Source organism: Candidatus Amarolinea aalborgensis, from assembly GCF_900491745.1.
GTDB classification, from domain to species: Bacteria; Chloroflexota; Anaerolineae; order SSC4; family Amarolineaceae; genus Amarolinea; species Amarolinea aalborgensis.
This window is the reverse complement of sequence record NZ_UETR01000004.1, coordinates 172,243-287,585: the sequence shown is the minus strand read 5'-3', so window position 1 is coordinate 287,585 and position 115,343 is coordinate 172,243. Positions and strand designations below refer to the sequence as shown.

General features: G+C 61.8%; 102 protein-coding genes and 1 pseudogene (1 of these 103 running past the window's edge). 43 read left to right on the top strand and 60 right to left on the bottom strand.

The window, feature by feature from the left end; genetic code table 11:
• The first annotated feature begins 73 nt into the window (after positions 1–73).
• The 4 genes from ACPQ6D_RS07775 (at position 74) to ACPQ6D_RS07760 (ending at position 5,339) form a co-directional block, all read left to right on the top strand.
• Complete coding sequence (locus ACPQ6D_RS07775) at positions 74–1,222, top strand: ABC transporter permease (protein WP_423223740.1); 1,149 nt, start codon at positions 74–76, stop codon at positions 1,220–1,222.
• Complete coding sequence (locus tag ACPQ6D_RS07770; protein WP_423223739.1) at positions 1,215–2,147, top strand: ABC transporter permease; 933 nt, start codon at positions 1,215–1,217, stop codon at positions 2,145–2,147. The genes ACPQ6D_RS07775 and ACPQ6D_RS07770 overlap by 8 nt, the downstream gene beginning before the upstream one ends.
• A gap of 120 nt (positions 2,148–2,267) precedes the next feature.
• Positions 2,268–3,275 carry a BMP family protein gene (locus tag ACPQ6D_RS07765; protein WP_423223738.1) on the top strand — a complete coding sequence of 336 codons (1,008 nt, stop codon included), beginning with the start codon at positions 2,268–2,270 and terminating at the stop codon, positions 3,273–3,275.
• A 501-nt stretch (positions 3,276–3,776) separates the two neighbouring features.
• Entirely contained in the window at positions 3,777–5,339 is a 1,563-nt protein-coding gene (locus ACPQ6D_RS07760) for an ABC transporter ATP-binding protein (protein WP_423223737.1), read from the top strand.
• 88 nt (positions 5,340–5,427) lie between these two features.
• Here the strand turns inward: ACPQ6D_RS07760 and ACPQ6D_RS07755 are convergent, their stop codons facing one another.
• Positions 5,428–7,086, bottom strand: a complete 1,659-nt coding sequence (locus ACPQ6D_RS07755) for a LysM peptidoglycan-binding domain-containing protein (RefSeq protein ID WP_423223736.1) — start codon at positions 7,084–7,086, stop codon at positions 5,428–5,430.
• A gap of 139 nt (positions 7,087–7,225) precedes the next feature.
• On the opposite strand from ACPQ6D_RS07755, the gene ACPQ6D_RS07750 reads away from it, so the two are divergent.
• The 10 genes from ACPQ6D_RS07750 (at position 7,226) to alr (ending at position 19,354) form a co-directional block, all read left to right on the top strand.
• Positions 7,226–8,767 (top strand): ubiquitin-like domain-containing protein, encoded by a 1,542-nt coding sequence (locus ACPQ6D_RS07750; protein ID WP_423223735.1) that lies wholly within the window; start codon positions 7,226–7,228, stop codon positions 8,765–8,767.
• A gap of 79 nt (positions 8,768–8,846) precedes the next feature.
• Positions 8,847–9,569: an acyltransferase gene (locus tag ACPQ6D_RS07745; RefSeq protein ID WP_423223734.1), complete on the top strand. Its 723-nt coding sequence runs from the start codon at positions 8,847–8,849 to the stop codon at positions 9,567–9,569.
• 321 nt (positions 9,570–9,890) lie between these two features.
• Entirely contained in the window at positions 9,891–10,388 is a 498-nt protein-coding gene (locus tag ACPQ6D_RS07740) for an SRPBCC family protein (RefSeq protein WP_423223733.1), read from the top strand.
• A gap of 177 nt (positions 10,389–10,565) precedes the next feature.
• Complete coding sequence (locus ACPQ6D_RS07735) at positions 10,566–13,484, top strand: LVIVD repeat-containing protein (protein WP_423223732.1); 2,919 nt, start codon at positions 10,566–10,568, stop codon at positions 13,482–13,484.
• A 131-nt stretch (positions 13,485–13,615) separates the two neighbouring features.
• Positions 13,616–15,148 (top strand): L-piperidine-6-carboxylate dehydrogenase, encoded by a 1,533-nt coding sequence (gene amaB / locus ACPQ6D_RS07730; RefSeq protein WP_423223731.1) that lies wholly within the window; start codon positions 13,616–13,618, stop codon positions 15,146–15,148.
• 97 nt (positions 15,149–15,245) lie between these two features.
• The gene (locus tag ACPQ6D_RS07725) at positions 15,246–15,548 is read left to right on the top strand and encodes a nucleotidyltransferase family protein (RefSeq protein WP_423223730.1); all 303 of its coding nucleotides are present in this window, start codon (positions 15,246–15,248) and stop codon (positions 15,546–15,548) included.
• Positions 15,549–15,596: 48 nt separating this feature from the next.
• Complete coding sequence (locus ACPQ6D_RS07720) at positions 15,597–16,004, top strand: hypothetical protein (protein WP_423223729.1); 408 nt, start codon at positions 15,597–15,599, stop codon at positions 16,002–16,004.
• Positions 15,997–16,347, top strand: coding sequence for a hypothetical protein (locus tag ACPQ6D_RS07715; RefSeq protein ID WP_423223728.1), 351 nt, complete (start codon positions 15,997–15,999; stop codon positions 16,345–16,347). Before ACPQ6D_RS07720 ends, ACPQ6D_RS07715 begins: the two co-directional genes overlap by 8 nt.
• Before the next feature lie 101 nt (positions 16,348–16,448).
• Positions 16,449–16,631, top strand: a complete 183-nt coding sequence (locus ACPQ6D_RS07710; protein ID WP_423223727.1) for a carboxymuconolactone decarboxylase family protein — start codon at positions 16,449–16,451, stop codon at positions 16,629–16,631.
• A complete protein-coding gene (gene alr / locus ACPQ6D_RS07705; RefSeq protein ID WP_423223726.1) occupies positions 16,628–19,354 on the top strand; it encodes an alanine racemase in 2,727 nt (908 codons plus the stop codon). The genes ACPQ6D_RS07710 and alr overlap by 4 nt, the downstream gene beginning before the upstream one ends.
• Before the next feature lie 25 nt (positions 19,355–19,379).
• On the opposite strand, the gene ACPQ6D_RS07700 is transcribed toward alr, so the two are convergent.
• Positions 19,380–21,122: a peptide ABC transporter substrate-binding protein gene (locus ACPQ6D_RS07700; protein ID WP_423223725.1), complete on the bottom strand. Its 1,743-nt coding sequence runs from the start codon at positions 21,120–21,122 to the stop codon at positions 19,380–19,382.
• Positions 21,123–21,330: 208 nt separating this feature from the next.
• Between ACPQ6D_RS07700 and ACPQ6D_RS07695 the strand changes: the two genes are divergently transcribed.
• Positions 21,331–21,984, top strand: a complete 654-nt coding sequence (locus ACPQ6D_RS07695; protein ID WP_423223724.1) for a winged helix-turn-helix transcriptional regulator — start codon at positions 21,331–21,333, stop codon at positions 21,982–21,984.
• Positions 21,985–22,024: 40 nt separating this feature from the next.
• Here ACPQ6D_RS07695 and ACPQ6D_RS07690 read toward each other — a convergent pair whose 3' ends face one another.
• The 9 genes from ACPQ6D_RS07690 to ACPQ6D_RS07650 all read right to left on the bottom strand — a co-directional run bounded on the left by ACPQ6D_RS07690 (position 22,025) and on the right by ACPQ6D_RS07650 (position 28,478).
• The gene (locus ACPQ6D_RS07690) at positions 22,025–22,819 is read right to left on the bottom strand and encodes an enoyl-CoA hydratase/isomerase family protein (protein WP_423223723.1); all 795 of its coding nucleotides are present in this window, start codon (positions 22,817–22,819) and stop codon (positions 22,025–22,027) included.
• A gap of 1 nt (position 22,820) precedes the next feature.
• The gene (pgl, locus tag ACPQ6D_RS07685; RefSeq protein WP_423223722.1) at positions 22,821–23,624 is read right to left on the bottom strand and encodes a 6-phosphogluconolactonase; all 804 of its coding nucleotides are present in this window, start codon (positions 23,622–23,624) and stop codon (positions 22,821–22,823) included.
• Positions 23,617–24,339: a ribose-5-phosphate isomerase RpiA gene (gene rpiA / locus ACPQ6D_RS07680; protein ID WP_423223721.1), complete on the bottom strand. Its 723-nt coding sequence runs from the start codon at positions 24,337–24,339 to the stop codon at positions 23,617–23,619. The genes pgl and rpiA overlap by 8 nt, the downstream gene beginning before the upstream one ends.
• A 25-nt stretch (positions 24,340–24,364) precedes the next feature.
• A complete protein-coding gene (gene zwf, locus ACPQ6D_RS07675) occupies positions 24,365–25,828 on the bottom strand; it encodes a glucose-6-phosphate dehydrogenase (RefSeq protein ID WP_423223720.1) in 1,464 nt (487 codons plus the stop codon).
• Positions 25,829–25,864: 36 nt separating this feature from the next.
• Positions 25,865–26,155 (bottom strand): anti-sigma factor family protein, encoded by a 291-nt coding sequence (locus tag ACPQ6D_RS07670; RefSeq protein WP_423223719.1) that lies wholly within the window; start codon positions 26,153–26,155, stop codon positions 25,865–25,867.
• Entirely contained in the window at positions 26,152–26,808 is a 657-nt protein-coding gene (locus tag ACPQ6D_RS07665) for an RNA polymerase sigma factor (RefSeq protein WP_423223718.1), read from the bottom strand. Before ACPQ6D_RS07665 ends, ACPQ6D_RS07670 begins: the two co-directional genes overlap by 4 nt.
• A 111-nt stretch (positions 26,809–26,919) precedes the next feature.
• The gene (locus ACPQ6D_RS07660; RefSeq protein WP_423223717.1) at positions 26,920–27,180 is read right to left on the bottom strand and encodes a GlsB/YeaQ/YmgE family stress response membrane protein; all 261 of its coding nucleotides are present in this window, start codon (positions 27,178–27,180) and stop codon (positions 26,920–26,922) included.
• Positions 27,181–27,215: 35 nt separating this feature from the next.
• Positions 27,216–27,566, bottom strand: coding sequence for a hypothetical protein (locus tag ACPQ6D_RS07655; protein WP_423223716.1), 351 nt, complete (start codon positions 27,564–27,566; stop codon positions 27,216–27,218).
• Positions 27,567–27,815: 249 nt separating this feature from the next.
• A complete protein-coding gene (locus ACPQ6D_RS07650; protein WP_423223715.1) occupies positions 27,816–28,478 on the bottom strand; it encodes an SOS response-associated peptidase in 663 nt (220 codons plus the stop codon).
• A gap of 280 nt (positions 28,479–28,758) precedes the next feature.
• Here ACPQ6D_RS07650 and ACPQ6D_RS07645 point away from each other — a divergent pair, with 280 nt between their 5' ends.
• Complete coding sequence (locus ACPQ6D_RS07645) at positions 28,759–29,931, top strand: patatin-like phospholipase family protein (protein ID WP_423223714.1); 1,173 nt, start codon at positions 28,759–28,761, stop codon at positions 29,929–29,931.
• Between the two features lie 93 nt (positions 29,932–30,024).
• On the opposite strand, the gene ACPQ6D_RS07640 is transcribed toward ACPQ6D_RS07645, so the two are convergent.
• The 8 genes from ACPQ6D_RS07640 to ACPQ6D_RS07605 form a co-directional block, all read right to left on the bottom strand.
• On the bottom strand, positions 30,025–31,368 hold the full coding sequence (locus tag ACPQ6D_RS07640; protein ID WP_423223713.1) for an SH3 domain-containing protein: 1,344 nt from the start codon (positions 31,366–31,368) through the stop codon (positions 30,025–30,027).
• A 336-nt stretch (positions 31,369–31,704) separates the two neighbouring features.
• Positions 31,705–32,391, bottom strand: a complete 687-nt coding sequence (locus ACPQ6D_RS07635) for a GNAT family N-acetyltransferase (protein ID WP_423223712.1) — start codon at positions 32,389–32,391, stop codon at positions 31,705–31,707.
• 37 nt (positions 32,392–32,428) lie between these two features.
• Positions 32,429–32,647: a hypothetical protein gene (locus ACPQ6D_RS07630; protein ID WP_423223711.1), complete on the bottom strand. Its 219-nt coding sequence runs from the start codon at positions 32,645–32,647 to the stop codon at positions 32,429–32,431.
• A gap of 180 nt (positions 32,648–32,827) precedes the next feature.
• A complete protein-coding gene (locus tag ACPQ6D_RS07625; protein WP_423223710.1) occupies positions 32,828–33,703 on the bottom strand; it encodes a LysM peptidoglycan-binding domain-containing protein in 876 nt (291 codons plus the stop codon).
• Between the two features lie 26 nt (positions 33,704–33,729).
• Positions 33,730–37,119, bottom strand: coding sequence for a hypothetical protein (locus ACPQ6D_RS07620; protein WP_423223709.1), 3,390 nt, complete (start codon positions 37,117–37,119; stop codon positions 33,730–33,732).
• Between the two features lie 22 nt (positions 37,120–37,141).
• Positions 37,142–38,836: a TIR domain-containing protein gene (locus tag ACPQ6D_RS07615; RefSeq protein WP_423223708.1), complete on the bottom strand. Its 1,695-nt coding sequence runs from the start codon at positions 38,834–38,836 to the stop codon at positions 37,142–37,144.
• Positions 38,837–39,045: 209 nt separating this feature from the next.
• Positions 39,046–40,320, bottom strand: a complete 1,275-nt coding sequence (locus ACPQ6D_RS07610) for a caspase family protein (RefSeq protein ID WP_423223707.1) — start codon at positions 40,318–40,320, stop codon at positions 39,046–39,048.
• Positions 40,321–40,384: 64 nt separating this feature from the next.
• Positions 40,385–42,445, bottom strand: coding sequence for a hypothetical protein (locus tag ACPQ6D_RS07605; RefSeq protein WP_423223706.1), 2,061 nt, complete (start codon positions 42,443–42,445; stop codon positions 40,385–40,387).
• Positions 42,446–42,661: 216 nt separating this feature from the next.
• Between ACPQ6D_RS07605 and ACPQ6D_RS07600 the strand changes: the two genes are divergently transcribed.
• Both ACPQ6D_RS07600 and ACPQ6D_RS07595 read left to right on the top strand, forming a co-directional pair.
• A complete protein-coding gene (locus ACPQ6D_RS07600; protein ID WP_423223705.1) occupies positions 42,662–42,922 on the top strand; it encodes a CopG family ribbon-helix-helix protein in 261 nt (86 codons plus the stop codon).
• Positions 42,919–43,251: a type II toxin-antitoxin system PemK/MazF family toxin gene (locus ACPQ6D_RS07595; protein WP_423223704.1), complete on the top strand. Its 333-nt coding sequence runs from the start codon at positions 42,919–42,921 to the stop codon at positions 43,249–43,251. The genes ACPQ6D_RS07600 and ACPQ6D_RS07595 overlap by 4 nt, the downstream gene beginning before the upstream one ends.
• A 73-nt stretch (positions 43,252–43,324) precedes the next feature.
• On the opposite strand, the gene ACPQ6D_RS07590 is transcribed toward ACPQ6D_RS07595, so the two are convergent.
• From ACPQ6D_RS07590 to ACPQ6D_RS07580, 3 genes are all read right to left on the bottom strand, one after another.
• Entirely contained in the window at positions 43,325–44,164 is an 840-nt protein-coding gene (locus tag ACPQ6D_RS07590) for a hypothetical protein (protein WP_423223703.1), read from the bottom strand.
• A gap of 133 nt (positions 44,165–44,297) precedes the next feature.
• Entirely contained in the window at positions 44,298–45,356 is a 1,059-nt protein-coding gene (locus ACPQ6D_RS07585) for a saccharopine dehydrogenase family protein (RefSeq protein ID WP_423223702.1), read from the bottom strand.
• Positions 45,349–46,593, bottom strand: coding sequence for an MFS transporter (locus ACPQ6D_RS07580; protein WP_423223701.1), 1,245 nt, complete (start codon positions 46,591–46,593; stop codon positions 45,349–45,351). Before ACPQ6D_RS07580 ends, ACPQ6D_RS07585 begins: the two co-directional genes overlap by 8 nt.
• Positions 46,594–46,999: 406 nt before the next feature.
• Between ACPQ6D_RS07580 and ACPQ6D_RS07575 the strand changes: the two genes are divergently transcribed.
• A complete protein-coding gene (locus ACPQ6D_RS07575; RefSeq protein ID WP_423223700.1) occupies positions 47,000–47,776 on the top strand; it encodes a class I SAM-dependent methyltransferase in 777 nt (258 codons plus the stop codon).
• Positions 47,777–47,844: 68 nt separating this feature from the next.
• Here the strand turns inward: ACPQ6D_RS07575 and ACPQ6D_RS07570 are convergent, their stop codons facing one another.
• The 5 genes from ACPQ6D_RS07570 to ACPQ6D_RS07550 all read right to left on the bottom strand — a co-directional run bounded on the left by ACPQ6D_RS07570 (position 47,845) and on the right by ACPQ6D_RS07550 (position 53,481).
• Positions 47,845–49,104 carry a TolB-like translocation protein gene (locus tag ACPQ6D_RS07570; RefSeq protein ID WP_423223699.1) on the bottom strand — a complete coding sequence of 420 codons (1,260 nt, stop codon included), beginning with the start codon at positions 49,102–49,104 and terminating at the stop codon, positions 47,845–47,847.
• A 61-nt stretch (positions 49,105–49,165) separates the two neighbouring features.
• Positions 49,166–50,902: a hypothetical protein gene (locus ACPQ6D_RS07565; RefSeq protein ID WP_423223698.1), complete on the bottom strand. Its 1,737-nt coding sequence runs from the start codon at positions 50,900–50,902 to the stop codon at positions 49,166–49,168.
• A 516-nt stretch (positions 50,903–51,418) separates the two neighbouring features.
• Positions 51,419–52,027 carry a YigZ family protein gene (locus tag ACPQ6D_RS07560; protein WP_423223697.1) on the bottom strand — a complete coding sequence of 203 codons (609 nt, stop codon included), beginning with the start codon at positions 52,025–52,027 and terminating at the stop codon, positions 51,419–51,421.
• 33 nt (positions 52,028–52,060) lie between these two features.
• Positions 52,061–52,525, bottom strand: coding sequence for an SH3 domain-containing protein (locus ACPQ6D_RS07555; RefSeq protein WP_423223696.1), 465 nt, complete (start codon positions 52,523–52,525; stop codon positions 52,061–52,063).
• 2 nt (positions 52,526–52,527) lie between these two features.
• Positions 52,528–53,481 (bottom strand): NAD-dependent epimerase/dehydratase family protein, encoded by a 954-nt coding sequence (locus ACPQ6D_RS07550; protein WP_423223695.1) that lies wholly within the window; start codon positions 53,479–53,481, stop codon positions 52,528–52,530.
• 121 nt (positions 53,482–53,602) lie between these two features.
• Between ACPQ6D_RS07550 and ACPQ6D_RS07545 the strand changes: the two genes are divergently transcribed.
• From ACPQ6D_RS07545 to trmD, 3 genes are all read left to right on the top strand, one after another.
• A complete protein-coding gene (locus ACPQ6D_RS07545; protein ID WP_423223694.1) occupies positions 53,603–54,700 on the top strand; it encodes a beta-galactosidase in 1,098 nt (365 codons plus the stop codon).
• A gap of 256 nt (positions 54,701–54,956) precedes the next feature.
• Positions 54,957–55,823, top strand: a complete 867-nt coding sequence (locus ACPQ6D_RS07540; RefSeq protein WP_423223693.1) for an ABC transporter substrate-binding protein — start codon at positions 54,957–54,959, stop codon at positions 55,821–55,823.
• Positions 55,813–56,640: a tRNA (guanosine(37)-N1)-methyltransferase TrmD gene (gene trmD, locus ACPQ6D_RS07535; protein WP_423223692.1), complete on the top strand. Its 828-nt coding sequence runs from the start codon at positions 55,813–55,815 to the stop codon at positions 56,638–56,640. Before ACPQ6D_RS07540 ends, trmD begins: the two co-directional genes overlap by 11 nt.
• Positions 56,641–56,650: 10 nt before the next feature.
• Here the strand turns inward: trmD and ACPQ6D_RS07530 are convergent, their stop codons facing one another.
• Together ACPQ6D_RS07530 and ACPQ6D_RS07525 are read right to left on the bottom strand one after the other, a co-directional pair.
• On the bottom strand, positions 56,651–57,211 hold the full coding sequence (locus ACPQ6D_RS07530; RefSeq protein WP_423223691.1) for a M67 family metallopeptidase: 561 nt from the start codon (positions 57,209–57,211) through the stop codon (positions 56,651–56,653).
• A gap of 35 nt (positions 57,212–57,246) precedes the next feature.
• Positions 57,247–57,894: an MBL fold metallo-hydrolase gene (locus ACPQ6D_RS07525; RefSeq protein ID WP_423223690.1), complete on the bottom strand. Its 648-nt coding sequence runs from the start codon at positions 57,892–57,894 to the stop codon at positions 57,247–57,249.
• Between the two features lie 206 nt (positions 57,895–58,100).
• Between ACPQ6D_RS07525 and ACPQ6D_RS07520 the strand changes: the two genes are divergently transcribed.
• The 10 genes from ACPQ6D_RS07520 (at position 58,101) to ACPQ6D_RS07475 (ending at position 72,197) form a co-directional block, all read left to right on the top strand.
• Complete coding sequence (locus ACPQ6D_RS07520; protein ID WP_423223689.1) at positions 58,101–58,313, top strand: hypothetical protein; 213 nt, start codon at positions 58,101–58,103, stop codon at positions 58,311–58,313.
• A 361-nt stretch (positions 58,314–58,674) separates the two neighbouring features.
• Positions 58,675–61,515, top strand: a complete 2,841-nt coding sequence (polA, locus tag ACPQ6D_RS07515) for a DNA polymerase I (protein ID WP_423223688.1) — start codon at positions 58,675–58,677, stop codon at positions 61,513–61,515.
• Positions 61,516–61,586: 71 nt separating this feature from the next.
• Positions 61,587–63,302 (top strand): arginine--tRNA ligase, encoded by a 1,716-nt coding sequence (argS, locus tag ACPQ6D_RS07510; protein WP_423223687.1) that lies wholly within the window; start codon positions 61,587–61,589, stop codon positions 63,300–63,302.
• A gap of 199 nt (positions 63,303–63,501) precedes the next feature.
• On the top strand, positions 63,502–65,106 hold the full coding sequence (gene serA, locus ACPQ6D_RS07505; RefSeq protein WP_423223686.1) for a phosphoglycerate dehydrogenase: 1,605 nt from the start codon (positions 63,502–63,504) through the stop codon (positions 65,104–65,106).
• Between the two features lie 59 nt (positions 65,107–65,165).
• Positions 65,166–65,495 (top strand): translation initiation factor, encoded by a 330-nt coding sequence (locus ACPQ6D_RS07500; RefSeq protein ID WP_423223685.1) that lies wholly within the window; start codon positions 65,166–65,168, stop codon positions 65,493–65,495.
• Complete coding sequence (locus ACPQ6D_RS07495) at positions 65,488–66,231, top strand: SH3 domain-containing protein (protein ID WP_423223684.1); 744 nt, start codon at positions 65,488–65,490, stop codon at positions 66,229–66,231. The genes ACPQ6D_RS07500 and ACPQ6D_RS07495 overlap by 8 nt, the downstream gene beginning before the upstream one ends.
• A gap of 310 nt (positions 66,232–66,541) precedes the next feature.
• On the top strand, positions 66,542–66,856 hold the full coding sequence (locus ACPQ6D_RS07490; protein WP_423223683.1) for a hypothetical protein: 315 nt from the start codon (positions 66,542–66,544) through the stop codon (positions 66,854–66,856).
• The gene (locus ACPQ6D_RS07485; protein WP_423223682.1) at positions 66,853–67,317 is read left to right on the top strand and encodes a type II toxin-antitoxin system VapC family toxin; all 465 of its coding nucleotides are present in this window, start codon (positions 66,853–66,855) and stop codon (positions 67,315–67,317) included. The genes ACPQ6D_RS07490 and ACPQ6D_RS07485 overlap by 4 nt, the downstream gene beginning before the upstream one ends.
• A gap of 331 nt (positions 67,318–67,648) precedes the next feature.
• The gene (locus ACPQ6D_RS07480; RefSeq protein WP_423223681.1) at positions 67,649–69,028 is read left to right on the top strand and encodes a DNA polymerase Y family protein; all 1,380 of its coding nucleotides are present in this window, start codon (positions 67,649–67,651) and stop codon (positions 69,026–69,028) included.
• 82 nt (positions 69,029–69,110) lie between these two features.
• Positions 69,111–72,197 carry a DNA polymerase III subunit alpha gene (locus ACPQ6D_RS07475; RefSeq protein ID WP_423223680.1) on the top strand — a complete coding sequence of 1,029 codons (3,087 nt, stop codon included), beginning with the start codon at positions 69,111–69,113 and terminating at the stop codon, positions 72,195–72,197.
• A gap of 101 nt (positions 72,198–72,298) precedes the next feature.
• On the opposite strand, the gene ACPQ6D_RS07470 is transcribed toward ACPQ6D_RS07475, so the two are convergent.
• From ACPQ6D_RS07470 to ACPQ6D_RS07445, 6 genes and pseudogenes are all read right to left on the bottom strand, one after another.
• Positions 72,299–73,549: an MFS transporter gene (locus ACPQ6D_RS07470; RefSeq protein ID WP_423223679.1), complete on the bottom strand. Its 1,251-nt coding sequence runs from the start codon at positions 73,547–73,549 to the stop codon at positions 72,299–72,301.
• Positions 73,530–73,994, bottom strand: a complete 465-nt coding sequence (locus ACPQ6D_RS07465; RefSeq protein ID WP_423223678.1) for a chromate resistance protein ChrB domain-containing protein — start codon at positions 73,992–73,994, stop codon at positions 73,530–73,532. The genes ACPQ6D_RS07470 and ACPQ6D_RS07465 overlap by 20 nt, the downstream gene beginning before the upstream one ends.
• Positions 73,961–74,392, bottom strand: coding sequence for a helix-turn-helix domain-containing protein (locus tag ACPQ6D_RS07460; protein ID WP_423223677.1), 432 nt, complete (start codon positions 74,390–74,392; stop codon positions 73,961–73,963). The genes ACPQ6D_RS07465 and ACPQ6D_RS07460 overlap by 34 nt, the downstream gene beginning before the upstream one ends.
• Before the next feature lie 104 nt (positions 74,393–74,496).
• Positions 74,497–74,757, bottom strand: coding sequence for a type II toxin-antitoxin system RelE family toxin (locus tag ACPQ6D_RS07455; RefSeq protein ID WP_423223676.1), 261 nt, complete (start codon positions 74,755–74,757; stop codon positions 74,497–74,499).
• The gene (locus tag ACPQ6D_RS07450; RefSeq protein ID WP_423223675.1) at positions 74,738–74,944 is read right to left on the bottom strand and encodes a hypothetical protein; all 207 of its coding nucleotides are present in this window, start codon (positions 74,942–74,944) and stop codon (positions 74,738–74,740) included. The genes ACPQ6D_RS07455 and ACPQ6D_RS07450 overlap by 20 nt, the downstream gene beginning before the upstream one ends.
• A 48-nt stretch (positions 74,945–74,992) precedes the next feature.
• Positions 74,993–75,247, bottom strand: a pseudogene (locus ACPQ6D_RS07445) (hypothetical protein); the annotation flags it as partial.
• A gap of 136 nt (positions 75,248–75,383) precedes the next feature.
• Between ACPQ6D_RS07445 and ACPQ6D_RS07440 the strand changes: the two are divergent.
• Together ACPQ6D_RS07440 and ACPQ6D_RS07435 are read left to right on the top strand one after the other, a co-directional pair.
• On the top strand, positions 75,384–75,629 hold the full coding sequence (locus ACPQ6D_RS07440; protein ID WP_423223674.1) for an antitoxin AF2212-like protein: 246 nt from the start codon (positions 75,384–75,386) through the stop codon (positions 75,627–75,629).
• A gap of 11 nt (positions 75,630–75,640) precedes the next feature.
• A complete protein-coding gene (locus ACPQ6D_RS07435) occupies positions 75,641–76,126 on the top strand; it encodes a type II toxin-antitoxin system VapC family toxin (protein ID WP_423223673.1) in 486 nt (161 codons plus the stop codon).
• 33 nt (positions 76,127–76,159) lie between these two features.
• Here the strand turns inward: ACPQ6D_RS07435 and ACPQ6D_RS07430 are convergent, their stop codons facing one another.
• From ACPQ6D_RS07430 to rsmD, 16 genes are all read right to left on the bottom strand, one after another.
• Positions 76,160–78,949: a class I SAM-dependent DNA methyltransferase gene (locus tag ACPQ6D_RS07430; RefSeq protein WP_423223672.1), complete on the bottom strand. Its 2,790-nt coding sequence runs from the start codon at positions 78,947–78,949 to the stop codon at positions 76,160–76,162.
• Between the two features lie 2 nt (positions 78,950–78,951).
• Positions 78,952–79,281: a HepT-like ribonuclease domain-containing protein gene (locus tag ACPQ6D_RS07425; RefSeq protein WP_423223671.1), complete on the bottom strand. Its 330-nt coding sequence runs from the start codon at positions 79,279–79,281 to the stop codon at positions 78,952–78,954.
• Entirely contained in the window at positions 79,278–79,571 is a 294-nt protein-coding gene (locus ACPQ6D_RS07420) for a nucleotidyltransferase family protein (protein ID WP_423223670.1), read from the bottom strand. Before ACPQ6D_RS07420 ends, ACPQ6D_RS07425 begins: the two co-directional genes overlap by 4 nt.
• A gap of 48 nt (positions 79,572–79,619) precedes the next feature.
• The gene (locus ACPQ6D_RS07415; protein ID WP_423223669.1) at positions 79,620–80,195 is read right to left on the bottom strand and encodes an HAD family hydrolase; all 576 of its coding nucleotides are present in this window, start codon (positions 80,193–80,195) and stop codon (positions 79,620–79,622) included.
• Between the two features lie 117 nt (positions 80,196–80,312).
• On the bottom strand, positions 80,313–82,685 hold the full coding sequence (locus ACPQ6D_RS07410; protein WP_423223668.1) for a CHAT domain-containing protein: 2,373 nt from the start codon (positions 82,683–82,685) through the stop codon (positions 80,313–80,315).
• A gap of 190 nt (positions 82,686–82,875) precedes the next feature.
• Positions 82,876–84,120, bottom strand: coding sequence for an amylo-alpha-1,6-glucosidase (locus ACPQ6D_RS07405; RefSeq protein WP_423223667.1), 1,245 nt, complete (start codon positions 84,118–84,120; stop codon positions 82,876–82,878).
• 29 nt (positions 84,121–84,149) lie between these two features.
• On the bottom strand, positions 84,150–85,049 hold the full coding sequence (locus tag ACPQ6D_RS07400; protein WP_423223666.1) for an ABC transporter permease: 900 nt from the start codon (positions 85,047–85,049) through the stop codon (positions 84,150–84,152).
• Entirely contained in the window at positions 85,046–85,981 is a 936-nt protein-coding gene (locus ACPQ6D_RS07395; RefSeq protein WP_423223665.1) for an ABC transporter permease, read from the bottom strand. Before ACPQ6D_RS07395 ends, ACPQ6D_RS07400 begins: the two co-directional genes overlap by 4 nt.
• Before the next feature lie 342 nt (positions 85,982–86,323).
• Positions 86,324–88,054 carry a peptide ABC transporter substrate-binding protein gene (locus ACPQ6D_RS07390; RefSeq protein WP_423223664.1) on the bottom strand — a complete coding sequence of 577 codons (1,731 nt, stop codon included), beginning with the start codon at positions 88,052–88,054 and terminating at the stop codon, positions 86,324–86,326.
• A 244-nt stretch (positions 88,055–88,298) separates the two neighbouring features.
• Positions 88,299–89,357, bottom strand: coding sequence for an SPFH domain-containing protein (locus tag ACPQ6D_RS07385; protein WP_423223663.1), 1,059 nt, complete (start codon positions 89,355–89,357; stop codon positions 88,299–88,301).
• A 43-nt stretch (positions 89,358–89,400) separates the two neighbouring features.
• Positions 89,401–89,916, bottom strand: a complete 516-nt coding sequence (locus tag ACPQ6D_RS07380) for a hypothetical protein (RefSeq protein ID WP_423223662.1) — start codon at positions 89,914–89,916, stop codon at positions 89,401–89,403.
• Between the two features lie 23 nt (positions 89,917–89,939).
• Positions 89,940–90,470 carry a TFIIB-type zinc ribbon-containing protein gene (locus tag ACPQ6D_RS07375; protein WP_423223661.1) on the bottom strand — a complete coding sequence of 177 codons (531 nt, stop codon included), beginning with the start codon at positions 90,468–90,470 and terminating at the stop codon, positions 89,940–89,942.
• Between the two features lie 77 nt (positions 90,471–90,547).
• Positions 90,548–92,479 carry a DUF2207 family protein gene (locus ACPQ6D_RS07370; RefSeq protein ID WP_423223660.1) on the bottom strand — a complete coding sequence of 644 codons (1,932 nt, stop codon included), beginning with the start codon at positions 92,477–92,479 and terminating at the stop codon, positions 90,548–90,550.
• A gap of 148 nt (positions 92,480–92,627) precedes the next feature.
• Complete coding sequence (locus ACPQ6D_RS07365) at positions 92,628–93,440, bottom strand: universal stress protein (RefSeq protein WP_423223659.1); 813 nt, start codon at positions 93,438–93,440, stop codon at positions 92,628–92,630.
• A 36-nt stretch (positions 93,441–93,476) separates the two neighbouring features.
• Positions 93,477–94,514 (bottom strand): hypothetical protein, encoded by a 1,038-nt coding sequence (locus tag ACPQ6D_RS07360; protein ID WP_423223658.1) that lies wholly within the window; start codon positions 94,512–94,514, stop codon positions 93,477–93,479.
• A 12-nt stretch (positions 94,515–94,526) separates the two neighbouring features.
• A complete protein-coding gene (gene rsmD, locus ACPQ6D_RS07355) occupies positions 94,527–95,090 on the bottom strand; it encodes a 16S rRNA (guanine(966)-N(2))-methyltransferase RsmD (RefSeq protein WP_423223657.1) in 564 nt (187 codons plus the stop codon).
• A gap of 281 nt (positions 95,091–95,371) precedes the next feature.
• Here rsmD and ACPQ6D_RS07350 point away from each other — a divergent pair, with 281 nt between their 5' ends.
• Positions 95,372–96,025, top strand: a complete 654-nt coding sequence (locus tag ACPQ6D_RS07350) for a hypothetical protein (RefSeq protein WP_423223656.1) — start codon at positions 95,372–95,374, stop codon at positions 96,023–96,025.
• The gene (locus ACPQ6D_RS07345) at positions 96,022–97,377 is read left to right on the top strand and encodes a glycoside hydrolase family 1 protein (RefSeq protein ID WP_423223655.1); all 1,356 of its coding nucleotides are present in this window, start codon (positions 96,022–96,024) and stop codon (positions 97,375–97,377) included. The genes ACPQ6D_RS07350 and ACPQ6D_RS07345 overlap by 4 nt, the downstream gene beginning before the upstream one ends.
• 122 nt (positions 97,378–97,499) lie before the next feature.
• Here the strand turns inward: ACPQ6D_RS07345 and ACPQ6D_RS07340 are convergent, their stop codons facing one another.
• The 3 genes from ACPQ6D_RS07340 to ACPQ6D_RS07330 form a co-directional block, all read right to left on the bottom strand.
• A complete protein-coding gene (locus ACPQ6D_RS07340; protein WP_423223654.1) occupies positions 97,500–97,712 on the bottom strand; it encodes a heavy-metal-associated domain-containing protein in 213 nt (70 codons plus the stop codon).
• Positions 97,713–97,742: 30 nt separating this feature from the next.
• Positions 97,743–98,930: a sulfite exporter TauE/SafE family protein gene (locus tag ACPQ6D_RS07335; protein WP_423223653.1), complete on the bottom strand. Its 1,188-nt coding sequence runs from the start codon at positions 98,928–98,930 to the stop codon at positions 97,743–97,745.
• 358 nt (positions 98,931–99,288) lie between these two features.
• Entirely contained in the window at positions 99,289–100,131 is an 843-nt protein-coding gene (locus tag ACPQ6D_RS07330) for an SAM-dependent methyltransferase (RefSeq protein ID WP_423223652.1), read from the bottom strand.
• 197 nt (positions 100,132–100,328) lie between these two features.
• Between ACPQ6D_RS07330 and ACPQ6D_RS07325 the strand changes: the two genes are divergently transcribed.
• Genes ACPQ6D_RS07325 through ACPQ6D_RS07315 form a run of 3 tightly spaced genes read left to right on the top strand, consistent with a single transcriptional unit; the run spans position 100,329 to position 104,309 of the window.
• Positions 100,329–100,976, top strand: a complete 648-nt coding sequence (locus ACPQ6D_RS07325) for a poly-gamma-glutamate hydrolase family protein (protein WP_423223651.1) — start codon at positions 100,329–100,331, stop codon at positions 100,974–100,976.
• A 16-nt stretch (positions 100,977–100,992) separates the two neighbouring features.
• Complete coding sequence (locus ACPQ6D_RS07320; RefSeq protein ID WP_423223650.1) at positions 100,993–101,802, top strand: hypothetical protein; 810 nt, start codon at positions 100,993–100,995, stop codon at positions 101,800–101,802.
• A 2-nt stretch (positions 101,803–101,804) separates the two neighbouring features.
• Positions 101,805–104,309, top strand: a complete 2,505-nt coding sequence (locus ACPQ6D_RS07315; protein WP_423223649.1) for a DEAD/DEAH box helicase — start codon at positions 101,805–101,807, stop codon at positions 104,307–104,309.
• A 557-nt stretch (positions 104,310–104,866) separates the two neighbouring features.
• On the opposite strand, the gene istB is transcribed toward ACPQ6D_RS07315, so the two are convergent.
• Both istB and istA read right to left on the bottom strand, forming a co-directional pair.
• The gene (gene istB / locus ACPQ6D_RS07310) at positions 104,867–105,637 is read right to left on the bottom strand and encodes an IS21-like element helper ATPase IstB (protein ID WP_423222872.1); all 771 of its coding nucleotides are present in this window, start codon (positions 105,635–105,637) and stop codon (positions 104,867–104,869) included.
• Positions 105,637–107,154 (bottom strand): IS21 family transposase, encoded by a 1,518-nt coding sequence (gene istA / locus ACPQ6D_RS07305; protein ID WP_423222873.1) that lies wholly within the window; start codon positions 107,152–107,154, stop codon positions 105,637–105,639. Before istA ends, istB begins: the two co-directional genes overlap by 1 nt.
• 257 nt (positions 107,155–107,411) lie before the next feature.
• On the opposite strand from istA, the gene ACPQ6D_RS07300 reads away from it, so the two are divergent.
• The 4 genes from ACPQ6D_RS07300 to ACPQ6D_RS07285 are packed head-to-tail and all read left to right on the top strand — an operon-like array spanning position 107,412 to position 108,501.
• Positions 107,412–107,570, top strand: a complete 159-nt coding sequence (locus ACPQ6D_RS07300) for a hypothetical protein (RefSeq protein WP_423223648.1) — start codon at positions 107,412–107,414, stop codon at positions 107,568–107,570.
• Positions 107,563–107,751 (top strand): hypothetical protein, encoded by a 189-nt coding sequence (locus ACPQ6D_RS07295; protein WP_423223647.1) that lies wholly within the window; start codon positions 107,563–107,565, stop codon positions 107,749–107,751. The genes ACPQ6D_RS07300 and ACPQ6D_RS07295 overlap by 8 nt, the downstream gene beginning before the upstream one ends.
• Positions 107,752–107,791: 40 nt before the next feature.
• Positions 107,792–108,094: a type II toxin-antitoxin system Phd/YefM family antitoxin gene (locus tag ACPQ6D_RS07290; RefSeq protein WP_423223646.1), complete on the top strand. Its 303-nt coding sequence runs from the start codon at positions 107,792–107,794 to the stop codon at positions 108,092–108,094.
• A gap of 5 nt (positions 108,095–108,099) precedes the next feature.
• The gene (locus ACPQ6D_RS07285; RefSeq protein WP_423223645.1) at positions 108,100–108,501 is read left to right on the top strand and encodes a putative toxin-antitoxin system toxin component, PIN family; all 402 of its coding nucleotides are present in this window, start codon (positions 108,100–108,102) and stop codon (positions 108,499–108,501) included.
• Between the two features lie 291 nt (positions 108,502–108,792).
• On the opposite strand, the gene ACPQ6D_RS07280 is transcribed toward ACPQ6D_RS07285, so the two are convergent.
• From ACPQ6D_RS07280 to ACPQ6D_RS07265, 4 genes are all read right to left on the bottom strand, one after another.
• On the bottom strand, positions 108,793–109,053 hold the full coding sequence (locus ACPQ6D_RS07280; RefSeq protein WP_423223644.1) for a hypothetical protein: 261 nt from the start codon (positions 109,051–109,053) through the stop codon (positions 108,793–108,795).
• Between the two features lie 531 nt (positions 109,054–109,584).
• Positions 109,585–111,630 carry an SH3 domain-containing protein gene (locus tag ACPQ6D_RS07275; RefSeq protein WP_423223643.1) on the bottom strand — a complete coding sequence of 682 codons (2,046 nt, stop codon included), beginning with the start codon at positions 111,628–111,630 and terminating at the stop codon, positions 109,585–109,587.
• Positions 111,631–111,800: 170 nt separating this feature from the next.
• Positions 111,801–114,347, bottom strand: a complete 2,547-nt coding sequence (locus ACPQ6D_RS07270) for a golvesin C-terminal-like domain-containing protein (protein ID WP_423223642.1) — start codon at positions 114,345–114,347, stop codon at positions 111,801–111,803.
• A gap of 38 nt (positions 114,348–114,385) precedes the next feature.
• Positions 114,386–115,343, bottom strand: partial view of a protein kinase domain-containing protein gene (locus ACPQ6D_RS07265; protein ID WP_423223641.1) — the end only. It continues 1,106 nt past the right edge of the window; 958 of the gene's 2,064 nt are visible here — the last part of the coding sequence; its start codon lies off the right edge, out of view — the gene reads right to left on this strand; it ends in the stop codon at positions 114,386–114,388.

Here is a 115,343-nt window from a genome sequence, read left to right as displayed (position 1 = left end):
CGCAGTCAACCGTGCACGCGATCAACATCATGGTCATCGAGTCGTCAACGAGATCCCAAAGGGGGTGTCTTTCATGAGCGAATCGAGCGAGACAAGCGGCGCAGCCAGACGCTTGGACGTCAGCCGGCTAACAGGCGCCCTCTTGCCCGTGCTGGCGACGCTGCTGGCCCTGGCCTTTGGCGGGATTCTGCTGTTGATCTTGGGCGTCAATCCCTTGACCGCCTACGGTTCGTTATTCAGGGGCGCCTTCGGCACCGTGAGCGGCTTGACCCAAACGCTGTCCAAAGCGACTCCGCTGCTCCTGGTGGGTTTGGGCATCTGCATTGCCTTTCGCGGTGGCGTCATCAACATTGGCGGAGAGGGGCAGATCATCATCGGCGCCGTGGCCGCGGCGGCCGTCGCCCTGGCGTGGCCCACCCTGCCCGGCGTCATCCTGATCCCGCTGACGCTCGGCGCTGGGGTGCTGGGCGGAGCCGTATGGGGCGGCATCGCCGGCGTTTTGAAGGCTCGTTTCGGCGTCAACGAAATTCTCAGCACCGTCATGCTCAACGCCATCGCCCTGCAACTCATGAACTACCTGCTCCGCGGCCCCATGCTCGATCCTGCCCAAATCGCCGCCGGTACGAACATTGCCCAAAGCGCCACCTTGCCTGACCAGGTGTGGCTCCTGCGCCTGGTGCCGCGCACCCTGCTGCACGTGGGACTAATCCTGGCCATTATCCTGGCCGTCCTCGTTTTCATTTTTCTCTGGCGCACCACCATCGGGTACCGCATCCGCGCCGTGGGTCTCAACTCGTCTGCGGCCCGTTATGCCGGCATCCCGGTGCGGCGTTATATGGCCCTGGCGTTGATCCTCAGCGGGGCGTTTGCCGGGCTGGCCGGCGCGGTCGAAGTGACCGGCGTTCATCACCGCATGATCGAAGGGCTGTCAGGAGGCTACGGTTTCAGCGGCATTGTGGCAGCCCTCTTTGGCAAACTGCACCCCTTGGGCGCGATCCCAGCCTCGATCATTTTCGGCGGTCTGCTCGTAGGCGCAGATAAAATGCAGCGCACGGTGCAAGTCCCTAGTTCCCTCGTCGTCGCCATCAACGGCTTGATCGTTCTCTTTGTCGTCGCCAGCGATTTCTTTGTGCGTCGCCGCGCGCGCAAGCGCGTCGCCGACGCCACGACGTCGGCAGAGAGCGCCTCGGCCAGTGCGCCGCAGGAGGCAGTCAGTGATTAGCGACCTCTTCACCACCGCCGTACTCATCGGCATCTTGCACAGCGGTATTCGCCTCGCCACGCCCTACCTGTTAGCCGCATTGGGGGAGACAGTGTCGCAGCGGTCGGGCGTGCTCGATCTGGGCGTGGATGGCGTCATGCTCATGGGCGCGTTTGCGGCCTTCTTCACCGTCTTCAAGACTGACAACCTGTGGCTGGGGGTGGCGGCGGCTCTCGTGGTGGGCGCGCTGATGGGGCTGCTGATGGCAATCATCAGTGTCACGTTTCAGGCTGAACAGGGTATCAGCGGCATCGGCCTCTATCTGTTTGGCCTGGGTCTCAGCAGCTTGCTCTTCCGGGTGCTAATCGGCTCCGTGGAAGGGGTCAACGGCTTCCGAGACATCCAGATTCCTGTCCTCAGCAACATTCCCATTCTGGGCCAAATCTTCTTCAACCACAATATCCTGGTCTACCTGGCCTATCTCATGGTCCCCGCGCTCTGGTTTCTTTTCGACAAAACCACGCTTGGCCTCAAGGTGCGCGCCGTGGGGCAAAATCCGGAAGCGGCGGATTCACTGGGCGTCAGCGTCAACCGGGTGCGCTATTTTGGCGTCATTTTTGGCGCGGCCATGGCCGGTCTGGCTGGGGCCTCGCTGAGCATTGGCACCCTCAACGTGTTCCAAGACAACATGACCAATGGGCTGGGCTTCATCGCCGTGGCGCTGGTCTATTTCGGCGGCTGGCGGCCGCTTGGGGTGCTGCTCGGTTCTCTGCTCTTTGCCACCGTCAACGCGCTGCAGTTGTGGGTGCAGGTCAAAGGCATCCCCATCCCGTCTGATCTGGCCGTGATGCTACCCTACCTGTTGACCATCATCGTATTGATTTTTGCGGCCAGCCAGATCAAACAGCCGGCCGCGCTAAACAAGCCGTTCGAGCGCAGCGGCTGATGATTCCAAGAATGAAAAAGTCCTCGACCAGTCGAGGATTCTGGCAAGCGCCGGAACGCCAAACTCGTTTGGCGAGTTTTCAGATCAGTGAAGTCAGAAGAGATTCAGAAGGAGAAATGTATGCGTCGTTCCATGTCAACCGGTCTTGTGTTGTTGCTTGTCATCAGCGTGCTGTTGACAGGCTGCCAGGCTGCACAGCCGACGGCTGTCGTCAGCAAAGGCCCCTTCAAGATTGCGATCGTGCTGCCCAGCCCGATCACCGACCTGGCCTGGGGCCAGTCTATGTACGATGCCCTGAAGGCCGTACAGAAGGAAATGGGTGAGGACAATCTCAAGCTCGCCTATTCCGAAAACATGTTCCAGGTGGCCGATGCGGCTGCCGCTCTGCGTGACTACGCCACCGAAGGCTACAACCTGGTCATTGCGCACGGCACACAGTACGGCAACTCGATGTTCGATGTGGCCAAGGACTTCCCCGGCACCAGTTTTGCCTGGGGCACCGCGACGGATACCGGCGCCAGCAAGAACCTTAAGAACGTGTTTGCCTACGAGGCCAACGCGCAAGAAGGCGGTTATGTCAATGGCGTTATCGCAGCCCTGATGAGCAAATCGGGCGTCTTGGGTGTGGTGGGTCCGGTGGAAGCGGGCGATGCCAAGCTGTACATTGACGGTTTTGCGGCCGGCGCCAAGGCCACCAAGCCTGACATCAAGGTCAACATCAGCTACACCGGTTCCTTCGGCGACACAGCCCTGGCCGCCGAAGCAGCCAACACCCACATTGCGGCCGGCGCAGATGTGCTCACCGGTTCGGCGCAGCAGGTGGTTGGCGCGATCGGCGTCGCCAAGAGTAAAGGCGCAAAGTGGTTTGGCACGCAAAGCGACCAAAGCTCGTTAGCGCCCGAAGCGGTGGTGGCAACCCAGGTCTTCGACTGGACCGGCGTCGTCAAGGATATGATTGCGCTGCACCAGCAAGGCACGATGGGCGGCAAGGCGTACACCCTGACTCTGGCCAACCAGGGCCTCAAGATGGTGTTCAACGCCAGCTCGCCGGCGCCCGACGACATCAAGAAGGCCGCCGAGCAGGTGATCAAGGACATTGCCGACGGCAAGATCAAGCCGCTCCCCTGATCGGCGCAGGCAAAGCTGAACCGCTAAGTCGTGAAGAGCACAAAGGGTGCATTTCAGAATGGGGGGCGTAGCCCCGGAGGGGCTTTCACCTCGTAGCCGGATGGCCTTTGGCCTCCGGCGGCGTTGGATGCCGCATGGCCTGCGCGCAACCAACGCCGCCCGACCGTGAACGGATCGGGCTACAAGGTGAAAGGCCCTATCGGGCCTGACACCCTGGCAGGGGCTTGCATCTCGTAGTGGGCGCATTTCAGTATCGCGGCGTAGCCCACAAAGGTTGGGCTTGGCAGCGGTTGCAGCGGCCTTCGACAAGCTCAGGCCCCGTGCGGTGAGCCTGTCGAACCGTGCCTTCGAGCCGCTCACGACGAAGCCTCAATCGCCCGACCCGCCCCCATTCTGAAATGCACCCAGCACAAAGGGGTACTGGTTGCTTGGCGTCCTTTGCGTCTTAGCGGTTCAGATCGTGCTGGTTCACCTGAAATCCGTTGTACTGGCAGGTTGCTCATGACCGATTCACCATCATCTTCATCGCCGGCCTTGCTGCCGACCGGCCTGCCGCGCATTGACCTGCTGGAAATGCGCGGCATTGTCAAGCATTTCCCTGGCGTGCTGGCCTGCGATCATGTCAATTTCGATGTGAAGGCCGGCGAGGTGCATGCGCTCTTGGGCGAAAACGGCGCCGGCAAGTCCACCCTGATGAAGGTGCTCTACGGGCTATACCGCAAGGACGGCGGCGAGATTCGCGTCAATGGCCGGCCGGTGGAGATTCAGACCCCCACCGACGCGCTGCGGCAGGGAATCGGCATGGTGCATCAGCACTTCATGCTGGTTGACACGCTCACCGTGGCCGAAAACGTGGCCTTGGGCTTGCCGTCCAGCCGCGGCCCGCTGCTCGATCTGGACAAAGTCGAAGCGCGCATCCGCAAGTTGTCCAGAGCGTATGGCTTACAGGTTGACCCCAAAGCGCCCGTGTGGACGCTGCCGGTCGGCGTGCGCCAGCGCGTGGAAATCATCAAGGCGCTCTATCGCGGCGCCGCGCTGCTCATCCTGGATGAGCCGACTGCTGTGTTGACGCCGCAAGAGGTGGACGATCTGTTCGTGACGCTGCGCCAGATGACCCGCGACGGTCACAGCCTGGTTTTCATCAGCCACAAACTGCGCGAGGTATTGGCGCTCAGCGACCGCATCAGCGTTCTGCGCGGCGGCGCGTTGGTTGACACCGTGCCCAATCAGGGTATCACGCGCGAGCAGTTGGCGCGCATGATGGTGGGCCGCGAAGTGCTGCTGGAACGTAAACACCTGGCAGCTCAAGTCGGCGAAACGCTGCTTTCGCTCAACGACGTGGAAGCCTACCGCATCACGGGTACGCGCGCGCTGTACCATCTGACGCAAACGCTGCGCGGCGGGGAGATCCTGGGCGTCGCCGGGGTGAGCGGCAATGGTCAGCGCACCCTGGCCGAGGTCGTGGCCGGGTTGCGCGACCTGCGCGGCGGTCATATTACCCTCCTCGGCGCGGACATCACGAACTGGTCGGTAGGGCAGCGCATCGAGGCCGGCCTGCGCTACATTCCTGAGGAACGCATGCATGATGGCGTCATTCAGGATTTCTCGATTGCGGAGAACATGATCTTGCAGGATCATGGGCGCCAACCCTTTAGCAAAAGCAGCTTTCTTGATTTCAAGGCCATTGCCCGACGCAGTCAGGAGTTGGTGCGCGAATTCCGCGTCAAAACACCGAGCATCAACACCCCCATCAAGAGCCTGAGCGGCGGCAATATCCAAAAAGTCATCCTGGCGCGCGAGCTGTCCAATAATCCGAAGGTGCTGATTGCTGCCCAGCCCACGCGTGGCGTGGACATTGGCGCCACGGAGTACATCCATCAGCGCCTGCTCGATCAGCGCGGCCAGGGCACAGCTATTCTGCTCATCTCTGATGACCTGGACGAGATTCTGGCCCTCTCCGACCGCATTGCGGTCCTGTACGAGGGCGAAGTCATGGGCGTCGTCCAGCGTGATGAAACGAACGCCGCGGAATTGGGGCTGATGATGGCCGGCGTGCGCAGCTGAAAAAGAAAACCGGTTTCCAGAAGAAACCGGTTTTCTACCCTACGGAACCCGGCTTCTGCAAGAAACCGGGTTTCTCTTGACAGCGCGATCAGGGGGTCGGCGTCACACAGACTTCGGCATCGCTGAAGGTTGGATTGGCGTAGCCAAAATCAAACAGGATTTGCCAGGTATCGGGATTTGCTTTGGCAAACGCGGTCACGGCGGCGCATGCGGCGGCGGCATCTTTGGGCGCCGCATAGGCCTTCCACCAGGTGTCAGCCACCTGGGCATACAGATTCGTGGGATCGGCCGCGACAAAATCGGTGACGGTTTTCTCGGCCTTGGCCAGGTCTCCGCTGTAGGCATAGGCCAGCGCCAGGCGATAGCGTGCAAAACTGCGCAGTTCGTTCAGTTCGTTGTCGCGCGTACCGCACTTCTCCAGGGCTTGATCGTTCAGCAGCGCGTCGTACGCGACCGCGGCTTCGGCCGCCTTGCCTTCCAACAGCAGTTGATTCGCGTCCAACAGGTGATGGTAGAGGCAGGTGGACGGATCATACTTGAGATCGGTCAGCTTGTAGGGCGCGCCCTGGATCGAAGACCAGGTCTCAGTCCACGAGCGCTGCGGCCCTGCGCCTACCGAGGCGATGATGCCGCCGTGCAACAGCAGCTCTTGGCCAGATCCCTCATTGATGTCTTTGAACGTGACCGTGGGATAGGCCATTGTGGCGTTGCCGTCAATCCAATTGTCGTAGGAACTGGTGGCGGGATTCCAGGAGATGATGTGAATCGTGCCGAAGCAGGTGTGCGCGCCGCAGGTTGTATCGGTCCAGGCAACGTCGAGCTTGCCGTCTGCGTTGATATCGCTGGTCTTGGGGCCGAAATCGAGCAGCGCCACATCGCCCGCGGCGCCGGCCTGGTACGCCAGTTCCTTGCTGTCGCGCCCGGCATGGAAGATCAGCAGGTCGCCGGTCGGTACAGCCGCAGCCGAGGTGGGATCGGTGATGACAATGATGTAGTCGTTGAGCTTATCGCCGTTCAGGTCCTGGACTTTTACGCCGCCGTGCGCGTTGGTAACCGCGCCGCATGCGCGCAGCCAGGCCTCGATCTTATCAGGGTTGGCGTTGAGCGCGTCCTGGATGCCGGTGGTGTAGTCAGCAAACTGTGCAGGGCACGCAGGCATGCCGGCAATGGGCGGCTTGGGTGCGCCGGCGCCAGGCGCTGGCGTTGGCGTGCCGGCGGCAGCCCCGCCAGAGGCAGGCGCGCCAGGGGTAGACGCGTCGCTGCCCGGAATGATCATGCGGTCGCCGATGTAGAGCACCTGGCCCGGTCGGTGCAGCTTGGGGTTTGCATTCCAAAGAGCAGCAAACGGGACGCCGGTGCGACGCGCAATGCCAAACCAGGTGTCGCCGGGGCGCACGGTGTAAGCGCCGCCCGCAGGCGCTGGCCCGCTCGTTGGCTGCGGCGTGACTACTGCCGTCGGCGCGGCGCTGCCGGGAATACAAAGACGGTCGGTGAGCCAGAGCTGGCCGCTGCGCCGGACGAAGCGGGGATTGGCAGCTTTCAGCGCCGCAACGCTGACGCCATAGCGCTGCGCCACGGTCGTCCAGCCGTCGCCGGCGCGCAGCGACACAATCTGGCTGCACTCGGTTCCGCTGGGCGCAACCGGCGCAACCGGCGCGGCCGCGGCGATCGAGCTGATCGCCAGCGCCAGCAGCGCCGCACCAAGAACTGCCATGATGGACATGCGAACACGAAGTTGACCGGCCATTTCTTTTCCTCCAAATAATGATGCGTGCAAGATTGTCTGGCCCGAGCACGATAGATGGCTTTATTATACACCAGGTCAGACAAATATCAGAATTGTGTTGACGTTTGGCGCTTGTTGGCGCGCCGGTTATAATGCAGGTATGAACGCCGTTCAGGAACCTCCACCCACGTCCAGCGCAGTTTCGTTTGGCGCACGATCGCAAGTCCTTTTCGTTGTGCTGGCGGCCCTGCTGCTGACCGTCGGCCTGGCCTGGCGCTTTGCCGCGACCCTGGCGCCTGTCACCATCGTTGTAGATGGCAATACGGACCACGTGCTTACGCATCAACGAACCGTGGCCGGCTTGCTGGATGAGCTGAACCTGGCGCTGGCGGCCGAAGATCGCGTCGCTCCGTCGGTCGCGCACATCATCACCCCAGGGCTGACCGTTGAGGTGACGCGCGCGCGCGTCGTGCTGATCGCTGTGGACGGAAACGAGCGCGTGGTGCGCACCCATGCTCGCCGTGTGGGCGACATCTGGCCAGAGGCGGGCATCAGTCCTGGGGAGATGGACGAAAGATTCCTGGAAGGAGTTCCCGTTACCGATGAGACGCTGCTGCCCACGCCTGCCGCCGAATCACAGGCGGACGTGCGTTATCGAGCCGGCCGGCCGTGGGTGGGCAAGGCCGCGCCGCTGCTGACGCTGGCTTTGCGCCGCGCCGTGGCGCTGACCGTGCTGGATGACGGGATGCCATTAACCTTCATGACCACCGCGCCCACGATAGGCGAGGCGCTGCGCCGTGAACAATTCATCCTCTACCTGGGCGATGTCGTGCAGCCTGGCCTGGGCAGCCCGGTGCGCGCAGGCGGCCGCGTGTACATCGAGCGATCTTTGCCCCTCGTATTTTTTGCGGATGGCGATACGCTGAAAACGCGCACCCGCCAGCACACCGTGGGCGACGCCCTGGCCGAGCAAGGGATCGTAGTGGCCGGCTTGGATCAGGTAGAACCGGCCTTGACCACCCCCCTGGTGCCAAACCTGGCGATTCGGGTGATTCGCGTGCGCGAATCGCTGGTGATCGAACAACAGATCGTCCCATTCACCACCATCTGGATAGGCGATAAGCAGTTGGACATTGACCAGCATCGCGTCAGCGCGCCGGGGCAGGTAGGAATCCAGCGTCAGCGCTACCGCGTACGCTACGAGAACGATCAGGACAACCAGGTCGTTGAACGAACATTGGAAGACAGGTGGGTGGCGCAGGAGCCAATCACACGCGTTCTGGCGTATGGGCAGCGGATTACGCCCAAAACGTTGGATACGCCGGACGGGCCAATTACCTATTGGCGCAAATTGCGCGCGTATACGACATCCTACACCGCTGCCAGCGCCGGCGTGCCGCGCAGCAGTCCATCCTATGGCCGCACGCGTATCGGTCTGCCGCTGCGCACGGGCATCGTCGCGGTTGATCCAACGCTGATTCCGCTGCGCTCGTGGCTTTACGTACCAGGCTATGGCAAAGGTCTGGCTGGCGACACTGGAGGCGCCGTGAAAGGCAAATTCGTTGACCTGGGCTTTTCTGAGGGCGAATACGAATCGTGGCATTGGTGGAGCGAGGTCTACCTGCTGTGGCCGCCGCCGCCGACCTACCAGATTCGTTGGGTGCTGCCGGATTGGCCCAAATATCCCGATCGCCGGCGCTGAAAACCATGCCGCGGCGCGGCGTTCAACGTTCGGCTGTTTTTGCCGCTTCTTGATCTTAGTTTCGTGCGAGGGTAAATCCATGCTAGGACCACACAGCTTCTTTGAACTGTCCGACTTTGCGCACGCGGCGTTGTTCGACAACAAGGCGTTCGTCTGGGAGGCCATTCCGGGCATCGGCGCCTACGCGCAAGCGCAGTTGGCTGACGCCTATCGGCCCGCGCTCTTGGGTGTCGTTGCTGAAGGCGCTTACCTGGTTCACCCGGAGTTGATCTACTTGGGTGAAGGCAGCGTTATCGAGCCAGGCGCGTATGTCGCTGGCCCCTGCATCATCGGTCGCCACTGCGAAATTCGCCACGGCGCTTACCTGCGCGGCGATGTCATCCTCGGCGATCACTGTGTCGTGGGTCATGCCAGCGAGGTCAAGAACTGCATCTTCTTGAACGGCGCCCATGCCCCGCATTTCGCCTACGTAGGCGATTCCATCCTGGGCAACCGCGTCAACCTGGGCGCCGGCACCAAGCTGAGCAACCTGGCGCTGACCAGCCTCAAAGACCCGGCCACCGGCAAACGCACCACCATCCGCCTGGAAGTCAACGGGCAAATGGTTGACACTGGCCTGGCCAAGATGGGCGCGATCATGGGCGACGATGCGCAGACCGGCTGCAATTCGGTGCTCAACCCCGGCTGCGTCATCGGCCCGCGCACACTTATCTATGCCAACATCAGCCTGCGCAAGGGCTACTATCTGCCGGATACCATCATCAAGCTCGATCAGGCGCTGAGTATGCTACCGAGAATGTGAAGACAACCACCCACACGTGTGGAGCCCTCACCCGAGAGGCGGACTCCTGGCCGGGAGGCTGAGCAACGGCTCATCCAAAATCTGCGTGCGCAGCCAGCGTTGATCTGCGTTCAGACTCAGCCGAGCGGACGCAGATTTGCGCAGATACACGCTGATCATGTAATTCGTCATTCAAGCTCTCAGCTGGTCTGTCACTGGGGTCGTTTGAGCAAAGACCGAACAAGAAATGATCTTGCTGGCGCCGCGCGCCAGGGGTATCATGAGAGCAGGGAAGAGCGGCTGAACCGCTCCAACGCGATTTTTTTTGGAGGCATATGCATCATGCTCTATTCCTTTACGACCTATTGGTCTGTTGCGGCGCCCATCGAAGCAGTCTGGCCGGTGATCTTCGATGCCTTGAATTACCCGAGCTGGTGGAAGTATGTGAAAAAGGTCACGCTGACCAAACGCGGCGACGCCAACGGCCTTGGCTCCATTCAGCACCACGAATGGGCCACCGCGCTGCCCTATCGCCTGCTGTTCGACATCGAATCCACGATCATCGAGCCGCCGCACGTCCTGCAGGGCAATTCGATCGGCGAACTGGTTGGCACCGGCCGCTGGGAGCTGACGCAGGATGGCGCGAACACCATCGTGCGCTACGATTGGAACGTCCGCACCACCAAAGCCTGGATGAACCTCTTCGCACCGCTGCTGCGGCCCGCGTTTGCCTGGAATCATAAACTGGTGATGGATGAAGGCGGCCGCGGCCTGGCCCGCCGTCTCGGCGCCAGTCTGACAGTTGCGCCGCGCCACGTCATCAATACCTCTGCGGCCTGAATCCGATTCATCTTTGCCTGCGCACACGAGCCAGCAAGCGCCATGACCGCTGAGATTGACAGGGCATCGGCGCTTGTTTGCGTTTATACAACCCCGGCGCTTTGACAACTTGCGTAACACAACACAATGCGCGAAGATTCGTTCAGTCTCAAGATGTTCAAGCCCCAGGAGGTCAACATGAGAATTGGACGCCCACTGTGGTTCGTTTGTTTGTTCGCGTGGCTCGTTGCCAGCGCGCCGATAACAGGGCAGAATAGCTTTCTGTCGCCGCATCAAGACCACGTCTTATTTGTGCCAGGCCTCATTCAGCGTTTCAGCCGCAACCCACAGTTCGTCGGCCACCTGGGCGGCGAGATGAACACCGTGGCGATCAGCGGTACGCTGGCATTCATGGGCATGGGCGCTTACCTGACCGTGATTGATGCATCTATCCCAATCAGCCCCACTCAAATCGGGCACGTCATGCCTTCTTCAGGTCTGGTTCAGGATGTTGCACTGGCGGGAGACTATGCCTACGTAGCCAGCGCCTGGGCAGGTCTGTATGTCATCTCGATCGCCACCCCGACCGCGCCGCTCGTGGTCGGCCACGCACCAGGCAATGCTGTGAACGTGACAGTCGTGGGAGATTATGCCTACGTGGCGGCTGGCGATGACGGCTTGCGCGTGATCTCGGTCGCCAACCCGACCGCGCCCGTCGAGGTTGGAATTTTTGACACGCTCGGCAATGCCATCGGTGTGGCCGTGGCAGGCCAATACGCTTATGTGACGGCCGAACGGGGAGGTTTCCGCATCCTCTCCATTGCTGACCCGACTGCGCCGGTGGAGATTGGTTCCATGTTTCCGCGGGGGGATGCCCAGGGCGTGGCGGTGGCAGGAGAATACGCCTACGTGGCAAGCGGGTATGGCGGCTTGAGCATCATTTCGATTGCCAACCCGGCCGCGCCGTACCAGGTGGGATTTTGCGACACGCCAAAATTTGCATGGGGCGTGGCTTTGGCAGGAGGGAACGCGTATGTTGCGGATTCGTTTAGCATGTTGCGCGTGATCTCGATTGCCGATCCAACCGCGCCCGTCGAAGTGGGTTCTGTCGCCACGCCGGACGGAACCAAAGATGTCGTGATGGCGGGAGAGTATGCCTATGTGACAAGCAGGCATGACGGCCTGAGCGTGGTTTCGACTGCCGATCCATCGGCTCCTGCTGAAATCGGGTTCCTCAGGGCGCCGGAGATGGTTCAAGACCTGGCCGTGGCAGGGCCAAATCTTTACACCGCCACCGGGTGGTTGGGCAACCTCAAGGTGATCTCTGTTGCTAACCCGGCGGCGCCGCGGGGAATCGGGGCTATCTCCGTACGCGCCGATGGTGTGACGCTGGCGGAACCATATCTCTACGCAACGACGGGCGATTTGGAAGTCGTTGCGATCGCCAATCCGGCCATTCCAGAAGGAGTCGGATTCTACAATACGCCAGGGCACACCACCAATACCGCTGTGGCCGGCGATTTGGTTTTTTTGGCCGACGGCTTCAATGGCCTGGAAATCGTACGATTCCCGCGCGACTCGACAGGACAAGCCTCAAGCGGCTCGAACTCGTTGACCCACGATGCAGCCGATCTGACAGCCGCCGTGGCGACAAAAGCTGCAGATGCCGCCCAGGAACCTGGGGCGCGCCTGTTCATGCCAACCATCAGCCAACGCTTCACCCGTAACCCTCAGTTCGTCGGCCACCTGGGAGACAACATTGATACCGTGACCATCAGCCATACCCTGGCTTTTGTCAACATGGGGCGACACCTGGCCGTGTTGGACATCTCGAATCCAGTCAACCCCCTTCTGATCGGGCAAACCGCCCCCTTTCCAGACAGTGTGCAAGATATCGAGGTGGCTGGAGAATATGCCTATGTCTTGATAGATCACCTTGGCCAGAGCGGGAGTATCCGTGTGATCTCGATCGCAGACCCAACTGCCCCAGTTGAAGTCGCTTCCTACGAAACCATGACAGGCGCTCCGGCCATGACCGTGGCCGGGCAATACCTCTATGTATTGTCCGACGACCTGTACGTGATCTCGATCGCTGACCCCGTTACTCCGGTGCAGGTGGGCGTCATCGCCCTTAATCATGGTCGGGATGTTGCCATAGCCGGCCCTTACGCTTACGTGGCGGATGGCGACGGTCTTCGCGTGTTCTCCATTGCCAACCCCGCTGCCCCAACCCAGGTCGGATTCTATGACACACGCGGGGGAGCGGGGAGCGTGGCCATCGCAGGGACATATGCCTATGTCACGGAGGTCGGCGCTTACTCCGCCCTGCGAGTGATCTCTATTGCGGACCCGACTCGACCGGTACAAATCGGGTACTGTGACGCTTTCTGGTACACTACTCGCATCACCCTGACGGAAGGTTATGCGTACGTGGCAGAGCCATTCCACGGCGTGCGCGTTTTTTCGATCGCGAATCCTGCCACGCCCACCGAAGTGTGGTTTTATTACACACCAGGCTATTCCAGGAATGTGACGGTGGCAGGGGAATATATCTACGTGGGCGATGGCCCTGAAGGCTTGCGCGTAGCCTCCCTGACAAACCCGGCTTTACCGGTGGAGGTTGGCGTTTATGATCCATTATCCTATGCCGCTGATGTAGTCGTAGTGGGAGAGTACGCCTATGTCGTTGGTGATGGTATGCACATCATCTCGATCGCCAACCCGAGGACGCCCGTGGAAGTCGGATCGTACAGCGCGGTGCGGAGTGTCTCTGCCGTTGCCATTGCCGGAGAGTATGCCTACCTGACAACTTTGTGGCCGACCGGCCTGAGCGTCATCTCCATCGCCGATCCGACCGCGCCGGTCAAAGTCGGATTCTACGAGACGCCCGCCTATGGGGGCGATGTGGCGGTGGCAGAAGACTATGTCTTTGTGGCAGATGGGATATACGGCGTGCGTGTCATCTCGGTTGCCAATCCGGCCGCGCCCGTGGAGGTCGGGTTCTATGACACGTACGATGCCAAGAACGTGGCCGTTGAGGGCAATCTGATCTTTGTCGCTGACGAGAAGAATGGACTGCTCGTCCTACGCTTGGACGACGCCTGGAATGTGGAGTGATCGGAGGTCCAATTCTGCGCGCGCCGACTCTCTTGCCCCCCAAACTTCTGCCTTGCCCGCTCCTATGCTATACTCAAGGGTAATCAGCCATGTGAGCGTTGATTCAATTGATTCAAAGGAGATTCAAAAGAATGAAGTCAGTAGAGGCATTACTCGAAAAGCTCAATATCCAAGAGACCAATTTCGGCGCGTGCTCCGGCCCCGACGGCTGGATCGAAGATCGCGGCGGACGCGAACTGGTATCCTACAACCCAACCAACGGCCAGCCGCTGGCGAAGGTCATTCAGGCTACGCCGGCCGCCTACCAAACGCTGATGACGCGGGCCAATCAGGCGTTCGAGACGTGGCGTTCGTGGCCCGCGCCGCGCCGGGGTCAGGTGATCCGTGACCTCGGCTACGCGCTGCGTGAATTGAAGGAGCCTCTGGGCGAATTGGTCAGCCTGGAAATGGGCAAGATTCGCGTCGAGGGCATGGGCGAAGTGCAGGAGATGATTGACATCTGCGAATTCGCCACCGGCCTCTCGCGCCAGCTCTACGGCCTCGTGATCGCCTCGGAGCGGCCGCGGCACCGCATGATGGAACAATGGCACCCGCTCGGCATCGTCGGCGTGATCAGCGCCTTCAATTTCCCAGTCGCGGTTTGGAGTTGGAACACCGCGATCGCCGCGGCCGCCGGCGATTGTGTGGTGTGGAAGCCCTCGTCCGATGTGCCGCTGTGCGCAGTGGCCGTGCAGCACATCACCAACCGCGTGGCCGCCGATTATGGCCTGGACGGCGTTTTCAATCTGCTGATCGGTCGTGGCTCCGAAGTGGGCGAACTCATGCTCAACGACCCGCGTATGCCGCTGATCTCCTTCACCGGCTCCACCAGCATGGGACGCCACGTCTCGGAGGTCATCGCCCGCCGCTTTGGCCGCAGCATCCTGGAACTGGGCGGCAACAACGCCATCATCGTCACACCGCATGCCGACTTGGACATGGCGACGCGCGCCATTCTCTTTGGCGCGGTGGGTACGGCAGGTCAGCGATGCACCTCCACGCGACGCATCATCGTGCAGCGCGAGGTCGCGGCCGAATTGACTAATCGCCTGGTCAAGGCCTACCAGCAGGTGCGCATCGGCGACCCGCTGGCCGAAGGAACCCTGATGGGGCCGCTGGTCAACCAGGGCGGCGTAGATGACATGATGGCCGCGCTAGAACGTGTGCGCGCCGAGGGCGGGGAGATCCTCACTGGCGGCGGCCGCCTGCCAGACAAGGGCGCCTTGTTCGTCGAGCCGACCATCGTCAAGATGTCTACGCAAACCGACATCGTCAAGGAAGAGACGTTTGCGCCGATTCTGTACATCCTGGAATACGACACGCTGGCCGAAGCGATGGCCCTACACAACGGTGTGCCGCAGGGCTTGTCGAGCAGTATCTTCTCCACCAACATGCTGGAGATCGAAACCTTCCTGTCGGCAGCCGGCTCCGACTGTGGCATCGCCAACGTCAACATTGGCACCTCGGGCGCGGAGATCGGCGGCGCCTTCGGCGGCGAAAAGGAAACCGGCGGCGGCCGTGAGTCCGGCTCCGACATCTGGAAGTACTACATGCGCCGTCAAACCAACACCATCAACTACTCAACCGAGCTGCCCCTGGCGCAGGGCATCAAGTTCGGGGATTGATGCCTGCTTGGTCGGTCATACGAACGCCAGCGTCGCCCCACGTGCTCGTTGATCACGCGGCTGACACCCCTCGCAAAAGGCAATAGGAGACACTGCTATGGCCGGTTATGGAATTCGCGACATAGACACGAAAGCGATCATAAGAATATGCCAAGAGCACGACATCAGCAAGATTGGTATTTTCGGCTCGATGGCGCGAGGCGAAGCCAATGACCAAAGTGACATAGACTTGCTGATTGAGTTCTCCAAACGTAAAAGCCTGCTAACAGTAATAGCCCTGGAACGTCAATTGTCAACGATGCTCGGTCGCAAGATTGACCTACTGACCGAAGCGGCCATTAGCCCATACCTTCGTGATCGTATCAAACAAGAAACGCAGATCATCTATGAAGCGCGATGACGTGATTTACCTGGTGCGTGATGAAATTTACCCGCAGGAGGATTCATCTTGACGAATACCCCCAAACTCCTTGCCGGGCCACGCGATCTGCTGCGAGTCGTCAGGGACGCGATAGTTCAATTACAAACACAGATAACCTGGAAGCCAGGAAAGGCAGTCGAGCATGTTCGCACCAGAATTCGATATGGACATCTGCCATCGAATGCAACTCTGGCCGACTATGAAACAATCATTGGGGCCATCGTTCAAGATGTTGGAGCGCAGGTCTATGTCTATCATTGGCGCCAGAACATCTATCCAACTGTTGCCGGGGCTTTCCAAGGCCAAACATGGCTTGTGATGTTTGGCCCTGGAGGTGTCATGGAGACTGCTTTTCCACCCGAAGATGCGGACCAATACCTGTCTGATCGTCGGTTTCAGTATTTGGGAGTCTTGGGGGAGTTACTCCATGAATAGGCTATTACAGCGATATTTGATTGCGGTTGAATCGCCAGCAGTGAGTGGTTTCGAGCATCTTGACATGCTGATGCTGCGAGATAAACTGGTAGAGCAGAATGAACAGTTTACCGCCCGTGAGCGAGCGATGCTTGTGGCGGCGGATCGTCGCTTGTTCGAACAAGCAAGTGCGTTCGATGCTGCACTCAGCCAGGTTACCAGCCTGGCATATGAACGTTTGCAGCGAAATCCGCCGCCGTCACATTGGTGGTGGTATCTTGATGTGGTGGCGGGTGTGCCGAAAGCCGTACAGCGCGCCAGTCGTCGGATTTCACCCCCGGCGAGCCTTGGGCTTGCCAGATAGGAAAGACCGGTAATGAGTCGTGGCCCACGACCCTGGATTCGCCAGGTTGTGGATCGGGCCTTGTGTGAGTTTGCCCCCAGGCTGACCACCAGCAGCGGAGCATGGGGTCGGGCGATCTGGGTGCTCCGCGGGCCGTGGGTCTCGATGATCGCGTCATTCACGACGCCGCCAAGGTTATCGCCTACTTCAACCACATCACCCGCAGCGCCGATGCCCTGGGCGTCGAACCGGAGAGCTTCATCCCACCCTGGGGAAAGCCAGATCAAGCCCATGCGTCACCATGATCGAACTTAGCGACCTGCTCAACACCACCAACGGCCAGTTGCACGGTCCGGCGTTTGTCACGCACTTCGCCGACTTTGCCTTTGACACGCGTACCCTGGGCGGCCAGTCAGCCGATCCAGGTCCGCTCTTTGTCGCAATCAAGACCGAAACCGGCGACGGCCACGATTTCATCGAGCAAGCGTGGCAGCGCGGCGCGGCCGGCATCCTGTGCGAACAGGCGCCTGCCCGCCCCTTGCCCATCACCTGCGTCATGGTGCCTGACACGCGCCAGGCCCTCCTGGCCTATGCCAGCGCCATCTGTCGCCAGCATCCGTTGGAAGTGATTGCCGTGACCGGCTCCAGCGGCAAGACGACGGCCAAAGAGCTGATCGCGGCGGCGTTGACCGGCGGCAACCCCGACGCGGCCGACAGCCCCGTCTTCCGCAACCCCGGCAGCTTCAACGGCCGCTTCGGGCTGCCGATTGCCCTGGGCCGCGTGCAGCCCTGGCAACGGCTGGCCGTGCTGGAACTGGCCGCGGATGAATTCGGCGAGATCGAACTGCTGGCGCAGGTGGTCCGCCCCCAGGTCGGCCTGATCACCGCCATCCATGAGAGTCACCTCGACGTGTTTGGCACCCTCGACACCATCGCGCAGGAAAAAGGCGCACTGCTGAGCGCCCTGCCGGCGGACGGCCTCGCCCTGCTCAACGCGGATGATGCGCGCGTGCTGGCGCTGGCTGCACGCAGCGCCGCGCGCGTGTTGACCGTGGGGACGAGCGTCGCAGCCGACGTGCACGCCACGGTGCGCGTGGCCACGCCAATCGCCGCCGCTGTCCCGACCGGCGTTGGCGGACCAAATCGCCCTCTCGCCGGCGAGGTAAACGTGACCTTCAGCCCTGCTGCCCATGCCTGCCTGCCCGGCCCACTCCCCGCGGCGATTCGTTTACCGGTGCGCCTCCTGGGCGCCCATCAGTTGCCCCTGGTGCTGGCCGCCCTGACCATAGGCCTCTTCTATGGCCGGCCGTTGGACTCCGTCGTCGCCGCGCTGGCCGCGATGGAACCGCTGCCGGGGCGCTTGCGGCCGCTGCCTGGCCTGGCCAGCTCCACCCTTCTGGATGATTCGGCCAATGCCAACCCCGCCTCCACGCAAGCGGCCTTGCAAACCCTGGCCGGGGTGGCCGGGCCGCGCTGGGCCATCCTGGGCGATATCGGCGACCTGGGCGAACGGGAGGTCGAGGCGCACCGTCGTTTGGGCGCGCAAGCGGCCGGCGTCGTCCAACAGCTCATCGCCATCAGCGACCGCAGCCGGCACCTGGCTGAGGCCGCCGCCGAAGCCGGCCTGCCGGCTGCCGCCATCTTTCACACCTACAGCAAGCCCGAAGCCGCCCGGCATGTGCAGACCATGCTGGCGGCGCTCAGCGCGCAGCCTGACGCGCCGCGGCCGGTCATCCTGATCAAAGGCGGACGCGCCATGCGCCTGGAGGAAGTCGCCGCCAGCTTATTGGCGCCTGAGGCAGCGCCGCATGCCGCGGCGCTGCTCGTGCGCCAGGATGCGGGCTGGCGGCAGGTGCGCCTGGCGCGGCCCGATCGGCCAACCTGGCTGGAAGTTGACCTGGACGCCATTGCCGGCAATCTCGGCATTTTGCAGCAAATCGTGGGGCCGCAGGTCGGCATCTGCGCGGTGCTCAAAGCCGACGGCTATGGTCATGGCGCGGTGCGCGTCGCGCGGACGGTCTTGAACAACGGCGCGCGCCTGTTGGCGGTCGCCTGCCTGGCCGAAGCGATCACCCTGCGCCGCGCCGGCATTGCCGCTCCGATTCTGATCCTGGGCTACACGCCGCCCTGGCAAGCGCGCGAAGTGGTGCTCAACCAGGTCACGCCGACCGTCTTTGATCTCGATTTTGCCCAGGCCCTGCAGCGAGCGGTCGCCGCGCTGGGCGCGGGCCGCACCTTGTCAAGCCGCTTGGGCAGCACGCTGAGCGCGGCTGCGCCCGGTTTCCCGCTGCATCTCAAGGTGGATACCGGCATGGCGCGCCTCGGCCTGACGCCCGACGCGGTGATGCCGTTTGTCGAGGTCCTGCGCAGCCTGCCCGATCTGTTTGTCGAAGGGATTTTCACGCACTTTGCCACCGCCGACAGCGCGGATCAGACGTATCTGCGCTGGCAGCTGGACCGCTTTCAAACGCTGCTCGATCAACTCACCACCATGGGACGCCGGCCGCCGTTTGCCCACGCAGCCAATTCCGCGGCGACGCTGGCCTTGCCAGCCAGCCATCTTGACCTGGTGCGGCCGGGCATTGCGCTCTATGGCCTGCAACCCGGCGCAGATGTGCCTTTGCCGGCGGGGATGCGACCCGCGCTGCACTGGAAAAGCACAGTCGCCCAGGTGAAACGTCTGCCGCCTGGCGCCTTCGTTAGCTACGGCGCCGCCTACCAGACCGAACGTGAGCAAACCATCGCCGTGGCGCCGGTGGGCTACGCCGACGGCTTCCGCCGCGCGCCTTTCACCTGGCCGCCAGTGCTGGTGCGCGGCCAGCGCGCGCCCATCGTCGGGCGGGTCACGATGGATCAAACCATGCTCGATGTGACGCACATTCCCGGCGTGCGCGCCGGCGACGAGGTCGTGCTGATCGGTCGCCAGGGTGCGCAAGAAGTCACGGTGGACGACGTTGCCGCGGCGCTCGGCACCATCAACTACGAAGTGGTGAGCGAAATCCTGGCCCGTGTTCCGCGTGTGGTCTGAGGCGACCTGGCCGCGGACCGTGTCTTTAATCGAGCGTCCAGCGTTGTGCGTTATACGCGAAGCCCATCATGCCGGGCGACGGGTTGAAATTCTGCACACGCGTGCGGTAGGCGCTGATGAGCAGACGGTTGTAGAGAACGACGCGCGGCAGTTCGGCGCTGACCAGGGCAGCGGCCTGGCAGTAAATGGCCCGGCGCTGGTCCAGCTCAGGTGCGACGGCCGCGTCGGCCAGCAGCGCATCAAAATCCCGGTTGATCCAGCGGCTGTAGTTGGAGCCAGAACCTTTATTGGCCGCGGTGGGGATGCTCGCCGCAGCGAAGTTCTCGGCCAGGTAGCGGCCTGGATCGGCCAGCGAGGGACTGCTGGTGAACTGAAGGACGTCGAAACGCCCATGTTTGCGCAGGCCATCCCGGCCCCAAGAGGCGAACAGCACGTCCGCCGGGACGTTCTCCATGTGCAGATCCACGCCGATGGCCTTCATCATCTCCACGATGAGCGCCTGGGCCTGCTGGCGCAGCGGATCGTCCGCGGTGGTCTGATATCTGAGGCGCAGCTTGACGCTCTCCTTGAGGCGAATGCCGTCCGGCCCTGGCAGCCACCCGGCCGCTTCCAATAACTGGCGGGCTTTGTCCGGGTTGAACTCGCTCACGGGTTGCGCACATGCGGCCCAACCGCGGTTGAGAACACTGGCGGCCGGCTCAGCTTTCCCATCCAGGAGCACGTCCGCCAGGCGCTGCTTGTCCAGGCCAAGCTGGATAGCCTGGCGCACGCGCAGGTCAGCCAGCAGCGGATGCGGATGCTTGAGTGGGTCGGCCGGCGCGTCAACGGTTGGATCGGCCAGGTTCAAAATGAGAGACTCGGTTTCACCGCTCGCCAGCGCCGAGTAGCGCACACCGTCCTGCGCCAGCGCGTCGAGCGCGTTCAGGTCAGACTCGGTCATCCCCCATAGGATGTCAATGTCGCCGGTTTCGATAAGCTGCAGGCCGTCCGCACGGCTGGGGATGATCCTCAGCACAATCTGATCCACGCCCACCTGGCCGCGGTAGGCTGGGTTCTTCACCAGGGTGATGCTGGCGCCCGCACTCCATTCCTTGAGCAGAAAAGGCCCGGTGCCCACGGGCATGCGGTTGTAAGCCCATGCGGTCATGTCGGCCGGGTCGCCGCTGCTCGCGGGCAATACGACGGGAAAAAGCGTCAGAAAAGGCGCATACAGCCGGCTGAATTTCAGCACAGCCGTGTGGGCATCGGGGCACGTGACGGACTCGATGTTCTCATAGCCAGCGGTGCGGGCGCCGCGGTCGAGATCAGCCGCCGCTTTCCAGGTGAAAACGACATCCGCGCACGTGAAGTCGTTGCCATTCGACCATTTCACCCCCTGGCGCAGATGGTAAGTGACGGTCAAACCATCAGCCGACACGCCGCCGTTGGCGAGGCTGGGAATTTCGGTCGCCAGCACGGGGACGAACTGCGCCTCGTCATCCTGCGCAACCAGGCCCTCGACCACCAGCATCGCGACTGCATCGGCAACCGCTTGGGTTGACAGCAGGACGTTGAGATGCTCCGGTTCTTGCGGGACGCCAATGACCACCGACCCAGCGGACGGCGCCGCGGCGGTAGACGCGGCCGCGGCTTGAGCGGCCGTGGGGGTCGGAGTGGGCAACGGGGACTGCGGAGGGACAGGCGACGCGCCGCTGCAGGCGGTCAACACGAACGCCGCGATCACCAATGCGGCGCTGAGACGATAGACAACAGATGGACGGATTAGCATCTCTCCTCCGAGAAACGACGGTGGATCCTCGCTTGATCTCCCGCGCATCATACGAGGACGAGCCAGGAAAGTCAAGTTAGCCGCGTCGCGGGGCGCAACAGCACAGCCTGCAGCGGCGTCAATGACATTGCCGGTCATTGCGGGATCGTGTATAATGACGCGTGCTTGTTTCGGCTGCAGGCCGCATGATGACCAACGAAAGGTAAGCATGGCGATCATTCTGCTGGTGGTTGCGAAGCGAAGCGACTCTCTGGCCGCGGTGTGGCGAATTTTGACCGCTCACAAGATCCAGGTCGTTCACGCCAATTCGCAGTCAAACGCCTATTCCACCATCCAAGACCACCATCCGGACTTTCTCCTGTTGGATGGCGCTGCCACGCGCCTGGTGACGCGCCGATTTGTGGAGCGCGTGCGTTTGCTGGCGCCCGAAGCCGGGCTGATCGGCATCATGGCCGCGGCCTGGCCGCTGGCCGATATGATGGATGAGTTGGTGGACGCTCCGATCCTCGCGCGGCATGTTCTGCAGTGTATGCCTGCAGCCAAGCAAAAACGCAGTACGCATATCCTGATTGCCAGCCCACTGAAACTCGACATCGTGAGTCGCCACCTGTGGATTGGCGAGCAGGAGCATCACCTCACGCCCAAACAGAGCCTCCTGCTTGAAATGTTCATGCGCCGCCCAAACGAGACGATTACGCGGCGAGAACTGATGGAACGGGTGTGGGACACAGCCTACCTGGGCGACACGCGCACGCTGGACGTCCACATCCGCTGGCTGCGTGAGAAGATCGAAGAAACGCCGGGATCACCAAAGCTGCTGATCACTGTCCGCGGCAGCGGCTACTGCCTAACCGGCGCGTAAGAAACCCGACTTCTGATAGAAGTCGGGTTCGTGATGCGCCTCACTTGCCCTTGAACTGAGCCGGGCGGCGCTGCAGCATGGCCTGCACGCCTTCGCCAAAATCCTGTGTGGCGATCAGTTGACTCTGCGCCCAACCTTCCAGGGCCAGACCGCGCGGTGTGTCGTACATGCCGTTCAACAACCGCTTCGACATGCCCACGGCCAACGGCGCGCACTGGACAATCTCCTCAACCAATCCGTTGACCTCTGCCTCAAGGAGATCCACGGGCGCCACGCGATTGACCAGACCCCAGCTTTCGGCTTGCGCAGCATCAATTTGACGGCCCGTGAATATCAGCTCCTTCGCCCGCGCCAAACCTACCACCTGCGCCAAGCGCGTCGAACCGCCGACATCCGGCACAATACCCAGACGGGTTTCTGGCAGCCCCATCTGCGTGCCGGCCGCTGCAATGCGCAGATCGCAGGCCAGGGCGAGTTCTAACCCCAAGCCCAGGGCGAAACCGTGCATGACGGCAATGGTAGGCAGTTCGACCTGCGCCAGGCTGTTCAGCAGCGCCTGGAATTCCTCTGTAATCTCGCGCATGTGACGTTGCCAGTCCGGGCCATAGGCGGTTGATAGTTCAAGAAAAGCGTTGAGGTCAATGCCCGCGGAAAAGCCCTTGCCGCTGCCGCGCACAAGGATGGCGCGCACACCGGCGGTCCGGCGCGCTTGGGCCACTGCGACCGGCAGCGCCCTCAGCATTGCCCAATTCAGGGCGTTACGTTTGTCCGCGCGATTCAGAATGATCTCAACGGTATGCTCACCCTGGCGGGTCAGAATCAGCTCTTCTGTCATGTTAGTTACCTTCGGACGTGTGATCGCGGGGTGCATATGCGGCCGAGGGCGCAGCCGCCTCATCGAGAAACCAGGTAGGTGGGTGCATGGGCTTCACTCGCGCCACGGGGTAGATGCGCGCAGCCTGGTCGGCGTCTTGCTGAATCATCTGAATCAGCGGACGTTTGGCGGCGCCGGTCGCCAACAGGAATACACGCCGGGCCTGATTGATCAGCGGCAGCGTCATAGTGACGCGGTGAGTCACGCTGTACGTTGCCGGCGCCTGCGCCGCCGCCACCCAATGCTGCGTTTCATTCAACACTGGAGAACCTGGAAATAACGAGGCGGTATGTCCGTCCTCGCCCATGCCCAGCAGGAGCAAGTCGAATGCCAACGTTGACCCCAACCCGACTTTGTGTGCAAAACGGCGTAATTCCTGTTCATAGGCGACTGCCAGCGCGGCCGCATCCTTCTCATCAGCCACATTTTCACCGCTGATCCGATGAACGTTTTCGTAGGGAATGCGCACCGCCGAGATGAGCGCATCGAACGCCATATGAAAATTGCTATCGGGGTGCATGGAGGGCACACAGCGTTCATCACCCCAGAAAAGATGAATCTGTTCCCAGGGCAGGCGGCGGGCGTAGTGTTCGGCCAAATGACGGTACAGCCGCTGCGGGGTGCTGCCGCCGCTGAGAACGAGGGTAAAAAGACCGGCTTCAGCCACGGTTTGATTGATCAGGCTTACGATCGCGGCCGCGGCCGCGGCGCTCATTTCCTCGATGGTGGGGAATACCAAAAAGTGCGCCGGCTCAGCGTTAGTCATCACGCACCTGGTTGTGCAGAGGCTGATCGGGCCGCGCGCTGATGCGAAGGCCGTCGGCGCCAGCAACGATCAGATCGGTGGCCAGGCCGATGAACAGCCCATGCTCCACGATGCCTGCACGCGCAGCCAACAGACCGGACAGATGGGCAGGCTGAGCGATCGGGCCAAAGGCGCAGTCGAGGATCAGGTTGCCCTGGTCGGTATAGTACAACTCGCCCTGTGGATTGCGGCGCACCGTCACCTGCGCGCCCAACTGCTCCAGGTAACGCACCTGCGCGCCGGCGCCAAATGGCGTCACTTCCACTGGCAAAGCAAAGTTCGTGCCCAGGGCTGGCGAGAGCTTGCTGGCGTCTACGACGATGATTTCACGACGACTGGCCTGGGCCACGATTTTTTCTCGCAGCAGCGCCCCGCCTCCGCCCTTGATCAGGTTGAACGCGGGATCCACCTCATCCGCGCCGTCAATGGTCACATCAACCACGGGGCGCTCATCCAGGGTGGTCAGCGGTATCCCCAGGCGTTCAGCCTCGGCGGCCGTCGCCAGGGAGCAGGGAACGCCGACAATGTCACGCAGGTCTCCCTGGCGCAGGCGTTCGGCCAGGCGGCGAACAGCAAAGATCGCCGTGCTGCCAACCCCCAGGCCTACGACCATGCCTGACTCCACGAAATCCACGGCCCTCTCGGCTGCCTGTTGTTTGAGTTGTGCTACATCCATCGCTTGAATCACCTCCTGCTGATCATCAGGCGGCCCCAAAAGTCGAACGCCACTGGCGGCCGTCGCGGGCCATGAACGCATCCGCCTCGGCCGGCCCCCAGGTGCCGGCTTCGTAGAAGCTCAGCGGCGGCGCCTGCGGCGAGGCCCAGGCCGCAATGATCGGATCAATCAAGCGCCAGGCCTGCTCGATTTCGTCGCTGCGGGTGAACAGCGAGGCGTCGCCGGCCAGGGCATCGAGCAGCAGGCGCTCATACGCGTCCGGCAGCGGACCGTTGCCAAACGAGGAGCGAAAATAGAACTCCATGTCCACGGGACGCGTTTCCTGCACGGAGTCCGGCACCTTGGCCTCGAAGCGCAGGTGCATGCCTTCGTTGGGCTGCAAGCTGATCGAGAGCAGGTTGGAGTGCAGCACGCGTTCCGCCGGAAAATTGAACATGAGATGCGGCGGCCGCTGGAACTGAATAATGATCTCCGACACTTTCTCTGGCAGCACCTTGCCCGAACGCAGGTAGAACGGCACGCCCTGCCAACGCCAGTTGTCAATGTACAACTGGAGCGCAGCGTACGTGGGCGTCTGCGAGGCGCGGGCCACACCTGGCGCGTCGCGGTAGGTGCGGTATTGGCCGCGCACCGTGCGGCTGGCCACGTTCTCGCGCGAGATCGGCCGCACGGCAGCCAGCACCTTCACCTTCTCGTTGCGCACGGCATCCGCGTTGAACGAAGCCGGCGGTTCCATCCCAATCAGCGTTAGTAGCTGCAGCAGATGGTTCTGGAACATGTCGCGCAGCACACCAGCCTCGTCATAGTAGCCGGCCCGATGCCCCACATCCACGCTTTCGGCCACTGTGATTTGCACGTTGTCAATGTAGTTGCGGTTCCACAGCGGCTCAAAGATGGTGTTGGCGAAACGGAAGAAAAGGATGTTCTGCGCTGTCTCTTTGCCCAGGTAATGATCAATGCGGTAGACCTGCTCCTCACGAAAGACCGAGTGCAGCACATCATTCAACTGTTTGGCTGAAGCCAGGTCATGACCAAAGGGTTTCTCGATGACAATGCGCCGCCAGGCGTCGGTCTCTTCGGCCATGTGAATGGCGCCCAGGTGCGTGACCGCAGGGATGTAATACTCTGGCGCGGTTGCCAGGTAGTAAAGGCGGTTTGCAGGTCCACCCTCAAGCTCGTTCAGGGCCTGGTTCAGGGTCGCATAATCGGCCTCGCTGTCAAGATTGCCCTGGCAGTACGACACGCTGGCCACGAAGCTCTGCCAGGTTCCCTCATCATAGGCCTCAGGCTCGTAGCTGTGCATGCCTTCCAGCAGATGCGCCCGAAAATCATCGTCGTTCCACGGACGGCGGGCGAAGCCGACAATGCGCAGACCAGCGGGCAGCCGCGTTTTGCGGAACTGGCTGTAGAGCGCCGGAATCAACTTGCGCTCAGTCAAGTCACCGGAGGCGCCAAAGATCACGAGCGTCGTGGGCAGCGAATTGTTCATAGATAGAGCCTCTATTTTATTTCATGACGGAAATCTTCAGCGCGCGGCGCCGTTGCCAGGCAGTAACGGCTGCTGCTTCCAGCGGCGAAAGAGCTGCAAAAGCTCATCCCTGGCGGACGGCTCCAGGGAAGCCTCCGTCAGTCTGCCCAACACCTGAATCGTGCGCTGCATCTGCGCCAGGTAAGCCGTACAATGACGACATATCGCTAAATGGGCTTGAAAGCGCGCCTGGTCAGACGGCGACAGCGCGCCTTCCAAATAGTCAGTCACCAGTTCAACCAATTCCTGACAGGTCAATTCATGGGCGGCCATGGCCAGTGTCTTCAACTTCGATCCCCCCTCGTTCCTCCCAGGTATTGCTCCAGCGCGTGACGGGCTTTGGAACGGGCGCGATGGAGCAGCACACGTTGATTGGTCTCACTGAGGTTCAACGCGTTACAGACTTCATCGGCGCTCCATCCTTCGATGTCACGCAAGGAGATCACCTGGCGCTGCTGTGGAGGCAGCTGGTCAATGGCCTGGAGAAGGACAGCGCGCAGCTCTTGGGATAGAAAGCGTTCTTCAGGAATTTCGTCCCACGTGCGCGGCGGCTGCAGCCAGTGACCGGGCCAGCGCGCGTGGGACGCAGGCAGAAAGCGCTCCGGCTCGACCGCAGGATCATCGGCCTCACTGTCGGTAAACGCAAAATTGGAGAAGGGAATGGAACGGTGCTCACGCTGGCCGCGGGTCTGCGCGCGGTTCATCAAGATACGGAAGAGCCAGGTCTTCAGCGACGACCGCCCTTCGAAGCGTTGAATCCCTTGCAGCACGCCGAGCCAGGTTTCCTGCACCACTTCCTCGGCGACTGCACGACTGGAAACGTACAGGAGCGCCGTCCGTATCAGGGCGTTGTGGTAGTGATCGAGCAGGTAGCTGAAAGCCGCTTCGTCGCCGGCGCGCAAGGCCTCGACAAGCTGCATATCATTGATGAAATCAGGCATTCAGCCCTCAGCTCTGTGAACCCGTGTGGGCGCATTGTCACATCAAACGACCACCGGGCGCCGCGGTCAAACGCAGCACCGGGCGGTCGCTTGATTTGCAGGCTATGGTTCCTAGCGGCGAACGGCCATGCGTCCCATGACCCACTTGGCGGCCAGGATGAAAACGAGCGCGCCAATGAAAGTCTGAATGACATAGACACCGTAGAGCGACAACCCCCACTGGCCCAGGACCAGCTGGCCGATGATCCCGCCGATGAAACCAACCACAATGTTGCCCAACCAGCCGTAGGGCAGCTGGGTCTTCGAGATCATTTCAACGACAGCCACAATCACGATGGTGACAAGCAGTGCACCAATCCAACCACACAACATAAGGATCCCTCCTCTCGCGCGCAGGTCTACAGGGGTTAGCGAAGGCGGGCCGCGAGGCCCACAACGCCAAGCAGGAGCGGAATGGCGAGCGCCATGCCGCCGCAGCCGATGCAACCCTTCTTGGCCATCACTTCATTGGGCGCGTAGTAGCGCTTCTTCGGGGCTTGATCGTCGGCCGGGGCCTGTGCGGTGAGCGGCGGCGACGCAGGCACTGAACTCACGGGCCGCTCCGGCTGTGCGGGCACAGCGGCCGGCTGCTGCGGCTGATCATCGGCAGCGCTGCGCGAGCCAAAGGCTCCGCCCAAATCACCGGCGTCGCCGGATGATTGAGCCGACGACTTCTCGCGTGAGCCAAACTGATCACGCAAACTGTTGTTGTCAGGCATAGCATTTTTCTCCTTCGTGCATATGATCTATTCCGGCTTCTTTACTCAGACAAGCCAGAACCCAATGACTCACACAAAGGCACAGAGACGCAAACCAATTCCTTCGTGTCTTTGTGGCTTTGCGTGAGAATTTCTTGCATTCGTGGCAGATAACTGCCCTAGACAGCCGCGCCCACGCAAGTATGTGATTATTATAGGACATGCCATCACAAAAAGCAAGCGATATGATGATAAAATGATAAACGCTCGCTACACCGGCTCAATGCAGACCGGGCTGTCGTTGGTTGGCGAATTGACGGCGCGCGAGACGGCGTACAGATTCATCGCGTCGGCCGGATACGACACCAGCAGCGGCGCCAGGTCGGCAGGCGCTTGCGGTTCAGGGTCAAGCCAGCGCTCGTAGGCATCCGGCGCCAAGATGACGGGCATGCGATCGTGCAGCGCTGCGACCAGGCTGTTCGGCCCGGTGGTGATGATGGTGCACGTAGGCAACGCCACACCGTCGGGAGTCTGCCAGACTTCCCAGAGGCCGGCCAAGGCAAACGGCTGGCCTGAACGCAGATGGATGAAAAATGGGGTCTTGCCGCCGCCGTCCTTGCGCCACTCGTAAAAACCGTCGGCCAGGATCAGACAGCGCCGCTTGCGCAGGGCGGTGCGAAAAGAGGGCTTCTCGGCCAGGGTTTCGGCGCGCGCGTTGATCATGCGGCTGCCGATGCTCGGGTCTTTGGCCCACGAAGGAATCAGACCCCATTGAAACAACTCCAGCCGGCGCTCGGTGTGGTTGGCGATAACCGCCACCGCTTGCGTGGGCGCGATATTGTAGCGCGGGGCCAGGTTGACGGGAACCGCGGGCAGGTCGAATTCAGCCTGAATCGTTTCTGGAGATGCGAAAAGAGTAAAACGTCCGCACATGGCATACTCCTGGGGGAAAGTTTTGGAGAAGTCGGGTTTCTTGCAGAAACCCGCGGCTCCTGGGATTGTACGACGGTTTGACGGAGATGGCAAGACGTGCGTTTGGACCGAGCCGCATTCCAGCAGTTCCCTAGTGTGGAAATGGCCCTGTATGGCTGCCCATTCGGTTTTTGACTACAGTTGGCGTTCCTGGTCGCTTTCGATCATGATTGACAGCGGTAGTTTGCTCTGCTAGAATTCGGCAGCGGTCATTTGCGTAGTAGATGAAAGGAACCAGACCATGAGTGAACGCATTGCCATCGTGATGAGTGGGGGTGGGTCGAAGGGCGCGTTTCAGGTGGGCGCGCTCAAGCGGATATACGAAGCCGGCATTCGGCCTCAGATCGTCTGCGGCACCTCGGTCGGCGCGCTGAACGGCGCCAAGCTGGCCGAAGGCACACCAACGGTGATCCAGGAGTTGGAAGGGTTGTGGCGTTCGCTGCAGAAAAACGCCGATGTCCTGACCTGGAGCCCAACCTTCCAGGATTTATTCAAGTCGCTGGGACGTTTGGCGCATCGGGAGGTCAATGATCTGGATGACTTGCAAGCGCTGCAAGGCGCGCTGGAACAGGCCTTGATTCGGCGCCTGGCGATTTTGATCGGCACGGGGGTGGCGGCGCCGGGGATTTTTGGCGCGCTGCTGCAAGTGATTCAGCTGCTCGGGCTGCGCCGCCGCGTGGTGGATGTCGTGCAGGCGTTCAGCGGCGCCCTGGGGGGTGAATCGCTCTTTGTCACTGATCCCCTCAAAGCCAAAATCTTGCAGTACCTGGATGTCAGCAAGGTCGTTACCTCTGGCATTGAGCTGCGCGTGACCGGCGTGGATTTTCAGACCGGCGAGCTGGTGCTCATGGATCAGAATCATCCCGATCTCACGGAAGCAATCCTGGCTTCCAGCGTGCAGCCGGTGTTCATGGAGCCGCGTCATCCGTTGGCGGCGGCGCGTGATCACCAGGTGTATGACGGCGGCGTGCGGGAGATCACGCCCTTGCAGGCCGCGGCCGACCTGGGCGCAGACCATGTCTACATGATCCTGGCCGGTTCGCTGAAAACACCGCAGGTGGGACCGATCAAGGGCATCTTCCCCATCATCATGCGCACGATTGATATTTTCACCAGCGAGATTGCACGCAACGACATCCACATTCAGCAGGAAGTCAACCGTCTGGCTGCGTTGGGACGCGACATCGAAGAGGCAATGCCGCCCACGCGCGACGTGGATGATCCAGTCATGCGCGGCGTGCGCACCCTGCAAGAACGCCCTGTCCTCAACCGTCAGCCAGTCAACTTGACCGTCATTGAGCCAACGTTCGATCCCTTCGATGGTTCACTCGACTTTGACCCAGTCAAAATCGCGCAGAGCATTGCGCACGGCTATGAACTAACGGGCCAAATTCTGGGGAATGGTACGTCGTAAGACAGAGCGGACAGCCAGATCAGCCTGACAGGGCGGCGTATTATGAGGGGCGCATGAGCCACGCGCCCCTTTTGTGTTGGCTGATGCGAAGCGTTAGCGGCGCCAGGCCATCTTCTCAAAAAACCACACCGGCAGCACATCGGCATCGGTGACCTTGCGCAGGTTGGCGCCGGTGGGGCGCACCGCGTAGATGGCCCATTTGCCCTCGCGATCCGAGCGGAAGGCAATCCAACCGCCATCGGGCGACCAGATGGGCAGGCCGTCGCTCGTCGGGTTGTCGGTCAGGCGCACTTTATTGCTGCCGTCCATGTTGACCACGTAAATCTCGAAATTGCCATCGTCCTTGGAGATGTAAGCCAGGCGCTTGCCGTCGGGACTCCAGGCCGGCTGGCCGTCGCTGCCGCCAGTGGTGACCCGCTGCTGCGCGCCGGTATCGGCGTCGGTCAGGTAAATGCCGCACGCGCCGCCGTTGCACGCGCGATGCGCAATCCAGTTGCTCTTAGGCGACCAGGCCGGATATTCGCCGTTGATCAGGCGGCGTAAGCCGCTGCCGTCAGCATTGAGGATGTACACATCCCTGCCGTCGCCTGCGCTCAGGCGGCTGCCATCCGGCGACCATGACGGGTAAGCGCCGCCGAGTATGACGAGGCGCTCGCCGGTGTAGTCGGCGTTCATCACCCAGATGCCTGTGCCTGTTGCGCCGCCGATGGGCGGCCACAGGTAATAGGCCACTTGCTTGTAGTTCGTCGAGTAGGCTACTTCCGTGCGCCAGTCGAACAGCTTGCGCGCCTGGGCCTTGCCGAAGTTGTATTCCCACAACTCCCAGCGCCCTGCGCTCATGTTTGCCACCGAGTAGAGCAAAACTCCGCTGGGCGATCCGCCGCCGGCGGCGGCCGGGTTGGGCGTCGCAGTGGGCGGCGGCGGCGGAATGTCCTTCACCACGGTAATGTCAGCAACGGCGCCTTCGGTCGTGACTGACTTGGCTTGCACCCAGGCCTTGTCCTTTTTTGCGCCGACGCAGCAGATTTGCCACCAGGTGCCATCAGCCGTCTTGCCAACGATTTCAAACTTCTCTCCGCCTTTGGCGGCAAGAAGCGCTGGGTAGGCTGTGCCTGGGCCGCTGCGCAAATTCAAGCCCTTGGCCCCAATCACCGCCTGCGGCGGCGCTGGTGTGGCCGTGGGCGTTGCGGTGGGTGGAACAGGCGTCGCCGTGGGTGGAATCGGGGTAGGAGTTGGTGGAATGGGTGTCGGTGTCGGCGGAACGGGCGTCGCCGTAGGCGGCGCTGGCGTGTCCGTCGGCGGGACCGGGGTATCGGTGGGCCGGACTGGCGTATCCGTCGGCGCCAGCGTAGGCGGCGCCACGGGCGCGGATGGGCACGCAGTCAACACGATAGTCAAGAGGAGAAGGACACAAACAACGAGCGACCTGCGTAACATACTGAACCTCCAATGGCAGAATGACAGGGTCAATGGCCGTCGGGCCATCACTCCGTTGGAGCGCTATGGTCGCCACAGGAGAGGACGGGTCACCTGTAGGGGCCGGATAGCGGGGTCCATCCTGGGTCAGGTGCAGGGGGCTGCACGGGTTTTTCTAACTCAATAGTACATCGCCGCCATGAAAACAAGATGAACACCAGGCATGGTCAGCATGACGATTTGTTCATGCGAACGATGCGGGCGTCGGCAGATTTGCCGAGCTTGCCGGGTCTCTTTATCAACGATTTCTGAAAGATCCGCGGTAAGCATGGGAAGAAAGGAGGTTCGTAGTCCAGATTAGAATACCTTACGCCATTCAAAGCCCTGGTACGCTTCGGTGAAGCCCAGGCTGTCATACAAGCGATTCGCGGGGATCATGTCGCCGGTGTCTACGGTCACCGAGCGCGCGCCCAACGCGCGCAGGCGGTGCAAGCCCGTCAGCATGAGCGCCTGGGCCAGGCCCCTGCGTTGGTGATCGGGATGCGTGCATACCGGCTCGAAGATGCCGCGCTGGTTGGTTTCGTCGTAGGGAATGCCGACATACGCGGCAAACGCGCCGTCTGGCGCTTCGGCGACCAGGTCGAGCTCAGGCCGGAAGCATGGGGCCAATCGTGCAAACATATGGTACTCCGCGGCGTTGTGAAAATCACGCCGGAACGCCGCGTTGAGCAGATCGGCCATGCGCTGGCAATCGGCCATGTCTGCCGGCCGCGTGGCGCGCAACTTGTAGCCCGCGGCCAGAACCGGCTGCGGCAGCGGCTGTGCACCCAGGCGCATATGGCGCAACATGCCATAGTAGGGCGTCTTCGTGTAACCGCGTGCCTGCAAAAGCCGCTGCCGGTGAGCATCGTACTCCAGCACGTAGAAGGCAAGCTGGCGTTGACCATCGCGGATGGGCGCTGCCAGGTGATCCTCGGCCCATTCGATCATGGTCTCTTCGATGTGGCGATAGTCAGGATGCACCTGCAGATAGGCATCTCCCACGCCCTCCGGGTTGACAGCGCCGACAAGTTCGCCCTGCTCATTTTCCCATAAGCAAGCCCGCCGCCCATTCAGGCCCAGGCTCCCGCGGGTTGTAGAAATACTGACCGTCCCAGCGCCGCACATCCCAGTTGAGGCCCATCGGCGTCAACGGCGCAGTTTCGACCAGGAACTGACGCACGCGCCAGAAGTCCGCTTGCCAGGCATCCTCATGGCCCTGCAGCGGCCGCGCAGTGATCTGCTGCGTTGACTGAGTCATAGATCGTGTTTTCCTTTCCGCCTTTGGCTCTCCGGTGATGTGGCCCGCGCGCCCTTCGCCCTGAACAGGCAGGTTGAATCGTTTTCCACTGCCCTACGAGTACGGGTTCCCGCTCCTTCACGGCCGACCAGATGCGCAAGGCGGCGCGGACCGGCCGCGGGCTGGGAAGGCAAGCTCAGGCTAACAGCGATACCAGCGGCGAAGCAGACGATAGATGAAACCGCCGCGTCCTCGCCATCGGTCGCACTTCACCTGGATATCTTCATTACTAGGACCGAAGATGACGCTGTCCTGGTTGTCCCTGCCCACAACGGCATAGAGACGATAGCCTGCCGCAGCGCTGCCGGCCACGGCCAGATAGACGTCGCGCTGCTGCTGTTTGGCAGCGGTCAGGGTGGCAACACCACGGACAGAGACAATATTGAACGGCAGGCGTTCACCCTCAGCGCCTTCGGCCCAGGCGATTAGTTCGGCGACGGGCTTGAGGTCGGGTTTTGTGCGCTGAAGTTTGCTTACATCGGTAGAAGCGTTTGGCGCCACCACGTTCAGTTGGTCAAAGACTGCATTCTGGCTGATGGTTTCGCCCACCACCAGCAGGGTGTAGCCCACTTTGTCCTTACTCCGCCCCAGCCAGAGCACGACCGGCGCATCGCTTGGGATCGTAGTGCGCAAATCATCAACCGAGTTGTACAAAAACACGCCGTCAGCAGCAGCGCTGATTGGAAATTCGACGCGGACTTCCGGCGCGTAAAGCCCAAACTCATGGCTGAGTTCCAGGCTAACCGTCGCACGCCTGTCTTCTTGCGGCAGGCAGAGGGTCTGACCGACCCGCAGCCAGTAGGGCGAGTGCAGGCGATTGATCTGGGCGAGCGCCTGCACGCTGACGCCTTTGGCGCGGGCGATGGCGGAAAGCGTGTCGCCTGGTTGAACCGTATAGACCGCGGCGCAGCCTCCAGCCTGGGTGGAGGCGGGGAAGGTCAGAACCAGCCACGCCAGCGTAACGAGCGCCGCAGCAAGCAGGAGGCGAGTAAAGATCGAACGAACTGACGCAGGCATAGAAGTATCCTCCCGTAAGAAGCGCCTCAGGGCAAAGCCGTCATTGTGGCCGTGAAGGCGCCGGCTCCCCGCACGAGCACGCCATAGTAGCCGGGCGCCAGAGGCGCGTTCGAAGTGACGCGGGTGTTGCCATTGGCTGGAGTGGTGTCCTGCTGGCGCACGTTCAGTTCCAACGACCAAAGCACCAGCGCCTGACTTGACGGGCTGCTGAGCTCAATCTGCACGGTGCTCCTGGTCAACAAGTAGAAGGGGAGCACGCAGGCATCGGGCGGAACCGGCATAGGCGGCAGGGGTATGGTAATAACGGCGGGTTGCGTGGGCTGGACGCGCGGAATGTCCGCCAAGGCCACGGGTTGCTGGGTGTCCTGCGGGCTAAAGGCGGCCCCATTATGTTCCCACAGGCCGTGCAGGACACTGCCAGCTCTCAAGCCGCCGTTCGTCTTGGCGAGCGCGGTCAATGCGGCCTGTGCCGGCAGATCGCCGGGCAATTTCTGCCATGCCCACCCGCCATTTGTCTTGTCGCCAACGAAGACGCCCGTGGTGGCGCCGACGCAGAGGCGCAGAGGCGGCCCGGCAATCACGGCCAAGCTGAGGATGGCGCCATGGTCAAATTGACCTGGCGCGGCCACCTGGGACTGCGTGATATTGTCTCCCGCATCCAGTTCACATTGCCACAGCCCGACCGTGCCCGTGCCGACGAACACTTCTTTCTCATGCGCGGCGACGCAGAGAACGAAGTCTGTCCATTCGTGCTGCAACTCCACGTTGAGCCAGCCAGTATCGGTGGCGGGTCTGCGCACTTGCAGGGCGGTGAGACCTGCCACATAATAAACCTCTTGACCGGCGGCGTCCAGACCAACGTCAACGTCGAGCGCCAGGTCGGAATAGGGTGTGGAAGGCGAGGCTGCGGACGGATTGGCCTCCACCCAGGCCAGCAGTGGGTTTGCCGTGTCGGCCATCCATAAGCCGTGTGTTGTAGCTGCGAAAATCTTGCCATTGCGTGCGGCCAAAGCCAGTGGCCGCGCTCTATTTGGCAGCTCTCCGGCCTCTTCCCAGGATACTGAGCCATTCTGGTTCGTCTTGCGGCGATATACGCCGGCCGCCGTAGCAGCGTAAATGGTCGCGCCGTCGGCCAGCAGATCGGTGACGCCGGGCAAGGGGTGACCGACCTCATCGGCTTCTGCGGTCCAGACGCCATTGGCCGCCAGGCGATTGACGCCATCGGCCGTGCCCACAAGCCAGTCCGTACCGACTTGCGCCAGCGCCTGGATGCGCGGTTCGGCGACCAGGCCGCGAGAGGCAAACAAAGGCCGCAGGGCGTCGCTCAGGTAGGTGTCTGTTCGCCGCGCGGCGGCCTCGATGAAGCCCTCGGCAACGGCCTCGAAACTGGTCACCGTACCAACGGCGTGCACGTAGGCTTCCAAGGCCATTTGGTCAATGCGTGCGCTCAAGTCGCCGCCCAAGAGTTGGCGCACGTCCCACAAGGTGCGCGCCCACACCATGCCCGCGTCGTAGACGGCGAGGCCGCTGATGCGCGGTTGAGGGAAAAGCCAGGGCGCCGCCATGAGGTCTTCGCCCACCTTGCTGGCTTGATGATCGAGCGTCCACCGGTCTTGCCAATCCGCGGCGCGATAGGCGGCCGCGGCCCAGGGTTCAGGCGGGGTCAGGACTTGGCCGACACCCTCGGCGCGCGCAAAGTAGTTGGCATAGCCCTCGAGCAGCGAACGAGCGAAAGGCGGGACCTCAGGCTGGTTGGCATACGGCTCGGGGTTGAGCTGCCACATCAGGCCGTGGGTTACTTCGTGATACACCAACTCTGGGTCGTGCGCTGGCTCGAAAACCGGCTTGACGGCGCCATCCGGCAGCGTGACCCGCAGACCGTTGGCTCCCTGCTGACTCTGGAAGGTGATCAGTCGGGTGGCCGGGTTGAAGCCCATCTCCAGGTCAGGGCCGGGCAGATTGACGACAGCCGTGAGCCGCCGCGCAGCATCGTGCAGGCGACCGGCGTCCGCGCCAAGCTGGATGAAGTGGGCGCGCAGACGATCGCCGTGGATCGCAACGTTGGAGGCGTCGAAGCGCGGGCCTGTGGTATCAGCAATGGGCCAATTGATGGGCGTATGCTGACCGTTGGCCTGACGCTGAGCGAGATCCATGAAATCTGTGCACGGGTTGGCAGTCAGATTTTGGCTGATACTGGGGCTCCTGCCGGCCGCCGCTTCAGCCGATGATCCATAAGCCCTGGCATGGCAAGTCAAGTTGCGGGGTAAGCCGAGCGGTTCGCCGCGGACGGCGTCAATAAAGAGACTCCAGGTGATGGCGTCGTCGGGCGAGGTGAGCCAGATTTCGTAGGCCAGGCGGAAATCGCTGCGGAAGGGTAGGATGACGAGCGTAGAGCCATAATAGGGGTGGGCCTGAGCCGCCCATGCTGGGGATTGAGGCAGTTGTAGATCGTCAGCCCAACGTTTCATCTCAGCCAGAGCGTTGTCTTCTGCTATGTTTTCCGGTTGCGGAACGCCGAGATCTAGTCCAGCGGGCACAGGTAGATAGGTGCAGGTCAGTGAAGCGCGATGGTCATCCTGCGCGGTATGAACGGTAATCTGTGCGCCGTAGACAGGCAGGTTCTGGTGCATCTGCTGATGGCGCACATGATAGCTTGGTTGTTGGGGAGTGATGAGGGCAGGGGCCGCTGCCTTGCCCAAGGTACGCGCGCGGCGGAGGCGTTGGGTGGCGGCGTTATCGTCGTCGAGCGGCTGGTAAAGCGCCACAATGTCCACCTTATCGGGTGCGGTCTCGAACAAGGCTTTGTCGTATGTTTGCGCAAACATGGCCTTAGCCAGCCGGTCGTTGGCCATGATGCTGTTCAGTGCGTCTTTGCGCGCCTCGTCCGCATTGGTGGGTGGATGTTCGATCCAGCAGCGTTGATAGAGGGGCAGTCCTGTGGCCGCGAAACGTTGAGAACGGTAGGGCCAGGCCAGACGACTGAACTTTGCCTGGCGGGCACCGTACTCGACCGAGTAGTTGCTGAGAGCCTGCCAGGCCATGCGCCGCTGTGCGAGCGGGGGCTGATAACCGCCCAGCCAGAATTTGGCGCGCACGGGCAGCGTCAGATCGCGCAGCAGACCGTCCACCCCACGGCGCGCCTGACCCCAGGCATTCCTCAGGATCTTCTGATAGGTAAGGCTGGTGGGATCATAGTCTGGGTTTTGGCGAGGGTCAATGAGCTTGAGCTGCGCTTCAAGCTCGGTCTGCAGACTGATGGGCAGGGAGGAAAGCAGACGCCGCAGGCTCTCCTGATCGTATTTGGGGTCTTGCCGGAGATCGCTGCCGGGGGACGGCATCTGGCTGCGAAGCGACCGCCAGCCGGGCGCGAAGCGGTCAGTGGGATAGAGATCAATGGAAGCAGGAATGCTGGACATGGTATACTCCTCCAAGAAACGGTTACGGCCACCAGCGCCGCAGCCAGGCAGTCTGATCGTTCCAGCGAAAGATGCGCTGATCGGCCAATAACAAGGGGCGAGCGCCCTGCACATCGGGCGCAAGGCGGAGCTCGCATGAAAGCAGACAGGTAAGAAAACGCGTGGTCTGAGCCCACGCCGTGGGCTGATCCACAGGGCCGTAATAGACAACGCCAAATTCCGAGGCCACGTAGGCGATGGGCGGCTCGTCCGCGCCGACGAAGAGCGAGCTGACCGCGCTGTTGCCTTTCCACAACAGCGGCATCAAGCGGCGCGGGCCGACAAAGGCGGCGGCGATGTTGTAACGGTAGAGGAAATCACTGGCCTGGTCGCGGCCGAATGTGCCATCGCGCACGGCGACCAGAATATCATCCGCACGTCCGGGTATCGCCGCCATCGCTTCATAGCCCCAAGTAGCGTCGCCCCCTTCGAGCTGCTGCCAGCAGTCGCCGCCATCGCGGCTCAAGTAAAGGCCGGCGCCAGGGCTATGGCGATCCAGAACGTCGCTGCCGACAATGAAACCCGCATCGGTTGCGAGCAAAGCGCCGACGACGAATTCTGTTGGAAGGGTCGTCAGACCAGCATCTACGTTCGAACACGTCTTGCCGCCGTCTAGTCGCGTGAAGCTAACTCCGCCATCGCGCGAGCGGTAAAGACCAGGTTTGTTGTACGGCGCCACCATAAGCAAGTTAGGGTCGGTGGCTGAGGCCGCCAGGTATTTCGGATCCCTGGGAAAGTCTGGAGATGGTACGAGCTGCCAGGCGGCCCCCGCATCTGTGCTCACGATCACGCCAACGTCGGAGGTGATGCCGTAGAGGCGCGGCGGCGCCTGAGGCAGGGTGGGTGACCAGGTGGGGGCGAAGGCGCGCACAGCCGCCCACTGCTGGCCTTGTCGCACCAGGTCGAAACAGAGTTCGGACACGGACACAGGCGGCCAGGTGGCGCCAGCGTCGGTGCTGCGCCACATGGCGACGGCGTCGAAGCAGTTGCCTTTGGCCGTGTCGCTGCTGACCAGCAAGGCATCGCCCACACGAGCGATATTGTAGGCGCCTGCTCCACGAAAACCCAGGTCGCGCCAGCCGGGAGCGGGACGAAATGGCCCGATTTGCAGCCCCATGAGCAGAAGAAGCAGCAGGAAGAATCCCGCCGCCACACCCCAGCGCCCCAGCTGCTGGCGCCGGCGCAGCCAAAGCCGAAGCTGCGGCCAGAATGCCTGCCAATCCTCGCCCTGGCGCGGCAAATTGGGCGCAGGCGCCCAGGATCGGCCAAAAATATCCTGCGCCAATGCGCGCACCCGTTTCTCACGCTTGCTCTCATCGGTCAGATCGGCGACGACCAGGTGCCTTAGTAAAAAAGGCACTTCGCAGGGTTTGAGCAGGACAGGAATGATTTTGCGTTTGAGATCAGACAGATTCTGCGTCTGCGAAAGGACGATCTCGTAGTTGTTCCAATTGCTTCGTAACCAGTCAGGGGTGAGGATGGCAACGGTGCAGCGACTGCTCCGAATCGCTCTCTCGATCTCAACAACCTGGGCGCTGCCGCTCTCGAAGTCCGCTTCCGTGACCATCCGCACGCCGTCGGCTTCCAGGCGCGGTAGAAGCCACGTATGCGCCCATTCTTCATCCGCCTGGTGGTAGCTGATAAAGGCGTCGTACTGGAAGCTGTCCTGGCTCGCCACGCGAAGCCTCCCGGCTGAGCTCGGCCCCTATCGCAGCAGTTGTCAACCAACAGCCAAGCCGCTAGAGATGGGGAAGGAGCAAACTTGCGGTCCATGAGCAATATGCAGGGGTGAGGTGCTGACAACACAAATCGGTTACTGTAGATGTCACGTTTTCCCACAATAAACCGCGTTATCTTGTTCGATCTTACATCCAACCCGCGCGTATGTCAAAATGGCCCGCGTGCGGATGTAAGATTTGGAAGCTGTCGCGGCAGCGGTCCTCGCAGCGACCGCACGAGCCGGTCAAACTCGCGCTCGGCGCGCGCGGGCCGTGTGAAATCCAACATGGTCAGCATGCTGAGACGCACGGGCAGCCGGCTCTCATCTATCGGTGCAATCTTGACAGGCAGCAGACGATAGCTGCCCTCCTGGATGCCCAGGGTCTGGGCCAGGATATTCTCGAAGTCCGCCAGGTGGCTGGCCAGGTAGGCGTTGGAAAGGACCAGTACGGTGCGCTTGGCCTGGCGAATGCCTCGCTCGATGGTGACCACGCGGGCCACGCCGGGTTCTTCCACGTCGTTGGAAACTGCCACCCGCAGGCCGGCCTCTTCCAGGCGCGGCGCCAGCGTCTCCCAAACCCAGGCGGCGTCTGCATCTGCGTCCACGTAGCTGATGTAAGCATCATAGCGGTAGTCATCCAGGTTTGTAGGCGTGTCCGCTGCCTCTCCTCCCAGGTAGAGTGCAACGGGAAAGTTCTCCTCTACCTCGGCTTTGAAGATAGGGTGTTGGCTGGGATGGGCAGCCGTCACGCGGGGCTGCAGGTACTCGAACAGATCGAAGATGCGGATCATGCCGTCGCGGCTGACGACGCCGCCGCGCAGCCCGGCCAGCAGATGCGTGGTGAAGAGGCTGAGCTTGGCTCCCGCCAGCACATAGGAGTACTCGTTGCTGCGCGAAGATGAGAGGATCACGCGTCCGCGGCCGGACTTGAGAACATCGTAATAGCTGTCGGGTAGACCGGCCTGGAACGTCGGCGCCGCCAGCGCGTCCTTGGGGCTGCCAATGCCCGCGGCATGACAACAGTCGAAGGCTACCACCACCTTGCGAGCCTGAAGGGCGTTCAGCGCGTTCGTAAACTCCACGCCCGAAATCGCCGACAGCGCCAAGGCCTCATCCGATGGATAGCGCGTATCAATCGGCAGCAGGTACGCGCCGGCGCGAGAGCCAGACGAGATCTGACCCCCATGACCCGAGAAATAGATGAATACGGTCGCATCCTGATCCGCGCGCTGCGCCAGGTTGGCCAGTCCCTGGCGAATCCCCGCCTGGGTCGCCTGTTCTTCCAGCAGAAGCTGTACGTTCTGCGGTGGATACGCGCAGTGGTTCTGATCCACCAGCAAATCGCGGATCTCCTGAGCATCGGCGACAGGAGGCAGTGGATTGATGTGCTGGTAGCCGGTGATACCAACCACAAGCGCATGGGCGTTAGTCATGACAGGCATCGTAGGAGCCTTCTCCTTGAAAGCGGCGTGGCCCGGCCCGGCGGATCAAGCCTGTGGCCGCCCCTCACGGCGTCCATTGGGCGGCCGCGGCCTGCACATCCACCACGGTCAGCGCGCCATCCGCGTCATGATCGAAGCGCGCGTTCCAGCCAGTGTCGCCCTCGCGGCTGCCCCAGCGCCCGGCCAGCGCGATGATGTCGTCCAACTGCGTGTCGCCGTCGCAATCTACATCAGACCAGGTGCAGGCCAGCGCGCCCGCCAGGCGCAGCGTGGTGACGCTGTAGGGCGAGAAGGTGTAGGTGAAGGTGGGCGTTACGCCGCTGACTGCCAGCGGCGCGACGCTGCCCAGGTTGATCGGCGGATTGGGGTTGCCGTTGTAACTGACGCTGGTCGCGTCAAGGCTGGCACCGGCCGCCACGTAGGCGACGCCGCTGCCGCTCGGTGTGAAATTTTGCAGCGTGAGCGTGGCGGCCAGCGGTTGATCCGTCTTGTTGATCGCCAGAACGGTCAGGCCGTTGTTGCCCAGGGCCGCGTACGCGCTGAAGGCGGTGGCCGCGTTGGCGGAATTGTCCAGCGCCAGCAGCCTATCGCCCATCTGGCGCCAGAGCGGCAGGCTGAAATAGCCAGGCGTGCGGCGGTAGTTGTCCCAATTGAGCAGCAGGCCGTAATCGCCGCCATTGCTCGACAGGCCGTTGACGATGTCCCACTGATTGGCCGCGGCTGCGCCGCCCTGCAGCAACTGCCCCAGGGTGTCGGCCAGGAAGAGTAGATTGACGGTTTGCAGCTGCAGCTCTTCCGGCTCAGTGTAGTAGGCGTTGTACTCATTGGCGACGATGGACAGGTGTCGCGCGGGCGCATAGGTCGCCAGCATTGCGCGCACGTCGGCCATGATCGCAGGCCAGTTGGTCGGCGCGTCCTGCAGCAGCTGCTGGTAGTTGGTATTGCCCGGTTCCAACGCGTAGCGATGGATAACGTAGAAGTCAATGCAGGGACTGGCGTTGCTCAACACCGCCGGCCCCCAGCCGTTGTATTCGCTGGCGTTGAGCGCGCCCACGATGCCAACCGCGATCGTGGGATCCACCGCCTTCATGGCTGCACAAAACGCGTTGGCGCCATCGTGCGTCGCGTCGCCCAGCATGTACTGGCTGCCATCGTGCGTCCAACTCGTTTCCCAATCGCCGTAGATTTCGTTGCCGATCTCCCACGTGTGCACATTCCAGGCATGGGTGATATTGGTGAACTGCACCCAGGCCGCGGCCTCGGCCGCGGCGCCGCTGCCGAAGTTGGCGGTGAAGAGGGTCTGCGCGTTGAGCGCCTGCGCCAGGCCGATGAACTCCGTGGTGTTCATGGCCCAGGCATTGCCGGCATTGCCTGGATCCCAGGCCGCCCAGTGATACTCGTCCGCGCTGCTGCCGCCCGGATAGCGCAGCACGGTGATGCCGCCGGCCGCCAGTTTGGCGACCACATCGGCGTCCGCGTGAATGTTGCCATCCCAGTACGCAGCGTTGCTGCCAAACAGGGCCGGCGGTAAGCGGCGAACGCCCTGCGCGGCGTGAATGGTTAGCTGCGGCGGCGCCGGGTCTGGCCCCGTCAGGCGGATATCGTCCAAGTAGAAGGCGGCGTTGGCCCCGCCGTTGACGTTTTGCCAGTTGATACGCGCAAAGGTTGGCGCCGGCGTGGGCAACAGATCGGCCAGGGGAATCGCCGCCTCGGCCCAGGCGTTGGCTGGCACGCCGCCGGGCGGCAGGTACTGATTCAACGCCACGGGCGGCTGCTCGCCGCCGCTGTCATTGAGCTGCACCGCCACCTGGATCACCTGGCCGCCCACGCCGCCGCCGTGAATGGCGAAGCGCAGCGTGTCATAGGCGTTGGCGGCAATGGCCGCATGGCGCAGACTCAGGCCAGCCCAGGGGTCGGTGTAATGAACGGAGAGCGCACGATCGGGCAAGCCGCTGACCGGGTCCGGCGCGCTGAAGTCGAGCGTCGTACTCCAACTCCAGTTCTGCCAATCCGCGGCCAGGGCATCGGTGTAGATGGGGAGGAGGAGCGAGGCCGGCGCGTACGCCGCGGCGTTTGGCGCGAGCAGCAGCAGGACGATGAGCGTCAGCAGAAAGCGACGTAACATGGGTTCGTCTCCAGGTGAACGGGCACGGAATCGAGTGTGGTGATTTTACCACAAAAGTAGTGGTTGTGCAGACGGTGCTTGAATAGAATGTGAGAAACTTCGATGTATGCCCTGGAATCAATTCTATCTTGTCGAAATAGCTGCACCGTCTCGCTGTGGTATAATACGGTCATCGGGCTTGCATCGGCATAGATACGCGATGAGGGAATGGCATACATGCTAAATGAAACAATGACGAACATGCCTGGTCGGGCCAAGGCGACCGTGCTGTTGCCCAAAGAGCTTTTGCTCGCCGTTGATCGCTTCCGTCCACGCCATACAAGCCGTTCTGACTTCATAGAACAGGCTGTACGCATCTTCCTGGCGCAACGCAAGCGAGAAGAACAGAACGCACGCGACCTGGAGATCATCAATCAACGCGCAGATGAACTCAATCAGGAGGCCGAGGACGTACTGACGTACCAGGTGGGGCTATGAAGCGCGGCGACCTGTATCGGGTGACAAATCCCTCGGCGCGCGACCCAAAGAAGTCACGGGTCTTCGTGGTTGTCAGCCGGCAGGTTTTGATTGAGTCCCGTTTCTCCACGGTCATCTGCGCGCCTGTGTATTCGAATCATGACGGTCTGTCAACACAGGTGGCGGTCGGGATTGCGGAGGGACTGAAGCACGATAGCAGCATTCACTGCGATGAACTGGTCAGCCTGCCCAAATCGCTGCTGACTAACGACATCGGCGCCTTGACGCCCAGCATGATGGAAATGCTGAACCAGGCGTTATGGGTTGCTCTGGATTTACCAGACCGCTAAGAGCTGTAACTGCGCAGCGACTGACGAGACGACACCCTGGCGCGGCGTTGCGACCGCGCCAGGGTGCATCGGTTCAATTCTGATCCCACAGTATCCACACGAAGCCCTGGTTGTTGCCCAGGTTGAACGAAAAATCGCGGCTGTCGCGCTCGCGGTTGCCATCCAGGACGTACATCGTGTAGCTGCCGCCCACAGCGCCGCCCGGCAGTTGACCGGCCGGAATGGCAAATTCCCAGTTGTACTTGCCCAGCGGTCCCTGGTTGGCGTTCAGCGCGATGCTGAGCACGTTTTCCGGACCAGGCACCGGCTGTCCATCTTTGGATAAGCGGATACGGTAATCGCCCTGCGGCTGTCCACCATCCACACCACTGTGCACAAAAGCCAATTGTATCTTCAGCTCGCCGCCGCCGTTGTCCTGAAAACCAGGACCGCCGCGCACCTTGAACTTGCAGCCATCGCCGCCGATACTGGCGCAGGGGTCGGCGACGGGCGGCGGCGCCGGGGTATTGGTGGGCGGAACCACGCGTGGACGCGGGGTGTTCGTTGGTCGCACGGGCGCAGCCGTCGGCGGCGCCGATGTTGCCGTCGGCAGCGGCGTCTCCGTCGGCGCGGGGGTGTCGCTTGGGACAGGCGTCGCCGTGGCGGCGGGGGTGTCCGTAGGCAGTGGAAGCGGCGTGGCTGTTGGCGGGAGCGGGGTTGCGGTGGCCGGCGGCTTCGGCGTCTTCGTGGGTGTGGCCGTAGCAGCGGGACCCGCCGCGCCGCAGCCGGCCAGCAGGAACGTGAGCAGGACCACGGCCAGCAGCGGCAGCCAGGCGGTCTTGATCATGCCGCGGGCAAGGGGCCGTGAAGCGGCCGGGCCAGCGCGGCCAGAATTGCTATTGAAGCGGGTGCGGCGTCGGAACAAACGTGACATCGGACATCCTCTGATTTCAGATTGGCTCGGATCGCGAGCGGGCGTCCGGCATTAGGCTTGACAGCGGCCAAGCGCGGCTGATTCTACCACGATGAGGTAAAAACCAGAAGCTGGCAAGCAGGCGATGCGGCGCTCATGGTAGGTCTTCACGCACGACACCCGCAAACTGCATGATGAAATCGGCCCCGAACGCCAGCGACGGCGTCAGAAAACCGGGGGAAGTCTCAGCAGCCAGTACGCGCCGCACGGCCGTCAGCGCGGTCAGGGCAGTGAGCTGATAACCCTCCGGCGTACGCAGCCGCGATACGCGCACCTGCCCCTGGTCATCGCGCACCTCTCCCCACACCAGGCTGAATCCCTGTTCGCGCTGGCTGGCGCTTGGCCCCGGCGCCCCGGCGCCGATGGCGCGCTTGAGCATCCGCTGCACAGGCGCCGCGGCCAGCAGGCCGCCCACCCAGCGGCTGGCCACGAGCGCGCGGCGTGCGGCGGCCGGAAAGGCCGCATAAACCTCGATGTTGGGGATGCCGGTGCTGTGGAAAGCCGTTGATACATCGCCCCAGGGTATGGTGACGCACGTCACCGGGCCGCGACCGAAGTCAACTGCGCGCGTCTTCCACGCCGCCGGCGCCTGGCGAATCTTGCCCTGCTGCCGAACCGCGCCCATGCGATCAATGCTCTGGATCATGGTGCTCATGGTGCCGCGTGACCAGGTGCTGCCGACGCTGCGAAACGCAAGCGCCAGGTGCGTGGCGCTGGGCAGCCGCGCCTTGAGGTGTGCCGCCAGGCAGTCCGTGGGCACGACATCGAAGCCAACGCCAGGCAGCAGGCTAATGCCAGCCGCCCTGGCCTCGGCCGAGCGCCGCGCCAGCGCCTCGAAAACGGCAATTTCACCGGTGATGTCCAGGTAGTGGACGCCCGTGCGCAGACAGGCATCCACCATTGGCTGCGCGGTGTGCACAAACGGGCCAGCCGCGTTCACGACCGCGCCCACGCCTTCCAACGCCGCGTCCAGGGCGGCGGCATCGGTCAACGGCGCGATCCGGTAATCAAGGCCCAGTTCCCCGGCCAGGGCAGCCAGGGCGGAGGCCGAACGTCCGCCCAGCAGCGGGCGCAAGCCTTGCGTCACGGCCAGGCGAGCGATCAACTGGCCGGTGTAGCCGGTGGCGCCGTAGATCATGAATGGATCAGACATGACTTCCCTCCGGTTGTCCACGTAAGACGAACGCCATGGCGACGGCTGCGATCAGGGCTGTGGCCGCGCCGAAGATGAAGGGCGCGGATGGTCCCAGGCCGGCCCAGCGTCCAACGCCTTGCCAAAGCACGCCGGCGATGACGGAGGCTGGAAAATCGAGGATTCCGAGTACGGCGTTGTAGGTGCCAAAGGCCGTGCCGCGCAGATTGGCCGGCACCAGGTCGGCCACCAGGGCCTTGGCCGTGCCATAGGCCATGCCGTAATAAAAGCCGTACACGGCGTACAGCGCCCAGATGTGCCAGGCCGTCTGCGCCAGTCCAAAGCCCAGGTAGATCAGCGCGTAGACCAGCCAGCCGCCGATCAGCAGGCGCCGCCGACCGATGCGGTCAGATAGAGCGCCAGCCGGGGTTGAAATGAGCGTATAGATCACGTTGAAGGTGATGAGCATGCCGAGCACGCCGAGTACGCTCAGGCCGCGCTCTTGCGCGCGCAATACCAGGAACGCGTCGGAGGAATTGCCCAGGTCGAAGATGCCGACGATGAGCATAAAGAGCAGAAACGGTCGCCCCAGGCCCTTGAAGCCAAACGACGGGGCCTTGGCCGTCCCGCTGACCGGCACATCCGTGGCCCCCAACGCCAGCGTAATGACCGCCAGCGCCGCCGGGATCAGGCTGATGAGCACCAGCGTGCGAAAGGTGCTGGCGGTCAGGCCCGCGCTGCCAGACTGCGCCAGCCAGACGACCAACAGTGCAATCGCCAGCCCCAGGACGGCGCCCGCGGTATCGGCCGCACGATGAAAACCAAAGGCCAGGCCGCGCTGCGCGGGCGTGACGGAGTCAGCGACCAGAGCATCGCGTGGCGCGGTGCGCACGCCTTTGCCGACGCGATCGGCCCAACGTGCACCGGCAATGGCGCCCCAACCAGTGGCGACATAGAAGAAGGGCTTGGCCAGGGCGGAAATGCCATAACCGGCCACCGCCAGCCATTTGCGCGCACGCAGGCGGTCGGACAGCCAGCCAGAAAAGAGTTTGAGCAGGCTGGAGGTCGCCTCGGCTACGCCCTCGATGAGGCCAATGATGTTGGTCTTGACGCCCAAGACGTTGGACAAAAAGAGCGGCAGCAAATTGATGACCATCTCGCTGGAGGTGTCCATCAAGAAGCTGGTGACACTGACCGCCCAGACATTGCGCGGCAAGCTGCGCACGCCCGCGGCTGGTTTGGGGTTAAGAAGACTCACGCTTTATTTTCTCCTCGCGAGCGATTGAAATCACGCCTGATGGGCGTACCGCCGGGCGTCCAACCTGCGTAGACGCGATGCCGGTCGGCGCAGGCCGACCTGGCGGCGGAACGCCCTTTCGGCCCGAATTCATTCGGCGGCTGCAGTCGGCGCCTTTTGGGAGCGGTTCGGCCAGACTGATGCTAATCGGAGTCATAGTATGCCGCCGCTCAACGCTTGTCAAATCGCCGCCGGCTTCAAACCTGCCGTCATGTCTCTCAGATACTGAACCGCTAAGACGCCAAGAGCGCCAAGAATAATTGGCTCTTCGCGTCTTAGCGACTTCGCGGTGATCCAGTAGTTTGTAAGGCATACGCGGATAGAGTAAGATGGGGCTGACACATAGACCAATCAAGAGGAGAAAACAATGGATGTTGTGGCGTACAATCGGCAGGCGTGGAATCAACAGGTAGAGCAGGGTAACCCGTGGACGGTGCCGGTCAGCGCGGAGGTGGTGGCGCAGGCGCGCTTGGGACACTGGGCGATCGTGCTGACGCCCACCATCCCCGTGCCCAGGTCATGGTTTCCGGATCCGCTCTCCGGGCGCGATGTCCTGTGCCTGGCGTCGGGCGGCGGGCAGCAGGGGCCGGTCTTGGCCGCGGCCCGCGCCCAGGTGACAGTCTTCGACAACTCGCCCGCGCAGTTGGCGCGTGATCGCGAGGTGGCTGAGCGGGAGGGGCTTACCATCCGCACGGTGCAGGGCGACATGGCCGATCTCTCTGCGTTTGCTGATGACTCCTTCGATCTGATCTTCCACCCGGTCTCGAACTTATTTGCGCCTGACGTGCGCCCGGTCTGGCGTGAGTGCTACCGTGTGCTACGGCCGGGCGGCGCGCTCCTGGCCGGCTTCGCCAACCCCGTGCGCTACCTATTCGACGTTGAATTGGCCGATCAGGGCATCTTGAAGGTGCGCCACCGCCTGCCCTACGCTGACTTAACCGATTTGACCGAAGAGGAGCGCCAGCGTTACCTGGCTCAGGGCGCACCGCTAGAATTCGGCCATACGCTAGACGATCAAATCGGCGGGCAGCTGGCGGCCGGCTTTGTCTTGACCGGATTCTTCGAGGATCGCAGTCCGGACGAGGTGTTTACAGACTACCTGGCAACGTTCATCGCCACGCGGGCCGTCAAGCCGGGCGGCTGATGGAATTCAAGAGAACAAACTGGTAACGAAGGCAACCTGTTTATTCGGCTCTGTGCAGGGTGCCTGGCTCACCTGGTCGGTGCAGTCGTCGGTGTGTCGGTTGCCGTCGGTATGGGCGTATCCCTGGGCGTCGGCGTGTCGGTCGGCGTCTCAGGCGTGGGCGTCTCCTTCGGTGTCTCTGTCGGTAGGGGTTCCGGCGGTGGATCATGAAAGATGGATTGGTACACCACCGTCGCCGTGGGCAGAGGCGACGGCAATGGCGAAACCTCACCATCTACGATCACCGGCGCCATGAAATAACGAGCTTGTCCATTGATCTCCAATCCCCAAGTTACGTAATTTCCACTGACGAGAATGGGATCGAGGTAGTCAGCCGAGATATCTTCCAGCCCAGGCGGCATGATTGGGATTGCATAGATTACGTCGTATCGCAAATCGTACCCGCGTTGCGTCTCATCCCGCCACACAACCTGTGTTCGAGAAACGCGAATCTGGGAGGGAGGGGAATGTTTTCCGAATAGTCCAGGAATATCGAGTATGCGGCGGGTGCTGGTGCTTAGATCGAATACAGCTAAGGCCATCTGTCCGGTTTCTTCGTCATAATCCACCCAAGCAATCATTCCTTCGTTGATATGATAGAGCGTCATCGTGCGGATACCGAGAAAGGCAGCTCGTGCCCTGGTAATGACAATCTCGTCGCCGGTCTCCAAGTTGTAGGCGCGCAGTCCCACACGTTTGTTAGTGCCTTCGTCACTGGTGAAGATGATCCATTGATTCGACATCCAAACATCAATTCCCAATCCGATGTACGCTTGTTCGCCGGTCGTGAGATCGTAGGCATAAAGTCCTTGCGCCCGATCCTGACATGGCCAGGGATCACAGAGCGACCAACGCCAAACTAGATATTGGTCGTCTATAGCCTCAAAATCGGCCTGGCCACTATCGTCCCCCAAGCGAAACTCCTGGCCTGTCTCATTGTCATGCAAGTACAAGCTATGCTTATGGGCCATGACACCGCGCTGTACCCCAATACTTTGGTCTTCCATGCGAACGCGATAGCGACGCGAAGGTGCAGGGGCGATTTCGTTCGTTTCCCCTAGTCGCACCTCGTGCATCGGACTGGCTGTCGCGACTCCTGTAGCATCGTCAAGCGACACCGCCGTGGCCGGGGCATCTCCTGACGGAATAGTCGTGGCCTCAAGCAACGGAACATCCCCGGACGGCAGAGCGATATCGCCTGTGCCGGGCGCTAGACATCCAGACAAGCTGGTCATGGCAACCACAATCACAAGTCCTGCCAGCCAGCTTCTGAGATAACTCTCGTTCATGATAACCTCCTGTGAACTCATCGGAGTAGATCAATCGCCCATTGCGGAATTCTTCTCGGTCTCACTCAGGACCAGCCCACCAACGGGTGAACCAGGGGCGATCCCCCGTGTTATCGCGGTAGGCTTCATGCCAGGCAATTTCCGTATCATCCATACTAATGCACTGCGCAGCGTCGCTGAGACCGTCCGTGAGCAGCCAGGCAATTACGTAGTCGGCCCCTGCTTCAGCCATGACAAATGCACGCAGGGAGTTAGAGGCCGTCACCCCATCGTCATTATTGTCTTTGTTTGACATCATTGGGTTATACCATCCTTGACACGGCGAGTAGAGATCAGCCTCAGTGATGAAGGCGGGCTTACCGCTGCCCTGGATATTCGCGCGCATAGCCGAGGGGAAATACTGGAAGACATGGTCCCCCGCAGGTGTAGAGGAGTTGGTTGGGCAAAAACTGTTGTCCCAAAGTTCTTTGCCAGGGCGCCAGTAGTTGTGCCAGGCAAACCCGTCGTTATGAGTCGAATAGGTAGTGGATATTACTTCGTAACCCGACTGGTTCGTGTTTCGAAGCGCCAAAGGTGTGCATTTGGTGAACTCTCTTGGTTCTGCGTAAGCGCCTTGTGCCATCGAAGGCGTTAAGACACGAACGCCTGGAAACGTGGAGTGTACATAGTCATACAGGTGGTTGAAATAGTCCCTCATGTCCTGCCAGGCGGTTGGGCTTTGCATATCAATCAATCCCGTTGCGGTACCATCCAGCACATACCACTCGGTGTTTGGTTCATTGGCCGGCTCGAAGCCGAATTCACTCCAGCCACCCTGCTGGTTGAGGTCATGGATGAAGTGCATTTCACGGGCCAGATCAGCGATGGGGCGATAGCCGTCAGGATGGCACAGGTCACTGGTCCCTGGCGGGGTCGCCGTGGGATCCACCAGCAGACGATGGGGTTGCGGCGTGATGGCGTAATCCATGAAGTTTCCCGGTGAAGGATGGATGCGGATGAGCACCTTCACGCCCGCGTTTGCGGCCGCTCGCAAATAGTTGAAGAGAGTCGAGTTCCTAACCTGCGCGCCGATGATGCTGCAACCAGCAGTGCCGTTGCGCTGAATCTCATACAGGTTGCTGCTGATCACCATGATCGCGGCCGGCCACTTGCCGTTGGGCGGCCGCAACTTGGTCAGCATGGGGTCACTCCACTGCGCAACGGGTTGGGTGCCCAGGTGCATACCGGTCTTAATCTTACGGTCTGACGGGGGCGGGGTTGGGGTCGCCGTGATCGTCCTGGTCGGCGTTCTGGTGGGCGAAGGGGTTGGAGTAGCCACCGGCGGGGTTGGGGTGCGCGTCGGCGTGCGCGTGGCCGTCGGCGTGCGGGTACGCGTAGGGGTAATGGTGGGCGTTCGAGTGTAGGTTGCCGTCGGAGTGCGGGTGCGCGTGTAGGTTGAAGTCGGCGTGTGCGTGGGGGTGCGCGTATAGGTTGGGGTCGGGGTGCGCGTCGGCGTGTGGGTGAACGTGGGTGTCCAGGTCGCGGTAGGCGGGATTGGGGTAAGCGTGGGGGTGGGAGTCGCCGTGGGCGGAAGAAGTTGCAGATTGAAGCTTAGATCGTCAACCAGGAAATTGGATGTCAAAGAGGAATCGGTGTGGCCGACGAAGAGTACCCGGACTGTTCTCCCAACCACGCTATTGATTTCAACGGCGGTCAGGAGGCGATTCAGGCTAACCCAGGCGTTGGTCGCCGGATAGGCGTCACGGTCCAGAATCGTGGCATAGACCTGGTTCTCGTCACCAGGGTTGACGATTCTCACCTTCAGCCAATCGTATCCTGTCGTGTTCTCGCTGGTGCTTACATAATACCAGACCTGGAAAACAGCGCTGCTGATATTGGCTGGAAGGGTGACATCTTGATAGAGCCTGTCGTTATTGTTGTCACTTCCTCCAAGCCAGGCTGCATAATATCCACCGTGCGGCCACAAAGGAAGAGACGAGCCAGGAAAAATGATGCTATTCGAGGGAAGTTCTGCCCAGCCAGTGCGATAGCCTTCGAAATTGGGGTTGACCAGATATTCAGATTCAACGATATGCGTTGTATTATGATTTATTTGCAGTGCGTGGGGGGGGGGGTACAACAACCATGACAGGTTGGGGCAACAAGGCGACAGCGAGCGCCAGGAATAGCATACGTCGAAAGAATGTCGAAAATGTTAGAACCATAACGAACGCCTCCTTCTTAGAGTAACCTAACGTGAATTCCGACCCAAATTTCGCGCCCTCGGCGTTCTCGAGGACAAATACCAGGCCTGGTCGGCTACAAGCGTGCGCCCCTACTCCACAACCTGAATGGCGCCGGCGCTCAGCTCACGCAGCGCGCCGCGCCAATCGTTGACATGCTCGACAGGCAGGCGCACGCGCAACGTGACCTCGGCTCCGAACTGGCTCTCGATCACCTCGGCCTCGAACGCAGGCAGCAACCGTTCCACGGGCTGATACAAGCGGTACGGCAAGATCACCTGCAGCAACACGCGTTCGACTTTTTCCACCAGGGGCAATTGCTGCAGCGCGGTCTTGACGCCGCCGCTGTATGCGCGGACTAAACCGCCGGTGCCGAGCTTGGCGCCGCCAAAATAGCGCGTGACCACAGCCGCCACATCGCCCACCCCACTTCCCAGCAAGACGTTCAGCATCGGTTTGCCGGCGGTGCCAGCCGGCTCGCCGTCGTCGCTCATGCCAATCTGTGCGGTGGAGCCAGGCGCGCCGACGACGTAAGCCCAGCAGTTGTGCGTGGCGTCGGTAAATTCTGCGCGCACCGCCGCCACGAAAGCCCGCGCGGCGTCCAGGGTGGGGACTGGCGCCAGCGTGGTGATGAAACGCGAACGCAAGAGGATTTCTTCCGCGCGGACTTGATGGGCTGGAATGGGATAGCGGGTCGTCATCGCAGGTGGTGATAGAACACAGGGACGCCCATCTCAGGGCGCAGGTTGCAGTAGACTCTCGCCGCTGGCGCGCGTTTCGGCCATCCAGCCTGCGCGGTCACCGGCGCGCACCTGCCACCAGGTGAGGTTATCCACAGACTGCGGCCCACCAATGATGTCCACCGTGGCGCCGCGCAGCACAGTGCCCAGGACATCGCCAGCCGGTTTGTTGAGGTAGCCAGGGGTGCGCCGCAGGTTGACAGCCGCGGCCGAGATAACCTGGCCGCGCCGGCCGACGGCAAGTCGCGGCTCGGCCCCCTGCACAGAAGGAGGCGCTGGGGTGTCCGTCGGCGCCAGGGCCACGGCGGGCGGCGTCCACGCCGGGCTAGGGCCTACATTCAGCTCGGGGCGCACAAATAGGAAAGCCACCAGGCAGAGGATAGCGCCTACCAGCGCGAATCCAGCCACCAACCCGATGCCAAACCGATTCCAAATCGGCGTTGCCGATGATGATTGCATGGTTACGATTCTCCCCGGCCAGGGCCATAGGATGGGCGAACGCGTGGATCTTTCTCCAGCAGCTGCGCCAGGCCCTGTTCCAGGGTCACACTAGGCGCGTAATTGAGCAAGCGATGAGCCTTGCCTAGATCTGCCACCATGTGCACGACCCCGCCGGTCTCATGATCGTTGTAAAGCACCTCCGGCGTACGCCCGGCGGCACGCGCAATGGCCTGGATCAATTCATTGATGCTGGTTTCGCGTCCTGATCCGACATTGATGATCTGGCGGTCCACGTCTGGCGCCTGGCTGGCGGCTACAAGCGCCGCGACGACATCATCCACGTAGACAAAGTCTCGGGTCTGCTCGCCGTTGCCAAAGACGACCAGGGAACCGCCGGCCAGCGTCTGTTTGAGCAGCTGAGGCACCACTGGCGCATGAACCGGTGGAATACGTTGGCCGGGCCCGTAGGCATTGAAAATGCGCAGGGCCACCGTCTCGATGGCATGGAGCGCGCCCAGGGTGAAGACGTAGTGTTCGGCAGCTAGTTTCGCGACGGCATAGGGCACCTGCGGATTGGGGGATAGAGACTCATGTAGAGGTTGGCGCGGCTGCGTGCCGTAAATCGTGGCGGATGAAGCCAGCACGACGCGGCGCACACCCACGTCGCGCATCGCTTCCATCAACGCCACGGTGCCGCCGACGTTGACGTCGTTGTAGTCACGCGCATACAGCACGGATTCCGGCACGGAGACGCGGGCTGCCAGGTGAAAAACGCACTGCACACCCTGCAGCAGCGACCACAGCTTGGGGACGTCGCGCACATCGCCGCGCGTGAAGAGCACGCGCGGCGACAGCCGCGCCGGGTCTCCCGCGCTCAGGTCGTCTAGCACACGCACGTGATGTCCCAACTCAATCAAGCGGTTGGCTAACGCCGTCCCCAGAAAACCAGCGCCGCCGGTGATCAACACTCGCATGAAACGCTTTCCATCTCCTTTTTCAAGCTGGAAGTGTAGTATAACACAAGGTGACAGCTTGCCCCAAAGAAGTCGGGCAATCTTTTGCTAATGCGATGCCGCGCCGGGTATAATGCGCGACGTGAGAACATTATCACTCAAGCCGCGCGCACTCTTGCGCGGTCTGCTCTTGTTCCTGGTGATTGTCGTCCTGGCCGCACCGCCGCAGCCATTGGTTGTGCTGGGTCCGCGGCAGACCGTGCATACGATCAACCCGAAGATGGGGATGCACACGCGCCTGACCGATGAGGTCGAGCCGTGGAAGATCAAGCGCACGCTGCAGATGGTGCGCGAGCTAGGCGCCCCCTGGGTGGTCGAATACTTCCCCTGGGCTTATCACGAACCGACGCCGGGCCGTTTCGACTGGGCGCACGCCGACCTGGTGATAGATCACGCGGTCACGCAGGGGCTGACAGTCATTGCGCGCCTGGGTTTTGTGCCCACGTGGGCGCGCCCGAAGAATACGACCTTTCTCTACCTGGATGAAGCGCACTACGCCGACTTTGGCCGTTATGTCTATGAGTTCGTGCGCCGCTTTCAGGGCCGCGTGCACTATATCGTTATCTGGAACGAGCCGAACCTGGCGCTGGAGTGGGGCTACCGCCCGGTGGATGCGGCCGCGTACACGGAGCTGCTCAAGATCAGCTACGCGCAGGCCAAAGCCGCCGACCCCAACGTGCAGGTGCTCGGCGGCGCGCTGGCGCCCACGCTGGCCCCTGCCGGCTCGGCCTATGGCCTGGATGATCTGATTTTCCTGCAGCAGATGTACGACGCCGGCGCCGCGGGCTACTTCGACATCCTGGCCGCACATGCCTACGGCTGGGTTTTTGCCGCGGACGATCCACCGGCGAGCGATGTGGTCAACTTTCGCCGCGTGGAGCTGCTGCGGGCGGTGATGGTGCGCAATGGCGACAGCGCGAAGAAGATCATCATCACCGAGGCCGGCTGGAACGATCATCCACGCTGGACCAAGGCCGTGCGCCCCGCGCAGCGCATTCAGAACACCATCGAGGCGTTCAACCTGGCCGCGCAGTGGGACTGGCTGCAGGCGCTGTGCTTGTGGGCGTTTCGCTATCCGGCCCCCACGCGCTCCTACCAGGACTACTTCACCTTCGTCGCGTCCGATTTTGTGCCCAAGCCGATCTACCTGGAGCTGCAGCAATATGCGGAAAGGAAGTGAGGGAGGAGAAAGTCAGAAGTACAGAGGGCAAAGCGGCGGAGGGAACGAGGAACGAGGAAAGCTGAATGCTGAATGGCAGAGGGCAGAAGTACAAAGGGCAAAATGCAAAGTGCAAAGCGGCACGAGGAATGAGGAATGAGGAATGAGGAAAGCTGAATGCTGAATGGCGGAGGACGGGAGCGCAAAATGCAAAGTGCAAAGCGGCAGGAGGAATGAGGAAAGCTGAATGCTGAATGGCGGAGGACGGGAGCGCAAAATGCAAAGTGCAAAGCGGCAGGAGGTCAGAATTCAGCGTTCCGCGTTGATCGTCGTGTTGGCGGCGCTGGGAATCGCGAGTGTCTTGATCCTGCGCCCATCCGAGGATCGTTCACTGCAGCGCATTCGTGACCTGGGCGTGCTGCGGGTTGGAATAGATCCGAGCTTTCCGCCCTTCGAGAGCCTGGACGCTAACGGGCAGATCGTCGGCTTCGATGCGGATCTGGCCGCGGCGCTGGCGCGACGCTGGGGCGTGCGCGTGCAGTTCGAGTCCATCGGCTTCGACGGCCTGCTCGATGCCATTTGGGCCGGGCGCGTGGATGCGGTGATTTCGGCGCTGCCCCTGGAACCGCGCTACACCAGGGATATTGCCTACTCGCAGCCGTATTTCGAGGCGGGGCTGCGCCTGGTGGCAACAACTGCGCCGATCACGTCCAGCGCCGATCTGGCCGGCCGCGCGCTGGCGGTGGAGTTAGGCTCTGATGCGGACGCCGAAGGGCGGCGCCTGCGCCAGCGCATCCCCGCGCTGACCATCGTCACCTTCGCTACCCCGGCCGAGGCGCTGCAAGCGGTGCTCACAGGCGCGGCGGACGCGGCCGTGGTGGATGGCGTCACCGCACGCCAATTCGTTGGCCAACAAGCCGCGGGGCGCATCCTGGAGCCGGCCCTCACCAGCGCGCCGTACGTGATTGCCTTACCCAGTAAGGCGCGGCGGCTGCTGGCTGAGGTCAACCAGGCCCTGCGCGACCTGCAAAGCGACGGCGCCTTGCCCGCGCTGGAACAGAAGTGGTTCACGGACGAGAACCCTACAGCGAAAACCCCCGATCTCGAAGCTGAAACCCTGAAGGAGCGCGGCCATGCGTTTTGATATTTTCACCCTGTTTCCCGCGATGTTCGATGGGCCATTTGGCGACAGCATCATCGCGCGCGCACGCAGCGCGGGAATCATCCAGGTGCAGATGCACAACATCCGTGATTTTGCCGAAGGCAAGCACCAGGTCACGGATGACTACCCGTTTGGCGGCGGCGGCGGCATGGTCATGAAGCCTGACCCCATCTTTCGCGCCGTCGAGGCCGTGCTGGAGATGTCGCCGCGGCGTGCGGACCATGAACAAACGGAGACGAACGACCAGGATGCAGGGGCGGCCCTGCGTGATCTCCCCATCGAAACGGACGTTGCCCCCCCGCCCTGCCCGGTCATTCTACTCTCGCCGCAGGGGCGGCCGTTCGACCAGCACCTGGCATCCGAGCTGGCAGGCCACGCACGCCTGGCTTTGATCTGCGGCCGCTATGAAGGCGTGGATGAACGTGTGCGCCTGCACCTGGCGACCGATGAGATTTCCATTGGGGATTATGTCCTGTCGGGCGGCGAGCTGGCGGCGATGGTCATCGTGGATGCGGTGACGCGACTGCTGCCAGGCGCGCTCGGTTTCGACGCAGCGCCCGCGCAAGATTCGCACGCCACGGGTCTGCTGGAGTATCCGCACTACACGCGGCCGCCCTCGTTTCGCGGCTTTCATGTACCAGACATCCTGCTGTCAGGTCATCACGCCCGCGTGGCCGAGTGGCGCCGCCATGAGAGTCTGCGCCGCACTCTGGCCCAACGCCCTGATCTGCTGGCGCGCGCGGTTCTGGGCAAGAAGGATATCGCGTTTCTACGCACGTTGGGTTGGGAAAAAACCTAGCGGTCATGTGTCACGGGCGCAGTGCGACTTCTTCTATCCGCACTTTGAGCAAGATCGGTGCGCCGACGGGCGGCATGAGGTGCAGGATATAGAAGGCATCCGGCGCGGGGTGCTGATAAGCCCAAAAATCGTCACGCCCACGCACCGATTGCAGTGGAAAGTCGGCGGCGCGACCGTCGAACGGCTGCGGCAAGAGCCGATACCCGCGGATCACCGGCGCGTCGGGATGTTGCAGCGAGCAGATCAGGTAAACTGCATCGGGGTAGGTGGCCTGGCGCGCATCGGTGGCCGATGGATAAGCGGCCGAGGACGGGTGCGAGTGGTAAATCGCGATCATCTCCTCGCCTGCCTCCTCGAAGTCGAACTGGCGCAGCAGGGTTTGCGGATCCACCGTGTAATTGATCTGGCGATCCTCGGCCACGTTACGCGCCCGCACCAGGCTGATGGCCGCGCCGTCTTTACCGCTCAATATCCCGCAGACCTCGTCCGGCCAGCCCTCACGCGCATGGGCGATGATTTCAGCCTGCATCGCAGCCGGCAAGGTCAGTTGGTGGTAGGTATCATGTTCCACAGGTCAGCGTCTCCACAGGCTGGGCGTAGGTGCAGCTAGAGTTCATCGGCGTCATCATCGAAGAAGGGATTGGTGCGCTTCTCGCGCCCCACCGTGGTGGCCGGGCCATGACCAGGCAGCACCGCGTAGTCATCCGGCAAAGTGAAGATCTGTTGGCGAATGGCCGTGAGCAACTGCTGATGATTGCCGTAAGGCAGGTCAGTGCGGCCGATGGAGCCGGCGAAAAGCGCATCGCCCACAAAGGCCCGGCGCCCGGTGTGATCTACAAAGGTGATGCTGCCCGGCGAATGGCCTGGCGTCCAGCGCATTTCCAGCGACTGCTTTCCCCAGTGCACGGCGGCGCCTGGCGCCAAAAAGCCATCCACGGTTGGCGGTTCGCCGGGGTCATAGCCCAGCCACAGCATGACGCGCTGACGCATGTCCGCCACCAGCGGTAGCTCGGCCTGGTGCAGATAGAACGGAGCGCCGGTCGCCGCCTTCACGGCTGCCACGCCCAGGATGTGGTCGAAATGGGCATGGGTGTTGATGATCTGAGTCAGCTGCCAACCGTGCTTGGCGAGCAAGTGCAGCACATCGTCGGGCTGATCGCCTGGATCAATGATGACCGCCTCCTGCGTTTCTTCACAGCCCAAGAGATAGCAGTTGACCTGCAGCGCGCCCACCACGAGTGAATCTACGATCATAACCAGAAACAGCACCTTTCCTTTGTCTTGTCACGTCTGGAGCCGAAGTGTACCACGCGGGCCAGGCAAGGGCAAGTCGCTGTCATGAGGCAATGAGGCCTATCGTTTGACCATCCGGCATAAAATGGTACAATGAACCGCACTGACTCAGTGCGTCAGACGCAACCCCCGCCCCCAACGATGATTCGACGCCAAACGAGGATAGCATGGCAGCCACAGCAACCGGCCCAACCTGGAAACCGAACGACATCATTCGCCTGGTGAATAAAACGGGCGACAACATCCACTTGCACCTCAACACGGGCGAGTATCGCCTGGATGCTCACCGCAGCATCCGGTTTGTTGCCTCCATTCTGGAGTATCCCCAAGTCAAGGAATTGCTGAGCAATGGCAGCCTGGCTTGGGAAAAGGCCAAGTGAGCCGACAGACCGCTTGTGCCTGACGCATCGGCGCGCTGGCGGACACGCGGGTCACGCGCTGCGGGGCAACGTAACTACTCAGGCATCCTGCCAAGCCGCCGAATGAATTCGGGGCGAATGGGCGTTCCGCCGCCAGGACTTCGGCGAGCTCAGTCGAGCCGTCGGCCTGCGCCGACCGATATTGCGCCCCCGGAGATAGGCGCCCAATGGTGCGCCCATCAGGTGCGATTTCAATTGCTCGCTGGCATCGGCGCACCGCCTGGGCCGTTATCGCGTCACACGATTCCCCCTGACACATCAACCCTGGCATTCTCATTGAAAATCGCCAAGTCTTGAGCATTCCCTTAACGGAGCGAACCACATGCCTACGCTTGCCCTGATTGACGGCTACTCACAGGCCTTTCGAGCCTACTACGGCCTGCCGCCGGATATGGCAACCAGCCGCGGGGAGCTGACGAACGCCGTCTACGGCTTCACCACGATGCTGCTCGGCGTCGTCGCGGAGGAGAAGCCAGAATATCTCGCCGTGGCCTTTGATGTGGGGCGCACCTTCCGTCATGAACAGTTCGATGGCTATAAGAGCACGCGGGCCAAGATGCCGGAGGAGATGGCGGTGCAGGTGCCGCGCATCCGCCAGCTGATCGAGACGCTCAATATCCCCATTTTCGAAATCGAAGGGTATGAGGCAGACGACTTGATCGGCGCGCTGTCACGCCAGGCCACTGCCCAGGGCGTGGATTGCCTGATCATCAGCGGCGATCGCGATCTGTTTCAACTGGTCAACGACCATGTGCGCGTGCGCTACACCTCCGGCGGACCAAAGCCAAAGACCACCATCTACGACGTGCGCGCGGTCGAGGAACGCTACGGCTTGTCGCCCTCGCAGGTGATTGACTACAAGGCGCTGGTGGGCGACACCTCGGACAACATCCCGGGCGTGCCGGGCATCGGCGACAAGACGGCTACGACCTTGCTGCAAACCTTTGGCACGCTAGACAGCTTGCTGGCCCGCCTGCCTGAGGTCAAGCCGCCGCGTGCGCGCGAAGCCATCGCCGCGCATCGCACGCAGATCGAGCTCGCGCGCCAGCTCTCCACCATCATCACCGACCTGCCGGTGACGCTTGATCTGAGCGCCTGTCGCACGCGCGATTTTGACCGCCAGCGCGTGGTGACGCTCTTCCGCGAGTTGGAATTCAAGAGCCTGATCGAGCGCCTGCCGCAGAGCGAGGCTGCGCCTGCCACGGCAGAGCTGGCAGCAACCAGTGACCAGCCGCAGCCAGACGCGGCCTACCGATTGATCACGACGGAGAGCGAACTGGTAGAAGTTGCGGCGCTGTGCCGGGCCGCGCCGCTGGTGGCCTTCGACGTGGAAACCACCAGCACCGACCCCATGCAAGCCCAACTGGTGGGGGTGGCGCTTTCCTGGGCCGAAGGCCACGGCGCGTATGTGGCCGTGGCGCTCAGCAGCCCGCCGCCCACGGCCCTGCTGCGTGAAACCTCGAATCTGCCGCTGTTTGCGGTGATGCCCGACGCCGAGCTGACCCGCACGGGCGCCAGTGTGGCCGAGACGCAGGCCGTCGGGCTGCCGATCGCAACCCTGCGCCAGGCGCTTGGCCCCATGCTGGCTGATCCCAGCGTGCCCAAAGCCGCGCACAACGCATCGTACGACATGACCGTGCTGGCCGAGGCAGGCATGCCGGTCAACGGGCTTTCCTGGGACACCATGCTGGCCGCGTGGCTGTGCGACCCCGGCTCGCGCAACTTGGGCCTGAAAGGCCAGGCCCTGGCGCGGTTGGGCGTCGAGATGACCGAAATCGAAGCCTTGATCGGCAAGGGCAAGGCGCAGATCACGATGGATCAGGTGGAACCGGAGCGAGTGGCCCAGTATGCGAGCGCAGACGTGGATATGACGCTGCGCCTGGTGCCGCTGCTGCGCGCGGAAATGGAGCAGAAGCGCCAGACCGAGCTGTTCAACATGGTCGAAATGCCGCTCGTGCCGGTGATCTGCGCCATCGAACGGGCCGGTGTGCTGCTGGATGTACCGTTCCTCAAGCAAATGGAAGTGGAGTTGGCGCAGCGGCTGGCCGCGCTCGTGCAAGAGATTCACGAACTGGCCGGCCTGGCGTTCAACATCAACTCGACGCAGCAGTTGGCCGACGTGCTGTTTGGCAAGCTGGCAATTTCCTCCACCGGCCTGGCGCGCACGGCCACGGGCAAGATCAGCCTGACCGCGGGGGTGTTGGAAGGCATGGCCGGCAAGCACCCGATCCTGGACAAAATCCTGGAATACCGGCAGTTGGGCAAGCTGCAATCTACGTACGTGCTGGCGCTGCCCAGCCTGATCAATCCGCGCACCGGCCGCGTGCACACCAGTTTCAACCAGGCCGGCGCAGAGACCGGACGCCTGTCTAGCTCGAACCCCAACCTGCAGAACATCCCCATTCGCACCGAGATCGGGCGCCAGGTGCGCCGCGCGTTCATTGCGCCCGCGGGCTGGCGGCTGATCTCGGCCGACTATTCGCAGGTGGAGCTGCGCATCGTCGCCCACGCCAGCCGCGATCCCAACCTGCTCGGCGCGTTCGAGCGCGGGGAAGATGTCCATGCCAGCACGGCCGCCGCGGTCTACGGCGTGCCGCTGGCGGAGGTGACCAAGGAGATGCGCGGCCGCGCCAAGACCGTCAACTTCGGGCTGGTCTACGGCCAGGGCGCGTTCGGCCTGGCGCAGCAAACCGGGATGACGCCTGGCGAAGCCACGGAGTTCATCAACCGCTATTTTACGATTTATGCCCAGGTGAAGACCTACCTCGACAGCCTGCGCGTACAGGCCGCCCAAGTGGGCTACGTCGAGACGCTGCTTGGTCGGCGGCGCTATTTCCCGGAACTGGCGCCGGGCGCGCAAACGCCGCACAACGTGCGTCAGGCGCTGGAGCGGGCCGCGATCAACGCGCCGATCCAGGGCACCTCGGCCGACATCATCAAACTGGCGATGATTCGGCTGGCGCAGCGCCTGCAGGACGCCGGGCTGCGCACCCGCATGATTCTGCAGGTGCACGACGAGTTGGTGTTGGAGGCCCCTGAGGCTGAACTAGACACGGCCGTGGCCCTGGTGCGCGAGGTGATGAGCCACGCCTTTACGCTTTCCATTCCACTCAAGGTGGATGTCGAAGTCGGCCTGAATTGGCTGGAAACCGAGTTGTATTGACCGAGTGTAAACTTCCTGGAATCGTTCAATCGTTCGTGACACCCGTTTATGTGTAACAAGGATACTTTCTGATGAAATTGATTGCTGAGGAACTCGCTGAGGTCGTGGTCGCGGCCGTGCACGCGGCGCAGGTGGCTGAGGAGTTGCCCGCGCTGACCCTGCCCGATATCGTGGTCGAACGCCCCAAGCGCAAGGAGCAGGGCGACTGGGCCACGGCGCTGCCGCTGCAGCTGGTGCGGCCGGTCAATGAGGCGCGCGTCAGCCAGGGCGCCGGAAAATTGACGCCGCTGCAAATTGCGCAGATCATCGCCGCGCAGATCCAGCAGATGGCGCATCCCGCGCTGGCTGATGTCAGCGCGCTGGCGCCGGGCTTCATCAACTTCCACCTGGCGCACGATTGGCTAACCGGCCAGGTGGATGAGATCCGTCGCCAGGGCGAAGCCTGGGCCGCGCTGACCGAAGGACAGAACCGCCGCATCCAGGTGGAGTTTGTGAGCGCCAACCCCACCGGTCCGCTGCACTTTGGCGGCGCGCGCAATGCCGTTTTTGGGGACACCGTGGCGCGGGTCATGACCGCCGCCGGCTATGACGTGCAGCGCGAGTTCTACGTCAATGACGCCGGCAGCCAGATGCGCAAATTCGGCGCGTCGCTGCTCGCCCGCTACGCGCAGGCGCTGGGCATCAACCGACCTGTGCCGGACGATGGCTACCACGGCGCCTACCTGGCAGAATGGGGCGCGCAATTGGCCGCGGCCCATGACCGCCATTATCTCGATCTGCCGGAAGAGCAGGCCGTCTCCGAGCTGACCGACCTGGCGCTGCAGATGGCGCTGGAAGGTCTGCGCAAGGACCTGGAACGCCTCGACGTGCGCTTCGACCGCTGGTTCTCCGAGCGATCCCTCTTCCGCGACGGCACGTACGAGACGGCCCTGGCGCTGCTGGAGGCCAAAGGTTTGACCTATCACAAGGATGGCGCAACCTGGTTCGCGGCCAGCCGCTTCCCCGGCGCAGAAAAGGATGAGGTGCTCGTGCGACGCAGCGGCGAGCCGACCTACCTCGCCTCGGACATCGCCTATCATTATGACAAGTTCGTGCGGCGCGGCTTCGAGCGCGTGATCAATGTGTGGTCCATGGATCATCAAGGGCATGTGCCGCGTATGAACGCGGTCGTGGCCGCGCTGGGACTGGACCCGGCGCGCTTGACGATTCCGATCTATGCCCTGGTCAAGCTCAAGCGCGGCGGCGAAGAGGTCAAGCTCTCCAAGCGCGCGGGCGACATCGTGACCCTGACCGAGGTCGTTGACGAAGTGGGCGCGGATGCTGTGCGCTTCATGCTGCTGACGCGGGCAGCCGAGAGTGAGATGGAGTTCGATCTCAAGCTGGCGGCCGAGCAGAGCAGCGAAAATCCGGTCTATTACGTGCAATATGCCCATGCCCGTATTTGCAGCATCCTGCGGCGCGCGCAAGAAATGCACACCAGCCTCGACGAAGCGGCTGACGTGACGCTGCTGCATCATCCATCAGAAATGGCGCTCCTACGCAAAATGCTGGAGCTGCCGGAAATCATCGCCGTGGCGGCCAGGCACCTGGCGCCCCACCATCTGACCTACTACGCACAAGAGCTGGCCAACGCCTTTCACATCTTCTACCGCGACTGCCGCGTCATTTCAAGCGACCCGGCCGATGCAGCCCTGGGTCAGGCGCGGCTGAAGTTGGTAGATGCCTGTCGCATCATGCTCGCGCGCACGTTGCACCTGATGGGCATGAGCGCGCCAGAGCAGATGTAAAACAAGACGTAACCGCCCAGCCGCCGAATGAATTCGGGCCAAACGGGCGTTCCGCCACAAGGTCGGCCTGCGCCGACCAGCATTGCGTCTACGAAGGTGGACGCCCGGCGGTCACGCCCATCAGGCGCGATTTCAATCGCTCTCGCTGCATGCGGTCTGAGCAGTTACAACGACACATGGTAACGAGGTTGTAGAACGCATGGAGACACTAAAAATAAGTGGCCCTGGTCGGGTTCTGGTTTCGGACCCGCTGGCGCCGATTGGGCTTGACCTGCTGTTGAAGCATGGGTTGGCCGTAGATGTACGCACCGGTCTGAAGCCGGCCGAATTGATCGAGATCATCCCCGCGTACGACGCCTTGCTCGTGCGCAGCGAAACCAAAGTCACCGCGGCTGTGCTCACGGCCGGCAAGCAGCTCAAAGTGGTGGCGCGCGCCGGCGTCGGCGTGGACAACATTGACCTGGACGCGGCCACCAACCTGGGCGTCCTGGTCGTCAACGCGCCGGGCGGGAACACCATTTCGGTCGCCGAGCACACAGTAGGCTTATTGGTGGCGCTGGCGCGCAACATTGCGCAGGCCGACGCCTCGCTGCGCAGCGGTGAGTGGAAGCGCAGCCGCTTCATGGGCACCGAGGTGCGCGGCAAAATCCTGGGCTGCCTGGGCCTGGGGCGCATTGGCGGCGAGGTAGCGCGGCGCGCGCAGGGGCTGGCCATGGACGTCATCGCCTACGACCCCTACATTTCCACCGAGATGGCCGCCAATCTGAACGTGGAACTGGTCTCGTTGGAAACGCTGTACAGCCGCGCAGATTTCATCACCGTGCACCTGCCCTTGACCGAAGAAACCAACCGCTTCATCAACGCGGACGCGCTGGCGTGCATGAAGCCCGGCGTGCGCTTGATCAACTGCGCGCGCGGCGGCATCATTGACCAGGCGGCGCTGCTGGCCGCGCTGGACAGCGGGCATGTCGCCGGCGCGGCGCTCGACGTGTTCGAGAAAGAGCCTGTACCGCCGGACAGTCCCCTGCTGCGCCATCCGAAAGTCATCATGACCCCGCACATTGCCGGTTCAACGACCGAAGCGCAGGATCAGGTGGCCGTGGATGTGGCCGAGCAGGTGGTGGATGTGCTCTCTGGGCGCCCCGCGCGTTACGCAGTCAACGCGCCGCTGATGGCCCCGCGCGACCTGCCGTTCCTGACCCCTTTTCTCGATCTGGCCGAGCGCCTGGGGCGCGTGGTCGTACAGTTAGGCGGCAAGAACCTCAAGTCATGCGCCATCACCTACAGCGGCTCGCTGGCCGAGCACGATCTGTCCTCGGTCACGGCTGCGGTCATCAAAGGCATGCTGCAATCGGTCGTGGACGTGCGCGTCAACATCATCAACGCCGCGCGACTGGCCGCGCAGCGTGGGCTGGATGTCACGGAACAGAAGACCCTGCGCGCCTCACAGTATGAGAACATGATCAGCGTGCAGGTGGTGAACGGCGGCGGCGCCCGCAAGGTCAGCGGCGCGCTGGTGCAGGGTGAACCCCACATCGTCGGCTTGGATGACATCTGGGTAGACTTCCCGGCCATGGGGCATATGCTGCTGACGCGGCATCACGACCGGCCGGGCATCATCGGCCGTATCGGCACGATGCTGGGCGACGCCGATGTCAACATCTCGTTCATGCACGTTGGCCGCCACAGCCCGCGCGGGGAAGCCATCATGGTGCTCGGCACCGATGAGCCGATCCCTGAAGCGCTGTACGACCTGGTCAAGGATGTCAGTCACACCTACTGGGTGCAGGCGATCGCGCTGTGAAGATTGAAGATTGACCGATTCCAAATTCCAGATTCCAGATTCCAGATTGAAGCTTGCCGATGGGTAAACTCGTCTATTCGACAGATCCTGAGCCGACGCCGATGCCGGCGCCGCAAGTTGTGGAAAAGCCGGCCAAGCAGCAGGCAGCGACGGTGGCCCGTGACCGCAAACGGCGCAAGGGTAAGACCGTCACCGTCATCAGCGGGCTGCACCACAACCCGGAGACCCTGCGCGAGCTGCTGAAAAATCTGCAAAAGGCGTTGGGCGCCGGCGGCACGATCAAGGAGAGCGAGAAAGGCCCGGAGATCGAAATCCAGGGCGATCACCGCGAGCGCGCCGGCGCCCTGCTCATCGAACTGGGCTACAAGGTGAAGTACAGTGGTGGATAAAATCCGGTCGCCAGAAGTCGGGTGGCGCCGCCGCAGGCAGATGACCGCCTGGTTCTTGCTCTTGCTTTGGCCTCTATTAGCCTGTGGGCGCTTCGAGCCGCGGCCGACCCCTACCCCAGCTCCACCGACCGCCACAGCGACCAACCAACCCACGCGCGCGCCGTCAGCAACACCGACGGCTGCGGCCACGCCCACCCCAGACGCCACGGCCACCTTCACGCCGACGCCGCTGCCCGGCAGCGCACTGCGCGTCGGCCAGCCGGCGCGTGTCGTCGCGCCGCAGGGGGTCAACATCCGCAGTGCCGCGACGACCCGCGGCCGGCGCACTGGCCGCTTTGGCGCGGGCGTCAAGGTGACGGTGCAAGAAGGGCCGGTGGAGGCGGACGGTTTTCGTTGGTGGCGCGTGTCGGACAGCGGCGGCAAGGCCGGTTGGATCGCCGAGCGCGACAGCACGACGGTCTGGCTGACGGCCCAGCTTGGCGATCCGCGCCCGGTGGACCGGCCCATTCAGGCGGGCGATACCGTGGTGGTGACCGCGGACGGCGTGGCCCTGCGCGCGTTTCCGGGAAAGGGCACCACCCTGCTGCGCGAGATGCCCCGCGGCGCCAAACTGTCACTGGCCGACGCGCCGGTGGATGTGGACGGCATGCGCTGGTGGCACGTCAAGAATGAGAAGTACGATGGCTGGGCGGCTGAGAGCAGCGGGAGCCAGCGGCTGCTGTCGCCGGTGGAGTGACGCCGCGGAGGCGAATTCCAGAAATAAAAAACCAGGGCAGAAGTCCCCCGCTCCTCTGCCCTGATCTCGTAAAGCACCGAAGCACCTTACGTGCGCCATTCTACACGCAAAGGGTCGCCGCGTCAAGCCGCTGGACGTGACGAACGCATAACAAACGGCGCGGCGCGCAGCTACTGATCCAAACTATCATAGACATCTCTCCTCTGATTCAGATCGTGCATTTGACCGTGCACCTCACGATTGGTATACTCAAGCCAACAGCACAAAATGACAGAGCGTATCTGATAGACGCAACAAAGAGGTCACCGATATGACAACCGTGATTGCCGCCCAGTTAACGCCGCAGGGTCTACTGATCCCTCATGCTGCGCTACACGACTGGAATGTTAGCGAAGTAGAGGTAGTACGGCGGGAGCGGAGCATCTTGATTCGCCCCAAAAGCGACATGACTGATACCCGATCCCGAATCCACCAGGTTTTGCGCGCCGCAGACCTGCTGTACAAACCGGATTGGGAAACTCCGCCCGATGTATCGCCAGAAGAACGGGCGCGCCTGGCGAAAAAGCTGGCCCAGGGTCAACCGCTGTCCGAAATCATTATCTCTGAGCGGGAAGATCGCGCATGACGACGTATTACCTGGACACCAGCGCCTTGATCAAGCGTTACGTTGATGAAGTAGGCAGTCGTTGGCTACGAGCGACCCTTAATGGAAAGCCCCGCCCCGCGATGATTACTGTACACCTGGTCATCGTTGAGGTGACCAGCGCCTTAATGCGGCGTGTGCGAGAGGGCGTTCTGACCGATGCCGAATATGTCCAGGTGCAAAATGCCTTTCGAGCCGACTGCCTGCGCCAATACGAGCTTGTGACAGCCGTGGACGACGTCATAGACCAGGCCAATCGGTTGCTTGAAACGTATTCGCTGCGCGCGTATGATGCAGTCCATCTGGCGACAGCAGTGGTTTCCAATCGCCACCTCTTGGCGAACGATCTGGCCCCACTGGCTTTTCTCTCCGCCGATGACCGCTTGAACCAAGCCGCGTCCGCCGAGGGGCTGACAGTAGACAACCCCAATACACACCCCTGAACCAGGTTGACTGGCAGAGGCCTCTGCTCTTCTCAGGACCATTTGTGACCTACCTCTCGGGTTGGCTCAACTCGCGCCTTATTCCCAACTCGTGACGCTCATCACCCACTACGCTGACTGCGTCAATACGGCGGTTCGCCGGCCCGTTGTAGCCGCATGCCCATGCGGGGCGAGTTGACCACCCGGTGCAGGTAATCCTCGTGCTCTACATGCCTTTTCATATGCTTGCTGCTATTTGTCTTTTCATTCCTTTATGCTAGAATTAGAACAAATTTTCTAAACCACTGCATGACAACGACTTTGGCCTTGCCAAAGCGCCGAGGTGACGCCGATGCGCTTTGTTTGCCTGCGGGTCGCCCATCTTCCTTGCCTCGTCGAAGACCTGTCTGATCCAACGCTGATCCAACGCCCCCTGGTTATTGTGCGCGCCTGGGATGGCCGCGTGCTCGACGCCCTGCGCGCCGCCGATATTGTCCCCGGCGACACGCGGCGTCGCGTCGAACAGCACTGCCCGGACGCTGCCATCCTGCCGGCGCGTGAACCGCTCTATCAAACCTTTCATCAAGCCTTGCGAACCGCGCTGACCACGTTCAGTCAAGCCGTGGAGGCGGCTGGCCTGGGTGAGTTTTTCATCGAGATCAGCGCCCTGGCGCGCACCTTCCCGTCAGAGCAAGCGCTGGCGCAGGAAATTGTGTGGCGCGTCGAAGCCGCGGCGCGCCTGCCGGTGACGCTGGGCCTGGCCGGCAACAAATTCACGGCCTGGCAGGCGGCCGCCGGCGCGCCTGGTCAGTCGCGCATCGTTCCCCCCGGCGCGGAGCGCGCCTTCCTGTCCGATCTGCCGCTCACTGCCCTGCCCGACCCGCCGCCGGAGATGATCCGGCGCCTGCACTTGTTTGGGCTGACCACGTTGCGCGACCTGGCCGCGCTATCACGCGCCGGCGTGGCAGGTCAATTCGGCGCGGAAGCGGTTGTCTTCCACGACCTGGCGCGCGGCCTGGACGCGCGGCCTTTGCAGCCAGAAGCGCCGCCGCCGCTCATCCGCCTGAGCCGGCGCCTGCCTGAACCGTTGACCGAGCGCCAGCAGATCCTGGCCCTGACCGAGCGCGCGGCCCGTCGCCTGGCTGAGCGCTTGCAGGCCAGCGGTTATCAAGCGACCGCGTTGACCCTGACTCTGACCATCGGCGAACAGCCAGAGCTGACGGCCGGCGCGCCGCTCAAACCGCCCACCGCGGCCGTCGAAGTGCTGGCGCGGATCAGCGCACGGCTGCTGGGCAAGTTGACCCCGGAAACCGGTGTGACCGGCCTCAGCCTGACCGCCTATCCCCTGCGTGAATGGCGCCTGGGTGCGCAGCAGCTCAGCCTGGTGGATGAAACAACCGCGCCGCGCCTCATTCGGCTACACGAAACCCTGCGCTTGCTGTGGATCCGCTTTGGTGAAACGGTCATCCGCCTGGCCAGCGCCATCGGCCCGCCCCTCCCGCTGCCAATCCAGGTTTCCACGGGCGCTGACGGACAGCCCGCGGCCCTCCGCTGGGGCGGCTGGTCACGGCCGGTGACCGACATCTACGAATTCTGGCGCGAGGAGCGCCGCTGGTGGGAGCAGACCGTACGGCGCGCCTATTTCCAGGTCATCGTAGTCGGCGAGACCCCGTTCACCATCTTCCAGGATGAACGCCGACGCTGGTTTCTCGACCGCCGCCGAGAGTTATAGTAAATCCCTTATCCGACTCCCCTTCTCCTCTCCGCTGTGCGGAGAGGAGAAGGGGCCGGGGGATGAGGTGAGGCCGGGGAGTTTGAATCATCTGAACAGCCAGTCTCTACCCCCAAATTATGTCGAGCTGCATGCCCATTCCTACTACTCCCTGCTGGATGGCGTACCCACGCCGGAGCAGTTGGTGCAGCATGCGGCCAGCCTGGGCCTGCCCGCGCTGGCCTTGACCGACCACGATGCGCTCTACGGCGCGCCCCGCTTTGTGCAGGCTGCCAGCCAGGCCGGCATCAAGCCGATCCTGGGGGTTGAGTTGACCCTGGTCAACGGCGGCGGCCACCTCACCCTGCTGGCGGAAAACGATCTTGGCTATGCGAACCTGAGTCAACTCATCACCCTGGCGCGACGTGAGCAGACCAAAGGCGTGGCCGCGCTCCCCTGGCGCTTGTTGACCGATCATGCGCAGGGCCTGATCGCGCTCTCCGGCTGTCGCAAGAGCGAAATTGCCCGCGCGCTGCTGGCCCGCGATGCCCGTCATGCACGCCACGCCGCCGAACGCTTTGCGGCTATCTTTGGCCGCGATCACTTCTTCCTGGAACTGCAGCGCCACCATGAGCGCGGGGATCGCCGTCTGAACCACGGGCTGGCCTGGCTGGGGGAGATGCTGGGCCTGCCGCTGGTTGCCACCGGCAATGTCCATTACCTGACGCCCGCGCAGGCGCGGCTGCACGACATCCTGACTTGCATTCGCCACCGCGTGCCCCTGGAACAGGCCGGCGACCTCCTGCGCCCTAACACCGAGTACACCTTCCGCACGCCAGCCGAGATGACCGCGCTCTTTGCCGCCTGGCCGGAGGCTCTGCGCGCGACCGTAGAGATTGCCGAACGCTGCCAGGCGCGGCTGCCCCACGGCCCCCAAACGCTTCCCCAGCTGCTGCTCCCCGCCCACATGCCCGCGATCGCCTTCCTGCGCCGCCTGTGTGAAGAAGCCCTGCCGCGCAAAGCCCCACATCCACGCCGCGCCTACCAGGCCACGCTGGAGCGCGAGTTGGAGATCATCGCGGAGCAAGGGCTGGCCGCATACTTTCTCAGTGTCTGGGACCTGGTGCGTTTTGCCCGGCGCCAGGGCATCCTGTGCCAGGGACGGGGCAGCGCGGCCAATTCGCTTGTGGCCTACCTGCTGGACATCACGCCGATTGATCCCTTGACGGCCGGCTTGGTCTTCGAACGCTTCCTGTCGCGCGAACGTCTCACCGCGCCCGACATTGACCTGGACTTCGACGCCGCGCGCCGCGAGGAGGTGATTCAGTATCTCTACCAGCGTTACGGTCACGAGCACACCGCGATGGCGTGCACGGTCGTCACCTTCGGCCTGCGCCAGGCCCTGCGCGACGTGGGCATGGCGCTCGGTTTCAGCCCAGAGATGATCGCCCAGGTTGGCGCCAGCGTAGATTACCGCTGGCCGGTCGCCGCCTCAGAGCCAGGCGATGCGCCTGCGAGCCAACCGCTGGCGCCACGCGCCCGTCAACTGCTCGACCTGGCTGCAGCCCTGGATGGTTTCCCGCGGCACCTGGGCATTCACAACGGCGGCATGATCCTAAGCGGCCTGCCGCTGGCCGCGCAAATTCCCATCGAACCGGCGACGATGGAAGATCGCACAGTAGTGCAGTGGGACAAGGACGCGTTGGAAATGCAGGGGTGGATCAAGCTCGATGTGCTGGCGCTGCGTATGCTCTCGGCCATTGCCGATGCCTGCGACCTGATTGCGCAGCAGGGCAGCCCGCGCCCGGACCTGCCCGCCCTGCGCTTCGACGACCCGCAGGTCTACGACATGCTCTGCCGCGGCGAAACCATCGGCGTTTTCCAGGTGGAGAGCCGCGCGCAGGCGTCGCTCATTCCACGCTTCCAGCCGCGCAGCTTTGCCGATCTGACCATCGAGATTGCGCTCATCCGCCCTGGCCCGGTGCAGGCCAACATGGTGCATCCTTACCTGCGGCGGCGGCGCGGCGAAGAGCCGGTGCATTACCTCCACCCACGGCTGCAGCCCGCGTTGGCCGAAACCCTGGGCGTCATCCTATTCCAGGAACAGGTGCTCAAGGTGGCGCGGGATGTGGCCGGGTTCACGCCTGGCGCAGGCGAGCTGCTGCGCCGCGCCCTGGGACACAAGCGCGCCGAGGAGGCCATCGAGTCGTTCCGGGAGCAGTTCATCGGCGGCGCGCAGGCGCAAGGGGTGGCGCGCAGCGCGGCCGCGCAGATTTTTGCGCAGCTCAAGGCCTTTGGCGGCTACTCCTTTTCCAAAGCCCACGCCGCGGCCTTTGCTGTCATCACCTACTGGTCGGCCTGGCTGCGCTGCTATCATCCGGTCGCTTTCTTTGCCGGGCTGCTGCGGCACCAGCCTATGGGCTTCTACCCCAAGCATGTGGTGGTGGCCGATGCCCAGCGCGCAGGCGTCCGCTTCCTGCCGGTTGACCTGCGGTTTTCGCAGGCCGCGGCGCAGGTGGAAAACGGCGCGATTCGCTTAGGGCTGCTGGATGTACACGGCTTTGGCGCCGAACAGGTGGAAGTCATCGAAGATGAGCGGCGCCGGCGTCCATTCGCTGGCCTGGCCGACCTGGTGCAGCGCACCAGGCTCGACCGGCGCCACGTAGAGGCGTTAACGCTGGCCGGCGCGCTCGATTACCTGGGCGAACGGCGCCAGGTGCTGTGGGACCTGGCCGAAGCCTATCACCTGGCGCGGCGTCCGCAGCAGGCGCCGCTGCCCCTGCGCCGCGCGGACGAGCAGGTCAAGCTGCCGGCTATGCCGCGCGAGACACGGCTGACCACCGCGTTCGCTTTCAGCGGCGTCAGCCTGGAAGGGCACCTGAGCAGCGTACGCCGTGACGCGTTCACCCGCGCCGGCGCGCGGCCCATCGGCGAACTGCCGCGCCTCAAGCACGGCCAGCGCGTCACCATCGGCGGCATCCTGGTCGCGCGCCAGCATCCACCCACGTCCAAGGGGTTCTGCTTCCTGGCTGTCGAAGACCCCGATGGCATCGTCAACGTCATCCTGGCGCCTGACGTCTACGCCCGCTGCCGCGAGGCGACGCGTCGGCTGTTTGTGTTGGTGGAAGGGGTGGTGCAAAAGGAAGGGGGCGCCATTCACGTCATGGCGCAGACGGTGACCGCGCTGTGAGCCGGGGGCCAACGCCCCATCGTTCATGCCTTGCCGCCGCTGCTCTGCGACCGCCGTCTGGCGCAAAGCTCATGAAGAAGTCACCTGCTGCGTTGACTGCGTCAATGCGGCGGTTCGGCCGGTCGGTCGAAAGCCGCCTCTTCCGGCGGCTTGAACGTACGAAAACTGCGATAGAGGAGCAAGTCGTAGGCGATCTTCAAACCGCCGGCGAGCAGAAAGGGCGCGGCAAAATAGCCGCCGGCGAGCAGCAGTCCGCTGAGCCACGGCGAAATGGATGCACCCACAGAGCGGGCGATCGCGGTCACGCCGGAAGCGGCCGAGCGCTCATCGGGGCTGACCACGGCCATCGTGTAGCTCTGGCGCGCTGGCACATCCATCTGCGAGATGCTGAAGCGCAGGAGCAGCACGGCGATGGAAAGCGGCAGCGTCGGCATCAGCGGCACCAGGCAGAGCAGCACGTTCGAGGGCAGATGCGTCATCACCATCGTGTTGATCAGTCCAAAACGGGCCGCAAGCCGTGCGGCCAGCAGCGCGGAAACGCCAGCCAGGATGTTGGCGGCAAAGAAGATCGCGCCCAGCGCGGCGGGGCTTAAGCCGAAACGAGTGTAGAACCAATAGGCGACAATGCTCTGAATCACAAAACCGCCGGCAAAGGCATCCAGGGCAAAGAGGGCGCTCAGCTGCAGGACGATGGGGCCTGAACGATGCAGGCCAAAGCGGCGGCTCACCGGCACGATCTCGGCCATGGAGGGAGACTCGACGGCCGGCGACAGGTTGAAAAACCAGGCGATCAGCAGCAGGCCGCACAGAGCATAGCCCAGCAGGACCGCCTGGTACGCGTTCACGGCGGAGTGTCCGCCGCTTTGCAGCGCCTGCACGAGCAGCCCGCCGCCCAACGCGCCGGCGGCCGTCGCGAGCGAGCCGACCAGGTTGTACCAGGCAAAGACCTGCGTGCGCCGCGCGCCCGGCAGAATCTGCGCCAACCCCGCCTGTTCGACCGCCAGAAACGGACCGATTTCGTTCCCGCTGGGGCTGATGACCCCGATGATAGCGGCCAGCAGCAGCAGGGTAGGCTGCCGGGTCAACAGGAAGGCCGCGCCAGCCAGCGCCATGAGCGCAGCGCCCAGCATCAAGCTGCGCCGCCGGCCCAAGCGATCGGCCGTGGTGGTGATGGCCAGGGTGACCGCGGCATCGCCGGCCAGCGTCAGCGTGAACAGCAAACCGATGCGTCCCTCGTCCAGGCCGATCGCGGCCAGGTAGAGCGCCAGGACGACCGACAGCGCGCCATAGGCAAACAGGCGCGTGATGCGCGTGGCAAAGAGCAGCCCGACGTCAATCCTTGAACGCGCCATCGGGCCGGCCTTGCTTCACCATCTCCTGGCAGTAAGCATACAGCGCATCGTACACGATCCACTGCGCGGCGTTGATAGCGTGATCGTCCGCGTAGCCCAGGTGGCGAAAGCCCTCGGCCATGGCCTGCAGGCTGGGCCCCTCAGGTTGGTTCCACCGTGAGTTGTCGGTATCCGCGCCGTTGACAATCTTACCCAGCAACACCAGGGCCGGGTTGCCGGTGAGGTCGTACTTGTCCAGGATCGCCTCGAACGAACATGCCTGGCCGTGATGGCCCAGTTCGACCCTCTTGACGTCGAAGGGAATCGCGTCCAGACGCGCAGCCTCGGCCATGACCTGGTCGGCGGGGACGAAGAAAAACGCGGCGTCCGGGTCAACGAACTTCCTAATCAACCAGGGACAGGCCACGCGGTCTACTTTGACGCGCGCACGTGTGATCCAATACATACGTGTGATCTCCTCATCAATCCGGGATAGTCCTGTTCAGTTGGATAAGGCTGGATCAGAATCGAGCCGGGAATGCCCGTGGCCTGTTCCAAGCGCCGAATCATTGGCAGCGTCAAAGACCGCTTGCGGCTCAGAACTTCTGAAACACGCCCTCGACTGCCGATATACGGCTCTAGCTGCTTGCGCGTCCAGCCGCGGCTTTCCATGAAATACTCCAGCGCGGCGATAGGATCAGGAGCCGGCAAGTCGTAACGATCCCTTTCGTAAGCCTCGACCAGTGTCACCAAGATATCGAGCGTGTCACTTTCCGGCGTGCCTGGCTCAGCGTCCCAAAGCTGCTCGATCTCTTGCAGCGCTGCCCGGTAGTCCTCGTCATTCCGAATTGGTTTTAGCGTCATGGTTGATCTCAAATTCTCTCAGCATCAATGCTGTCGTACTCACGATGCATACCAACATATCGAACGTACACATACCCGCGGTCATCATGGACTTTGCCAAGCGATCACCGGTAGACTTCGCTGCGGTGTCTTACGCGCACGATCTCGATGCGCAAGATGGCCTGTTCAACGATGTAGACAATCCGATAATCCCCAACTCGAAGACGAAATGTATGCTCGGTTCCCCGTAGTTTGACTGCGCCAGCAGGAACCGCATTGGACGCTAGACCTTCGACTGCCTGCAACACGCGCGAAATCACGTCCGCGGGCAGACGTTTGAGTTCCTTGACTGCCGATCTTTTCCACTCAATCCGGTAGGAGGCCATCTGCTTTCAGTTCTTCGAGCAACTGCTCGTGGGAAATGGCCGCCTCGTCACGGCGCTCGGCGGCAACCGCCAGGTCCTCAAGGTCTTCCAGCAGGGCGTTGAACGTGTCGAGTGGCAGGATGACCGCATTTTTTGCGCCGGCGTGATCGGTGATGTATTGGACTCGCAGCTCTTTTAAGCTCAGCATAGGTATTTTTCTCGCGGTAGGTGTGCTATCACTATCGTCCGTCCTATTTTAACCGATCAAGGCCGTGTTGCCAATTGCCTCTAACTGTGGGCCAACGCCTGCGCGCGCCAGGTTTAACGCCAGCAGCCGCGCCAGGATGTTCTCGTCGTCGAGGTCCGCCGGCCAGCCGTAGGCCGCCAGCACGGCCGCATCCAGCCGCTTGTGTGCTTGATCCAGCCACGTGGGCCGCGCATTGTACAGGTTGGTCAGCGTGCGCTTCTTCAACTTCGCCTCAGAGGCGCCCGGCGGATCGAGCCACGCGTCGCTGTGTTGGCAAGCGGCGACCACCACACCTTCTTGCGCCAGATAGGCAGGATGACATGAGCGATTGCCACAACGAGTGCAAGATGGTAAAATCATGGCACCTTGAAAGTGGGTGAGCATGATGATATCAACAAACGTGATTCCGGCTGTCTATGAGAGCGGCATCTTCCGTCCCCTGCAGAAGCCAGTGGGCCTGGTAGAGCATCAGGAAGTTCAGCTTTATCTGGTTAGCGATGATATCCTGGCAACTGAGAAGTTTTCGCCAGATGAAACGGCACGTTTCGTCGCGGACATGATGGGCGCCTGGAGCCTTCAGGATCAAACGTTCCGCCGCTGGTTGGCAGAGGAAGCCAGTTTATATGATGAGAGCGAGACACTGTGAGGCTAAAGGACTTGCCCGCTGGCGCCAAAGTCTTCGTTGACGCCAACCTCTTCACGTATTACTGGACCGGCAAAGACGCGTTGGCGCAAGCCTGTGCTGCCTTTTTCCAACGCACCGCTCGCGGCGAGGTCGAGGCGATGACATCGGTTGTCGTCGCCATGGAAGTAACTCACCGAGCCATCCTGCAGGAAGCATCTGAACAGAGCGACTTGCGAGGCCTGCCGCTCGTCCAGTATCTGAAAACGCATCCGGATGTCGTCAAGGGGCTAACACGACATAGCACTATCGCCAGCGTCATCTATCGGTTGGGTGTAAGCATCGAACCAATCACTTACGTGCACGTACACGCCAGCCGCTTGGTGCGCCAAGAGTACGGCTTGATGGCCAATGACTCCCTTATCGTGGCCTTCATGGAGAAACAACGCATTCGACACCTGGCGACAAACGATGAAGACTTCAAACGAGTACCAGGTATCCAGGTGTGGCGTCCTCACTGACTCGCTTGCCCTACCACTACCACGCGGCGGGTGTCATCCCCCACGCCGCGCCAGGTTCAGCGCCAGCAGCCGCGCCAGAATTTGCTCATCGTCGAGGTCCGCGGGCCAGCCGTAGGCCGCCAACACGGCCGCATCCAGCCGCTTGTGCGCCTGGTCCAGCCAGGTGGGCCGCTGGTTGTACAGGTTGGTCAGCGTGCGCTTTTTCAACTCGGCCTCGCTGGCGCCGGGCGGATTGAGCCACGCGTCGCGCAGACGCACCAGCTCCTGCGCCGCCGCGGCAATCGCCTGCACGCGGCCATCGTCCCCCGGCTCCTGCCCCGGCGGCCACGGGAAGGGAAAAGTCTCGAAGCAGGTAGTGGGGGTGTAGCGGAAACCGCTTTCGGCCTCACGTAATTGCGTGCCCATGCGACGCGCCCAGAGTTCGTGAAGTCGAGAGTGAAGCACTCCAAACACATAGTCGCTGTCAGCCGCAAAAACAACCGTACCGTCATTTGCCAAGATGGTTTCACTGAGCCAGACGAAGACCCGATGTTTCGAGACACGTGGGGTGGCAATGAACCGCACCTTGCCTTTAAGAGCGGTACGCATTTCTGGGCGTGGTCTCGCATACTGCCACCACTGGCCGCGATAGTCATCCCGGCGCGAAGCCCGGACCGGCAAGATGTGTTGTCGCACAAACTCGAACGGCGCTTCGTACTGAGATGCCTCGTCAATGTCCATCATGCCAAAATCAATTGTCCACTTATGGCGGCCGTTCTGAACAAGATCAATGGCGCTGACCACCGGGCGAACGATGTCAGAGTTCGGGCGCCCGTTGACATTGATTGGCCTTGCCAGGAGTGTTTGAGCCTCGTCAAACTCAATATCAAACGGGGCTTTGGGAGATGGGCCAACAAATGAGATATTTCGGTTCTCGCTAAGCAAGCGTGCCGTCGTCAGATCAACGCCTTTGGTCAGGTCAGAGTTAATCATCTCAACAGCTTGACCGTCAAGCACTCGAATCTGCTCATGGCCATTGTCGAAACCGACCATTGAGACATGAACGGTCGCGCCGTCGAGAACCCAGTCCCGGTCCGACTGCGCCCAGAAGATGTCGCCTGTCTGTTTGATTCGCTCCAGCACCGTGCGATTGGCTCCACCCCGAATACCCTGCGTCGCCAGCAGGCCGGCGCGCTTGGCTCTGCCAGTTTCGATCATGGCCCGCGCCTTCTCGAACCAGTAGCACACCAGGTCGCTGAAGTTGGGCAGGCGATCGCCATAGAGCTTGAACAGGTCCTGGGTGTACGCGTCGCCCAACTCGCTGCGGATTTTGCCGCCGCCCAAAAACGGCGGGTTGCCGATGATCACATCGGCCTGCGGCCACGCCGGCTCCACCGGCTGCCCGGCCGCATCGTAGGCCAGGATAGCGTCCATGCGGCGCACGGTTTGGATCGGCTTGAGGATCGGTTCCGGCGGCGCGCCGAAGCCGTTGCTGCGCAGCCATTGGATGTAGCCGATCCAGATCGTGGCCTGCGCCAGCTCGTGCGCATACGGGTTGATCTCGATGCCGTAGAGCTGCCCCGGCGACGGCGCAATGCCCTCCAGCGGCGACACCGGCGTCAACCCCAGCGCCAGCATCCGGTCGTACACCGCCTTCCACAGGTCGAGCAGCGACAGCAGCGCCAGGTAGAGGAAATTACCGCTGCCGGCCGCGGGGTCCAGCACGCTGACGCGCGCCAGCTCGGTCGCAAAGTCCAGCAGCAGGTCTTGCAGCTTGCGCTGCAGACCGGCGCGCTTTGGCCCTTTGGCCTGATCGCGCTGGGCGGCCAGCCCCTGCGCCTGCGCCTGCACGCTGGCCCACCGCCGGCGCAGCGGCGCCATCAGCACCGGCTCTACGATCAGCAGGATGTCCTCGCGGCTGGTGTAGTGCGCGCCGAGCTGGCTGCGCTTGGCCGGATCCAGCCCGCGCTCGAACAGCGTGCCGAAGATCGTGGCGTCAATCGCCGACCAGTCCGCGCCGGCGACGCGGGCCAGCACGTCCAGCCCCTCCGCGCTCAGCGGCAAGACCGCGGCGTTGTCGAAGAGGCCGCCGTTAACATGCGGAATCGGCTCTGCGCCAAACCAGCCGCCGCTCGTCATCGCCGCGAAGAGCTGGCTCAACTGGCCGGCGAACGCGGCCGGCTGCGCGCGCGTGCGCGTGACCAGCCGACCAAAGAGCCCCTCCGGCAGCAGCCCCACGTCCTCAGCGAAGAGGCAGAAGAGCAGGCGGATCAGGAAATGCGCAATCGCCAGCGGTTCATGGCCGTCCGCACGCAGCAGATCGGCCAGGCGCGCGAACTCCTCCGCCACGCGCCGCGTGACCATCTCCGGCGTCTCGGCCGTCTCGAAGAAAGTCGGGTGATAGAAGACCGCGCGCAGCCGCTCCAGGCCGGCCGGCGTCAGCAGGTCGTCCAGGGTCAGGGTCGTGGGCGTGTTGGCGCGGTTGACGAAGTTGGGGTGGATGACGATGGTCTCGATGTCGCTGACCACGAGCAGCGGCGGGTTGTGCAGCGCGGCGCGGTACTGCAGGAGCTGCAAGTAGGCCCTGTCCAGGTTGGCGTGCTTGCCCTTGTACTCCCAGCCGAAGAAGCCGCGTTTGAAGACATCGGCAAAGCCCTGGCCGCCGCCCAGCTTGGCCGCGCCGTACTCGAAGGTGAAGTGTGTGCCCTCGGCGTCGGCCGCGGCGGGTGTGGGATGCCCCAGCAGGCTGCACAGGTCAAGGAAATGCTCCTTCGTGGCCGCGCTCTCCTTGAGCGTGACCTTGCGCCACTTGGCCACGAAGGCATGTGGGGTCAACGTCGCCATCTTCATTGGGCGAGGATGGCTGCGATGGCATCTCGCAACGGTGGCAGGTCATGCTGAACGGCAGCCCACACGATATCCAGGTCAATCTCGAAGTAACCGTGCGCCAGCACGTGGCGCATACCGATGATTGCTCCCCACGAGATTTCGGGATGCTCGGCTCTGAACCGCTGAGACAACCCGTAGGCTGCCTCGCCGATGATTTGTAGATGATGAATGACCCAAACCTGCTGCCTCTCATCATCGGCAAAAGCATCGATATCGCGGGCAGAGTAGCGAGCGATCTTTTCAATGGCTTCCAGGATGTCCAGCAGTCGTTCCCGGTCACTTCTCATAGGGGCACGGCCTCACGTAACACCTGTTCCCGGATCCGCGGTCGTAGTCCTTTCTCGGTCACCACGTCCACTTCGACGCCAAGCGCAGCTTGCAAGGCGACCAGTAATCCGCCGAGGTCGAACAAGCTGCGCCCAGGCTCCATGTCAACGAGAAAGTCTATGTCGCTGTCAAGGCGCGCGTCGCCGCGGGCCACCGAACCAAAGATACGGATGTTGCGCGCGCCGTAGATGGCGGCCAGGCGCAAAATTTCATTGCGCCGGTTTTGGAGCAGGTTGTGTTGAGTGTCCATCACTGTGATTATACGTATCCTGTCGCTTCGTGCAACTGCCATGACCTTTCAGCCCAACCCCAGGTCTGCGGCAATGCCCTGCAGCGCGGTCAGCACGGTCTGGATGTGCTCATCCAGCGGTTCGCCCAACGCGGCGGTGTAGTGCTCGATCTCCTGGCGGTTGATGGCCGCGGTGAAGGCTTTGTCTTTCCACTTCTTCTTGACCGACCTGACCTCGACATCGGCCAGGCTCTTGCTCGGACGCACATAGCCCACGGCCATGATCAGACCGGTCAGCTCATCCACGGCCAGGAGGGCTTTGTCCAGGCGGCTGACGGACGGGACGCCCAGGTAGGTGGCGTGCGCTTCCACAGCGTGGATCAGCTCCGGCGGCCAGTCCAGGGCGCGAAACAATCGCAACTCCGTACGCGGATGCCCATCCACCAGGTCATCCATGTTGGGAAAACGCTCGAAGTCCAGGTCATGCACCAGGCCGGTGACGCCCCACAACGCCTCGTCCTCGCCGTATTTGCGCGCATAGGCGCGCAGCCCGGCTTCCACAGCCAGCATATGCTTGCGCAGGCTGTCCGCCTGCACCCATTCGCACACCAGCGCCCAGGCCTCGGCGCGCGTTGGTAATGGCATTTAGTTTTCTCCTTCAATCATGCTTCAGTTCCCGTAGGTCCGGCTTCCTGGCCGGACGACGTTGGACGAGAGAAGCAACCTCTGCGGCCGCGAGCGTCGTCACGCCGGAGGGGTGACCTACGGCTTGAACAAACGTCCGTCGGAGACGCGCGTGGTGAGCACCGGAATGGCCCAATCGAAGCTGCCGGAGCCGGCTTTCAGCCGGACCGCCCAGCGGCCATTCACGACGCAGTCATCGAGCATCAGGCCCTGCGTCACGCCGCGGTAGAACTGCTGCGCAAACAGAATCGCGTAATCATCGCGCACGGCCGTTTGCATGGCAACCACAGCCGGCACTCCCGCCTTGACCAGGACATCGGCCACGCCGTAGGCGTCTGTGCGGCTGGCGGTTTGTGCGGTCTCGCAGGCGTTGAGGAACACCAGGCGAATGGTGCTGCCGTTGAGCAGCTGGCCCAAGGACCTAGCGTCGAGGGGGTCGCTCTTGTGGTTTTCATCTTCCAGGATGAGCTGGCCGGTGCTGCTGGCCTGGTCGAACGTGCCGTGCCCGATAAAATGTAGAATATGAAACGTCTCGCGCAGGCGCGGCAGCAGGTCAACCGCCATCACGTGATCCAACTCCACCAGCTCGATGTGGCTGCCCAGCGGCGCCAGCGCGGCGCGCACGCGCGCAATCTCGTCGGCCGTCTGCAGGGCGCGCTGATCGCTCGGCCCGGCCACGGCCAGCAGGATGCGCAGCGGTGTGGGCGAAGCCACGGGCGCGGTCGTCTTGGCGACCGCGGGGAAGCGCACGAGCGACATTTTTTGGTTCAAGCCCCAGAAATCGGTGATCACGCCCGGACCTGGCGCGGCGTCGGTCAGCAGTTCCCAGGGCAGCACCGCCAACTCGGGTGGATCAAGGCGCAGGCGGATGCGCAGGCTGTCATTCTCGCCCAGTTTGCTCTGCGCAGTCAGCAGGCGGTTGTAGACAGCGGGCGGAAAGGCCAGCTGCTGCAAGCGGTAGCCGAGCTGAGCCAAATCTTTCTCGGCCGGCGGCAGGCTGGAGCGCACTGGCCCTGGCGTGCGCGTGGCGGACGCGTCGGCAGGTTCATCGGCGGTAAAGCCGCGCAGGACGCCGAAGCGGTTAAGCAGCCGCGTGAAGTCCACATCAGCCGGATCAAAAGCGACGGTGGCGTCAGCCTGGCCGCCCAGGTCGCTCGTGGTTTCCACGCTGTACTGGCCGGTCGCGGCGCCGCTGCGAATGCGCACCTCGAAGTTGTGGTAGGTGATGAGGCGGCGGGCCGACGGCGAAGGGGTGGATGCTATTTGTCCTGGGGTCGAACCTCTCGACTCCGCACCGCCCGGCGTCGAAGACGTGTTTGGGGCGGGGGGCTGTCCTTCAGGGGGCGCGCCCATGATTTGGAGGTAGGCGTCCGCGTTGATGCCATAGATCAATTCGAGGAGCACAGGCACTTTGAGCCGCTTCTCGGCATATTCGATCAACTTGAGGCGCAGGTTGTTCAAGGTCGGTCCGGCGCTGTCGCGCACATTTTGAAAGTCCGGCTCCAGCAGGATGGTATCAATGTCGTCCGCAGTCAACTGGCGCAACAGTTTGTTCAGGGCCGCAGAACTGGGCAGTGTGGGCATGGCTGGTTTCACCTCCGTGGGTGGAATGGGCGTAACGTCGGGGACCGGAGACCGGAGATCGGGGGCTGGAGATGGGAGATCGGGAATGGGCAGGTTGAGCAGGCTGCTGAGCACGGCCAGTGGGTCGGCGTCAATCAGCTCGACATTGCGCTGCTGCCAGGTCAGGCGCTGGTCGGGATCCAGGCCCGGCTGCACGGCAAAAGCCCGCCGCGCCAGCGGCCCGGCCGCGGTCAGGACGGAGGTGTACAGCAGCTCAAAATCAACGTCCGACAGGTCGTAGCCGATGAAGAGCAGGGTTTTGACGCGCATCACGTCGCGCACGTGGTTGAGCACGCCGGCGTTGGCTGGATCGTTTACCAGGCGCAGATGGGCGTCGCGCGTCACCACCAGGCTCTGCTGTTCACGTACGCGGCCATACAGCCAAATCAGGGTTGGCAGATTGGGATTGAGCAGGTCCAAGTTGCCGACGCTGGCATTGACAACGACCGGATAATTGTACGGCCGGACGCCATGCATCGCATCTTCAAGCAAGCCATCGTACGCGGTGACGATGTACTCGCTGACCGGCAGTCGTGCGGCCAGGCGGTGCACCGCCTGCGGTTGGCGGCGCTGTTCGCCCAGTTCTTGGAGGATGAACTGATTCAACTCGCGGACATAACCGGATTGGCGGCTCACCTGAGCCTGCGCGACCGCCTCCAGGGATTGATCGCGGCCCCTATAATTGATGTGCGCAGCCAGGCGCTGCGCCAGGTCCAGCCGGCTGGGGAGCCCAGTCAGCGCCTGCGGCAGGTCGCCGCCCCAAAAGACGGCCAGGCTGCCGCGCGCCAGCGTGTCGCGCAGATCAGGCGATAACTGCAGGTTTGCCATGTCATGCCTCGTTCGAGTCAGCGGTGCGCCGTTGCAAGCGATTGAAATCGCACCTGATGGGTGTACCGCCGGGCATCCACCTACGTGGACGCAGTGCCGGTCGGCGTAGGCCGACCTGGTGGCGGAACGCCCTTGCGGCCCGAATTCATTCGGCGGCCGTCATCGGCGCAGGATGCCTGAGCAGCTGTCATCACGATTGGATCAAGTCGTCGAATAAGGGCAGGCGCCGCTGCCGGAGCGCCTCGTACGCGTATAAGTACATGCCGGCCGACCAGGCTTGGAATGGATACCCCATCGGGTTGCCGGTCTGCCCGTGCAGCCATTCGTTGAATTCCCACGGCTCATACGCGCCGCGACGGTTGGCGGCCGCCAGGTCGTGCAGCAGCCGCTCGGCATCGTCGAGCCACCCCTGGCGCACCAGCGCGGCCACGTGAAACCCACCGATGAAAGGCCAGATGCCGCCGTTGTGATACTGGTGCGGCAGGTTGAGGTTGCGGCTGCGATAGTATTCGCGCCACTCAGCCTGGCCCGGATAGATCACGGGATGAATGGCCTTGCTCGGATAAGGGCTGCCCGCGCCCACCTGGTACAGATGGCGCAGAATGATCTCTCGCCGCTCGCTGTCCGCCACGCCGGTGAGAATCGCCAGCGTATTGCCCAGGACATCACAGTAGTCGCCGAACTCACGGAAAGCCACCCAGGGCAGGTAAAATGGTCGGCTGGAGATGGTGCCTACGTTGTGATAAAGCATATACCATTCCAGGCGCATCGCCTTGAGCCGCGCCAGCTGTTCGGCCCAATGCTCCGGTTCCCAGCAGCGGTTGACCCACAGCAGCAGGTTCAGCCGTTCGCCCACCCCATCGGCCCAGATGGCGGCCCCGTCGGCGTCCGCGTTGCAGGCCGCAGCCATGCGCACAAACGCGACCAGGCAAGCCACGTACAGAGCGTTGTCATACAGGACATTATAGCGGACGGAGAGCAAATCCATCCAATCGCCGGCCTCGGGCACTTCGAGCAGGCCGCATTCGTTCATGTCCTGGTAGCGCAGCCAAAGCAGCGCGCGCTGCAGATGGGGAAACGCGGCGCGCAGGTAGGCGTCATCGTGCGTGAGCAGCCAGTGGTAGTAGTGGCCCAGGATGTACCACAGGTTGGCATCCACCGCGCCTGCGTTTTCGGTGGAGACAGTCTGGCTCGCGACGTCCACGTTGAGGGGAATGAGGCCCAACGCCGACTGATACGCGCCCAGGGTATCGAGCGAGGCGCGGAAGGGCGCCAGGAAGAGCGATGGCTCGGCCCACGCCGCGCCGAGGGCGGTGATCATGCTGTCGCGCGCCCACACGTGCGGGTAGCCGCGGGCCAGCCCCGATGCTTTGAAACCGATCGGCGTACTGCAGCGCTGCAGCACCTCAACGGCCCGTTCACGAGCCTCGTCCATGAGATTCACGGCTTCCCCCTTTAGAACCTTCAGCCTGACTTCGGATCGAACGCATCGCGCAGCCCATCGCCAGCGAAGGAGAAACTGAGCACCATGATCATCAACGCCAGGCTGGGGAAAAAGGCCTGCGGCCAGTTTGTCTCCAGAAACGGGATGGACTGCACGATCATGCCGCCGATGCTCGGCGCGGGCGGCTGCACGCCCAGGCCCAAGAGACTGAGCACCGCTTCATTGACCACCACGCCCGCCACGTCGAGCGTGGCGCTGACGATGACCATACCCATGACATTGGGGAGCAGATGGCGCCAGAGGATCGTGGCATCGTTTGCGCCCACGGCGCGCGCCGCCTCGATGAACTCACGTTCGCGCAGCGCCAGGGTGATGCTGCGCACCATGCGCGCCATGAGCGGCCAACTCACCAGGCTCAACGCACCGGCCACCAGGAGCAGGCGCCCAATGCCGCCAAAAGTTTGCGTGACCGCCGGCCCGAACACCCCCGCCACCAGGATCGCCAGGAGCAGACCCGGAAAGGCAAAGAGCATATCTGCCAGCCGGCTGAGCAATTGGTCGAGCCAGCCGCCAAAATAACCAGCCATCAGCCCCAAGCTGGCGCCGAGCGCGATGTTGAGGGTCTCCACATACACGGCCACCAGCAGTGAAACGCGCAGGCCGCGCAAGAGTCGCGCCAGGGTGTCGCGCCCCAGGTTATCTGTGCCCAGCGGATGCGCGACCGATGGCCAGGCATTGATCGCGTCGTAGTCCTGGTCGGTGGCGCTGGCCGGCCACAGCCCGGGACCCACGGCAGCGGTCAGCGCCAGCAGGATGATGACCGCCAGGCACAGCAGAGCCAGGTGGTTGGCGGCAAAGCGCGCCGGCAAGCTGCGGCTGCGGTCGCCTGCGGCCAGGGCCGCGGTCGTTAGGCTGCTCACGTCATTCGAATCCGCGGATCAAGGAACAGGTAGGCCAGGTCGGTCACCAGGTTCATGAAGACCACGGCCGACGCCAGCAGCACGGTTGTGCCTTGCAGCACCGGATAGTCACGCTGGCCGATGGCCTGAATGGCGAGGAAACCGATGCCGGGCACCGCAAAGAGATTCTCGACGACGAACGCGCCGGTGACCAGGAACGCCAGCGAGGGGCCAAGCACGGTGACGATCGGCAGCAGCGCGTTGCGAAAAGCATGGCGCCAGATGATCTGGCGTGGGAACAGCCCTTTCGCGGCCGCGGTGCGCATGTAGTCCTGTCGCAGCACCTCCAACATGGCGGCGCGCGTGAGCCGCGCCAGGTAACCGGTGGTGCTGGCGGCCAGCACGATCACGGGCAGCACCCAATGCGCGGGGGTTCCCCAGCCGGCCACCGGCAGGTAGGGCAGGCCGGCGCGGTAGAGCCAGGCGTCGGCGATGCGCAGGATGGGAATGAGCACAAAGCTCGGAATCGCGTACAGGGCCAACATCAGCGCCAGCAGACCGCGATCGAGCCAGGAATTCTGGCGCAGCGCAGCCAGCACCCCGGCCGGAATGCCGATGACCAGGCTCAGCAAGAGCGCAACGCCGCCCAACGACATCGAAATGGGCAGGCCGCGGCGCAGCAGATCGAGCACGGGGCGCCCCTGGAATTTATAGGAAAGGCCCAGGTCGCCGTGCAGCAGTCCACCAATGTAGTGCAGATACTGCTGCCACCACGGCAGGTCAAGTCCGTATTGGTGCAGCAGCCGCTCGTACAGAACCGGATCGCGGCGCGACCCCATCATCACCAGGATGGGGTCGCCCGGCGCAAGGTAGCCGATGATAAACGTCAGCAAGGTGATGCTGAAAAGCACAAACGCTAAGCTCAGCACGCGCCGCAGGATGATAGGTGTCATAAAACCAATCAGTTGACTTCTTGGGCCAGAAGCAGGCCATTCTCAGGCAAAGCCGCAAAGGTTCTTCATAAGCGTTCAGAGGGATCGTCAGGACGCAGATCAGCGCTGGCTACGCACGCAGATTTGGCGATTTTGCTGGGCAGCAGAGGCAGCCGCGGGGACGACTGTTGCAGCATGCGCTGCGTTGAGGCCCTTCTTTGGTCAAATCTGCGTCTATCTGCGTTCATCTGCGTCCTACTCCCGAACATCGTGAACGGTTACGGTTTTTTTCTTGGCGTTCTCCGCATCTTGGCGTGAGCAATCGGGTTTTGGCCCGTCCAGTCCAGATTACGGGTGCGCAGGTTACTGCGCCTTGCCGCGCACGGCTGACCAGTCAGGCACGGTGATGCCCTGGCCGTTGAAAACAAAGCCCGAAACGTACGGTCGCATCAGCACGTTGAGCGTCGGGTTGAAGAGCGGCAGCCAGCCCACTTCATCCACCGCGATTTGCTCGGCCTGGTTGTAGAGCGACATGCGCTTGGCGTCGTCCCCCACGATAACATCCGCTTCATCCACCAACTTGTCGAAGGCCGCATTCGACCAATGGCCGTTGTTGTTGCCCACGTCGGTGCGCAGCTGCTGCGAGATGAAGTTCTGCGGATCAGGGTAATCCGCGCCCCAGATGCTGAAGAACATCTGAATGCCCTGCTCAGGGTGTTGATAGGTGGTATTGAGGCGTTCGCTGAAAGTCGCCAGTTCGAGCGGTTCCAGGGTAACTTCGACGCCCAGGTTCTGCTTCCACTGTTCCTGCAGGAACGTCACCATGCGCTCATTGTCCCCTTCCACGCCGTAGGTGAAAGCGATGGGCGGCAAGCCTTTGCCATTGGCGAAACCTGCGTCCGCCAGCAGTTTCTTGGCCGCCGCGGGGTCGAAAGTCAACCCTTTGATGGGCAATTCAGAGCCGGGCAGGCCAGCCGGCAGGATGCGATCGGTTGGACGGACGCTGCCGTCCAGCACCTTGTTGGCGAGCGCCTGCTTATCCACTGCACGCGCAAAGGCCTGGCGCACCTTTACGTTGTCGAAGGGAGGCAGCTTGTTGTTGAAACCGACGAAGCGCACGGCAAACGAAGATGCCGTGCGAAAGTCCGGCAGGTCTTTGACCTCGGCCAGGCGCGCCGCGGGCACGCCGTTCTGCTGACTGCCCATGATGTCCAGACCATTGGTGCGATAGAGCTGGAAGGCGGTCTCGCTGTCCTGGAAGAAGGGCATCTGCAATTCCGTGACCTGAATAGGGCCATTCCAATAATAGGGATTTGGCTCCAGAACCAAGCCCTGGTTATGTTTCCACTCCTTGAGCCTGAACGGCCCGGTGCCGGTGGGGCTGTCAGTCCAATTGGCTGGATTCGCCATCACCTTGACCTTGGGCACAATGAAGCCGCCGGCAAAGGTCAATTGCTTGAGGAAATACGCGGACGGCTGCTTGATTTTGATCTCAACCGTCGAGGCATCCACCGCCCGCACGCCGGCCAGGGTTGTGCTGGCGCCGCTGGTGACATCATCAGAGCCGACGATATTGCTCAGATAGAATGGGCCGGTCCAGCCGCCGGTGGCAGGGTTGAGCGCACGCGTGAGTGAAAAGACGACGTCATCGGCCGTGACCGGCGTACCATCGCTGAAGGCCAGGCCGGGGCGCAGGGCAAAGGTGTAAGTCAGGCCATCGGGCGCCACCGTCCACTGGACGGCGCCGTCCGGCGTCACGTTCAATTCACCATCCAGGCGCACGAGGCCGGCGAAGATCATATTCACCGCCAGGATGCCTTGCGAATCGCTGGCCTTTGGCGGGTCAATCGAAGTCAATTCGTTGATGCCCTCGATAGACCAACGTAAGATCTGCGGCTTCATGCCTGCGCTGGGAGCCGGCGTTGGGGTCACGACCACTTCTTTCGTGACCTCCTTGACCACCTCAACCGTTTCTTTGACAACGACTGTTTCTTTTTCAATCACCGTGACCGGCGTCGGCGTCGCGCCGCAGGCGGCCAGGAGCAGCGCCAGCGCGGCTGTGCACAACACTACGATCCCAAATCGCCGCAACATAGAATGACTTCCTCCCTTGATGAGCAAAGACACAACTGGGGGCATGGCTTGGTATCGGTTCGCCGCTGGCGTGAAGATAGCCCTGTAGCGCAAGCTGCCGGATTGCAGCGCCCTGCGCCACGGGGGCAAGCCGGCGGCTTGCGCTACATCCACACCCGTGATAATCAAAGACACGGAGACCACAGCACCGGCGACGGCCTGTCATCTCCGTGTCTGAATCGCACACGCCAGGGGAAAGGACTTGTTAGCCTTTGACGAATTCGTCGAGCACGGCCTTACCGATGCGATACTGGGAGCCGATCTTGCGCGCCTTGAGATCGCCCGCTTCAATCAGCGCAATGACATCGGCTTCAGACACCTTGAGGTAGGCCGCAGCTTCGGCTGTGGTCATGATATCGGGCGTCGCCGGCGCCGCGGTTGGGGCGGCGGTTGCCGGCTGTTGGCCGGCCGCCATGGCCTGCGTGAGGGCCTGCGCCATCACGCCGCCCAGGCCCACACCTGCGCCGAGGCCGAGGCCTGCGCCAGCCAGACTGCCTTCGCCGCCGGCCTGCGCCGCATCGCCCAGCGCGCGCGCGGCCTTGAACTGCATGTAGGCTTGCATGTTGCCAATGGCGCCCATCGAAGCGCGCTCGTCAATCGCCTTCTGCGTGTCCTCGGTCGGGCTGACCGACTGAATGAACATCTGCTTGAGCGCGATGCCCACGGCAGCAAAGTCATCAGCCAGCTTGGCCTTGATCCCTGCGCTCAGCTCATCGAACATGGCAGGCAGGTCGAGGAAGCTGACGCCGGACGAGCCGAGCACATCGGTCATACGGCTGATGATGACCCCGCGTAGATAGGCGTCAATTTGCGCGGTCTGATACAGCCCCTGCGTGCCAACGATCTTGGTGACGAACAACTGCGGATCGCTAATCTGCATGGAGTAGTTGCCGAACGCGCGCAGGCGCACCATGCCGAGGTCCTTGTCACGCAGGGTAATGGGTTCGGGCGTGCCCCACTTCTGCTCCAAGAACTCGCGCATGTTGACAAAAAAGACTTCGGCGGTAAAGACATTCTTGCCGCTGGCAAAAATGCGCTCCAAGAGGTTCGTGATAAGCGGAATGTTGGCCGTGGTAATCGCGTGGCGGCCTGCGCCAAACGTATCCAGCGCCTTGCCGTCGCGGAAAAAGACGGCCGTCTGACTCTCGCGCACAATCACCTGCGAGCCGATCTGGAAATCGCCAGAGCCGGACGGCGGCACACGCACCACCATTTCAGTTGGCCCTTGATTGGGGGCCTCAATCACATCAATAATTCGTGCCATCTGTTCCTCCTGCGTATCTATGTGCTTGCCTGGAGAGGCAAACTCAGCTGTTCAGAATCGCCTCTTGGCGGTGTCCCCAAACCGTATTGAGCATGTCGAGGTGGTCGGTCAACGCGCCGGCTGCGTCGCCAATCCCTTCACGCGCCTTGACGGCGGCGGCCAACGCGTCCACCTGGGCCTGCAAAGCGCCTACCCGGTCCACCATCTGTTGGTCGAACTGCGCCAACGCCTCGAGTTGAGGCTCCTTGACCTTGACATCGTCGAAGAGCGGAGCATAGCCATAGCTGGCGGTCTTGATGCGATCCACCAGCGTCTGCAGCTTGTTGACTGCACGCTCTACGTCATCCACCCACTGCAACCCGCCAGCGCTCAACAGGTCAACCTGCAGCTTCTGCAGCCGCTTGCGCTGTTCGTCCAGGTCACGCGCCAACAACTCGCGCACGGTCTTGTCGGCTTCACGCCGCAGTTCCTTCTCCTTGTACCCCTTGATGCCGGGCAAACCGGCGAAAGTTCGCTCCAGCGCGCCCTGCGCCGCTTTTGCCTTTTCTATCAGATCCATCGTTTTGTCCTTTCTCGCTCATGCTATTGCGCAAGGAAAATCTCGCTGCCGCAGAACGGGCAGCTGATGACGCCCTTGCCGGTCAGTTCCAGTTGGCCGCCGCAGTTGGGGCATTTGCCCCCCTCGCGCATCTGCGACGCCTGTTTGGAATAAAGAATGCCATCGTTCCAGTTGACATAGCCGCTAAACAAGCCTTTGCCCACCAGGTCATAGATCCACGCCTTGACCTGCTCGGTGTTGGTGCCCATTTCCAAGACAATGTCTGAAATGGTCGCTTTGCCCCGCGTCATGACGATATTGAGAATCTTCTTTTGCTTCGCCACCTCTGCCATTTGCGTGGCCTCGGCGCGCCCGCGCACGAAGAGGTAGCCGCCAACGCCCACAAAGAGCAGGGCCGGCAGCGCACTGAAGGCAATCCCCAGCACCATGCCGCCCACATTGCCCCGCTCACCGGCGGACTGCACCGAAGTGATTGCTGTGGCGCTGCCAATCAGGCAGGCCAAAATTCCGATCACTATGAGAATGATGCCCACCACGCGGCCAGAACCAACCATGAAAGCCTCCTTTGAAAGCCGATAGATCTATTGAGCCAGCCTGCGTTCAAATCCCTGCAGCTGGCCCGCGTCTGCGATCAACCGAAGCCGCCGCCCCCACCGCCGCCGCCGCCGCCGCCCCCACCACCGCCGCCGCCGCCGCTCCAACCGCCGCCGCCGCTCCAACCGGAGCTGGACGAAGGCTGCGGCGCTGGCCGGCTGGTCAACGTGGCAGCCGAGGACGACAGCATGGTGCCCAGGCCTGCGCTCATGGAACTGAGACCGCCGCCGAGGCCGCGCGACATGTCGCTGAGCGTTGGCGCCGGGCGACCTTCGGCGCTGACATGGCCGCCGCCGGGCAGATTGACGGTGCTCCCGCCGGCGGTCGTTGACCCGCGTCCGTAGTAAGGGCCTGAACCGTAGCTTGGATAGGGCACCCACCAGGTCGGCGCAGGTGCATCCACCCGAGCAAACTTGTTGATCCAGGTCCGGTCAATGCCGAAAGCCACGGCAAAGGGCAGGTAGGACTCAAAAATCGCCTTGCTCTCTTCCAGGTTCGTATACTTCTCGATGTCCTGCAGATAGCGTTTGAACGCACGCCAGCGCGCCGCAGCCTCCGCGCCCTTGTCGGTCTTGCGCGGCATGAAGCGAGCAATGGACATGAAGAGCAGCGACGTGACGCCCAGGCCAAAGACAGGGAACCAGGCTGCCTCCGCCCGGTCAATGACCAAAGGCAGACCGCAGAAGCCCAGGATGCCTGTCAAGACGAGCAAGGCCAAACCCCCAGCGCCATAGGCATTGCGGGTCCGTTCCGGGCTGCGCTCGAAGAAGCCCTCGCGCACCACTTCGTCGTACAACTGTGACTTGATCTTAGGAATCGTCGTGTAGAATTTTTCTTTCAACTCGGAGAGCCGGCGCTCTGTCTTGCCTTGCGAGAACAGGCGGTCCACCAGCGTTCGTTCATATGGCCGCAGCGTGTCAGACTGTCCCACCAACGTATAGGTGAAGTCTTTGTCTTTCTCCTCGCGAATGGTCAACACCTTGCGCCGCGCCAGGTCAATCAGGGTTGCAATCACGTCCTGCAAGTCTGCGCTTTCATCCACCAACGTGCCCGCGATGCCGGGCGGCAATGCGGCATCGGGCGGTTCGGCCAGGTAATCGGTTGGCAGCGCCACCGGCAGATCACGCCCCCGCTGATACCACAGCAGGTAGACCAGCAGCGGCCCGCCGATCAAGATCAGCAGGCCCAACGCCAGCAGGCCGGTGTTGAGCAGCGGTCGCACCTGACGATCATACGCGGCCTGCGCCTCCGCGGCCGCCGCGTCCGCATCAGCCTGCGACTGCCAGGATGCGGGGCTGCCAGCCACCACGCCGTGCGTGAACTGCACGCGCACTTCGATCTGTTCGCCGGCATTGATCACTTCGCTCGATTCGAACTTCACGGTTTGGGCGTCGAGCTGCGTGGCCGTGCCGCGCACGCCGTAGTTGTCATAGGTGGCAATGGTGGCAGGCGCCGGCACGCGGACTGTGACCGTGGACGAGCGCACAGGAAAGCTGCGTTCAGGGCCAACGATGCTCCACCAGAACTGATCGCCGCCGTCGTAGTAGCGCAGAGCGCCGTCTACCACATAGGTCAGGGTGTAGACATGGCGACTATCAGAAACCGACGTGGGAAAGAACCACTTTATGACAAAATCGCCACTGGCGTTGGACGTCACCACAAAGGTGCCCGGCGTCTCGCCGCTGGATGCCCGGCGCAACGCCTGGCCGTCAGCCGTGACCTGCACATTGGTAATATCGCGCAGGCGATCGGTTTTGATATTGCGTGTGCCAAAACGAAACGAGCCGGATGTAAACACAATCTCCTGAGTTTCGGTTACAGCAAACGAACCGTCCGTGTTAATGGCTACATCGGCATCCCATCGCTGCCAGTAGAGCTGCTTGCTCTCCTGTGCAAACAAGGGCGCCGCCGTCGCCAACAGAATGAGAAGCAGCAAAACGGCTGCTGCTCTGAATGTGCTGGAACGCATGAACCCTCCATCCTAGCTGCGGTATCTCGACTTATCTCGACTATGGTAGACCGCCCGCACAACGGGGCGGCGACAGATGACGCTGCAGATCAGCCAGATTATAACGCAAATGTTGGAATTTTCCCAACGCACTTCGTCCAGAAAATGGCTAACGCACAACCAGGGTCGTGACCGTGCTCTTCTGCACCAGCCGCTCGCACAGATCGTCGAGCAGCAGGCGGTTGACGCCTGACGCCGCGTTCGCACCGAGCACCAGCAGGTCGGTCCCTTCCGTCTCCAATGTCCCCAGCACACGCTCCTCGACCAGGCCCTCGCGCAGCAGCAGTTGGTCAAAAACCCCAACCCGCTGCAGCATGTCAACGGCTTCCTGCAACACGGCGCGCGACTCTGGCTCGATCGCCAGCAATTCATCGGAGGTGTGGTGACCTTCTTCTGCGGTCAGACCTTGGAAGAAGAGCGGCAATTGGGAAACGACGTGCAGCAGCGTGGCCCTGGCGCCCAGAGCCTGCGCCCACTGCGCTGCGATTTCGACCATCTCCAGGCTTTGGCGCGTGCCGCCCACGCTGACCAGCATGCGGCGGATTTCGGTCAACGGCGCGCGCGCCACCAGCACGGAGGTGTTGCTTTGGCGCACCACTTGGGCCACGCGTGAACCGTGCAGTAACCGGCTCAGGCCGCGGCGGCCGGCCGGCGCCAACAGAACCAGATCATACGTATGCGCAGCTAATTCGGCCAGAATGGCTTCCTCCGCCGTCCCCGGCTGTGAGACTTCGCGCAAATCGCCCGCCGTGGCCGCCGTCAACTGCTCGCGCGCGGCGGTCAACCAGGCGGGATCTGCATCCGCGCCCGCATCGGGAATCATGAGGGTCAGCTGGGTGTCAAAATGGCGGATGAGCGTCAACGCCACGTGCAGCGCCCACTGACTATTATTCGAACCATCTACATACAACAAGATTTGCATTCTCGACTGCCTAACTCCACCGTAGGGAGGACTTGCTCAGACCAACAACAAAATCAGGGGGACGACAAAAATGACCGCCAAAAAGACGCCGAGGCGCCGATTGTCGCGCATGATCCATTCCAGGCACCACTCGACGCCGCGGCGGTAGCCGTTGTAGTTGATGACCAGAACCAGGAGGGACAACAGGGCGACGCTCGTCATTTCGGTAAAGACAATCGTAAAGGCGCGCGGCGTGTTGAGCAGCAGCGCCGCAAACAGCGTGTCAATGAACGTCGTGATATTAGCCCCCATCACATAGGGCATCAGGTTTTCACGCCGGACGTAGCCCCGCACAGACAAAGGCACCAGGATGGTCAACGACACCGAGACCGAAAGCGTCACTGCGGTGACGGCCATGCCGATGACGAACATCACCCACGGCCGATAGACCAGGTCAGACACGCGCTGGAAACTGCCGCTCTCCGATGAAATCTCCGGCAGCGCCCGGTCGAAGATGTTGAATGCCGTGAGCAGGATCAGCAGTCCAGCGACAAACACAAGCCAGCCAGGGAGCAGCGCCGCCAGCCGGTGCACAATGGGGTCATAGACGATGTCAATGAACGAGGCCAACACCGTGGGCGCCCCAAAACGCACGTTGTCGAACCAGCCATTGGTCAGAATGAGATACCCCATCCCCATGGCGGGCAGGTAGATCGTCGCCGTGGTCAGCAGGGCCAGCACCCCAATCGAAATGCTGGCGACGCGCTGCCGTCCGCGCAAGTACGACACGAAACCAACCAACAATACGATGAACGATGCGCCAAGTCGCGAGCCGGTAATCATGGCAAAAGACTGGACATCGGAAATCAGGTGTTGGCTGTACAACGTGAGGGACACCGCGGCTACGGGCGAGCCGCTCAAGACCATGTAGGCCATGAGCCAACCCATGCCCAACGTGTTGGTCATCGAGTCAACCGCCAACGTTTTGAACAGCGGCTGCAGTTCACGCGCCCCGCTCTTGAGGAGTTCCAGCGCGAGGATGAAAACCGCCACACCAGCCACAGCAATCAGGACTTTCTTGATTCGATTGAGCAAAGGCGTCCGTCCTTATTCTTGGGTCGCGTGGCCGTAGAACACAAGCAGGGTGCTGCCGTACGTGCGTTCATCAAGCCGGGCCAGGGAACTCAACGATAGGGAATGATCTTCCTTCGGGTGAATCTGGACAATGACCTGTCCTTCAGCCGCCAACAGCGTGGGATGTGCATCCATGAGCAGGAGGGCTTTTTGCCACAGCTGCCGATACTGCGGCGGCGCGATATAGACCAGATCGAACGGCCCCGCGTCCGTGCGCTGCAGAAAGGCAAAAGCATCGCCAGCGACGACGCGCGCCTGATCAGCCAAGCCCGTGAGCGCCAGGTTTTTGTGCAAAATGGCGAGCGCGCGGCGGTCCTTCTCGCAAAAAACGGCCTCAGCTGCCCCTCGGCTCAGCGCCTCGATGCCCACGGCGCCCGTGCCGCCGAACAGATCCAGAAAACGGCAGTCTTCGATGGCGCCCTGCGCGGCGAGAATGGAGAACAATGCCTCTTTGACCCGATCAGTGATCGGCCGCGTCGAGTCGCCAGGTACACCGAACAAGATTCGACCTTTGGCCGAGCCAGTAATCACACGCATGGCTGATTGTTCACCGCTGCCGAAGATTTGTCACGCAGACTGGTAACGCGACTGAAATGTAACACATGCTGACAGCTTTGGCAACTAATAGACACCCGAAACAGTTTTGCCAACTCGCCGAAGCTGGTCGTGGAAGATCATATCGACGTAGGACTTGGCAACTAATAGACACCCGAAACAGTTTTGCCAACCGCTGCGTTTTTAGGTACACTTGAGACAGCCCTGTCCCCTCAGATCCCGGACGCGTCGTACACGTGATCGCTCTTTACCCTGGAGGTTCCATGCACTGGTTGCGCTTGCGCTGCGTCTCCCCTATGATTCGCGGTCTGCTGGTTATTGGGCTGGCTGCTGCAGCCTTGCTGTTGGCATTGCCGCCTGCGCAGGCCGCCATCCCTGAAGACGAGATGCTCGTCAACGGCGATTTCGAGGCTTTTCACGCCGGCTGGGTTGAGCCAGGCGTCCAGGTTATCTTTCATGCCAGCAGCCTGCCGGTCGGCATCACACCCTACAGCGGCGACTATGCGGCCTACTTCGAGCCGCACACGGCCGTCGAACTCTTTCAGAACGTCGCCATTCCTGCGGACATCACTTTTGCCAAGATTCATCTCTGGTATTGGTCCCGCTGGAGTGAACATCCCGCCGAGCGTTTTCTGGCTGTCCAACTGCTCGATCCGGTGGGCGGCACGCATTACGTGGACGCGCTGCTGATTGACGCGTATCCGCCAACCAATGCCTGGCAGCCGCTCACGTATGTGCTGACGCCCGCTGATCTGGCCGCTATTCGCGGCCGAACGGTGCGCGTGAAGCTGCGCGCGGACGGCTCAAACTACCGCGCGAACTTCCTGGTGGACAATGTCAGCCTGGAAGTGAGCAGCGGCCTGGTGCGTCGCATCTACCTCCCCACGACGCCCCGGCGCGCCGGCAGCGGCCAATGAGCGATCTTGTCAACCGTCCCTTCCCCGCCGGTTTTCTGTGGGGGACCGCCACCGCCGCACACCAGGTTGAGGGCGATAACCGCAACAACCAGTGGTGGGCGTGGGAGCAGACGCCCGGCCACATCTATCAGAATCAACGTTCCGGGCTGGCCTGCAATTGGTGGGCGCCGGGCGGCGCGGAGGCCGATTTCGACCGCGCGCAGGCGCTGGGGCAAAATGCGCACCGGCTGTCGGTCGAGTGGAGCCGCCTGGAGCCGAGCGAAGGCGTGTTCGACGCCGCGGCCTTTCGCCGCTACCGTGGGATGCTGAGCGCGTTACGTGACCGCGGCCTGACGCCGATGGTGACGCTGCACCATTTCACCAATCCGCTCTGGTTCGAGGCGCAGGGCGCGTGGCTCAACCCGCGCAGCGTGGGGCTGTTCCAGCGTTTTGTCGAGCGGGTGGCTGGCGAGTTGGGCGACCTGGTTGGCCTGTGGTGCACCATCAACGAGCCGAACATCCATGCCGCGCTCAGCTATTTGCTGGGCGAGCATCCGCCAGGTCTGCACAGCATCGTGGCGCCGTTTCGCGTCATGCGCAACCTGCTGCTGGCGCACGCGGCCGCGTATCGGGCCATTCATCGCCTCGACGGCCGCGCGCAGGTGGGGCTGGTGCTGCATTTCCGGCCCTTTGTGCCGGCCACAGCCAGCGCGCGGCTCGATCAATGGGCCGCGGCGGTGCAGAACTATCTCTTCAGCGACTGCCTGCTGGTCGCAGTGGGCGATGGCGTCCTGCGGCCGCCCCTGGGCTACGGTCAAACCGTCGGCTCCCTGATTGACTCCAGCGATTTCATCGGCGTCAACTTCTACACACGGGAGTTGATGCGCTTTGATTTGCGCGCAGCGGGCAATCTCTTCGGGCGCCGCTTCTTCGCGCCGTCTGGTGAAACCAGCGATGTGACCAGGAGCGGTCTGCCCTACAGCGAATGTGTGCCAGACAGCCTGGAAGAACTGCTGCTGCGTTTGGCGACCATGGGCAAGCCCATTTTCATTACCGAATGCGGCCTGCCCGACGCCGACGACGATCAGCGGCCGCGCTTCCTCATCACCCACCTGGCGGCCGTGCAGCGGGCCATTCAAGCGGGCGCGCCTGTCAAGGGCTTCTTTCACTGGACGCTGGTGGATAACTTCGAATGGGCGGAAGGCTGGCAGCTGCGCTTTGGCTTGATCGAACTCGATCCGGCGACGCAGGCGCGGCGCGTGCGCGCCAGCGCGCAAACGTATGCGGACATCTGTCGCGCCAACGCCATCACGCCCGCCGTGGTGCAGCGCGACGCGCCCGAGGTGCTCAAGCAAGCGTTCAGTGGGTCGTAGCGGTTGGCAACAGAATAGGCGCCAGTCAATCCCATACAGGGGTGACTGACGCCTGTTCTTGATGACCTGAAAGAAGCCGTTGCCAAGGCCTGTGTCTGAGGATGCGGGCCTCCTCAATCATGTTAGGCCGGGAGCGCCTCATAGCCGAGCCGCTTGGCCGCGGCAATGATCGCGGCCTCGTTCACGCGGCGATCGTCGAACTCCACTTCCATGATCTGCTTGTGATAACTGGCATTGACGCGGCTAACGCCGGCCAGTTCATCCTCCAGTCCTTCGAGCGTCATCGCGCAGCCGCTGCAGCGCATGTTGGGGACCCAGAAAACCTTCTTCACCATCGCATCTCTCCTGGCCGGTTGCAAAGCAGCCTATTCAAAGCGAATCTGCCCGGTGTACATGCCCATGGAGCAGGTATAGCGCAGCACGCTGCCGGCTTTTTGCGGCGGCAGGTTGATGCTCGTTACGCCAGACTCGGGTAACAGGCGCTCGATGTGCAGGGCAGGAATCACAAACGCCTGCGCGCAACTGTAGGTCTTGTCCGTCACAAGATCAAGGCGCACCGGCTGCCCGGCCTTGGCCCGCGTCGACGCTGGATAGTAGCCGTCGTTGAGCGCGCGCACGGTGATCGAATTACCGGCGTCTGCCTGTCCCGTTTCAGGGCTGGCGGCCTCGTTGGCGCCGCACGAGGTCAGTTTCGGGTCGCAGTCAATCTTGCTCAAATCGGTTGTGACGCCAGCCTTCGCCGACGTGGTCACAGAGGGCAGCAGGGCGTTCGCCAAACTCGTGAAAGAGACAGGCGAGCCGAGCAGGTTCAGGCCCGAATTGACCGACACCAGCCCGAGCACGAGCACCGCCAGCGCGGCGACCTTGAGAACACGCGCTTCCAACACACCGCCCAGGCGAGTCGCCAGGTAGGCCAATGTGAAAAAGACCGGGCTGGCGCCAAGGGTGAAGGCGGCCATGATGGCTGCGCCGGTCAGTGGGCTTCCGCTGCCAATCGCCAGCGCCATCATCGCCTGGGTCACGCCGCAGGGAATCAGCACCGTGAGCAGGCCCAGGAACAGCGGGGTAATCACCTCGTTGCTGCTGTTCTTGGCTGTGCGGCGAATGAAGCGAGTCAACGCACGCGGCGGCTCGAAGACGAAGTAGCGGAAGATGGGATGCACCTCGAACATGCGCAAGGCGTTGCCCACCATGTAGACCCCGATAGCGAGCTGCAGAATGCCGCGCACTGTCGGCGTCAATTGCAGCACCGAGCCGAGCAGCCCCAAGAGCGCGCCGAGGAGCGTGTAAGCCACCAGTTTGGCGCCGAGGAAAAGGGCAATCGGCCGCGCCACGTGCTTGGGCCGCGCCGGCGTGATCGGCGCGGCCTGCGCTGGCGCCGGGCGCCGTTTCTTGCCTTTGGGCATGGCCGGCGGCTTGGCGACCAGCGCGGTCTGGACATCCTCTTCCACCTGGCGCGCGATCGAACTGGCGAGCAGGCCGCCCTGCACCGCCAGGCAGCTCAAGCCGCCGGTGGTCAACCCGGTGACGAAAACAACCACAAGATCAGTCATTGGACTCCTACCGGACAGGGGCTTGGTGATAGCAGATGAAATATAGCCTGCCGCGGCTGATGATAACAGTCAGCGCCCTTCCTGTCACGCGCCACATGGCGTATTCAGGGATTCAAATATGAACGGTTCTTTGACCACAAGGAACACAAGGAACACAAGGAACACAAGGAACACAAGGAACACAAGGAACACAAGGAACACAAGGAACACATAGATTCCGCCAGTGCACAATCCTTCTGCCGTTTCTTTGTGTTCACCCTCCCCCACATGTGCTCCTTGTGGTTGAATGGGCGCTACAGCTGGAATTATTGTGGCGTATGGTGGCCCAGGTTCGCTATCGCTGCGCTGCAGCCAGATTTCAGCCGGTGGGCTGCTTCTCGGCGCACACGTACCAGTTGTGCGGCATGTCGGGCGCCAGCGTGGGGATGATCGGCAGATGCCAGCGGCCGTGATTGGCATCCGGCGCGCCGGCCTGGCTCAGGGTGGCGTTCCAGCCGCGCGCGGCCATGAAGCCGACCGGATCAGCCAGCGCGCCGATCCAGGGCGCACCGGCCGCGGCCTGCATCTCAACCCAGGCCCGTGTCCAGGGTGAGGTGAGCACGGCCGGATTGATGATGTCGAAGCCGAGCCAACTGCCGGGCGCAGCCAGGTTGGACACGGCATCGAGGATTGACGTGATGCGGTCGTTGGAAAGGTAAAAGAGAAATCCCTCCAACAGCCAGGCCGAGGGTTGACCGGCGTCAAAACCTGCTTGCAGCAACACCTCCTGCCAGGGATCGCTGAGGTTTGCCCCCAGGCATTGCAGCGTGCAGTTCGGCGCCGCGCCGGCGTCGTGCAGAATGCGTTCCTTGTGTGCGATCACTACGGGTTGATCCAGCTCAAAGAACCGCGTCTGCGCCGGCCACGCCAGTCGAAACGCGCGCGTATCCAGGCCCGCGGCCAACAGTACGATCTGTCGTATCCCATGCTCGGTCGTGACCCGCTGCAGGAAATCATCGAAAAAGCGCGTGCGCAAGACAATAGGCAGCACACTGTCCGCCGTCCGGCCGGCCATCCACGCCGCGCCCTCAGCGCCGGCCAGCGCCGCCGCCCAGGGGTCGTCGAACAGGCGGTCCTCGCGTGCACTCTCCAGCGCGCGCACGCTCGCCGTCCAGCGAGCGGTCGCGCCGAGCAGTTGGTCAGATGTGGGTATTGTTGACATGTCTGTTTCTCCTAAGCGCCGCTTGATTTCTGGGCGCATTATAGCACAGGGATCCGGAAAACAAGGAGTAGTTCATCATCTCCCCACTGCCTTGCGCCAACCGCGCAGCGATAGTACAATCAAGAAGGATGATGGCGAAGCGTCAAGGCTATTCTGGCCAGGGCGGATTACAGGCTGCCCAGCAAGGAGAGACATTCATGCCTGCCGATACGTATCGAAGCTATAGGCATCTAGCGGCCATAGAGCGTGAAAACCGGGACTATGTGATCACAGCCTTACGCCGCAACGCGCCCATCGCAATCCTTGCACCACACGGCGGCGGTATTGAGCCCGGGACGTCGGAACTGGCTCGCGCGATCGCAGGTGAGGATTACTCGCTCTATCTGTTTGAGGCGCGCAAATCAGCGGGAAATGGCGCGCTGCATATTACCAGCACCCACTTCGATGAGCCCCGGTGCCTGGAGATCCTGCGCCATGCAGTCACGGCCGTAACGATTCACGGTGTAGATGATGTTGATCCCATCGTGCATCTGGGAGGGCTAGATCAATCGCTCATCCGTCGCCTGGCGGCAGAACTCAAATCGGCAGGTTTCGTCACCTCCCAGACGGACAATCCGGCCATCGCCGGCAGATTCGACAGCAACATCTGCAACCGAGGAACTTCCGGTCTTGGTTGTCAATTGGAGATCAGTCGCGGCCTGCGGCTCGCCATGTTTCGCGGCTTGGGCCGCGACGATCGCCGCTACTGCACGCCGGAGTTCGACCGTTTCGTCGGAGCCGTGCATGCAGCGTTATGTTTTCCGGCGGAACGGCCTGATGCCCTGCAGTTTTCTCTGGAAACGTAAGACTAACTGAGAACTCATGACCATCAACTCTCTGTTCATAATCGCTTTTCTGGTACTTGCTCTCTTTGTGTTTGCTTTTGTTATCTTCGGATCTGTTTATCTGATCTGGATCAGTCCAGCAGCGCAACGCCGCATTCATCTGCATCGGCGAGCTGCCCACGATTATGACACTGCGCGAGGAACACAGCATCTCAAATTGCTGCGGCATGCGCTCGACGCGAACCTGCAGAAGCATCGCGTGTACCAGGTAGAACTTGACGCCGTTAGTAAAGACAAGAGTAAGGTCGAAGCCAAAACAATGGAGGAATGGCGACATGCCCTCATAGAACACCTCCTGAAGACACGACTGCAGGAAATCCGCGGCATTGGTCCGGCGCTTTCCGGTATACTCTACGCGTATGCTCATGGACAAGGGAATCTGACATCTCTGCGCTTAGCTTCCAAGAACATTCAAGGCATTGGACCGTCACGCCAGGCCGATATTGACGCGTGGGTAGCTCGCTACGAAGCGGCCATACCCACGCTTGTCGCCAGCGACTTTCCAGGGAAACAAGAAATCCAAGCTAGATATAACGGACGCCTTTCCGCTCTCAGCGCTGAAATCGATAGGTTGGAAACCAAGAAAAAAACCGTAGTGGCTGAGATCGAACAAATTCGCGTGGCGATTGCTCCGCTCAGCAAGGTAAATAGGCATAGTGTTCTCCAAGCTCTTCAGGGCACGTACACGATGCCAGATGAGGTTGAGCACTACCTACGCGGTGCTTTTCCAGAGTGGGAGTCTGTCCCTGATTGGTTTGCAGATCTAACCAAAGAGGTGGTAACATAAATATGGCTGATTTTTGGTCGCGAATGTTCCGCCGCATACAGATGCTTCCCATCCAACTCAGCTTCACGTTGGACATGGATGCCGAAGGGCGCCATGTTGTGCACGTACGAAAAATGACCGATAACGGCGTTGAGAACATCACCGACGTACGACCGTTATTGCGCTATGGCTACCAGGAAGAATCTCCAGACGGCCGGAAAATCTATGTGGTCAGTGGCGCCGACTGGCACATACTTCAATCAGTCAAGAGCCTAAATCCCGAGTACGCGACTGACGGCGCTCTTGTATTTGACGTGCTACCGCCAGTGCTTAGCTATTTGCGACAGAAAACAAATGTCAATGAGGCACCAGTGTCACAGCAAGTGGCGATTGAAGCCAAGCCGTTACAGCCCGCCATGATTGTTGACTTTGATCCCGAGCGTGGCGCTACCGTCAAGACTGGTTACCGTGATGGTGACAGTGCAGAACTGATTGCTCCGACGCAACTGAAGGTAACCCAAGATGGTAAATGGGCGCGTTTCGGCAATCGCTTCGTACCCTTGCCAAAAGCGTTGACTGCCGATTACGAAGAAATGCTGAGACGTGGCAATTGGCAAATACAGCTAAACGATGTTCCTGAATTCTTTCTCCGTGACCTGGTGCTTTACCAGAGCAAATTCAACGCTGTGCTTACCGATCTCGCCGCCCAAGTGCGGGTTGTACGAGAACCGCTGCAGCCCGTTTTCCATGTAGATCGGGACATGCCCGGATGGTTCAGTTTTCGCGTGGAATACCAAATGGATGGCCACGCCGTTCCCCAAAGCGAGGTTACCAAAGTCGGCGACCAGCACTATTTTCGTTTGACCCCGACCACCTGGGTGAAAATGAGCACTAAAGAAGCCAGAGAGGTTCAGAAGCAATGCGAGCAATTAGGCGCATTGCCCACACCCGAAGGCTATCGTCTGCCTGTGCATGCCTTTGCCAGCTTAGAAGAATTCATCAAGGAAGCCGGCGGAAACGTGGTGATCAGCACAGCCTTCCAGGAATTCCTGAATCAGTTGATGGATTTCAGACCTGATGATGCCTTTGTTCTATCTTCTGCCGGAGAGAATGACCTGCAGCGTTCCGGCGTGACTCTTCGCCATTACCAGCGGGGGGGCATCCAATGGTTGGATTGGCTATCAAAAAACGGATTGCATGGCGTGTTGGCAGACGACATGGGGCTCGGCAAGACGTTGCAGACTATTGCGACCATGCGTCTGGCTTATGAGAGAACCTTATCGCAACAACACAGTTTGGTTATCACTCCTAAGTCAGTGCTTTACCACTGGGAACGCGAGATCTACCGTTGCTTCCCCGCTATGCCAACACATGTCTATCACGGCCCGGGCCGACGGCGTGACTTACTCTTTTCCGCAAAGCCGATCACATTCATCACCACTTATGCCACCGTGGCTAACGACGTCGAGACGTTCACCAAGATTCCACTCTTCTACTTGGTGCTTGATGAGGCCACCCACATCAAAAATCCTTCTGCCATCCGCACAAACGCCGTCAAGGCGCTCAATGCGGCGCATCGCCTGGCGCTGAGTGGAACCCCAGTCGAAAACCGTCCATCTGAGTTGTGGTCAATTTTTGATTTCCTCATGCGCGGCCACCTGGGCCGCCAGGGCACCTTCCAAAGCGCGTTTGAGATTCCTATCATGAACGGCGACTCAACAGCCGCCAATCGCCTGGGGCGTCGCATCAAGCCGTTTATGCTGAGGCGTCTCAAAGAAGCCGTCGCCCAGGATTTGCCGGAAAAGATAGAGAATGAAGAATGGTGTGAATTAACTGAGGAGCAGCGTCAGCTCTACGACACGATGCAGGAACGGGCCATGCAACTAACAGCATTACTGAAATCTGGTGAAGGGGTGAACTACACAACCAGCATTCTGCCCGTTCTGACCCACATGCTGCAAGTTTGCGACCATCCAGCGATCATCAACCACATAGAAAAACCTCTGAACGGGCGTTCAGAAAAGTTCGATTGGGCAGTGGAAAAGATCGAAGAAATCCTGGCTGGAAACGAGCAGGTGGTGGTTTTCAGTCGGTTTCTGGGCATGTTGTCGCTGTTCGAAAACGCACTTACGGCACAGAAGGTTCGGTACATTCGCATTGATGGCAGCACCGACAACCGCCAGGCTCTAATTGATCTATTCAACGCTGGCCAAGCACAGGTTGCCTTGTGCAGTACCCTTGCCGCCGGTCATGGTATCAATCTGACAGCAGCAAATCACGTCATTCACGCCGATCGCTGGTGGAACCCCGCCGTCGAAGACCAAAGTACGGATCGTGTGCATCGAATCGGCCAACACCGCACTGTTCATGTGCATCGTATCATCGTCAAAGGCACACTGGAGGAGCGACTTGACAAGCTGCTTGGCAAGAAGCGGGACATGGCAGGTCGCATCATTGACGCAGCGGGCGGCCCGATGGGAGGTTGGACGCGCGAGGAGCTTATTGAGCTCCTGAGACCACTGGACTGATCATTCACGATCAAGCGTGGTGCGATGTATTGAGGAGACCGCTAGAGTTGAACCATCAGCGGTACGTGGAGGATGTTTTTGGCAAATGAAACCTGGGCCACTTGGCAATGAAAAACAGGGCCAGCAAGGTCACCCCGTTTTCAGCTTGGCAATCAAAATCAGGGCCGTTTGGCAATGAAAATCAAGGCCATTTGGCAATGTAAAACAGGGCCACCCGTGATTTTGGAAACCCAAAAAGCGGGGAGGGTGGGATGACAACAGGCGTAGGGCTGGCCCTGCTTCCTTCGTCCGTCGCCATCGCAGCTTCAGGATTAGCGCCGTTCCTGGCTACCCCGTCAATGGCCGGTTTGGGAATCCGGCCTGCTGTTGGCCGGATTCCCAAACCGGTTCATCTCGACCATTGACGGGGTGGCGGACGGTGCTAGACTGGGGGCTAGATGGCGACGGCGAGCAGGAGGCAGCCCTGCTTTCTGAGTCCTGAGCCAGAGCGACAAGGGGGTGAAAAGTGAATGAAGTTGTTGTGTCAAACCTCCTGATGGATCTGTATGGCGAGAGAATCATGGTTGGGACGGTGATACAGAGCTGGTGACATGCTGCATGCGCTGACGAAAGCGATATGACTCACCAAGAAATTCCAGGATGTGGGCCCGATGGGTGAGCCGATCGAGGAGTGCGCTGGTCAGTCGTTCATTGCCGAAGACCTGTGTCCAGTCGGCAAAGTGCAGGTTGGTGGTGACAATGAGCGCCACTTTTTCATGCAAGGCGGAACAGAATTGGAAAATCAACTGGGCGCCGATGTCAGAAAAGGGAATGAAGCCTAACTCGTCCAGGACGATCAGGTGGCATTTCTTGGCTGCGGTTAGGAACTTGGCCAAGCGATGCTGATCCTGAGCTTCAATCAGTTCATTAACCAGGCCGGCGGCGTTGTAGAAGCGAACCTTGTATCCCTGGCGACATGCGGTGAGCGCAAGTGCCGAGGCAACGTGTGTCTTCCCTAAGCCCGGATTGCCCACGAGCAGAATGGGTTCGGCCTGGCGGATGTAGTGTCCCTGAGCTAAGGCGAGCACCTGCTGCTTGTTCAGTTGGGGGACGCAACTGAAATCGAAATCGGCCAGTTCTTTCAGCACAGGAAAGCGTGCTTCCTTGATGCGCATGATTTCACGTTTACGTTCGCGTTCGTTCACTTCCTGTTCGGCCAGGGCGAGGAGGAAGCGATCGTAACTGAGGTTGTTACGGGCGCCATCCTCAGCAAATGGGCGATAATTGCGCACGAAGGTGGGGAGATGCAACTGTTTGAGGTAGCTTTCCAAAAGCAAGAGCGATTCCATCACTTCCCTCCGGACAGCAACTGGTTGTAATGTTGCAAGTTCACGGGTTGGGTGCCGATCTCCCGTAAGCCGGACTGCTCGGTCAATTCGAGCGTGGGGGGTGGCGTATCTGGATGCAGTATCTGGTGCAGGCATAACTTCACTCCCTCGACATGGACACAGTTGTGGAGCAAGGCCTGGCTTACCGCCTGTTCGATCAGGTCGGCCGGATGATCCCGATGCAGTTGCAGGATCTGAACAAATTCGCGTATCCCGCGACCCTCGGGCCACTGCTGTTGCATCTTGTTCAGGAGTTGCTCGTACGCCGCCGGCCATGTCGCCCGCCACTGGCGTAAGGGTTTGGCGTGCTCGAAGGCGCCGGGACGTTGCACCAGCAGGGGCAGATAGTGCAGGGGATCGAAAATGTCCTGCTCGCGTGCGTAAGAGCGGGCATGGTTGGCAATCACTTTGTCGTGATGCATGATCTCGATCCGAAATGGATACGCTCTGACCACCAGTTTGCGCTGTGCCTGGTCCACGGGCACCGAGTAGCGATTGGTTTCGAAAATCACCTGGCTGTACGGGGTCAGTGTCACCGGCGCCGTCACACAGCACGCATAGTCTCGCACGGGCAGTGGGCGCAGATGGGTTCGCTCCTGCTCCCACGCCTCGCCGATCGTGGTTGGCTCGCCTTTCACCTGGCGCAGGTCGTTGGTGCGGCACTTGTCCAGCAAATAGGCGTTCAGTTCGCTGAACGAGGCCACGTGGGGGATGGGAACCAGAAAGTTGCGCCGACTAAACCCGACGTTATGTTCGACACCTCCCTTTTCGTGGCCCTGCGCAGGGGTGCAGAAGTGACTCTCGAAGAGATAATGGCTGCGAAACGCCACAAACGTACGCTGCTCGATGCGACGATGCCCTTGCAGAATCTCAAACACGGCCGTTTTGAGATTGTCGTAGCTGACTCGGTGCGGTACGCCGCCAAAGAATCGGAAAGCCTGCACATGACCGTCCAAGAAACTCTCTTGCTTTTGCGTCGGATAAGCGCACACGAACAGCCGGTGGGAAAAGTTGAGCCACATCAGGAACAACTGTACGACCATCCGTACGCCAGCCATGATGACCGTCGCATCTCCCCAGTCCACTTGAGCTTCGCGACCCGGATCGAACGCCAGCGGCAGGTAAACCGCCGGCTTCCGCTGTGCCTCACGGCATTGCGCTACGTAGTGACGCACGCCCGAATCGCTCCCCCGGTAGCCTTGCTCGTGGACCATTTCATAAATCTTCTGTCCCGTGTACCGCTGCTTACGCGGCAGTCCTTCATTCTCGGCCAGAAGTTCATCAATCTTTGCCTTGTAAGGCCCCAGCACCGGATCCGCTCGTTGAACTGCCCGCTGGTACGGCTCCGGCTCGGCCAGGTCCAGCGCTTTCGCAATGGTGTCGCGCCCGTGTTTCAGTTCGCGAGCAATCTCACGAATGCTCTTGTGTTGATTGAAATAGGCATCCCGAATCTGGGCATAATCTTCCACCGTCTTCATCCTTCCCTCCGCTACCATGGTCTCGTCGGCTTTTCGCCTCCCCCTTATGATAGCGGAATTTCTCTGGTGGCCCAGATTTCGACTGCCATTTCTCAGCCAGGTGGCCTTACTTTATATTACCAAAAACAAAGGGCAGCTGAATTCACTGTATCACAGCATCATGCATAGTGACCTTACTCTGGTTGATGACCATTGAGACTGCGCCCGAGTGCAGAATGATGGACTAGTCCGTCGCCGCACCATATGGCTGGTCGGACATGACGTTGGGGTATGGGTTGTATGAGGGCGAGTGGGCGTATCAGGCCGCCCATGTCTACGCCGAACGCTACCATCCGGCGCATGGCACAGGCTTGCTGCGTGAGTCGGCGTCGTTCCTGGCGGATATCGTGCGTTTTTGGGGTGAATACGATGGCTGATGCGTTGGTGTCTCCTTCTCCCCTGCAACTGCGCGTCGAACTGGAAGCCATGGTCCGCCGCGACCTCCTCGGCGCGGCCGGCGGGCCGGACGAGGAGATGACCAACCGCGTTAGCGACCGCTACATCGTCGGCATAGTCGCGTCGCGCGGGCAGTTTGACACCTGCTGGTCTTTCCTGTAAACTGATCGTAGTCCAATTGGGCTACAGGAGGTTACTTACCATGGAATTCGTGACGATCCGTGACCTGCGGCTGAAGCCCGGCGAGGTGTGGGACAAGCTGCGCCAGCAGCGCGAGATCATCCTCACCTCTAACGGCCGGCCAGTGGCGGTCATCGCCGGGGTAGGGGAGAACGACGTGGAAGAGACGGTGGCCGCGCTGCGCCGGGCGCGGGCCCAGGCCGCCGTTTCGCGTCTGCGCCGGGCCGCGGCCGCGAGTGGGGCGAACAAGCTGTCAGCCGCCGAGATCGAGGCCGAGATCGCCCAGGTCCGCCGTGAGCGCCGGGCCGCGGCGGCCGAAGAGTAGCCCGAATGTTGGTCGTGTTGGACACCAACATCCTGGTCTCCGCGCTGCTCTCCCCTTTCGGCCCGCCGGCGCGCGTGTTCGACATGGTCCTGAACGGCGACATCCGGGCAGCCTACGATGATCGCCTGATGGCCGAATACCGCGAGGTGCTGGCGCGGCCAAAGTTCAACTTTGCACCGGAAGACGTGGCGGTCGTGCTGGAGTACCTGGAGGCTGACGGCGAACAAGTCACGGCCCGGCCGCTGTCGTGCAAACTGCCGGACCCCGATGATCTGCCGTTCCTGGAAGTGGCAACGCAAGCCGAGGCAGTGCTCATTACCGGCAACACCGCGCACTACCCGGAAGCAATACGCGGTGAGGTTCAGGTGGTTGCGCCAGGGGAATTCGTCAGGGCATGGCGAAAGTAGTGAGCATCATGCCGCCAAGGCCATCTGGCGCGTGGTCAACACATCGGTCGGCGACAGCCGGCGCACCTAGGTGTTTCTCCCCAATGCGCGACGATCGTGTGAATGTCCTCCACCCCGATACCCGGCGGCGGTGTGTATTCAGGACACACGGTGGCGGTCGGCGTCGCTGTCGGGGTGAAAGTCGGCAGGGGTGTCGGCCTCTAGGGGTGATGGTTGGCGTTGACGTCGGGAGCGACTGCTAGCGAACAGACCACCGATGACTGATGCCTACCGCCGAGTCGTCAGCCAGGCTCAACCCCATCTACTAACCCCCTCGCTGATCCACCCGTGCAGCAGCGCTGGGCGGTTACCCTCCGTGGTGCGATGCCCAGCGCGGTAAGCCTGGTACACGTAATCCAGGTTCTCTGCCCGGTAATGAACCTCGACTACCTGAATCGGAATTTCGTCATTGCTGTCATGCGGCCCGGTCACCACTGCGTCGAAGGCGATCTGTTTGCCGGACACTGAGACCTTGTCGCCTGGGCGTAGTGCTTTGAATTCAGAATCGGTCATGATGCGTCACCGTTACCCCTGCTTCCACTGGTGTTTCCACTGGTCGAAGACCTCGTCGGCGATCTGTTTGATTTCCTTGTATGTGCAAATTACTTGTACACCCGCCCCACGGTCCGATAACGCGTCGAACCGCAGCGCGGGCATTCGCGGCCGCCGTTGCTGCCAGGGCAGCGATGGCAAAACTCCGTGCGACAGCTGTCGCACTGGTAGACATCCATGTGCGAAGCGAGCCATGCGGTGGGCTTGCTTCCGCAATTCGGACAACTATGATAATCGGCCATAACCCCTCCTGAACCTGATGGCATGAACCAACGGTAGGACGTCATCGCTGATTCCGTGCCCGCTGATGTTCGGCGCCAGATCGGTCGCAGGCTCACAGTCGCTCGCCAAGCGATCCCGACCTTGCGTGGCAATGTGTGTATTATGCGGGATAAACACCCTGCCTGTTTACCATCTTTCTCTCAATACCCTGCCAATTTCTCACACCCCGCATGAATCGCCTGGGTCGCACAGGTCGACACCAGGCGCCTTTCAACGGCATGCCACCTGAAAGAAGTCCACCAGGATGCGAATCTTGGCCCAATCAGGGTATTTCACCTCGAATTTGGGACTGCGAATGTTGGTCCCTTTCAGCCAGACGGTGTAGGTGTCCACGGTGAGCGCGGTGATGCTGTAGCCGCCGCCAGCATCTACGGCAAATTCCCGCATGTAGCGGTTGTTTGCCGGCGGGCCTTCGATGCGGACGAGCGCGCCGCGTGGAGCGAACGGATTCCCTTGCAGGTTGTAGACCAGGCCGGCGACCTCAGCGCAGCAGCCCTTGTGCTCCTCATAGTGACGCACACGCGGCTCGAAGCACAAGCTGGGGGCGGGGGGCAATGTTGATTTGGGTGTGGGGATCGCCGGCTTGTCAGCCCACACGGCCGGCGGCGATTGATCGGCCCCGTCCGCATGTTGCAGTTCGATGAGCGGCTCAAAGACCGTATTGTCATCTCCGTCATCGTTGCGCGCGTTGGCAATGAAATAGATGACATCGCCGGGCTGCACGTTGATGCTGACATCGAAACGAGCACCGGTTGTATCGGAGCCGTTCAGGTCAACCTGCCACACCGTTGTCTCTTTGTGCACGATGCGCAGATTGACCCCGTTGCCGCCGCGGCCATCCTTGTACGCGCGCCCGGAAATGCGCAGCGCGCCCTCATACGGCGAAACCCATTCACGCGCCACATCGTGCGCCCGGCTGGGATACATGCCATTATCGGAGATGCGCATGCGTGGATCGTAGGCGGCGTCGCAGCACCACCGCCACCAGGAACCGCCGTCCCACGGCATCTGTTTGAACTTTAGGCTGCCCGGAGATTCCGAAATCACATAGTACCAGGAGCGATAGCCCTGCTCCGGCGAGAAATCCTGCAGCGCTTGCGCCACCTGCACGCTCTTCACGAGAGGCGGCGGCGCCTGCACCGGCGCGGCCAAAAACGGATAGGATGAGCTCAGGAACTCCGCGCTGACCCAGCCGCGTCGCGCCTCATCCGCCTGGACCTCGACCCATGTGGCGTCGTCAGTGCGGCCAGTGACCGTTACGGTTGAGTTGGTTCCCAAGCGCCCCAGAACGAGATAGCCGGGACCGGGGCCAGCCCGCACGCGCAGCGCGCTAGTGTTGGCAACAACGGCCAGATGAGGGCCAGGGAGCGGCGTTGGCGTTGGCGTCGGCGTGGGTTGGCACGAGGCCAGATGGGCGTCGGCCTCCGGACGATTCAGGTCTATGATGCGGGCGGCAGCAAATTGCGCCTGACCGTCCGGCAGATTCTGCTGCGCGCACAGGGCATCCCCGTGTGCGATATGCGCATCGTATAGCTTCGTCTTGAGGTCAGCATAGTCAGGTCGAGCAGCATAGATCGGCTGCCAGGCCGCAATGGCGCCAGAGTAGTCTTGCGTCGCCCATGCGTTTTGGCCAGTCAGATAGGCGGTGGAGCGCTCACGCCCCAGCCTGCCTTCGGAGTCATTCGAGTCTTCTTCGAGGACGCAATCCCACCATCCCTGCGCCGCGGAAACATTCGCGGCGCCTTCTGCGGTCTGCGCCAGGCTTGTGCAGGCAGCCATGCGCAGGCTCTTCACCGCCGTCGGCTCGAAGGCAGCATCGCGCAGGCGAATATCCGCGATCAACCCCAGCGTCTTCTCAAAATCCCCTGCCGTGAGGGCTGCTTGCGCGGCCTGCCACTGGGCAACGATGGCCTCCCGTTCGGTCGCCGCACGTTGTCTCTCGTTGCGTTGCTGCAACCAGAGAATGGTTCCCGCCGAGCCGGCAACGATAATCAAGAGAGCAACCAAGCCGATCAAAATTGGCAAGCGGCTGGAGCGGTCCTGCGCCGGCGCAGGAGGTATCGCCTTCTGGCCGCCATCCTCGGTCGTGGCGCGCGCGGCGCTCACCTCAGCGCCGCACTGGATACAGTACTTCTGCCCCGGCTTCAGACTGGCGCCGCACTGTCGGCACGTGATCGTCGCTGTCTGCGGGGTTCCGCACGCGTTGCAGAAGCGTGCCTGATCGGGCAAAGGGGCGGAACAGTTTTGACATTGCATGGGCGTCCTCGTGGGTAGGGGGAATAGCTCAAAGCTACCTAATCACATCTTAGGGTTCAACACTGCGGGCCAGCAGCAAAGACATCGAGTCCTGCTCCACATCCTTGCCGCCTGGCTGCTGATTCGCCAGAACCAAGGCGCGAATAGAATCCAGGTCAAGTAACACGAGCCTATCTAGCGCGCCCGTACCAACCTCGATAGCCAATCAACAACACCAAGGCTAACAAAACGCCTGTCCCTTGACACAACTGGCCGACGGCGCGCTGTGCTTGGCGCTCAATCTCACGTTGAATCTCCTGCCAGATCCCTTGTACCAGGTCATCAATCGTCTTCTGTCCTTTGCGCTTCCACTCTTCAATCTGATCGCGAATTTTCGCCTCCATATCTTTGAGCGCCTCTGGTAGCACGAACACGTAGCCGGTCGCTATCTGTCCGAAGGGCTGGCCAGCAAACTGCATCCGATAGGGAAACCTTCGAACACCGGGTGATCCTGACACCAGGAAACCTAGGTTCCAGGTAGCTGTTTCGCCGGGAGATACTTGTCCCACCACGGGCAATGATCGCGGCGCCGCGCCAGAATCGTCCGCTTGAGCTTCTAGTGAATACTCAGAACCATTCCAGGGCGCAGCACCCGTGTTTTGTAGATTGAATTCAAGGTGTGCTGTTTCGCCGGGAAGCACGATGTCGTATACGAACGCATTGCTGACAGAGGCATCCAGCGCCGGCATGTCGCGGTTGACGGCTGTCCACCGCAGAGCATCAAAAGCCACAATGGTGCTGCCAGATGGTTCCCCCGTCTGGTCAACAAGGCCGATATACTCATCGCCTTTGCCGCTGAAGTAGTAAACGCCCAGGTCTAACCAATCGTTGTTGACGCCTGCCTGGCTGACAGTCTTGATATTGTCGGCGCCCGCATGATGAATCGAATAGCTGGCAGCCTGTGTGAATGGCTTGGGAAGCTGAGCGGCGTGCGCTGGAATGAATGCATGAAGCTGATAAGAGCCGCTTCGCCTTAGTGCGGGTATCCAGCGAACCGAGTTCGTCGTCTTCTGAGATTCGTTGAATGTCCAGATTGCGCCGCCGGCATGGCCAGTAGATATCGAATGCCAAAAAGAGGCGTTCCCTATCTTGACGCACCCCGCTTCCGCGTCATCTACAATCACCGCCGGCAAAATCGCACCCAGCGCTAGACGGTCAGTGACGAGTTTGACAGCCGCGTCCACAAATTCAGGATGACCAATGGTATTCTCGGCATTGAGTTCTATCTGGTTTGCAACCTCACGCAACTGCCTTGTTGCCTCGCTCCACTCTTTTCCTCGAAACCAAACCACTGGGTTAATAAGAGCAAAGAAGTTCTGACGGACGGTTGCATCAACGCCGTCAGCATACGAGCGATACTCGGAGACGGCGCTGAGCGATTCCAGCATGTAGGCAACCTGAAAACGGGCCGCATGCTCACCATCATACTCAGCGACGGTTCGCAAAACTCCTGGCTGCAACTGCAGCCTCGCAGCTCTGAAACGGCGGCGCAGCTCGTCTGCGCGTTCACCGGTGATAAAGTTGTCATACAAGTCATCGAGACCCAAGATCAGGTTTCCCAAGGTGAAACCAAGAAGGACGGCAGAAGCTGCGCCTGCCACCAGGTGCCCCGTACTCCGCTTGCCAAATTCCTTCCATGACCATTTGACCCACAAATCAGCCAGGGCTTTCTTTCCCAGATCGATAGCCAAGTCGCTGGTTTTGTCGGCCACAAACTGTAGGATTATGTTTCCTCGCTGAACCCAATCGCTCTCAGTCTCGACAATGGCAGCGGCTGCAGCCAACCCCTGATCTGCATCGAGCATGGCATCCCCTTGCGCGTACGTGAGATAAGTCTTCAGCCAATCGGCGCGGTCACGTTCGAAGTTGGCAAGCCACAACAAATGCGCGGACAACGAAAGAATGTCCAGGGCATTGAACAGTTCGATACGCTGGCCATTGATCTTGATGAAGGACCTTCCTTGCTCAGTTGAGCGCTCCCATGATTTGAAAGTAGCGCGCAGGTCTTTGGCCACGTCTCGAACCGCTTTGCTGTTGGAAAATCGAGCAGATTCAGCGATCTCCCTCACGGTATCACCAAACGAATTGGTCGTCTCAGCCTGAATCCGGATCTGGTCGGCAAAATCCGTCATAATATCGGGAGATGCCCGGTATGCGGTGAGAATACTGCGTAACGCTTCCGTTGTTTCTGCCCTACGATCGCCAAATATGGTGTGTTTGATGTACGGCTCCAAGAATATGGGGCTGTTCGTCACCCTGACCATATCTTCTACAAAACTATCGTCAATCAAGCCAGGGGCATTTGCGACTTGATAGTCAAATAACTCAACCGCTGATCGGTATAACGTGAAAACGCGACGCAATGTGTCTTCATCATCAATTAGGTTGCCATCTTCAGTGACCAGCAACGCGGTGATTTGCTTCTGAGCGAAGAATTGCGAGGTGGCGGAAAAAATCAACCCACCGCGCTGACTTGTGTAATCGCCGGTTGTGAAGTAATGGATTTCATATAGGCGCCCGTGATAACGCAAAGCGGGTTGGATGCGCGCCGTGTGTTCTCCTGGTTGCAGGTAATCGTTGATGTTCACTGGGCCTTGTTGCGCGTAGACGGGGATATGCTGAACAAGCAGGGTGAATAGCACTACACTTACGTACCAACGAGATTTTGCATGGGTCATTGGGACATCCTCATATCTTCTGCGTATGCGGCTTCTCTTCAACGCGCCCAATCCGGAGACCACGCGTTGTAGGCCGACCCAGTCAACTGGTAGAGGCGCCTGCCGCTGGCGTCTGCGACGAACAAGATCTGCCGCTCGCCGGCCGGCTTGTAGATCAACCGCCCGCCGTCTGGGCTCCACGCCGGGCTGTTGCCATCCTCGATCAGGCGCCGCGCCTGACCGGTCGCCGCTTCGACCACGAATACGCTGATCAGCCCATCGCTGTCATCGTCTGCGCCGAACGCAAGCTGCGCGCCGTCGGGCGACCAATCGGGGCGGAAGACATACCGGCCGGGGTCGTCGCGCTGCTTGGTGGATGCGAAGCTGAACAGAATGCGGCGGTTGCTTCCATCCGCGTTCATCAGCATCAAATCAAGGCCAGGGTAAGGTGCGTTCTGGGAAACGTAAGCGATCTGTCTGCCGTCAGGTGAGACGGAGACAAAACGATTGTCGCCGCCATCGGCCGTCAGTCGGCGCACGTTCGAGCCGTCGGCGTTCATGCGATAGATGTCCCACCCGCCATTGCGTCGGCTGGCAAACGCCAACTCGCCATTCCTGGGGAACCAGGCAGGATGATCGTCCTCGGCCGGGTGATTGCTGATCGCTCGGGCGTTGCTCCCATCACTGCGGGCGACGAAGACCTCGGTGTTGCCGCTGACCTTGGACACAAAGGCCACCAGCGTGCCATCATTGCTAAAGATTGGGTCCCAGAAATACTCGCTGCCGCTGGTGATTGCCCGCAACCCCTGGCCGTTGCCGCGCGCCGTGAAGATGTGCGCGTAGCCGCTGCGATCGCTGCCAAAGACCACCTTTCCGACGACAGGGGTCGGCGTGGTGGGCGCAGCGGTCACCGTAGCCGTCGAGGTCGGGACTGGCGTCGCCGTCGGTAAGGGTGTCGCCGTGGGCGGCGGTGCGGTGGAAGTCGGTAGTGAGGTCGCGGTCGGCAGCAGGGTCACC

Coding starts and splice junctions, on each gene's coding strand:
- ACPQ6D_RS07775 (WP_423223740.1), top strand. CDS start 74: ATGAGCGAATCGAGCGAGACAAGCGGCGCAGCCAGACGCTTGGACGTC.
- ACPQ6D_RS07490 (WP_423223683.1), top strand. CDS start 66,542: ATGACAACCGTGATTGCCGCCCAGTTAACGCCGCAGGGTCTACTGATC.
- ACPQ6D_RS07300 (WP_423223648.1), top strand. CDS start 107,412: ATGACGTTGGGGTATGGGTTGTATGAGGGCGAGTGGGCGTATCAGGCC.
- ACPQ6D_RS07630 (WP_423223711.1), bottom strand. CDS start 32,647: ATGACTCAGTCAACGCAGCAGATCACTGCGCGGCCGCTGCAGGGCCAT.
- ACPQ6D_RS07560 (WP_423223697.1), bottom strand. CDS start 52,027: ATGACGACCCGCTATCCCATTCCAGCCCATCAAGTCCGCGCGGAAGAA.
- ACPQ6D_RS07715 (WP_423223728.1), top strand. CDS start 15,997: ATGAATAGGCTATTACAGCGATATTTGATTGCGGTTGAATCGCCAGCA.
- ACPQ6D_RS07550 (WP_423223695.1), bottom strand. CDS start 53,481: ATGCGAGTGTTGATCACCGGCGGCGCTGGTTTTCTGGGGACGGCGTTA.
- ACPQ6D_RS07320 (WP_423223650.1), top strand. CDS start 100,993: ATGACCATCAACTCTCTGTTCATAATCGCTTTTCTGGTACTTGCTCTC.
- ACPQ6D_RS07455 (WP_423223676.1), bottom strand. CDS start 74,757: ATGGCCTCCTACCGGATTGAGTGGAAAAGATCGGCAGTCAAGGAACTC.
- ACPQ6D_RS07595 (WP_423223704.1), top strand. CDS start 42,919: ATGAAGCGCGGCGACCTGTATCGGGTGACAAATCCCTCGGCGCGCGAC.
- ACPQ6D_RS07660 (WP_423223717.1), bottom strand. CDS start 27,180: ATGTTGTGTGGTTGGATTGGTGCACTGCTTGTCACCATCGTGATTGTG.
- ACPQ6D_RS07420 (WP_423223670.1), bottom strand. CDS start 79,571: ATGGACACTCAACACAACCTGCTCCAAAACCGGCGCAATGAAATTTTG.
- ACPQ6D_RS07655 (WP_423223716.1), bottom strand. CDS start 27,566: ATGCCTGACAACAACAGTTTGCGTGATCAGTTTGGCTCACGCGAGAAG.
- rsmD (WP_423223657.1), bottom strand. CDS start 95,090: ATGCGTGTGATTACTGGCTCGGCCAAAGGTCGAATCTTGTTCGGTGTA.
- ACPQ6D_RS07285 (WP_423223645.1), top strand. CDS start 108,100: ATGTTGGTCGTGTTGGACACCAACATCCTGGTCTCCGCGCTGCTCTCC.
- ACPQ6D_RS07345 (WP_423223655.1), top strand. CDS start 96,022: ATGAGCGATCTTGTCAACCGTCCCTTCCCCGCCGGTTTTCTGTGGGGG.
- pgl (WP_423223722.1), bottom strand. CDS start 23,624: ATGACTAACGCTGAGCCGGCGCACTTTTTGGTATTCCCCACCATCGAG.
- ACPQ6D_RS07575 (WP_423223700.1), top strand. CDS start 47,000: ATGGATGTTGTGGCGTACAATCGGCAGGCGTGGAATCAACAGGTAGAG.
- ACPQ6D_RS07695 (WP_423223724.1), top strand. CDS start 21,331: ATGGCGATCATTCTGCTGGTGGTTGCGAAGCGAAGCGACTCTCTGGCC.
- ACPQ6D_RS07645 (WP_423223714.1), top strand. CDS start 28,759: ATGAGTGAACGCATTGCCATCGTGATGAGTGGGGGTGGGTCGAAGGGC.
- ACPQ6D_RS07385 (WP_423223663.1), bottom strand. CDS start 89,357: ATGGCACGAATTATTGATGTGATTGAGGCCCCCAATCAAGGGCCAACT.
- ACPQ6D_RS07745 (WP_423223734.1), top strand. CDS start 8,847: ATGCTAGGACCACACAGCTTCTTTGAACTGTCCGACTTTGCGCACGCG.
- ACPQ6D_RS07430 (WP_423223672.1), bottom strand. CDS start 78,949: ATGGCGACGTTGACCCCACATGCCTTCGTGGCCAAGTGGCGCAAGGTC.
- istA (WP_423222873.1), bottom strand. CDS start 107,154: ATGAAGACGGTGGAAGATTATGCCCAGATTCGGGATGCCTATTTCAAT.
- ACPQ6D_RS07700 (WP_423223725.1), bottom strand. CDS start 21,122: ATGCTAATCCGTCCATCTGTTGTCTATCGTCTCAGCGCCGCATTGGTG.
- ACPQ6D_RS07620 (WP_423223709.1), bottom strand. CDS start 37,119: ATGTCCAGCATTCCTGCTTCCATTGATCTCTATCCCACTGACCGCTTC.
- ACPQ6D_RS07340 (WP_423223654.1), bottom strand. CDS start 97,712: ATGGTGAAGAAGGTTTTCTGGGTCCCCAACATGCGCTGCAGCGGCTGC.
- ACPQ6D_RS07380 (WP_423223662.1), bottom strand. CDS start 89,916: ATGGATCTGATAGAAAAGGCAAAAGCGGCGCAGGGCGCGCTGGAGCGA.
- ACPQ6D_RS07500 (WP_423223685.1), top strand. CDS start 65,166: ATGGGTAAACTCGTCTATTCGACAGATCCTGAGCCGACGCCGATGCCG.
- ACPQ6D_RS07725 (WP_423223730.1), top strand. CDS start 15,246: ATGGCCGGTTATGGAATTCGCGACATAGACACGAAAGCGATCATAAGA.
- ACPQ6D_RS07280 (WP_423223644.1), bottom strand. CDS start 109,053: ATGACCGATTCTGAATTCAAAGCACTACGCCCAGGCGACAAGGTCTCA.
- ACPQ6D_RS07335 (WP_423223653.1), bottom strand. CDS start 98,930: ATGACTGATCTTGTGGTTGTTTTCGTCACCGGGTTGACCACCGGCGGC.
- ACPQ6D_RS07460 (WP_423223677.1), bottom strand. CDS start 74,392: ATGACGCTAAAACCAATTCGGAATGACGAGGACTACCGGGCAGCGCTG.
- ACPQ6D_RS07395 (WP_423223665.1), bottom strand. CDS start 85,981: ATGACACCTATCATCCTGCGGCGCGTGCTGAGCTTAGCGTTTGTGCTT.
- ACPQ6D_RS07485 (WP_423223682.1), top strand. CDS start 66,853: ATGACGACGTATTACCTGGACACCAGCGCCTTGATCAAGCGTTACGTT.
- ACPQ6D_RS07650 (WP_423223715.1), bottom strand. CDS start 28,478: ATGTGCGGACGTTTTACTCTTTTCGCATCTCCAGAAACGATTCAGGCT.
- ACPQ6D_RS07605 (WP_423223706.1), bottom strand. CDS start 42,445: ATGTTACGTCGCTTTCTGCTGACGCTCATCGTCCTGCTGCTGCTCGCG.
- ACPQ6D_RS07330 (WP_423223652.1), bottom strand. CDS start 100,131: ATGTCAACAATACCCACATCTGACCAACTGCTCGGCGCGACCGCTCGC.
- ACPQ6D_RS07405 (WP_423223667.1), bottom strand. CDS start 84,120: ATGGACGAGGCTCGTGAACGGGCCGTTGAGGTGCTGCAGCGCTGCAGT.
- ACPQ6D_RS07520 (WP_423223689.1), top strand. CDS start 58,101: ATGGCAGCCACAGCAACCGGCCCAACCTGGAAACCGAACGACATCATT.
- ACPQ6D_RS07740 (WP_423223733.1), top strand. CDS start 9,891: ATGCTCTATTCCTTTACGACCTATTGGTCTGTTGCGGCGCCCATCGAA.
- amaB (WP_423223731.1), top strand. CDS start 13,616: ATGAAGTCAGTAGAGGCATTACTCGAAAAGCTCAATATCCAAGAGACC.
- ACPQ6D_RS07325 (WP_423223651.1), top strand. CDS start 100,329: ATGCCTGCCGATACGTATCGAAGCTATAGGCATCTAGCGGCCATAGAG.
- istB (WP_423222872.1), bottom strand. CDS start 105,637: ATGGAATCGCTCTTGCTTTTGGAAAGCTACCTCAAACAGTTGCATCTC.
- ACPQ6D_RS07750 (WP_423223735.1), top strand. CDS start 7,226: ATGAACGCCGTTCAGGAACCTCCACCCACGTCCAGCGCAGTTTCGTTT.
- ACPQ6D_RS07350 (WP_423223656.1), top strand. CDS start 95,372: ATGCACTGGTTGCGCTTGCGCTGCGTCTCCCCTATGATTCGCGGTCTG.
- ACPQ6D_RS07275 (WP_423223643.1), bottom strand. CDS start 111,630: ATGCAATGTCAAAACTGTTCCGCCCCTTTGCCCGATCAGGCACGCTTC.
- ACPQ6D_RS07735 (WP_423223732.1), top strand. CDS start 10,566: ATGAGAATTGGACGCCCACTGTGGTTCGTTTGTTTGTTCGCGTGGCTC.
- ACPQ6D_RS07540 (WP_423223693.1), top strand. CDS start 54,957: ATGCAAAGTGCAAAGCGGCAGGAGGTCAGAATTCAGCGTTCCGCGTTG.
- alr (WP_423223726.1), top strand. CDS start 16,628: ATGATCGAACTTAGCGACCTGCTCAACACCACCAACGGCCAGTTGCAC.
- ACPQ6D_RS07690 (WP_423223723.1), bottom strand. CDS start 22,819: ATGACAGAAGAGCTGATTCTGACCCGCCAGGGTGAGCATACCGTTGAG.
- ACPQ6D_RS07465 (WP_423223678.1), bottom strand. CDS start 73,994: ATGTATTGGATCACACGTGCGCGCGTCAAAGTAGACCGCGTGGCCTGT.
- ACPQ6D_RS07415 (WP_423223669.1), bottom strand. CDS start 80,195: ATGCCATTACCAACGCGCGCCGAGGCCTGGGCGCTGGTGTGCGAATGG.
- ACPQ6D_RS07470 (WP_423223679.1), bottom strand. CDS start 73,549: ATGGCGCGTTCAAGGATTGACGTCGGGCTGCTCTTTGCCACGCGCATC.
- ACPQ6D_RS07665 (WP_423223718.1), bottom strand. CDS start 26,808: ATGCCTGATTTCATCAATGATATGCAGCTTGTCGAGGCCTTGCGCGCC.
- ACPQ6D_RS07375 (WP_423223661.1), bottom strand. CDS start 90,470: ATGGTTGGTTCTGGCCGCGTGGTGGGCATCATTCTCATAGTGATCGGA.
- ACPQ6D_RS07760 (WP_423223737.1), top strand. CDS start 3,777: ATGACCGATTCACCATCATCTTCATCGCCGGCCTTGCTGCCGACCGGC.
- ACPQ6D_RS07755 (WP_423223736.1), bottom strand. CDS start 7,086: ATGGCCGGTCAACTTCGTGTTCGCATGTCCATCATGGCAGTTCTTGGT.
- ACPQ6D_RS07610 (WP_423223707.1), bottom strand. CDS start 40,320: ATGCCTGTCATGACTAACGCCCATGCGCTTGTGGTTGGTATCACCGGC.
- ACPQ6D_RS07710 (WP_423223727.1), top strand. CDS start 16,449: ATGGGGTCGGGCGATCTGGGTGCTCCGCGGGCCGTGGGTCTCGATGAT.
- ACPQ6D_RS07570 (WP_423223699.1), bottom strand. CDS start 49,104: ATGAACGAGAGTTATCTCAGAAGCTGGCTGGCAGGACTTGTGATTGTG.
- ACPQ6D_RS07295 (WP_423223647.1), top strand. CDS start 107,563: ATGGCTGATGCGTTGGTGTCTCCTTCTCCCCTGCAACTGCGCGTCGAA.
- ACPQ6D_RS07450 (WP_423223675.1), bottom strand. CDS start 74,944: ATGCTGAGCTTAAAAGAGCTGCGAGTCCAATACATCACCGATCACGCC.
- ACPQ6D_RS07640 (WP_423223713.1), bottom strand. CDS start 31,368: ATGTTACGCAGGTCGCTCGTTGTTTGTGTCCTTCTCCTCTTGACTATC.
- ACPQ6D_RS07555 (WP_423223696.1), bottom strand. CDS start 52,525: ATGCAATCATCATCGGCAACGCCGATTTGGAATCGGTTTGGCATCGGG.
- ACPQ6D_RS07390 (WP_423223664.1), bottom strand. CDS start 88,054: ATGTTGCGGCGATTTGGGATCGTAGTGTTGTGCACAGCCGCGCTGGCG.
- ACPQ6D_RS07365 (WP_423223659.1), bottom strand. CDS start 93,440: ATGCAAATCTTGTTGTATGTAGATGGTTCGAATAATAGTCAGTGGGCG.
- zwf (WP_423223720.1), bottom strand. CDS start 25,828: ATGAACAATTCGCTGCCCACGACGCTCGTGATCTTTGGCGCCTCCGGT.
- ACPQ6D_RS07270 (WP_423223642.1), bottom strand. CDS start 114,347: ATGACCCATGCAAAATCTCGTTGGTACGTAAGTGTAGTGCTATTCACC.
- rpiA (WP_423223721.1), bottom strand. CDS start 24,339: ATGGATGTAGCACAACTCAAACAACAGGCAGCCGAGAGGGCCGTGGAT.
- ACPQ6D_RS07585 (WP_423223702.1), bottom strand. CDS start 45,356: ATGTCTGATCCATTCATGATCTACGGCGCCACCGGCTACACCGGCCAG.
- ACPQ6D_RS07625 (WP_423223710.1), bottom strand. CDS start 33,703: ATGCCTGCGTCAGTTCGTTCGATCTTTACTCGCCTCCTGCTTGCTGCG.
- ACPQ6D_RS07765 (WP_423223738.1), top strand. CDS start 2,268: ATGCGTCGTTCCATGTCAACCGGTCTTGTGTTGTTGCTTGTCATCAGC.
- trmD (WP_423223692.1), top strand. CDS start 55,813: ATGCGTTTTGATATTTTCACCCTGTTTCCCGCGATGTTCGATGGGCCA.
- ACPQ6D_RS07410 (WP_423223668.1), bottom strand. CDS start 82,685: ATGGCAAACCTGCAGTTATCGCCTGATCTGCGCGACACGCTGGCGCGC.
- ACPQ6D_RS07525 (WP_423223690.1), bottom strand. CDS start 57,894: ATGATCGTAGATTCACTCGTGGTGGGCGCGCTGCAGGTCAACTGCTAT.
- ACPQ6D_RS07315 (WP_423223649.1), top strand. CDS start 101,805: ATGGCTGATTTTTGGTCGCGAATGTTCCGCCGCATACAGATGCTTCCC.
- ACPQ6D_RS07590 (WP_423223703.1), bottom strand. CDS start 44,164: ATGTCACGTTTGTTCCGACGCCGCACCCGCTTCAATAGCAATTCTGGC.
- ACPQ6D_RS07480 (WP_423223681.1), top strand. CDS start 67,649: ATGCGCTTTGTTTGCCTGCGGGTCGCCCATCTTCCTTGCCTCGTCGAA.
- ACPQ6D_RS07290 (WP_423223646.1), top strand. CDS start 107,792: ATGGAATTCGTGACGATCCGTGACCTGCGGCTGAAGCCCGGCGAGGTG.
- ACPQ6D_RS07600 (WP_423223705.1), top strand. CDS start 42,662: ATGCTAAATGAAACAATGACGAACATGCCTGGTCGGGCCAAGGCGACC.
- polA (WP_423223688.1), top strand. CDS start 58,675: ATGCCTACGCTTGCCCTGATTGACGGCTACTCACAGGCCTTTCGAGCC.
- ACPQ6D_RS07370 (WP_423223660.1), bottom strand. CDS start 92,479: ATGCGTTCCAGCACATTCAGAGCAGCAGCCGTTTTGCTGCTTCTCATT.
- argS (WP_423223687.1), top strand. CDS start 61,587: ATGAAATTGATTGCTGAGGAACTCGCTGAGGTCGTGGTCGCGGCCGTG.
- ACPQ6D_RS07425 (WP_423223671.1), bottom strand. CDS start 79,281: ATGAGAAGTGACCGGGAACGACTGCTGGACATCCTGGAAGCCATTGAA.
- serA (WP_423223686.1), top strand. CDS start 63,502: ATGGAGACACTAAAAATAAGTGGCCCTGGTCGGGTTCTGGTTTCGGAC.